The organism is Pyxidicoccus sp. M6 (assembly GCF_055568925.1).
Window position 1 is genome coordinate 12,685,802 of the sequence record NZ_CM145714.1, and the last position, 115,051, is coordinate 12,800,852.

91 protein-coding genes (1 of these 91 only partly in view) are annotated in these 115,051 nt (G+C 70.1%); 43 read left to right on the forward strand and 48 right to left on the reverse strand.

Annotation, left to right across the window (positions count from 1 at the left end; genetic code table 11):
* Positions 1–4: 4 nt before the first annotated feature.
* Both ACVTJA_RS50100 and ACVTJA_RS50105 read right to left on the reverse strand, forming a co-directional pair.
* The gene (locus ACVTJA_RS50100; protein WP_465831715.1) at positions 5–778 is read right to left on the reverse strand and encodes a hypothetical protein; all 774 of its coding nucleotides are present in this window, start codon (positions 776–778) and stop codon (positions 5–7) included.
* On the reverse strand, positions 775–3,642 hold the full coding sequence (locus ACVTJA_RS50105) for an FG-GAP-like repeat-containing protein (RefSeq protein ID WP_465831717.1): 2,868 nt from the start codon (positions 3,640–3,642) through the stop codon (positions 775–777). Before ACVTJA_RS50105 ends, ACVTJA_RS50100 begins: the two co-directional genes overlap by 4 nt.
* Positions 3,643–3,854: 212 nt before the next feature.
* Here ACVTJA_RS50105 and ACVTJA_RS50110 point away from each other — a divergent pair, with 212 nt between their 5' ends.
* Both ACVTJA_RS50110 and ACVTJA_RS50115 read left to right on the forward strand, forming a co-directional pair.
* The gene (locus tag ACVTJA_RS50110; protein WP_465831718.1) at positions 3,855–4,808 is read left to right on the forward strand and encodes a fatty acid desaturase family protein; all 954 of its coding nucleotides are present in this window, start codon (positions 3,855–3,857) and stop codon (positions 4,806–4,808) included.
* Positions 4,808–5,431, forward strand: a complete 624-nt coding sequence (locus tag ACVTJA_RS50115) for a hypothetical protein (protein WP_465831720.1) — start codon at positions 4,808–4,810, stop codon at positions 5,429–5,431. Before ACVTJA_RS50110 ends, ACVTJA_RS50115 begins: the two co-directional genes overlap by 1 nt.
* Before the next feature lie 270 nt (positions 5,432–5,701).
* On the opposite strand, the gene ACVTJA_RS50120 is transcribed toward ACVTJA_RS50115, so the two are convergent.
* From ACVTJA_RS50120 to ACVTJA_RS50130, 3 genes are all read right to left on the reverse strand, one after another.
* Positions 5,702–6,100: a hypothetical protein gene (locus tag ACVTJA_RS50120; protein WP_465831722.1), complete on the reverse strand. Its 399-nt coding sequence runs from the start codon at positions 6,098–6,100 to the stop codon at positions 5,702–5,704.
* Positions 6,101–6,216: 116 nt separating this feature from the next.
* The gene (locus ACVTJA_RS50125) at positions 6,217–6,714 is read right to left on the reverse strand and encodes a CinA family protein (protein ID WP_465831724.1); all 498 of its coding nucleotides are present in this window, start codon (positions 6,712–6,714) and stop codon (positions 6,217–6,219) included.
* A complete protein-coding gene (locus tag ACVTJA_RS50130; RefSeq protein WP_465831726.1) occupies positions 6,711–7,826 on the reverse strand; it encodes a GRAS family protein in 1,116 nt (371 codons plus the stop codon). The genes ACVTJA_RS50125 and ACVTJA_RS50130 overlap by 4 nt, the downstream gene beginning before the upstream one ends.
* Before the next feature lie 379 nt (positions 7,827–8,205).
* Between ACVTJA_RS50130 and ACVTJA_RS50135 the strand changes: the two genes are divergently transcribed.
* From ACVTJA_RS50135 to ACVTJA_RS50145, 3 genes are all read left to right on the forward strand, one after another.
* Positions 8,206–9,912 (forward strand): LVIVD repeat-containing protein, encoded by a 1,707-nt coding sequence (locus ACVTJA_RS50135; RefSeq protein ID WP_465831728.1) that lies wholly within the window; start codon positions 8,206–8,208, stop codon positions 9,910–9,912.
* Between the two features lie 115 nt (positions 9,913–10,027).
* Positions 10,028–12,775: a TonB-dependent receptor domain-containing protein gene (locus ACVTJA_RS50140; RefSeq protein WP_465831730.1), complete on the forward strand. Its 2,748-nt coding sequence runs from the start codon at positions 10,028–10,030 to the stop codon at positions 12,773–12,775.
* 1 nt (position 12,776) lies between these two features.
* Complete coding sequence (locus ACVTJA_RS50145) at positions 12,777–14,099, forward strand: hypothetical protein (protein WP_465831731.1); 1,323 nt, start codon at positions 12,777–12,779, stop codon at positions 14,097–14,099.
* A gap of 9 nt (positions 14,100–14,108) precedes the next feature.
* Here the strand turns inward: ACVTJA_RS50145 and ACVTJA_RS50150 are convergent, their stop codons facing one another.
* Entirely contained in the window at positions 14,109–14,732 is a 624-nt protein-coding gene (locus ACVTJA_RS50150) for a hypothetical protein (RefSeq protein WP_465831733.1), read from the reverse strand.
* 302 nt (positions 14,733–15,034) lie between these two features.
* Between ACVTJA_RS50150 and ACVTJA_RS50155 the strand changes: the two genes are divergently transcribed.
* Complete coding sequence (locus ACVTJA_RS50155; RefSeq protein WP_465831735.1) at positions 15,035–16,423, forward strand: hypothetical protein; 1,389 nt, start codon at positions 15,035–15,037, stop codon at positions 16,421–16,423.
* Positions 16,424–16,541: 118 nt separating this feature from the next.
* Here the strand turns inward: ACVTJA_RS50155 and ACVTJA_RS50160 are convergent, their stop codons facing one another.
* Positions 16,542–18,503, reverse strand: coding sequence for an aspartyl protease family protein (locus ACVTJA_RS50160; RefSeq protein ID WP_465831737.1), 1,962 nt, complete (start codon positions 18,501–18,503; stop codon positions 16,542–16,544).
* A gap of 2 nt (positions 18,504–18,505) precedes the next feature.
* Here ACVTJA_RS50160 and ACVTJA_RS50165 point away from each other — a divergent pair, with 2 nt between their 5' ends.
* A complete protein-coding gene (locus ACVTJA_RS50165) occupies positions 18,506–18,952 on the forward strand; it encodes a hypothetical protein (RefSeq protein ID WP_465831738.1) in 447 nt (148 codons plus the stop codon).
* A gap of 63 nt (positions 18,953–19,015) precedes the next feature.
* On the opposite strand, the gene ACVTJA_RS50170 is transcribed toward ACVTJA_RS50165, so the two are convergent.
* Entirely contained in the window at positions 19,016–19,462 is a 447-nt protein-coding gene (locus tag ACVTJA_RS50170) for a nuclear transport factor 2 family protein (RefSeq protein WP_465831739.1), read from the reverse strand.
* Positions 19,463–19,564: 102 nt separating this feature from the next.
* Here ACVTJA_RS50170 and ACVTJA_RS50175 point away from each other — a divergent pair, with 102 nt between their 5' ends.
* From ACVTJA_RS50175 to ACVTJA_RS50190, 4 genes are all read left to right on the forward strand, one after another.
* Positions 19,565–20,164, forward strand: a complete 600-nt coding sequence (locus ACVTJA_RS50175; protein WP_465831740.1) for a TetR/AcrR family transcriptional regulator — start codon at positions 19,565–19,567, stop codon at positions 20,162–20,164.
* 166 nt (positions 20,165–20,330) lie between these two features.
* On the forward strand, positions 20,331–22,187 hold the full coding sequence (locus ACVTJA_RS50180) for a penicillin-binding transpeptidase domain-containing protein (RefSeq protein WP_465831742.1): 1,857 nt from the start codon (positions 20,331–20,333) through the stop codon (positions 22,185–22,187).
* Positions 22,188–22,216: 29 nt separating this feature from the next.
* Positions 22,217–22,339: a glutathione S-transferase N-terminal domain-containing protein gene (locus ACVTJA_RS50185; RefSeq protein WP_465831744.1), complete on the forward strand. Its 123-nt coding sequence runs from the start codon at positions 22,217–22,219 to the stop codon at positions 22,337–22,339.
* A 112-nt stretch (positions 22,340–22,451) separates the two neighbouring features.
* Positions 22,452–23,264 carry a lipoate--protein ligase family protein gene (locus tag ACVTJA_RS50190; protein ID WP_465831745.1) on the forward strand — a complete coding sequence of 271 codons (813 nt, stop codon included), beginning with the start codon at positions 22,452–22,454 and terminating at the stop codon, positions 23,262–23,264.
* A gap of 163 nt (positions 23,265–23,427) precedes the next feature.
* On the opposite strand, the gene ACVTJA_RS50195 is transcribed toward ACVTJA_RS50190, so the two are convergent.
* Both ACVTJA_RS50195 and ACVTJA_RS50200 read right to left on the reverse strand, forming a co-directional pair.
* Positions 23,428–24,783 (reverse strand): sigma-54-dependent transcriptional regulator, encoded by a 1,356-nt coding sequence (locus ACVTJA_RS50195; RefSeq protein ID WP_465831747.1) that lies wholly within the window; start codon positions 24,781–24,783, stop codon positions 23,428–23,430.
* Positions 24,780–26,246, reverse strand: a complete 1,467-nt coding sequence (locus tag ACVTJA_RS50200; protein ID WP_465831749.1) for a sensor histidine kinase — start codon at positions 26,244–26,246, stop codon at positions 24,780–24,782. The genes ACVTJA_RS50195 and ACVTJA_RS50200 overlap by 4 nt, the downstream gene beginning before the upstream one ends.
* Before the next feature lie 249 nt (positions 26,247–26,495).
* On the opposite strand from ACVTJA_RS50200, the gene ACVTJA_RS50205 reads away from it, so the two are divergent.
* The 8 genes from ACVTJA_RS50205 to ACVTJA_RS50240 all read left to right on the forward strand — a co-directional run bounded on the left by ACVTJA_RS50205 (position 26,496) and on the right by ACVTJA_RS50240 (position 34,533).
* Positions 26,496–27,713 carry an ABC transporter permease gene (locus tag ACVTJA_RS50205; RefSeq protein ID WP_465831751.1) on the forward strand — a complete coding sequence of 406 codons (1,218 nt, stop codon included), beginning with the start codon at positions 26,496–26,498 and terminating at the stop codon, positions 27,711–27,713.
* Between the two features lie 33 nt (positions 27,714–27,746).
* A complete protein-coding gene (locus ACVTJA_RS50210) occupies positions 27,747–28,967 on the forward strand; it encodes an ABC transporter permease (protein WP_465831752.1) in 1,221 nt (406 codons plus the stop codon).
* Positions 28,968–28,996: 29 nt separating this feature from the next.
* Positions 28,997–29,716, forward strand: coding sequence for an outer membrane lipoprotein-sorting protein (locus ACVTJA_RS50215; protein ID WP_465831754.1), 720 nt, complete (start codon positions 28,997–28,999; stop codon positions 29,714–29,716).
* Between the two features lie 18 nt (positions 29,717–29,734).
* Positions 29,735–31,204 carry a hypothetical protein gene (locus ACVTJA_RS50220; protein ID WP_465831755.1) on the forward strand — a complete coding sequence of 490 codons (1,470 nt, stop codon included), beginning with the start codon at positions 29,735–29,737 and terminating at the stop codon, positions 31,202–31,204.
* A gap of 30 nt (positions 31,205–31,234) precedes the next feature.
* Positions 31,235–31,951 (forward strand): ABC transporter ATP-binding protein, encoded by a 717-nt coding sequence (locus ACVTJA_RS50225; RefSeq protein ID WP_465831756.1) that lies wholly within the window; start codon positions 31,235–31,237, stop codon positions 31,949–31,951.
* 115 nt (positions 31,952–32,066) lie between these two features.
* Positions 32,067–32,981, forward strand: coding sequence for a beta propeller repeat protein (locus tag ACVTJA_RS50230; protein WP_465831758.1), 915 nt, complete (start codon positions 32,067–32,069; stop codon positions 32,979–32,981).
* A 130-nt stretch (positions 32,982–33,111) separates the two neighbouring features.
* Positions 33,112–33,993 carry a hypothetical protein gene (locus ACVTJA_RS50235; protein ID WP_465831759.1) on the forward strand — a complete coding sequence of 294 codons (882 nt, stop codon included), beginning with the start codon at positions 33,112–33,114 and terminating at the stop codon, positions 33,991–33,993.
* 108 nt (positions 33,994–34,101) lie between these two features.
* On the forward strand, positions 34,102–34,533 hold the full coding sequence (locus ACVTJA_RS50240; RefSeq protein ID WP_465831760.1) for a hypothetical protein: 432 nt from the start codon (positions 34,102–34,104) through the stop codon (positions 34,531–34,533).
* 67 nt (positions 34,534–34,600) lie between these two features.
* On the opposite strand, the gene ACVTJA_RS50245 is transcribed toward ACVTJA_RS50240, so the two are convergent.
* The 6 genes from ACVTJA_RS50245 to ACVTJA_RS50270 all read right to left on the reverse strand — a co-directional run bounded on the left by ACVTJA_RS50245 (position 34,601) and on the right by ACVTJA_RS50270 (position 47,079).
* The gene (locus ACVTJA_RS50245) at positions 34,601–34,984 is read right to left on the reverse strand and encodes a hypothetical protein (protein ID WP_465831762.1); all 384 of its coding nucleotides are present in this window, start codon (positions 34,982–34,984) and stop codon (positions 34,601–34,603) included.
* Positions 34,985–35,005: 21 nt separating this feature from the next.
* Complete coding sequence (locus tag ACVTJA_RS50250; RefSeq protein WP_465831763.1) at positions 35,006–37,198, reverse strand: hypothetical protein; 2,193 nt, start codon at positions 37,196–37,198, stop codon at positions 35,006–35,008.
* A gap of 6 nt (positions 37,199–37,204) precedes the next feature.
* Positions 37,205–42,778, reverse strand: a complete 5,574-nt coding sequence (locus ACVTJA_RS50255) for a hypothetical protein (RefSeq protein ID WP_465831765.1) — start codon at positions 42,776–42,778, stop codon at positions 37,205–37,207.
* 39 nt (positions 42,779–42,817) lie between these two features.
* The gene (locus tag ACVTJA_RS50260) at positions 42,818–44,086 is read right to left on the reverse strand and encodes an SH3 domain-containing protein (protein WP_465831767.1); all 1,269 of its coding nucleotides are present in this window, start codon (positions 44,084–44,086) and stop codon (positions 42,818–42,820) included.
* Positions 44,087–44,357: 271 nt separating this feature from the next.
* Positions 44,358–45,635: an SH3 domain-containing protein gene (locus tag ACVTJA_RS50265; RefSeq protein WP_465831769.1), complete on the reverse strand. Its 1,278-nt coding sequence runs from the start codon at positions 45,633–45,635 to the stop codon at positions 44,358–44,360.
* Between the two features lie 31 nt (positions 45,636–45,666).
* Positions 45,667–47,079 (reverse strand): hypothetical protein, encoded by a 1,413-nt coding sequence (locus ACVTJA_RS50270; RefSeq protein ID WP_465831771.1) that lies wholly within the window; start codon positions 47,077–47,079, stop codon positions 45,667–45,669.
* 218 nt (positions 47,080–47,297) lie between these two features.
* Between ACVTJA_RS50270 and ACVTJA_RS50275 the strand changes: the two genes are divergently transcribed.
* A complete protein-coding gene (locus ACVTJA_RS50275; protein WP_465831773.1) occupies positions 47,298–48,269 on the forward strand; it encodes a LysM peptidoglycan-binding domain-containing protein in 972 nt (323 codons plus the stop codon).
* A gap of 96 nt (positions 48,270–48,365) precedes the next feature.
* On the opposite strand, the gene ACVTJA_RS50280 is transcribed toward ACVTJA_RS50275, so the two are convergent.
* From ACVTJA_RS50280 to ACVTJA_RS50290, 3 genes are all read right to left on the reverse strand, one after another.
* Positions 48,366–49,325: a TolB family protein gene (locus ACVTJA_RS50280; RefSeq protein WP_465831774.1), complete on the reverse strand. Its 960-nt coding sequence runs from the start codon at positions 49,323–49,325 to the stop codon at positions 48,366–48,368.
* A 116-nt stretch (positions 49,326–49,441) separates the two neighbouring features.
* Entirely contained in the window at positions 49,442–50,239 is a 798-nt protein-coding gene (locus tag ACVTJA_RS50285) for a LytR/AlgR family response regulator transcription factor (protein ID WP_465831775.1), read from the reverse strand.
* Positions 50,236–51,276, reverse strand: coding sequence for a sensor histidine kinase (locus ACVTJA_RS50290; RefSeq protein WP_465831777.1), 1,041 nt, complete (start codon positions 51,274–51,276; stop codon positions 50,236–50,238). Before ACVTJA_RS50290 ends, ACVTJA_RS50285 begins: the two co-directional genes overlap by 4 nt.
* A 364-nt stretch (positions 51,277–51,640) precedes the next feature.
* Between ACVTJA_RS50290 and ACVTJA_RS50295 the strand changes: the two genes are divergently transcribed.
* Positions 51,641–54,439 carry a YncE family protein gene (locus ACVTJA_RS50295; protein WP_465831779.1) on the forward strand — a complete coding sequence of 933 codons (2,799 nt, stop codon included), beginning with the start codon at positions 51,641–51,643 and terminating at the stop codon, positions 54,437–54,439.
* A gap of 152 nt (positions 54,440–54,591) precedes the next feature.
* On the forward strand, positions 54,592–55,461 hold the full coding sequence (locus ACVTJA_RS50300) for an alpha/beta hydrolase (RefSeq protein ID WP_465831781.1): 870 nt from the start codon (positions 54,592–54,594) through the stop codon (positions 55,459–55,461).
* A 9-nt stretch (positions 55,462–55,470) separates the two neighbouring features.
* Here the strand turns inward: ACVTJA_RS50300 and ACVTJA_RS50305 are convergent, their stop codons facing one another.
* On the reverse strand, positions 55,471–58,038 hold the full coding sequence (locus tag ACVTJA_RS50305; RefSeq protein ID WP_465831783.1) for a glycoside hydrolase family 15 protein: 2,568 nt from the start codon (positions 58,036–58,038) through the stop codon (positions 55,471–55,473).
* 208 nt (positions 58,039–58,246) lie between these two features.
* Between ACVTJA_RS50305 and ACVTJA_RS50310 the strand changes: the two genes are divergently transcribed.
* The 4 genes from ACVTJA_RS50310 to ACVTJA_RS50325 all read left to right on the forward strand — a co-directional run bounded on the left by ACVTJA_RS50310 (position 58,247) and on the right by ACVTJA_RS50325 (position 62,689).
* A complete protein-coding gene (locus tag ACVTJA_RS50310; protein WP_465831784.1) occupies positions 58,247–60,991 on the forward strand; it encodes a hypothetical protein in 2,745 nt (914 codons plus the stop codon).
* A 102-nt stretch (positions 60,992–61,093) separates the two neighbouring features.
* Positions 61,094–61,471, forward strand: coding sequence for a hypothetical protein (locus ACVTJA_RS50315; RefSeq protein ID WP_465831786.1), 378 nt, complete (start codon positions 61,094–61,096; stop codon positions 61,469–61,471).
* A 261-nt stretch (positions 61,472–61,732) separates the two neighbouring features.
* Positions 61,733–62,209 carry a hypothetical protein gene (locus tag ACVTJA_RS50320; RefSeq protein ID WP_465831787.1) on the forward strand — a complete coding sequence of 159 codons (477 nt, stop codon included), beginning with the start codon at positions 61,733–61,735 and terminating at the stop codon, positions 62,207–62,209.
* A 120-nt stretch (positions 62,210–62,329) separates the two neighbouring features.
* On the forward strand, positions 62,330–62,689 hold the full coding sequence (locus tag ACVTJA_RS50325) for an ArsR/SmtB family transcription factor (protein ID WP_465831788.1): 360 nt from the start codon (positions 62,330–62,332) through the stop codon (positions 62,687–62,689).
* Between the two features lie 4 nt (positions 62,690–62,693).
* Here the strand turns inward: ACVTJA_RS50325 and pdxR are convergent, their stop codons facing one another.
* From pdxR to ACVTJA_RS50375, 10 genes are all read right to left on the reverse strand, one after another.
* Positions 62,694–64,181 carry a MocR-like pyridoxine biosynthesis transcription factor PdxR gene (gene pdxR, locus ACVTJA_RS50330; protein ID WP_465831790.1) on the reverse strand — a complete coding sequence of 496 codons (1,488 nt, stop codon included), beginning with the start codon at positions 64,179–64,181 and terminating at the stop codon, positions 62,694–62,696.
* Positions 64,182–64,189: 8 nt separating this feature from the next.
* The gene (locus ACVTJA_RS50335; RefSeq protein WP_465831791.1) at positions 64,190–64,618 is read right to left on the reverse strand and encodes a GNAT family N-acetyltransferase; all 429 of its coding nucleotides are present in this window, start codon (positions 64,616–64,618) and stop codon (positions 64,190–64,192) included.
* Positions 64,619–64,722: 104 nt separating this feature from the next.
* On the reverse strand, positions 64,723–66,039 hold the full coding sequence (locus tag ACVTJA_RS50340) for a hypothetical protein (RefSeq protein ID WP_465831793.1): 1,317 nt from the start codon (positions 66,037–66,039) through the stop codon (positions 64,723–64,725).
* A gap of 152 nt (positions 66,040–66,191) precedes the next feature.
* Entirely contained in the window at positions 66,192–67,523 is a 1,332-nt protein-coding gene (locus ACVTJA_RS50345) for a sensor histidine kinase (RefSeq protein ID WP_465840715.1), read from the reverse strand.
* Positions 67,524–67,552: 29 nt separating this feature from the next.
* The gene (locus ACVTJA_RS50350; protein ID WP_465831794.1) at positions 67,553–68,992 is read right to left on the reverse strand and encodes a sigma-54-dependent transcriptional regulator; all 1,440 of its coding nucleotides are present in this window, start codon (positions 68,990–68,992) and stop codon (positions 67,553–67,555) included.
* Positions 68,993–69,034: 42 nt separating this feature from the next.
* Entirely contained in the window at positions 69,035–71,428 is a 2,394-nt protein-coding gene (locus tag ACVTJA_RS50355) for an ABC transporter permease (protein ID WP_465831796.1), read from the reverse strand.
* 33 nt (positions 71,429–71,461) lie between these two features.
* A complete protein-coding gene (locus ACVTJA_RS50360) occupies positions 71,462–72,139 on the reverse strand; it encodes an ABC transporter ATP-binding protein (RefSeq protein ID WP_465831798.1) in 678 nt (225 codons plus the stop codon).
* A gap of 15 nt (positions 72,140–72,154) precedes the next feature.
* A complete protein-coding gene (locus ACVTJA_RS50365; RefSeq protein ID WP_465831800.1) occupies positions 72,155–74,575 on the reverse strand; it encodes an ABC transporter permease in 2,421 nt (806 codons plus the stop codon).
* An 88-nt stretch (positions 74,576–74,663) separates the two neighbouring features.
* Positions 74,664–75,428: an ABC transporter ATP-binding protein gene (locus tag ACVTJA_RS50370; protein WP_465831802.1), complete on the reverse strand. Its 765-nt coding sequence runs from the start codon at positions 75,426–75,428 to the stop codon at positions 74,664–74,666.
* The gene (locus tag ACVTJA_RS50375) at positions 75,425–76,669 is read right to left on the reverse strand and encodes an HlyD family secretion protein (RefSeq protein ID WP_465831804.1); all 1,245 of its coding nucleotides are present in this window, start codon (positions 76,667–76,669) and stop codon (positions 75,425–75,427) included. Before ACVTJA_RS50375 ends, ACVTJA_RS50370 begins: the two co-directional genes overlap by 4 nt.
* 460 nt (positions 76,670–77,129) lie before the next feature.
* Between ACVTJA_RS50375 and ACVTJA_RS50380 the strand changes: the two genes are divergently transcribed.
* Together ACVTJA_RS50380 and ACVTJA_RS50385 are read left to right on the forward strand one after the other, a co-directional pair.
* Entirely contained in the window at positions 77,130–77,891 is a 762-nt protein-coding gene (locus ACVTJA_RS50380) for a hypothetical protein (protein ID WP_465831805.1), read from the forward strand.
* A gap of 11 nt (positions 77,892–77,902) precedes the next feature.
* The gene (locus ACVTJA_RS50385) at positions 77,903–78,265 is read left to right on the forward strand and encodes a hypothetical protein (RefSeq protein WP_465831807.1); all 363 of its coding nucleotides are present in this window, start codon (positions 77,903–77,905) and stop codon (positions 78,263–78,265) included.
* On the opposite strand, the gene ACVTJA_RS50390 is transcribed toward ACVTJA_RS50385, so the two are convergent.
* Positions 78,225–79,019, reverse strand: a complete 795-nt coding sequence (locus tag ACVTJA_RS50390; protein ID WP_465831808.1) for a helix-turn-helix domain-containing protein — start codon at positions 79,017–79,019, stop codon at positions 78,225–78,227. The two genes, ACVTJA_RS50385 and ACVTJA_RS50390, sit on opposite strands and share 41 nt — an antisense overlap.
* Positions 79,020–79,120: 101 nt before the next feature.
* Between ACVTJA_RS50390 and ACVTJA_RS50395 the strand changes: the two genes are divergently transcribed.
* Positions 79,121–79,966 (forward strand): MBL fold metallo-hydrolase, encoded by an 846-nt coding sequence (locus ACVTJA_RS50395; RefSeq protein ID WP_465831810.1) that lies wholly within the window; start codon positions 79,121–79,123, stop codon positions 79,964–79,966.
* 71 nt (positions 79,967–80,037) lie between these two features.
* Here ACVTJA_RS50395 and ACVTJA_RS50400 read toward each other — a convergent pair whose 3' ends face one another.
* Positions 80,038–81,603: a DUF5722 domain-containing protein gene (locus tag ACVTJA_RS50400; RefSeq protein WP_465831812.1), complete on the reverse strand. Its 1,566-nt coding sequence runs from the start codon at positions 81,601–81,603 to the stop codon at positions 80,038–80,040.
* A gap of 125 nt (positions 81,604–81,728) precedes the next feature.
* On the opposite strand from ACVTJA_RS50400, the gene ACVTJA_RS50405 reads away from it, so the two are divergent.
* Entirely contained in the window at positions 81,729–83,288 is a 1,560-nt protein-coding gene (locus ACVTJA_RS50405) for an AMP-binding protein (protein ID WP_465831814.1), read from the forward strand.
* 19 nt (positions 83,289–83,307) lie between these two features.
* Here ACVTJA_RS50405 and ACVTJA_RS50410 read toward each other — a convergent pair whose 3' ends face one another.
* Together ACVTJA_RS50410 and ACVTJA_RS50415 are read right to left on the reverse strand one after the other, a co-directional pair.
* Positions 83,308–84,084: an alpha/beta fold hydrolase gene (locus tag ACVTJA_RS50410; RefSeq protein ID WP_465831816.1), complete on the reverse strand. Its 777-nt coding sequence runs from the start codon at positions 84,082–84,084 to the stop codon at positions 83,308–83,310.
* A gap of 244 nt (positions 84,085–84,328) precedes the next feature.
* On the reverse strand, positions 84,329–85,483 hold the full coding sequence (locus ACVTJA_RS50415; RefSeq protein ID WP_465831817.1) for a trypsin-like serine protease: 1,155 nt from the start codon (positions 85,481–85,483) through the stop codon (positions 84,329–84,331).
* Positions 85,484–85,701: 218 nt separating this feature from the next.
* On the opposite strand from ACVTJA_RS50415, the gene ACVTJA_RS50420 reads away from it, so the two are divergent.
* Together ACVTJA_RS50420 and ACVTJA_RS50425 are read left to right on the forward strand one after the other, a co-directional pair.
* Positions 85,702–87,237 carry a DUF7125 family protein gene (locus ACVTJA_RS50420; RefSeq protein ID WP_465831819.1) on the forward strand — a complete coding sequence of 512 codons (1,536 nt, stop codon included), beginning with the start codon at positions 85,702–85,704 and terminating at the stop codon, positions 87,235–87,237.
* A complete protein-coding gene (locus ACVTJA_RS50425) occupies positions 87,234–87,596 on the forward strand; it encodes a response regulator (protein ID WP_465831820.1) in 363 nt (120 codons plus the stop codon). The genes ACVTJA_RS50420 and ACVTJA_RS50425 overlap by 4 nt, the downstream gene beginning before the upstream one ends.
* 4 nt (positions 87,597–87,600) lie before the next feature.
* Here the strand turns inward: ACVTJA_RS50425 and orn are convergent, their stop codons facing one another.
* From orn to ACVTJA_RS50450, 5 genes are all read right to left on the reverse strand, one after another.
* Complete coding sequence (gene orn / locus ACVTJA_RS50430) at positions 87,601–88,152, reverse strand: oligoribonuclease (RefSeq protein WP_465840716.1); 552 nt, start codon at positions 88,150–88,152, stop codon at positions 87,601–87,603.
* Between the two features lie 67 nt (positions 88,153–88,219).
* Positions 88,220–89,431, reverse strand: a complete 1,212-nt coding sequence (locus ACVTJA_RS50435; RefSeq protein WP_465831821.1) for an alpha/beta fold hydrolase — start codon at positions 89,429–89,431, stop codon at positions 88,220–88,222.
* A 17-nt stretch (positions 89,432–89,448) separates the two neighbouring features.
* Positions 89,449–89,916 (reverse strand): archease, encoded by a 468-nt coding sequence (locus tag ACVTJA_RS50440; protein ID WP_465831823.1) that lies wholly within the window; start codon positions 89,914–89,916, stop codon positions 89,449–89,451.
* A 53-nt stretch (positions 89,917–89,969) separates the two neighbouring features.
* Positions 89,970–90,662, reverse strand: a complete 693-nt coding sequence (locus ACVTJA_RS50445) for a dienelactone hydrolase family protein (RefSeq protein ID WP_465831825.1) — start codon at positions 90,660–90,662, stop codon at positions 89,970–89,972.
* Positions 90,663–90,681: 19 nt separating this feature from the next.
* Entirely contained in the window at positions 90,682–91,365 is a 684-nt protein-coding gene (locus tag ACVTJA_RS50450; RefSeq protein ID WP_465831827.1) for a phosphoribosyltransferase, read from the reverse strand.
* A 133-nt stretch (positions 91,366–91,498) separates the two neighbouring features.
* Between ACVTJA_RS50450 and ACVTJA_RS50455 the strand changes: the two genes are divergently transcribed.
* The 4 genes from ACVTJA_RS50455 (at position 91,499) to ACVTJA_RS50470 (ending at position 94,841) form a co-directional block, all read left to right on the forward strand.
* On the forward strand, positions 91,499–92,404 hold the full coding sequence (locus tag ACVTJA_RS50455) for a ribose-phosphate diphosphokinase (RefSeq protein WP_465831829.1): 906 nt from the start codon (positions 91,499–91,501) through the stop codon (positions 92,402–92,404).
* Between the two features lie 53 nt (positions 92,405–92,457).
* Complete coding sequence (locus ACVTJA_RS50460) at positions 92,458–92,970, forward strand: hypothetical protein (RefSeq protein ID WP_465831831.1); 513 nt, start codon at positions 92,458–92,460, stop codon at positions 92,968–92,970.
* 150 nt (positions 92,971–93,120) lie between these two features.
* Complete coding sequence (locus tag ACVTJA_RS50465) at positions 93,121–93,912, forward strand: AraC family transcriptional regulator (RefSeq protein WP_465831833.1); 792 nt, start codon at positions 93,121–93,123, stop codon at positions 93,910–93,912.
* A gap of 47 nt (positions 93,913–93,959) precedes the next feature.
* Positions 93,960–94,841, forward strand: coding sequence for a sterol desaturase family protein (locus ACVTJA_RS50470; protein ID WP_465831834.1), 882 nt, complete (start codon positions 93,960–93,962; stop codon positions 94,839–94,841).
* Between the two features lie 80 nt (positions 94,842–94,921).
* Here the strand turns inward: ACVTJA_RS50470 and ACVTJA_RS50475 are convergent, their stop codons facing one another.
* The gene (locus tag ACVTJA_RS50475) at positions 94,922–96,388 is read right to left on the reverse strand and encodes a peptidoglycan-binding protein (RefSeq protein ID WP_465831836.1); all 1,467 of its coding nucleotides are present in this window, start codon (positions 96,386–96,388) and stop codon (positions 94,922–94,924) included.
* A gap of 106 nt (positions 96,389–96,494) precedes the next feature.
* On the opposite strand from ACVTJA_RS50475, the gene ACVTJA_RS50480 reads away from it, so the two are divergent.
* The gene (locus ACVTJA_RS50480; protein ID WP_465831838.1) at positions 96,495–97,250 is read left to right on the forward strand and encodes an enoyl-CoA hydratase; all 756 of its coding nucleotides are present in this window, start codon (positions 96,495–96,497) and stop codon (positions 97,248–97,250) included.
* A gap of 72 nt (positions 97,251–97,322) precedes the next feature.
* On the opposite strand, the gene ACVTJA_RS50485 is transcribed toward ACVTJA_RS50480, so the two are convergent.
* Positions 97,323–100,082: a M1 family metallopeptidase gene (locus ACVTJA_RS50485; RefSeq protein WP_465831840.1), complete on the reverse strand. Its 2,760-nt coding sequence runs from the start codon at positions 100,080–100,082 to the stop codon at positions 97,323–97,325.
* Between the two features lie 92 nt (positions 100,083–100,174).
* On the opposite strand from ACVTJA_RS50485, the gene ACVTJA_RS50490 reads away from it, so the two are divergent.
* Positions 100,175–101,197, forward strand: a complete 1,023-nt coding sequence (locus ACVTJA_RS50490; RefSeq protein WP_465831841.1) for a lysophospholipid acyltransferase family protein — start codon at positions 100,175–100,177, stop codon at positions 101,195–101,197.
* A gap of 7 nt (positions 101,198–101,204) precedes the next feature.
* Here ACVTJA_RS50490 and ACVTJA_RS50495 read toward each other — a convergent pair whose 3' ends face one another.
* The 3 genes from ACVTJA_RS50495 to alr form a co-directional block, all read right to left on the reverse strand.
* The gene (locus tag ACVTJA_RS50495) at positions 101,205–101,783 is read right to left on the reverse strand and encodes a hypothetical protein (RefSeq protein ID WP_465831843.1); all 579 of its coding nucleotides are present in this window, start codon (positions 101,781–101,783) and stop codon (positions 101,205–101,207) included.
* Between the two features lie 72 nt (positions 101,784–101,855).
* A complete protein-coding gene (locus ACVTJA_RS50500; RefSeq protein WP_465831845.1) occupies positions 101,856–102,329 on the reverse strand; it encodes a hypothetical protein in 474 nt (157 codons plus the stop codon).
* A gap of 94 nt (positions 102,330–102,423) precedes the next feature.
* A complete protein-coding gene (gene alr / locus ACVTJA_RS50505; RefSeq protein WP_465831847.1) occupies positions 102,424–103,629 on the reverse strand; it encodes an alanine racemase in 1,206 nt (401 codons plus the stop codon).
* A gap of 234 nt (positions 103,630–103,863) precedes the next feature.
* Here alr and ACVTJA_RS50510 point away from each other — a divergent pair, with 234 nt between their 5' ends.
* The 3 genes from ACVTJA_RS50510 to ACVTJA_RS50520 all read left to right on the forward strand — a co-directional run bounded on the left by ACVTJA_RS50510 (position 103,864) and on the right by ACVTJA_RS50520 (position 108,527).
* Entirely contained in the window at positions 103,864–104,760 is an 897-nt protein-coding gene (locus tag ACVTJA_RS50510) for a sigma-70 family RNA polymerase sigma factor (protein WP_465831848.1), read from the forward strand.
* Between the two features lie 15 nt (positions 104,761–104,775).
* Positions 104,776–107,775: a tetratricopeptide repeat protein gene (locus ACVTJA_RS50515; protein WP_465831850.1), complete on the forward strand. Its 3,000-nt coding sequence runs from the start codon at positions 104,776–104,778 to the stop codon at positions 107,773–107,775.
* 83 nt (positions 107,776–107,858) lie between these two features.
* Entirely contained in the window at positions 107,859–108,527 is a 669-nt protein-coding gene (locus tag ACVTJA_RS50520; RefSeq protein WP_465831852.1) for a metallophosphoesterase, read from the forward strand.
* A 4-nt stretch (positions 108,528–108,531) separates the two neighbouring features.
* Here the strand turns inward: ACVTJA_RS50520 and ACVTJA_RS50525 are convergent, their stop codons facing one another.
* The 4 genes from ACVTJA_RS50525 to ACVTJA_RS50540 all read right to left on the reverse strand — a co-directional run bounded on the left by ACVTJA_RS50525 (position 108,532) and on the right by ACVTJA_RS50540 (position 114,028).
* On the reverse strand, positions 108,532–110,010 hold the full coding sequence (locus ACVTJA_RS50525) for a TIGR02996 domain-containing protein (RefSeq protein WP_465831854.1): 1,479 nt from the start codon (positions 110,008–110,010) through the stop codon (positions 108,532–108,534).
* A gap of 9 nt (positions 110,011–110,019) precedes the next feature.
* Positions 110,020–111,507 (reverse strand): TIGR02996 domain-containing protein, encoded by a 1,488-nt coding sequence (locus ACVTJA_RS50530; RefSeq protein ID WP_465831856.1) that lies wholly within the window; start codon positions 111,505–111,507, stop codon positions 110,020–110,022.
* Positions 111,508–111,629: 122 nt separating this feature from the next.
* The gene (locus ACVTJA_RS50535; protein ID WP_465831857.1) at positions 111,630–112,931 is read right to left on the reverse strand and encodes a universal stress protein; all 1,302 of its coding nucleotides are present in this window, start codon (positions 112,929–112,931) and stop codon (positions 111,630–111,632) included.
* Positions 112,932–112,999: 68 nt separating this feature from the next.
* Positions 113,000–114,028 (reverse strand): 2-hydroxyacid dehydrogenase, encoded by a 1,029-nt coding sequence (locus ACVTJA_RS50540; RefSeq protein WP_465831859.1) that lies wholly within the window; start codon positions 114,026–114,028, stop codon positions 113,000–113,002.
* A gap of 254 nt (positions 114,029–114,282) precedes the next feature.
* Here ACVTJA_RS50540 and ACVTJA_RS50545 point away from each other — a divergent pair, with 254 nt between their 5' ends.
* Positions 114,283–114,732, forward strand: a complete 450-nt coding sequence (locus tag ACVTJA_RS50545) for a thioredoxin family protein (protein ID WP_465831860.1) — start codon at positions 114,283–114,285, stop codon at positions 114,730–114,732.
* A gap of 75 nt (positions 114,733–114,807) precedes the next feature.
* Positions 114,808–115,051 carry the 5' portion of a nicotinate phosphoribosyltransferase gene (locus tag ACVTJA_RS50550; RefSeq protein WP_465831862.1) on the forward strand. Its footprint extends 1,097 nt past the window's final position, so only the first 244 of its 1,341 coding nucleotides appear in the window; the start codon lies at positions 114,808–114,810; its stop codon lies off the right edge, out of view.

The following is a 115,051-nucleotide window of genomic DNA, read 5'->3' on the forward strand; positions in this document are numbered from 1 at the left end:
CTCCTCACGTCCCCACGCGGACGCCCACCTGCCGCAACCCGCGCCGCGCCCAGCCGCGAAGCTGGCCCCACACGCTGCGCCCCAAGGCACGCGTCAGGTCCCACCAACGAATCTCCACCAGGCACACCAACTCTTCACCGTCCACATGGCCGGGGTTGCGCTCGGCGAAGAAGGCGATGTGCGGATGTGCCGCCGCCGCGCGGTCGATGGGCGCGATGCCATCCCTCACGCGGTAGTGCGCACCATGGAAGCGCAGCGTGCCCCGAGCCGCGTCGTACTGCGCGCCGAACCAGCGCGTGGCCAGCGCGCGCAGGAAGTCCTCGCGCCCGGGCGGCGGCGTCCAGTCCCTCCGGGGCACCGTCCTCCAGAAGTAGTTCACCGCGAGCAGGTACGTCTTGAAGCCCGCGCTCAACAGCAGCCAGTGCAGCGGGCGCAGCGGGTTGCGCAGCTTGCGAGACAGCAGGAAGCGCCCGAAGCACACCTGCAACACCTTGTGTCCCCACCAGTCCGGGTGGATGACCGTGTCCCCCGAGTACACCACCTCCACCACCCGAGCCCCCGCGCGCTCCTCCGCCACGCGCACCGTGCTGAAGCCCACCAACTCTCCACCACGCCGCGCGTGCAGGAGGATGACGTACTGCTTTCCGTCCAAATCCTCCGCGAACCGCTCCGCCGACACGCCCGAGTAGCAGAGCTGCATCAGCGCCAGCATCTGTGCACGCTGTGCCTCGGTGAGCGACTCGCACCGCACCGTGGAGCCCTTGAGCGGAGACATCATGGCGTGGCGCTCCCGCGCAGCGCGGAGGCGTCCGCCGGCTGTCGCAATTCCTGGTAGCGGTCCGGCTCCAGCGTCACCTCCTGCACCGCGCCGCCGTACCAGTGCACCTCCGCCTTCACCGGCCCGGAGTAGCGCCCCAGGCCGAAGTGCAGCCGGGGGTCCGCCGACGCGGAGAACCCGCCCATCACCCCCACCTCTCGCACCTGCTCCACGCGCCGCCCGTCCTCCACGTAGGAGAGGACGACGCGCGAGCCCACAGCGCTCCGGTGCGTGCCCGTGCCGTTGCCCACCAACGTCAGCCCCACGAAGTGCGACTCCGGAGAGGCCGCGCCGCGCAGCGTGTTCCGGTACAGCGACACCGGCGCGTGCTGGTTGGTGACGAGCCCATCCAAATCCCCGTCATCGTCCAGGTCCGCGAGCAGCACCCCACGCGAGTTGTCCGGGTCGTCCATGCCCAGCTCGCGAGCCAGGTCCACGAAGTGCCCGGGGTTCTCCTCGCCGAGGTTGAGGTACACGCGCCGCGCCTCGTTCGGGTACAGCTCGCGTCCACGGATGTCGCCCCACTTGTCCGCGTACGTGTGGAGTTCGGGGCCGGACTGCATCAGCTTGTGGTTGACGTACCAGTAGTCCTTGCGCTGGCCCTCGGGGATGCGCCACCGCGCATCGTCGAGCCGGTCATCCACCATGCCATTGGCCTGCACGATGTCCGGCCAGCCGTCGTTGTCCAAATCCCCCGCCGCCGCGCCCCAGCCGAAGCGCCGCTCGTTGAGCGCGCCACGGAAGGTGGCCTCGTCGCGGAACGCCGGAGTGAACGCGTCCTCGCCCGGCCCCACCATCCACAGCAGGCTGCCCTCCGCCTGGAGCGAGTGGTGCACGTTGGAGACGTACACGTCGAGCCACCCGTTGCGGTCGAAGTCCGCCACGGACGCATTCATGCCCTTGTAGGTGTCCTTCCCAATCTCCCCGAAGAGGCGGCCAACGACGTGGCGGAAGTGGCGTCCCTGCTCGTTGAGGTAGACGTCATCCGGCCCGAAGTCGTTGGCCACGTACAGGTCCGTCCAGCCGTCGTGGTTGAGGTCCACCGTGCTCACCGCGAGCGACCAGTGCGTGTCCCCCAGGCCCATCGCCTTCACGTCCACCCGCTCGAAGGTGCCGTCGCCCCGGCCGCGATACAGCGCGTTGAGGCCGCCATTCGTCGCGTCGTGCCAGCCGTCGTGCATGAAGCGGAACATGCGCCGGTCGCCCGGAGTCTCCGGCTGCGGAAGGCGGAAGAGGTTGAGTGGCACCGGCGGCGAGTAGTCCGGCAGGTACGTCGTCATCGCGTTGAGGACAAAGAGGTCCAGGTGCCCATCACGGTCGTAGTCGAGGAACGTGAGCCCCAGGCTCACCGCGTGGTCCGTCACACCCGCCGCATCCGTGACGTCCTCGAAGCCTGCGGCGCCCGTCTCGCGCAGCGTGTTGCGCAAGAGGCGCACCGGCCCGAAGGCCACCGCCACCGCGAGGTCCGCGTCGCCATCTCCATCCCAGTCCACGAAGGTGCCGCCGCCCGCCAGTCCCTCTTCCTTGTAGCGGGTGGCGAAGCGCTCCAGCGCGGGCACCGGCACGCGCTCGAAGCGGAGGTCGCCGAGATTGCGGTAGAGGCCCGCGTGGAACTCGGGCGTGCCCAGTGGGTGCGTGAGGAACAGGTCCATGCGCCCGTCCCCGTCGTAGTCCCCCGTGGCCACCGCGTCGCCCACCGCCACCAGCCACTTCGCCACGTGCGCGAGACGCGGGTCCAACTCCTCCAACGTGTGGCCCATGCGCGAGCCGAGCCCCGCCGCCGCCACGTCCACGCGGTCCATGTGGAAGGCCAGCGGCTTCGCGCGGACACCGGGCGCGGCGGCCACGGTGAAGCCCACGGCCATGACAGCGCCGAGCCCACCCACCAGTCCCATGCGCTTCAGGTACGCGGGAGACAACAGGCGCTTCAGTGATTCACCCGCACCGCGCTTCCACGCGGCGCGCGCATGGAGGAAGAGGAAGCGCAAGGTGGCGCAGGTGAGAGCCGCGTAGAAGAACGTGTAGACGCTCTCCTTGAGGTGCAGCACCAGGTCCACCAGCGTTATCGCCAGGGCGAGCAGAATCTGCCCGCGCCGCGCGCCCGGCGAGGTGGCCGGGTCGGTGAGCATGTAGAAGACGAAGATGAAGAAGGACGGCGCGCCCAGCGTGCCGAGGAACAGCACCTCGGGCGGCAGGTGGTGCCGCATGATGTACGCGCGCAGCGCCGTCTGGAGCGCGTAGAAGACGAGGAAGCTGGCCACGAGCCAGCCCCGGCCCACGCGGAAGAAGAAGAGCACCAGCGCCGCCATGAGGATGAAGGCGGACAGCGCCACGTTGCCGTTGGCCCACTGGTACGCGGGCGCGGCGGTGATGAGCTCGCGCGTGAGGAGCAGCGACAGCGCCACGCCGAACATGGATGGGTTGAAGACATGCTTGCCCTCGAAGGTGAGCACGTACTTGGAACCGATGGCGAGCCACACCGGCAGGAAGAGCAGCCAGCTCGAGTGAGAGTAGTTGAGCAGCAGTGCCAGCGAGCAGCAGGAGATGTACGCGCTCAGCGGCACTTCCCTGCGCCGCGCCAGCAACCACCCGAGCGCCACGTCCAGCGTGCAGCCGGTGACGACGATGGTGAGCATCTGCCACGGGCTGCGGTTGAAGCCGAAGAAGGTGAAGCCCAGCACGCCGTAGAGGGTGAGGAGCGCGGCGAAGGGCAGGCGCGGGTCGTTCCATCGGGGCCAGGTCCAGCCCCAGCGCTCGACGCGCGGTGTCGTGTGCAGCGGGGCATACACCTGTGCAGCGAGGTTCGCCCCCGGTCCAGCGCTCATGGTTCGCCGCCTCCGGCCCTGCGCGACTCACGCCTCGGCACCAGACCGGGCAGGTCCCCCGAGCGTGCCCCGCCTCCCTCGTGCTGTCCAATCAGGGCAGGGGCTTGCATCCGCCCTCCCCGCATGTGCTCACCTGAGTGCCGGTTCATGTCATGAGCGCCTCATTGCAAACCGCGAGCACAGCCCCCGACTCCCTTCCCCGACGCGCCGCGGTGCCACGCGAGCTGCTGGTACAGGCCACCGTGCCGGGACTGTTACAGCTCGCCGCCATCGAGTGGGCGTGGATGGGCGCGTGCTGGCTCGCGATGGCGCGGTGGCCGTGGGTGACACCGCTCGCGGTGCTCGTCATCGCCGGGAGGATTCACGCGCTGGGCGTCATCTTCCACGACGCGGTGCACCTGAGCGTGCGGCGCAAGAGCATGGGCCTGAGGCTCCTGGAGGTGCTCGCGGGCTACCCGGTGGCGAGCACCTGGGAGTCCACGCGCTACCACCACCTGCGCCACCACCACGACGCGGGGCTACCGACGGACCCATATCGGCGCAGGCCGCTGCACGGATGGCGCATGGCACGCGCGTGGTTGCTGCTGGTGGGCGTGGTTCCTTTCTGGATATTGCGCGGGCCGGTGGGACTGCTCGCGTGGGTGGTGCCCGCGCTGCGCGTGCCGTATGCGCGGCTGTTCCTCCAGGCCCGTGCGTCCACCGGACGCACTGACTCGGATGAAGTGAGGTCTTGCGCGACGTCGGGACTCCAGACACCGGCCCCCACCGGGCTTTCCGAGTCCGAAGAAGTACGGGCCTGCGCACGCTCGGAGCTGGGACAGGTGCTCTTCCACCTCGGTGTGCTCGCGCTCGCATGGCGCTGGCCTCACGCGGTGGCGTTGGGCTACGGGCTGCCGCTGCTGGTGGCCTCGGGCTTCAACGCGCATCGGCTGCTCGCGGAGCACACCCCTGCACAGGCCCACGGGCGCACGCTGGCGGACGTGCTCGCGGTGACGGCGGACCACGGCCTCGGGTGGCTGGGCCGGCTGTGGCTCGCGCCTCGCAATGTGGGCTGCCACGTGGTGCACCACCTTCACCCGCAAGTCTCGCTGGAGCACCTGCCCCGGCTGCGCGAGTGGTACGTGGCGCGCTTTCCCTCGCACTACCCTTCGCCCCGGCGCTTCTGATGCTCTCCCCGCACACCCGCGTGCTGCTCGCCGTGCTCGCGCTCCTCTGCGCCGTGGCCGCGCTCTTCTTCCGCCGCGCGCAGAACTCGAAGGGCGCGCGAGGCGGCCGCATCTCGGGGCCCAAGCTGGCGTGGCTCTTCTACGCGGTGTTCCTCTGGTTCCTCGTCTGCCCGCTGGTGGCGATGGATGCCCGGGTGCCCACGGAAGCGCGCGCGGTGCTCGGTGCCTTCGCCCTCTTCATGTGGCTGCGCGGCGCGGCGGAGCTGTACCTGCTCTACGTGACGAAGAGCTGGCGCCCACCGTACGGCGTGGCGCACGACGTGGCCTGCATCGCGCTGGTGCTCGGCGGTCTGTTCTGGGGCCGCGCTCGGTGGATGGAATCGCCAGGCAGCGCGGACGTGTGGGCACTGGCCTTCATGGGATTGGTGCTGGTGAGCCTGTTCGTCGAGGTGGCCTACGCCGCGCTCTTCTTCCACGCGGTGGAGGGACGCACCACGGGCGACGAGGGCATCTGGTTCGCCGACGAGGAGCAGGCCCGCTTCCACCGCATCAACCGGCTCACCCTGGCATTCAACGTGCCCCTGTACGTGGGGCTCGCCGCACTGCTCGTGCTGGCGGCGTGACGGCTCCTTCCACTGCCGTCCCCGCTCGGCTTGGGCGACGGGCTCAGGTCGCTGACGCAGACACCGCCAGCTCGCGCAGACGGAGGCCTCGCGGAGCTGCATCCGGGCGTCCTCCGGCCAGGTGTCCGCAGCGGACTTGCCCACCGCCGCGTGGTGCGACTCCAGACCGAGCCCGTCGGGCTCATCCTCCAGCATCACCAGGTCGCGCGCGTCCGCGAACCCCATCGCGCGTTCCAATCCAGCAGAGCCGCGCGCCAGCCTCCAGCCCCCTCACACCCCCGGATGCATCCCCATGTCCTCGTCGCCGTGGATGAGCCACTGGCGCGCGGAGGCCTCCTGCCAGAAGCGCCGGAGAATCCGGTCCGTGTGACTCTCGCGCGCAATCCGGTTGAGCTGGAGCGCCACAATCTGGCTCTCCACCAGCTCCGCCACGCGCACCACGCCCGAGCGCAGGCCGTACTCCTGCACGCGGCGAATCATGTCCGCCGCTTCCGGCGACGCTGGCTTGAAGGTCCTCACGTCCGCCTTGATTTTGATGTCCTGCCCCGCCAGCGAGTCCGTGGCGCCTCGCAGCTCCGCCACGAAGCGCTGCATCTCCTCCACGCGGATGTAGCCGTCGAGGATGAAGTCCACGATGGCGTGCTGCCGGTCGACCTCTATCTGGAACACCGGGGCGCTCCTTGTGAAACAGGAAATGCGGGTTGGGCCGTTCTGGCGTGATTAAAAGAGTAGAGAAACCGGCCACGCGCCGATAGGCGTCCACCAGGGCGGTGCGAGCGTTCAGTTCATGATTCCGCGCCCAGCCTTTCGAGCAGCAGCTCCAGCGCGCGGTCCGCGATGGCCCGGCGCACCGCGCTCCTGTCTCCGCTGAAGACGTGGCGCTCCACCGTGGCCTTGCCACCTCTGCGCTGCACCGCGACGAAGGCCAGCCCCACCGGCTTCTGCGGCGTGCCGCCCGTCGGGCCGGCGATGCCCGTCTCCGCCACCGCCCAGTCCGCGCGCGAGCGCTCCAGCGCGGCGCGGGCCTGCGCCTCCACCGCCTCCGCGCTCACCGAGCCGTGCTTCTGGAGCAACTCCAGCGGCATGCCGAGCTGCTCCACCTTCGACTCATTCGAGTACGGAATGAAGCCGCGCTCCACCACCGCCGACGCGCCCGGCACGTCCGTCAGCCGCGCGCACACCAGGCCGCCCGTGCACGCCTCCACCAGCGCCAGCCGCACGCCCGCCTCGCGGCAGCGCCTCAGCACCTTCGCCGCGAGTGGGTCGGATGCTTCGTTCGTCATCGATGCCCCTCCGTCGGACGCGCGCCGAGCACCGCCACCAGCGTGTCGTCCCGGTAGGAGATTCCCACGAAGCCCCGCTCGCGTCTCAACGTTACCGCCGGGTGCACGTCCACGGGCCGCATCCGCGCCAGCGCCTCCAGCGGCGCGAAGCCCGCGCGGCGCAGCCTGTCCAGCCAGGACTGCGCCGTCTCGTGCCGCTCGCAGCGGGCCGACTCGTCCACCGTGCCCACCACGTCATCCACCTCGCGGCCAAAGAAGCGCTTTATCGCCGCGCGCTCCTCCCTTGGCACGTCCAGCGTGTCCAGCAGATGGAACAGGCTCGTGAAGTGGTTCCACGCATTCCGGAAGCGCTCGCGCACCGGCGCGCGGTGGTGGTCCACGTTGGGCTCGCACAGCACCACGCCCGTCGGCTCCAGCGCGCGCAGGTGCCGCAGCACCGCGTCCCTCGCCGCGCCTCCGCTGTCGGGCGTCTCCGCCACGTGGTGCAGGGCGAAGGCCGCATTCACCACCAGCGGCCTCGGCACGCCGCGCAGCGCCTCCCACGTCGCGTCCGCCAGCGACTCCACCGGCGTCTCCAGCCCCACGAAGCGCACGGCCGCGCCCACCTCGCGAGCCACCTCCGCCACCGACGCCTCCGCCTGCCGCAGGCTGGCGCCGCTCGGGTCCACGCCCACCAGCGTCAAGCGCCTCGGCAGCGCGCCTGCCTTCGCCAACTCGCGCAGCAGCCCGCACTCCTGCCGCGCCTGGCCGATGCCCACGTCCAGCAGCGTCGCCTCGGGGTGCCCGCGCAAGAGCCCCATCAGCAGCGTGTTGGCCACCGCGTCCGCCGCCGACGCCAGCGGCATGTGCGTCATCAGCAGGCGGAACAAATCAATCTGCCGCGGCCCCTGCTCCGGCTCCGAGTCGAAGTAGGGATTGCGCGTCACCGCGCCCGAGCCCTCCAGCCTCCGCGAGAGCGCCCTGGCGAAGAGGAGGTAGTGCAGGTCCTCCGGCTCCCCGTGCACGTCCAGCAGCGCGTGCAGGGAGAGGAGCGCCTTCACCGCCTCCGATGGGCGTCCCGCCAGCGAATGCTCCAGGCCTCGGAGCAACAGTGTGTCCTTGGGCGTGCGCATGGGCCTGCCTCCCTTCCCAGCACCGCGTCATTCATTGACTGTGAAAAAGAGTAGTGATGCTCACGCGCGCGCCTCCACAGGCCCAGCCGCCTGCCCCGCCCCCGCGTGCGGTGGCGCACATGCTTCATGCCCACCCGGGCCGTGCCGTGTGCACCCGGCCACCCTTGTCCCGAACGCAGGTCCAACACCCCACGAGGCGCTCGCGCGTCCCTCCTCGAACGCACGACCAGGCTCCGCGAGCCCTGCTCACCCCGCAAGCCATGAAAGTTGTCCACGGGCTCGCGTGGAGCCCCCACTCGCGGCCCGATGTTGGCTTCGCAAAGCCATCCCTACCGTGCGCCCCTTCGCGGAAGCGGACACGCGGACGCACGGAGGATGCATGGCTGGAGCAATGAGGACGTGGCTGACGCTCACCGGGCTGCTGGCGCTGGCGCTCTCTTCGAGCAGCGCGGCGCAGACGGCGGACTCCCCGTGGAAGCACCCTCGCTACCCGCCCGTGGTGGATACGCCGTTCAAGAAGGTGCCTCGCCCCATCATCGGCGCGCTGCGCCAGCCGCTGCACGAGCTGCCGCAGACCGACAACTTCGAGCTCGTCGGCTACAACCCGCTGCCCAACCCGGGAGACACCATCGCCCGGGGCCTCAACGGGCCCGTCGCCATCTCCGGCGACTGTCTCTACGTGGGCAGCCGCGTCGGCCGAAGGCCCGGCACCGGCCCCGCGTTCGGCACACCGCCCATGCCGCCCGAGGTGCTCATCCTCGACATCTCCAACCCGCGCAGGCCGAAGTCCGTGGGCGCGCTCCCCACCATCCTCAACGCCACCTCGCGCGAGCTGCGCACCATCCCCGACGCGCGCACGCTCATCATCATGAACTTCCGCGAGACGGGCGAGGACAGCAGCGCGGTGAACAACTACCAAATCTATGACATCACCGACTGCCGCCACCCGGTGCTGCGGCAGACGATTCCGCTCGGCATCGACCGGCCGCACGAGTTCTTCCTCTGGCGAGACCCGCGCGAGCCCGCGCGCTTCCTCCTCTTCTCCTCCATCCACCTGGGTGACGTGCGCGAGCCGTCGCTGCGCGTCTTCGAGCTGATGGCGCCTCCGGACGGCCCCATCAGCCCCGAGCCGGTGGCCACCTTCACCCTCGCCCCCGCCGTGCCCCGCGTGCAGCCGGTGCAGCCCTTCGAGTGGCGGGATGACCACTTCGTCTTCGACACGGAGAAGCCGCCCGTGCAGCGCAACAACGTGCATTCCATGTCCGTCTCACCGGACGGCACGCGCGTGTACGTGGCCAACATCCACGGTGGCTACTACGTGCTGGACAGCTCGCGGCTGGCGAACCGCGAGCCGTGTACCCGCGACACCGTCACCACCGACGAGACGAGCAACACCGACCCCAACCTGTGCCTGCGCAAGCTGAACCCGGACCCGGACGCGCGCGTGGACTTCACGCCGCCGTACGCGTGGACGGAGCACTCGGCGTACCGGGTGCCGGGCCGGCCGGACCTGCTCATCTCCGGCGAGCGCAACGGCACCAACACCTGCCCGTGGAGCTGGGGGCACATCCTGGACATCTCCAACGAGCGGCGGCCACAGGTCGTCTCCCGCTACATGGTGCCGGAGAACCTGGAGCCCAACTGCGTGGCCGGCGGCCCCGGAGACCCGTCGCTCCTGCGCGAGTTCTCTCCGCACCAGCAGCTCGTCTTCCCCAACCTCTTCTTCATCTCCTGGTACTCGGCGGGGCTGCGCGCCTGGGACATCGCCAACCCCGTGCTGCCCATGGAGGTGGGCGTCTATGTGCCGAAGCCCGCCTCCCGCGTGGTGGAGCGCTTCCGCGAGAGCCCCGACGTGTGGTTCTGGTCCCACCCCATCCTCTACAACGGCCTCATCTACATGGCCGACATCAACAGCGGCCTCTACGTGGTGCGCTACAAGGGCCCTCGCGCGAACGAGCTGCCGCGCACCGGGCAGTACCTGAGCAACACGAACTACCTCGCCCCACCTCCACGGCCCGCGCAGGCTCCCGTGGCCCCGGAGCCCGTGGACAACGACAGCCCCTCGGAAAAATCGACGCGCCGCTGACCGCGCCAGCCGCCTGGGGGGTTTTGAGGAGGACTTCCCAGGCTGATATACGCGGCGCCCGCGAACCGCATCGGCCGGAATGCACGATTCGCGAGCCCCGGTGTTGGTGCGTCCGATGCAACTGCAACGCTTGTACTGCCTCCTCCTCGTGGCGCTGGTGCCCTGCACCGCGAGCGCCCAGGGTGTGCCCTCGCCCGCCAGCGAGCCTCGCGCGGTGGAGGTGGACGTCCAGGCCACCGACGGGGGCACGTCCGTGTCCGCCGAGGACGCCGAGCGCCTGGGCCTCACCCCCGGCGGCGCCGACGCGAAGCTGGTGCCCCCCTCGCTGGTGGCGGAGTCCCCCGCCCCATGGCCCGAGGGCCTGGAGGGCACGCCCGGCGAGGTGACGCTGGAACTGCTCGTGGACGCGCAGGGCGCGGTGTCCGAGGTGAAGGTCGTCCACGCCCCCGCCGAGCCGCGCCTCACCGAGGCCGCGCTGAAGGCCGCGCCCGGCCTGCGCTTCACCCCGGCCACGCTGGGCGGCACGCCCGTCGCGGTGCGCCTGCCCTTCGTCTACCGCTTCGAGCCACCCGTGCAGGTGCCCGCCGCCACCGCGCGCCTGACAGGCGAGGTGCGCGCCCGGGGCACGCGCCGGCCCCTCGTGGACGCCACCCTCTTCCTCGACGGAAGCACCGAGCCCGCCGGCACCGTGGACCCGCAGGGACGCTTCACGCTGCAAGTCGCCGCGGGCAAGCACCGCGTGGAGGTGCGCGCGCCCGGCCACCAGCCCGCCACCTTCGAGGAGACGGTGTCGGAGGGACAGTCCGTGCAGGTCGTCTACCGCCTGCAGCCCGGCCGCGTGAATCCGTACGAGACCGTGGTGCGCGACGAGCGGCCGCGCACGGAAGTCACGCGCATCAGCCTGCACGAGCAGGAGATTCGCGAGGTGCCCGGCACCATGGGAGACCCGTTCCGCGTCGTCATGCTGATGCCGGGCGTGGGCAGCGTCGCCTCGGGCGTGAGCTACCCGGTGGTGCGCGGCAGCCAGCCGGCGGCCACGGGCTTCTTCCTCGACGGCGTGCGCATCCCCATGCTGTATCACCTGATGCTGGGGCCCGCGGTCATCCACCCGGACTTCATCGACACGGTGGACTTCTACCCGGGCACGCCGCCGGTGCGGTTCGGCCGCCTGCTGGGCGGCGCGGTGGAGGGGCGCCTCTCGCGGCCTCGCGAGGACAGGCTGCACTTCACGGCGTACGCGGACTTCATCAACGCCGGCGGCTTCATCGAGTACCCCTTCCAGGAGACGGGCACCTCCGTCAGCGTCGCGGGACGCGTCAGCTACACGGGCCTGCTGATTGGGCTGGGCACGAAGCTGTTCGCCGGCACCCAGGGCGAGAAAATCCACGCCAACTTCTACGACTACCAGGCCCGCGTGGAGCAGAAGGTGGGCGAGGGACGGGTGCGGCTGTTCGCCCTGGGCAGCTCGGACGACGTGGGCGCCTCGCCGTCCAGGGACTCGCTGGGCAACACGGGCGCGTCCGTGGTGTCCCGCTTCCACCGGGTGGACCTGCGCGGCACGCACCCGCTGGGCGGGGGCGAGGTGGAGGTGGGCCTCACGGTGGGCGTCGACGAGGTGGGCCTCTCCGGCGAGGAGACGGTGGAGCCGCGCCCCGGCGAGGAGATGGTGGTGGAGCACGTGGGCGACTACGGGGTGGAGCAGACGACGTACTCGGCGCGCGCGGGCTGGCGGCGGCACTTCACCGAAACGCTGGAGGTGGCCGTGGGTGGAGACGTGGAGCACCGGCGCGCCTCCACCACCATCACCGGCAAGGCCCTTGCCCCGGGCAACCGGCCCGGCATCACCGTGGACCCGCTGAAGAGCCCGTCGTCGCTGGCCACCTTCTCCGGTGCGTACGCCAGCGCGACGTGGCTTCCGGCGGAGCGCTGGCTCATCCAGCCCGGCGTGCGCGTGGACGCGTATCACCTGGTGCCCGGCATCACCCATACCGCCGTGGAGCCGCGCATCACCGTGCGGCACCAGCTCACGGACACGCTGGCCCTCAAGGGCGGCGCGGGCCTCTTCCACCAGCCGCCCACGGTGCTGCTGCACCTGCCCGCGCTGGACACCGCCGGCCTGCGCTACGGCCTCCAGTCCGGCGCGCAGCTCGACGTGGGCGCCGAGTGGAAGGCCGCCGAGGGACTGGAGCTGAGCGGCGACGCCTTCTACAACCCGCTGTCGCGCACGGTGGAGTTCGACGTGCTGGACGTGGTGGAGAACCGGCGCCGCGGCGGAATCAACGAGGACCCGTCCGCCAGCGGCTACGCCTATGGCTTCGAGCTGATGGCGCGACACCCGCTGGGCGGCAACTGGTTCGGCTGGGCGTCCTACAGCTTCCTCCAGTCGAAGCGCCGCGTGCGCTTCGACCGGTACGGTGACGACAACCGCGTGGTGGAGTCACTGGAGGGCACGCTGCCCTTCGCCTTCGAGCAGGCACACGTCTTCAACGCCGCGCTCAGCTACAAGTTCGACACCTGGACGTTCGGCACGGTGGTGCACTTCAACACCGGCCGGCCCGAGTCCGGGCAGGTGTCCTCGCAGACGCAGCGCCTGGTGACGGACGACCACGGGCGCACCGAGTGGGTGCGCCAGGACGAAGACCGCGTCGAGCGGCTGAGCAACTTCTTCCGCGTGGACTTCCGCGCGTCGAAGTCGTGGGCCATGGAGGACTTCACGCTCGACGCGTACCTGGACGTGCTCAACATCTCCGCCCAGCAGGAGACGTTCGCGTACGACTACCTCCTGGAGGAGTCGGGCCCGCGGCGCAAGCCCGTGCGCCTGCCCGTCATCCTTCCCATGTTCGGCCTCAAGGGGACCTACTGACATGCGCGCTTCGTCAATGACTCTCACGCTGCTCGCGCTCCTCGCCACCGGCTGCGAGCGAAGGCCGGAGGACCCCGTCTTCCTGTACGGCGACGTGAAGCGCCCGGACGGCTCACCGGCCGGCGGCACCCGGGTGTACCTGGAACGCGCGCGGAGCAGCCTGGAAGACTGGGACGACTACATGGACCCCGAGCCGCGCGTCTGGGACTACGCGCCGTACACGGAGGCCACCACCGAGGCCTCGGGAGGCTTCTTGCTGGAGACCGTCTCCGGAGACCTCTACCTGGAGGGCTATACGCAGGACGGCTTCGAGGCCACCGTGTGGCACCGCTTCCGCATGTACCCACCGCAGGAGCCGGACGGCAGCGGCGTCTTCGCCGTCCTCTACTTCCGGGACGACGCGGACCTGCCCCTGCTGCAGCCGTGGGCCTGGGGCCTCACGGTGGGCGACGGGCCCTCGCTGTCCTTCGCCGCCGCACCGCCCGCTCCCGAGACGCCTCCGACGGCGACGGTGCCCGAGATTCATGTCGGCTCGGAGGTGCGTGTCGCCCATCCCACCACGCCCAAGCCGGTGTTGCAGCTCCACGGCGGAGACGGGCTCGTCTGGCAGATGTCCGGTGCCGTCTCCCCGTGGGCCCCCGGCCCCTATGTGCTGGAGGACTTCGAGGCCGTGGAGGCCCAGATGCGGGCCGCCAGCGAGGGCACGTGGTCCTTCCAGCCGATAGGCGCCAAGGTCGGCGACATGGACTTCCGCGTGGAGTGGAGGAGCCCGCGCGTCCCCCTGCCGCGGGGCACCCTGCGGCCGGTGAGCCGGGGCACCTCGTGCAGCCCGGCCCCCGTGGACCGTCCCTGTCCCTTCACGGACGGGAAGCTCGAGGCCGTCTTGCCGCGCCCGGTGAGCGAAGGCGATGACGACGATGACGCGGGCGTGGATGCGCTGACCTTCACGCTGAATGCGCCCACGCGCCTGCACAGGGTGGTGGTGAGGGACCTGGAGACGTCGATTGACCATCTCGGCCGCGTGCAGGTGGTGCTGGAAGGCAGCCTGGATGGCGGCGCGTGGGTGAGGCTCGGAAGCTCCACCGCCGTGCTCTTCGACCCGGAGGAGTGGTACTTCCGCATCGCCTTGAGCGCCCTGTTGAACTCCGCCAACGACAGCCCCTTCCACGACGCGCCGATGGAGGAGAACACGCAGCCCATCTTCCTCGATGCCCCCCTCACGAACGAGACGCCCGTGCGCTACGTCCGGCTGAGGGTGACGGAGGAGCGGGGGAGCTACTCCGGCAGGCTGTGGAAGCTGAGCGAGGTCTCCCTGTTCGAGTAGGCCGCCTCGTCAGAAGTGGCCGCCCAGCCCGAAGACGGCCCTGTCGTTGACGAAGCCCACCGTGGGCGACAGTCCCAGCGGCAGGCCCCGCGTGCCGCGTGGCATGCCGTGCGTCAGCTTGCGGCGCGCGTCGCGCAGGGTTGCGCGCCGCTGCGCGCCCTTCGCGGCCTCGGAGTCCTCGCAGTACTCGGTGTCCTCGTCGCACGGCTCGGAGCACCCCTCCTCCGAGTCGGCGCACTCCGCCGCATAGAGATAGCCCAGGCCGAGCATGGCACCCAGGATGGTGCCCCCCAGCAGGGCCGTTCCACAGGACATGTCGCTATCGCCGGCATAGGGGAGGACACACAGGGCGATGCCACCGAGGAACCCCGCTCCGGTGAGAATCAGCGGAACCACCCAGAGGTGCGCGGGGATGCTCTCCTCCGTGGTGGTGACCGTGGCGCTCGCCGGCGAGAGCGCGCGGATGCGGTCTTCCCCCCTCAGGCCGTAGGCCCGGGGCGTGCGCACCGGTATGAGGCGCGCGGACCGCGAGCGGCTGCTGGAGAAATCGAACGCGCGGCTCTCCGCCCGGGCCACCGCCGGAGACAGGAACCACAGCCACAGCAAGCCCAACGCAACCGCACGCCTCTTCATGACGCTGCTCCCACGAGCGTGGACCCGGCCGGCCACTACGGGCGGGAAGAGCAAGTCGCGTGCCCTGCCCGCTTCCGAGTGCGGCCCGCACGCATCGTGCAGCGCGCTGCACACCCGGGTGGGGCTCCGCTGTCATGGGTGTCGCATTCGCACGCCACTGAATTGCGTTTACGTCCGGTGACAAAACCGCGACACACGTGTCGGCCCCGACGTCACCCCGGCGTGTTACCGGTGCGTGCGCTCTCGCCGCGCGGAGCCGCTGCGTGGCGGGGACGCACTCACCTGGACAGGAGTACTCGCACATGAAGAAGCGTGACGGAGTGGGAGTCGTGCTGGCGGCGGTGCTGGGGCTGGGCGCGGGCGATGCGCTGGCGCAGCCGGGGGCGAACCTGTGGAGCCTGAGCTTCGGAGACATCTCCCAGCAGTGGGCGGAGGACGTCGCGGCGACGGCCTCGGGCGACACCGTGCTGGTGGGCGAATACGGCGGCAGCGGGTTCAACCTGGGCGGCGGGGCGCTGCCTCCGAACAACTACTACTGGAACCTGTACGTGGCGAAGCTGGACGGCGCGGGCGGGCACGTGTGGAGCCGCTCCATTCCGCACATCAGCGATGACGACTTCGGCTTCGTGGACTACGAGCGCCGGCTGGCGGTGGACGCGTCCGGCAACATCCTGCTGGCCGGCAACTACTACGGCACGCCGGACTTCGGCTGTGGTCCGCTGGCGCAGGGCACCGGCAGCGTCTTCGTGGTGAAGCTGAGCGCGGCGGGCGCGTGCGTGTGGAGCAAGGGCTTCCCCGGCGCGTATGTGAATACGCCGCGCATCGCGGTGGACGGCACGGGCCGCGTGGCGGTGGCGGGCTTCTTCAACGGCACGCTGAACTTCGGCGGCGGCGCGCTCACCAGCACTCAAGGCCTCTTCCTCGCGCGGCTGGATGCGTCCGGCAACCACCTGTGGAGCAAGCGCTTCGAGCCCACCAGCGGCGGCACCTTCGCCCCTCAGGCGCTGGGCCTGGCCACGGATGCCTCGGGCAACGTGCTGCTCACCGGCGGCTTCAGCGGCTACCTCAACCTCGGCTCCAGCGCCATGCGCAGCCGGGGTGGGCAGGACATCTTCATCGGCCGGTACAACGCGACGGGTGGCCTTTCGTGGGGCCGCCGCTTCGGTGACGCGGCGGACCAGGTGGCCTACGGCATCGCCACGGACGCGGCGGGCAACGGCCTCCTCACCGGTGGCTTCGGCGGCTCGCTCGCCGTGGACACCGTGGTGCTGCCCGCGCAGTCCGCGTCGGACGCCTTCCTCGTGAAGGTGGACACCACGGGCCATGGCCTGTGGGGCCGCCAGTTCACGGACGCCTCGGGCTCGCAGCACGGCGAGCGCGTGGCGCTGGACGCGGCCGGCAACATCGCCACCAGCGGCCAGTACACCGGTGCCATCGACCTGGGCGCGGGCCCGCTGCCGGGCTCGGGTGACGTGCAGCGCTACGTCGCGAAGCTCGACGGCGCGGGCGCGCTGCTGTGGGGCCTGCCTCTCGTGGGCGACGGCTTCGACGCGCACACGGCGGTGGACGCCGCGGGTGATGTCCACGTGGCCGGCGGCTACACCAACGGCCTCTGGCTGAACGGCGTCACCCTGACGGCCCAGGGCGGCTTCGGCGCGTACGACTTGTACGTCGCGCGCTTCAGCCACTAACAGGCTGTCGAGAGAGTCCGAGGGGCGGGGAGCACGCCCCGCCCCGCTTCGTCGTCGGGCTTCGCGACCCGGGCACCGAGAGCGCCCCGAGTGTGGGCTTCCACGGCCCGGAGCGCACTCAATCGGGGATGAGGTCGCGAGGAACGACTTGAGCCGTCTTCGGCACGCCGGCTCGCGTGAAGTCGATGCGGACAGCAACGCCCACCGGCAGCAGCTTCAGCGAGCGACGGACGTCCGACAGCGACTGAGCGGAGACCGGCTGACCGTCGAGCCGCGTGATGAGGTCACCGACCTTCAGGCCGGCCTCTTCGGCCGGGCTGCCCGGCGCGACGTCCATGACCTGCACGCCTCCGTCGGCCTGGTTCAGCCATACGCCAGCCCTGTCGAAGCGGCTGGCATCCGCATCGGGCTGAGCCAGCGGCGCGAGGTAGAGGACCTGTCGCGGATAATCGAAGGTCGCCACGAAGCGCTTGAGCAGACCGCTTCCGACGTTGCCATCGTACGCAGCATCACTGAAGGCGCCGCGCTTCGCGCTGCTGAGGCTGGCGAGCGGCCGCACGACGCGGACCTTGCCGAGCGTGAGCTCACCGAGCCGGACCACATAGGCGCGCGAGGGACCGCCCGCGCCCCAGCCCTCGGTCACCGTGACTCCGTGCGGATAGGCGGTTCGGAGCGCGGCGCGTTCAACGAAGGGCGAGGTGACGTTCACATCACTGCGCGAGCCGGTATCGATGTTGAAGCGAGCGGGCCGGCCGTCCAGGGTTCCCTGCACCTGGGGAAGGTGTTCGTAGAAGGTGAACGGCACGCCGACGCCCGCCGCGGCGCGCTCCTTCGCGGTGAACCGCGCGGGGTCGATGAAGGTGACAGTCCGCGCGCCGTAGTCGATGCGCACCACGAACCGCTCGAGAAACCCGGCTCCGAGCATTCCGCCGAGAGCGATGCCCTCGACGTCCGGGGGACTGAAGTCGAGGGCCAGGGCGCTCTCCGGGCCCATGGAGGCTTCGCCGACCTGCAGCTTCTCGAGCCGCACATAGCCGGAGGTGTTCGTCGCCTCGCCGCCCCCGCTCGCGGAGCTCGCGCCCGCCACCTTCAGGCCGAGAGCCTTCACCGTCGCCGGTGTCAGGATGTCGTGGCCGCCGGTATCGAGCAGGAAGGGCGTTGGCGCTCCCCCGTTCACCCGCACCGGGACGATGATGTGGTTGTTGAGCAACTGGAACGGCACGGTCGTCCGCCCCGAGGCGGGAAGCGCCCAATCTCGCGCGCCGGGCCTGGGCAGCGCGAACAGCGTGCGCGGCGCGCGGGCCCTCACCTCCAGGGAGACCAGCTCCAGCACCTGAGGCTCTGAAGGGTCGTCGTTGGTGATGACCTTCATCCGTCCGGGGACGAGCCGCCCTTCGATGCGCCGGTAATCCGAGTAGTGCGTCTCGGTGACGGAGCCGAAGCTCCGCGCTTCACGAACCCGGGTCAGCAGGTGCGTGGCCGGGTCGAACCAGGCTTCGAAGGCGGACCCGCCTCGCGGCGTCACCCGGAGCCCCTCACAGCCGAGAGGCTCGATGCGCGCGCCGTCGCGGTCGGACCCCCACCACAGGTTGGCGGCCCGATAGGCCTCATTGACGGCCAGGGCGGGCTTGTCGCCGCCGTCCTGCGGAGTGACGAACCCGGAGAGGTCTCGACGCCAGGCGCGACGGCCATCGAAGCCCATTGCTGTATGCACGATGCCGGCGTTCACCTCGTGGATGAAGGCGCCGGACGTCTCGTCCACCGTGCTCACGAGGTCACCCTGGAGACCCTCGCCCGAATAGCTGTACCGCGAGACGCGCGTTGCTCGTTGCGCCGGCGCCTGCACCGCGGCGCGGTGGGCCTGGAGCAGGGCCGAGACGTCGGTCGTCGCGCAGGTCGCGGCGGCCAGGAGGAGAGGGAGCATGCGATGACCGTCTACTACGGGTGCCTCGACATGGGCATCGAGGGCAACCCGGTCGCGTGCCTCAGCCACCAGTGGACCTGTCTTCACCGGCAGTTCAATTTCATCTGCAACTCGGAGATACTGAGAGTGCTGCTCAACCCGCATCCGGAGGAACAACCATGTCCATCCTGCGTGTCGTGAAGCACCTTCAGCTCGGAGCCGTGCTCGTGTCGGCGGCGGCCGTGCTCGGAGCCTGTGGCGAGCCGCTTCCCGGTGAGGAGCCGAAGCAGGAGCAGGAGGGCGGCACCGTCGCCGCCTTCGACATCATCCCGCCGTCGGCGACGATGAACTGTACGAAGTCCGGGACGAACGTCTCCTGCGCCGGCAGCGGCGCCAACGGGGTGACGCCGTACACGTACCAATGGCAGGTGGTGGATGACTTCGGGAGCGGCCCGACGAGCCCCTACTGGTACGCCGGCGGCACCACGTACAACGACTACTGCCAGTTCGGCCTCTACACGTATGGGACGTACTGGACGAAGTACATCCGCTTCCGCGTCGTCGACGCGAACACCTACGTATCGAACGAGGTGACGAAGAGCTTCCGCTGCTGGTCTCCGAACTAGCGCGGTGACACAGGGCTCGCGGGCCACACGTGCCCACGAGCCCTTCGTGCGTTCAGCCCCGACTCACGCCGAACCAGGCTCGCCGCGGAGCAGGCGGATGCGCTCGTGGTGGGTGCTCGTGAAGTCCGGGTCGACGTAGACGAAGACACGGCTCATGAGCGCCCCCTCGAACTGGAAGACGTTGCAGAAGCGTCCCTGGGACACGACGCCGTCCGGCCAGCGCACGCCCTGGCGCGTGACACCGTGCTCCGTGCCCTCCACCACGACGTAATCCCCGGCGACGATGTAGTTGAAGGCGTCGATGTCGTGCTCGATGCTCGCCAGGTCTGATTGCAGAAGCTGACCGAAGCGGGCGATGGCCGCCTTGCCCCGCACGAGGCCGTACTTCGGGAAGAAGAACTGCACGTCCTCGGTGAAGAGGTCGAAGAGGCTGGGGTCCCTCGCGTCCACCTTCCGGAAGTACGTCTCCACCGCCTTCAGCCTGTCGTCCGTGCCGCCAGCACTGCCCATGGAATCCGCTCCTCGCGCCGAGTAACCTACCGATTGGTAAGAATCTCGATTCGCGCGTGCAAGGCGATTTCCGACCAATCAGTATGAAACCTGGGTGAGGGCATGGGTCGTCCACGCGAATTCGACGAGGAGCAGGTGGTGGATGCGGCGCTCGACGTCTTCTGGCGGCGCGGCTACGAGGGGGCCTCGCTGACGGACCTGACGGAGGCGATGGGGATTACCCGGCCCACGCTGTACACCACGTTCGGCAGCAAGGAGGGGCTGTTCCACCGGGTACTGGAGCGGTACGAACAGAAGCACCTGGGCTTCGCCTACGAGGCGCTGAAGGCCCCGACGGCGCGAGAGGCCATCGAGCGGCTGCTGCTCGGCTACGCGGACCTGCACACCACGCCGCACCAGCCCGCGGGCTGCCTGGGCATCAACGCGGCCATTGCGTGCGGAGAGGCGAGCGAGCCCGTCCGGCAGGAGACGCTGAAGTTCAGGCGGGCGGCGGAGGTGGTCCTGGCGCGGAGGCTCGAGCAGGCCCGCGCCGCGGGAGAGCTGCCACCGGACGCGTCCCCCACGGAGCTGGCGCGCTTCCTGATGACGGTGGTGCAGGGAATGGCGGTGCAGGCCACGGCCGGGACGGGCCGCACCGCGCTCCGCCGGGTGGCCCGCATGGCGATGGAGTGCCTCGGGTTGCCTCAGGTGAGGTCGTCCTGACGCTCCGGACGACGGAGCCTCCGGCGGCGAGGACCTTCTCCACGGAGCGCTTCCATGACTCCATGTGCACCTCCGCGCCGGAGAGTCACACCGAGTGTGCCGACGCTCCACGGCGTGGCGTCCTTGTTCGTGACGCCGCGCCTGACGCACAGCAGAGTGCGCCGCCATGACCTGGCGAGTGTGGAGGGTGGGTGTCGCCGTCGCGCTGTCCCTGTTCCTGTCGGCCTGCGCGTCCGTGCGCGGCAGGCCGTCGGACGGGCCGGTGGACGAGGCCGAGGCGTACCTGAGCGCGTGGGCCGCGAATGACCTGACCGCCATGAAGCGCGCGGTGGCCGGCCCGCCAGCGAGCTTCGAGGAACAGCACCAGCGCTTCCGCGACGGGCTGCGCATCGTCTCCTCACGCTTCGAGCTCGGCCGCGTCGAGCGCGACGGCGAGAGCGCCACGGCCCGCTTCCGCGTGTTCCACATGCTGCGCGGGCTGGGTGAGTGGGAAATGGAGGGCACGCTGCCCTTCGTGCGCCGCGAGGGACGCTGGCACGTGCGGTGGAGTCCCGCCGTGCTCCACCCGGAGGCGCGCGAGGGCGACCGTTTCTCGCGCACCCGGACGTGGTTGGAGCGGGCTCCGCTGCTGGACGCGAATGGCGAGCCGCTCACCCACGTCGGAGAGGTCATCACCATCGGCGTGGACCCGTCGCGAGTGCGCAACCGCGCGGACGTCACCTTCGCGCTCCAGACGCAGCTCGAAGTGGACCCGGCGCGTGTGGAGAAGTTGTTGAACGCGGCGGGCACGGCAGAGCGCATCGTGCCGGTCATCGACGTGCGCCCGGAGCGCTACCAGCTCGTGCGTCCCGCGCTGGCGCCCGTGCCGGGCATCTTCTTCCGCAAGAAGCTGGCGCGGCTGTCTCCCTCGGAGGGCTTCGCGTCGCACACCCTCGGCCGCGTGGGTGAAGTGACGGCCGAGCTGCTGTCGCAACTGGGCCCGCTGTACCTGCCGGGAGACATCGTGGGCCTGTCCGGACTGGAGCGCGCCTTCGAACCGCAGCTCGCGGGCACACCTTCGGGCGAGGTGGTCCTCACGCGCGCGTCGGGCGAGACAAAGGTCCTCTTCCGCTTCGAGGGGAAGCCGGGCACGCCGCTGACCACCACGCTCCGGCCGAACCTGCAGAAGGCCGCGGAGGCCGCGCTCGACGGTGTGGCGCAGCCCGCCGCGCTCGTCGCGGTGGACAGCGAGACGGGAGCGGTCCTCGCCATGGCGAGCCGTCCACTCTCGCAGCCGCTGCACCGCGCGCTCACCGGCCGCTACCCGCCCGGCTCCACGTTCAAGGTCGTCACCGCGGAGGCACTGCTCGCGAAGGGCGTGGACGTGAATGCGCCAGTGGCCTGCCCTCCCGCGGTGGCGGTGATGGGAAAGTCCTTCCGCAACTTCGAGGACGAGTCGCTCGGGGGCACCACGCTGCGCGGGGCCTTCGCGCATTCGTGCAACACGGCCTTCGTGTTGATGTCCGCGAATCTCGGAGCCGAGGCGCTCGGTGAAGCGGCCCGGCGCTTCGGCTTCAATGTGGAATATCACCCGGGGCTTCCCACCTCCGGCGGCACGTTCCCCGCGCCTCGCGATGCGGTGGAGCTCGCGGCCTCCGCCATCGGCCAGGGGCGGGTGCTGGCCACGCCGCTGCACCTGGCCTCCGTCGCGGCGGCGGCCGAGTCGGGCAAGTGGCGCGCGCCGTACCTCGTCACGGATTTGGACGACGGGCCGAGTGCTTCGCTCGAAGACGGCACCCGAGGCGCGCTGCATGTGCTGATGCGTGCGGTCGTCACCGAGGGCACGGGCCGGGCCGGCGTGAATGTGCCGGAGCTGGCCGGCAAGACGGGCACAGCGGAGTTCGGCACCCTGCCGCCGCTGCCCACGCACGCGTGGTTCATCGGCTTCCGCAACGGCATTGCCTTCGCCGTCCTCGTCGAGGGAGGAGGCGTGGGAGGCCGCGTCGCCGCTCCCATCGCCGCGAGGTTCGCCGCGGCGCTGTGAGTGCACCGCGTGGTAGGCCTCACCGCGCCATGCGCCTGCACAGCTACTACCGCTCCACCGCGGCCTACCGCGTCCGCATCGCGCTCCACTGGAAGGGCCTGCCCTTCGAGACGCTGCGAGTCGCTACCCGCCTTCGAGCGCGCACGCCCTGAAGCACAGCCCGACGCCAGCGAGTACGACCCCAACGCCGAGTTCTAATCTCCTCCGGAAGCGCGGCGCGCACCCCGCCGTTGCGTTATCGGACGGAAGGGAGAGGATGCCGCCATGTCACCGTCCGAAACCGTCCGCTCGTGGAATGTCATCGAGCCCCTGGAGAGAGAGCCGGGCTCCTGGCAGATGGCGCTCGACGAGGCGTTGCTGGAAGACGCGTGCGCTCGGCCGGACTTCGTCCCCACCCTGCGCCTGTATGTCTTCACCCCGGGCTGCCTCAGCCTCGGGCGCACGCAGTCGTACGAGAGCGTCAACGCCGCCGCCGCGAAGGAGCAGGGACTGGACGTGGTGCGCCGGGTGACGGGCGGCTCGGGCGTGCTGCACCACGGTGAGCTCACGTACAGCTTCATCGCCCGCGTGGGCGACCCGTTCACCGACAGCATCGAGCAGAACTACACGCTGCTGTCGGAGGCCATCGCCGCCGGGCTCGCGAGCCACTTCGGCGTCCGCGCCGACCTGGAGCCCTCGCGCCCCGAGCGCAACCCGGCCACCGGCGCGTGCTTCCTCACGCCGGCCCTCAAGGAACTGAAGGTCCACGGGCGCAAGCTCGTGGGCAGCGCGCAGCGGCGTCAGCGAGGCGCCTTCATGCAGCACGGCGCGCTGCCGCTGGTGACGGACTACGCGCTGCATGGCCGCCTCTTCCACTTGGAGCCGGAGCGACTGCGCACGGCGATGATGGACCTGAAGGAAGCCGCCGGCCGCGAGGTGACTCACGGCGAGGCGGCGGAGGCACTGAAGCAGGGCTTCACCGAGAGCCTCGGGGCGAAGTGGAGCTCCGTCTCCATCGCGCCGCATGTGCGAGCCCGAGCGGAGGCGCTCGTCACCGAGCGCTACGGCCGCGAGGAGTGGACGCGCGACGCTCTCTGAGGAGCAGCCAGGATGCGCGCTCCCGAGAGCTGCTGCCGCTCCATCGGAACGGAGCGAACAGCCTCCGCGGGCCCCGGGCAGCGGAAGGAACGTTCATTCCGGGCGGCCTTCGCGAGCACTCGGCAGCGGAAGGAACGCTCATTCCGCGCATCCTCCGCCCGAGTCAGTCCCCCTCCTCCTCCCCGGAAGCGAGCCCGTACTTGCGCAGCTTGTCGTGCAGCGTCGCCCGGCTGATGTCGAGCAACCGCGCCGCCTCGCTCCGGTTGCCCTTCGCGCCTTCGAGCGCCGCCACGATGAGCCCGCGCTCGTAGGCGCCCACGCGCTCCTTCAACCCCGCGCGCACCGCCGGCTCCGCGCCGCCCGGTGCCCCTCCGGGCAACAGGGACAGATCAATCGTGCCATCCAGCGACAGGGCCACGGCGCTCTCCAGCGCGTTCTCCAACTCGCGCACGTTGCCGGGCCACGTGTGTGCGGCGAGCCTCGCCAGCAACTCCGGAGTGACGCTCACCGGCGCCGTGCCGAAGCGCTCCGCGAAGCGTCCGAGGAAGTACCGCGCCAGCACGGGGATGTCCTCCGGCCGCTGCCGCAGCGGCGGCACGTGCAGGTGCACCACCTTGAGGCGGTAGTACAGGTCCTCGCGGAACAACCCCGCCGCCACGCGCTGCGCGAGGTCCCGGTGCGTCGCCGCGACGATGCGCACGTCGATGCGGTACGCCCGGTCCTCTCCCACAGGCCGGACTTCTCCCTCTTGCAGCACGCGCAGCAACTTCGCCTGCGTGGCCGCGTCCAGTTCGCCAATCTCGTCCAGGAACAGCGTTCCGCCGTCCGCTTCACGGAAGAGGCCGTTGCGCGCACGCACCGCACCGGTGAAGGCGCCCCGCGTGTGGCCGAACAACTCCGCCTCCGCCAGCTCCGGCGTGAGCGCCGCGCAGTTGAAGCGCACGAAGGGCTTCTCAGCGCGCGCCGAGGCCCGCACCAGCGCCTCCGCCACGCGCTCCTTGCCCGTACCACTCTCTCCCGTGAGGAGCACCGTCACGTCGCGCGGAGCCACACGCTGAATCAGCAGCGCGAGCCGCGACATGGTCGGCGAGGCGAACACCATCGACTTGAGGAGGTTGTTCTCGCCCTGGAGCCGCTCGTTCTCCGCCTCCAGCCGGACGACGCCCACCGCGCGGCGCACCACCGCCAGCACCTCGTCCACGACGAAGGGCTTGCGGAAGTAGTCCAGCGCTCCGAGCTTCATCGCCTCCACCGCGTGCCGCTCCGAGCCATGCGCGGTGACGAGGATGACCTTCGGCACCGGCACCAGCGAGCGTGACTGCCGCAGCAACTCCAGCCCGTCCATGCGCGGCATGCGCAGGTCCGACACCACGAGGTCGATGCCGCCACGCTTCAGCCGCTCCAGGCCCACCACGCCGTCCGAGGCGTCCTCCACATCCAGGCCCGCGTCCTCGAACATGCCGCGCAGCGTGTAGCGGACGCCATCATCGTCATCGACCACCAACACTCGCGCCTTCATGCCGTCTCCCGTTCCGCCTCGGACATCAGCCGTCGCGCGGGCAGCGTCAGCGCCGCCACGCACCCACCGCCCTCACGGTCCACCAGCGTCAACTCGCCTCCGTGCTGCCGCACCAGCCCGCGCGCCAGCGCCAGCCCCAGACCGGAGCCGCGTGCCTTCGTCGTGACGCCCGGCTCGAAGAGGCGCTCGCGCACCGACGCGGGTATCCCCGGTCCCCTGTCCCGCACCTCCACCCGCGACTCCCTTCCACCCAGTAGCACCAGCTCCACGGTGGAGCCCGAGGGGCTCGCGTCCAGCGCGTTCTGCACGAGGTTGATGAGCACCTGCTTCACCTTGCGCGTATCACACCACGCATACACGGCCTCCGCCTCCACGACCTGCAGCTTCACCTCGCGCTCCTGCGCCAGTCCCTCGTGCAGCGCCACCACCGAGTCGCACAGGTTCCGCAGCGGCTGTTCCTCCTGGTGCAACGGAAGGAGCGGCCGGGAGAAGTTGAGGAAGCCCTCCAGGATTTCCTCCATCCGCCCCACCTCGCGCTGGAGCACCGCGAGCCGCTCGGCGGGCTTGCCCTCCAAATCACGTCCAATCAGCGTCGCCAGTCCCTTCACGCTCGCGAGCGGGTTCTTGAGCTCGTGCGCAATCTCCCCGGACAGCGCGGTGAGGGTGGCCGCGTGCTCGGTGTGGCTCTGCAGCGCCTCGTCGCGCGCGTCGAGCGCCTTCTGTACCGCGCTCAGGAAGACCACCTGGAAGCGGTTGGCGCCGAAGATGCTCCACATGATGAAGAGGGAGAACATGGCGGCCTGCGCGTACACCAGCGACTTCGACTGCGGCACCAGCGAGTCCCCTCCGAAGATGGCGGGGATGTACCCCGGGACGCGCAGGTGCGTCGCCGCCCAGGCGAGCCCCCAGACGATTGCCAGGATGGCCCCCACGAAGGGAGGCGTGGCCTGCTTCGGGGTGATGCTGCCGATGAAGAGACAGTAGACGATGAGCAGCGGCAGCATCGGGCTCAGGATTCCGCCCGACGCGGTGATGACACAGACGGACATGAGCAGGAACACGCTCAGCGCTCCATACGTGCGGCGGTGCGTGGTCCCATGGAACTGCATGGGCTGCCACTTCCTCCAGTAGTCGCTCACCATGACGTCCGGCCGAAGTACCCATGGGTGCTGCTCGCGCAGGTGCCGAACCACGCGCTCGGCCAACATCCGGTGCCGCTGGCCGGGCCGCCACCCCGCCATGAAGACCGTCATGGAGAAGCTGAAGAGCGCCACCCCGAGCCCGCTCGCCACGCCCCCCAGGATGAGCTTGCGCCACCACACCATGTGGCTCATCGCGACGAAGCCCACGGACGCGAACAGCACCAGCGCGAAGACCAGGCGTGAGAGCCCCATCATCATCAGCCCGCGCGGGGTGACGAGCTTCTGGAACTCGGGGGGCAGCGCGACCTCGGGGTCGGTCATGGGGCTCGTGTCCAAGGCGTTCCTCCGGGGCCGCATGGTGCACGTACCGGGCCCCACCGGCCAGGGCCCCGCGCCCAGAGGGACGAAGCCCTCGCTCCCCAGTCACCTGTCAGGAAATCCGGCACCCCCTCGCCGGCTCTCCTGACACCCTCGCGGCCCGTCCACGCCGCGGCTCCAGTGAAGAGGCCCTGGCACGCGCCGTGCTCAAGCGCCGGGCCAACGCAACACCTGGCCGGAGCAACCCCGCTCATGTGGACCCTCTTCACCGTCGCGTTCAGGAACGTCCTGCGCAACCGTCGCCGTACCGCGCTCACCCTCGCCGCCCTCATCGTGGGCGTGGGCATCACCGTCATCGTCCACGGCTTCGTCAATGGGATGAAGCGGGGCGTGGTGAACCAGTTCATCTCCGCCGTCACGGGCGCGGTGCAGGTGCACCACGCCGGCTACGTGAAGAACGTCCTCTCCACGCCGCTGTCGCTGGACGTGCCCGCCGACGACGCCTTCCTCTCGCGAGTGAGCCACGTGGAGGGCGTCACGGGCGTGGCCCCGCGGCTCCAGTTCTCCGGCACGGTGAGCGTGGGTGACGAGAGCCTCTTCTTCACCGCGCTGGCCCTGGACCCGGAGCGTGAGCACGCGGTGTGCCCGTGGCGCGAGAAGACGCTCGTGGCCGGCTCCTCGTTCAAGGGAGAAACGGACCTGCTGCTGGCCGCGTCGCTGTCCTCGGCGGCGGGAGTGCGCCAGGGCGAGGAGGCGGTGCTGCTCGCACCGGACCGCGACGGAGCGCTCAACGCCGAGGCCGCGAAGCTGAGCGGCACGCTGATGCCGCTCGGCCCCGGCGAGGCGCGGTTCGGCCAGGTGTCGCTCGCGCTGGCGCAGCGCCTGTTGCGAATGGAGGGCCGCGCCACGGAGCTGGCCGTGTCGGTGAAGGACGTCGAGCGAGCCCCCGAGGTGGCCGGCCGCCTGCGCGCCGAGCTGGGCCCCGACTACGAGGTGCACACCTGGGACGAGGTGGCCCCGGTGGCGAGGGACGCCATGGCCCGCCTGGACGCCATGTCCGCCACCGTGACGACGGTGTTCCTCATCCTGATGCTGCTGGGCGTGGCCAATACCTCGCTGATGACGGTGCTGGAGCGCACTCGCGAGATTGGCACCATGATGGCGGTGGGCGTGCGCCGCTCGTGGATTGCCGCGCTGTTCCTCGCCGAGTCGGCGGTGGTGGGAGCGCTGGGCGGCACTGGCGGCGCGCTCATCGGCCTCGCCGTCGTCACGCACCTGGGCAACAAGGGCCTGTCCATCGCTCCGGGCGGGGCCAAGGGCGTCGTGCCCATCGAGGTGCACCCCATGATTCCGCCCGGTGAATTGGCCCTGCTCGTGGCGGTGGCCATCGTTGGCGCGGCCCTCTTCTCGCTCTACCCCGCCTGGCGCGCCAGCCGTCTGCGTCCCGTGCAGGCGCTCGCCGGCAACTGAAACCCCTTCCGAGCCCCACCGGAGCCCAAAGCCATGCCACCCCTGCTGACGCTCGCCGTTCGCAACCTCACCCGCAGCAAGGCCCGGAACGCCATCACCACCGGCGCCATCATCTTCGGCGTCGCCGTGAGCCTGTTCCTCGGCGCCCGCATCAAGGGCATGCAGAACGCCACCATCGACGATGTCGTCGACGCCCGCGTGGGCGCCATCCAGGTCCACCGCCACGGCTACTTCGACCTGAAGGAGAACCAGCCGCTGAAGTTGGACCTGCCGCAGGACGCGGCGCTGGAGACGAAGCTTCGCTCCGTGCCCGGCGTGCGTGACGTCATGCCGCGCATCACCTTCTCCGGGCAGGTGTCCAACGGCTCGCGGGCCACGCTCGTCGTCGGCCAGGGCGTGGACCCCACGCGCGAGCTGGCCGTGCTGCCCCTGGCCCACCGCGAGGTGCGAGGCCGCCCGCTGAGCGCCGACGTGCTCCAGGGCGTCGTCATGGGCCAGGAGCTGGCCAACGCGCTGGACTTGAAGCCCGGAGCGTCGCTGGTGCTGCAGGCCACCACGCAGAAGAGCAAGGAGAACGCCGTCGACCTGGACCTGGTCGGCACGGTCATCAGCCTCAACCCGCAGGAGTCCAAGCGCTCGATGAACCTCACCCTCGCCCAGGCGCAGCGACTGCTGCGCATGGACGGCCGCGTCACCGAGTACGTCGTGGCGGTGAAGGACCGCGACGAGGTGGACGCGGTGGCGGCGCGGCTGCGCACGGCGCTGGGCGACGCGTACGAGGTGCACACCTGGGTGGACCTGCGGCCGACGGTGATGGACCGCATCCGCATCCAGCAGACCATGCTCACCATCATCGTCGGGGTGTGCGTCATCCTGGCCGTGTTCGGCGTGGCCAACGCGATGTGGATGAGCGTGAAGGAGCGCACCCGCGAGATTGGCACCATGCTGGCCATGGGCATCCGCCGCTGGCAGGTGGGCGGGCTGTTCCTGCTGGAGGCCACGCTCCAGGCGTTGCTGGGCGGCGCGCTCGGCGCCGGCCTCATCTTCGCGCAGGTGGCCGTGTCCACGGCGCAGGGCGGCTTCCAGACCACGCTCCCCGGCGGCACCGCTCCGCTCACCGTCATTCCCACCATCGCGCCGGGCCTGCTGGCGGCGGTGCTCCTCACCTCCACGCTCGGCGCCGTCGTTGCCTCCGTGTTCCCCGCGCTGCGCGCCGCGCGCCTCCACCCCGTCGAGGCCCTGCGCTCGCTGTGAGCACGGCCCCTTCCCTCCGGAGACCATCCATGAAGTCACTCGCACTCTCACTGTGTCTGTTGCTGCTGCCCCTCGCCGCCTCCGCCGAGTCGAAGTCCGCGGAGGAGCTGCTCCGCCAGTACGACGCCATCATGGGCCCCGCGAGCTTCGAGGGCGTCATGGTGATGACGGCCCACCGCGAGGACGGCAGCACGCGGACGTACCGGATGAAGGTGATGAAGTCCGGCACGGACCGCTTCCGCGCCTGGTTCCAGGAGCCGGCCGCCTCGCGCGGACAGGAAATCCTCCGCGTGGGGGACAACTCGTGGGTCTACATGCCGAACCTGAAGCGGGCGCTGCGCATTGCCAACCGCGACTCGTTCCAGGGCGGTGACTTCAACAACGCGGACGTGCTGCGCACCAACTACACGCGCGACTACGACGCGAAGCTCCTCTCCGAGGACGCGCAGGCGTACCTGCTGGAGCTGCACGCGAAGACGGACGAGGCCGCGTATGACCGCGTCAAGCTCTGGCTGAGCAAGGCGGACGGCGTCCCGCTGAAGGGCGAGTACTACACGGTGAGCGGCAAGCTGCTGCGCACCGCCGAGTTCATGGACGTGCGCGACTTCAGCGGGCTGCGCCGCCCGTCCCGCGTGCTGATGCGCAACATGATTGTCACCCAGCGCTTCAGCGAGCTGACCTTCGAGCGCTTCGAGCTGCGCGACGCGCTGCCGAACGGGCGCTTCGTGCTCGACGACCTGGGCCGCTGAACCTCCCGAGTGCGCGCCATGATGCCCCTGCTCCCCTCGCTGCTCACCGCCGCCTTCCTCGCGCAGGCGCCTGTCGAGGACGCGCCCGCCGCCGAGTCCTCTCCATCGCTGGAGGTGACGACGACGGGCTACCTCGACACGCGCTTCACCTACGCGCGCGTCCTCTCCGAGCGCATGCTGCCAGGAGAGGGCCAGCCCGCCCTGACGAACCTCACCGAGGGCAACCTCCAGCTCAAGCTGCGCTTCACGCCCGAGGCCTTCGTCAACACGGACGTGTCCCTCTTCTGGCAGCGCGCCGACCTGGTCGAGGGCGTGAAGCGGGACATGCCCGAGTACCGCCCCTCCATCGTGGTCAGCGAGCTGTACGGGGACTGGGCGCTGACGCCGCACCTGAGCCTCACCGTGGGAAAGAAGCGCGTGGTGTGGGGCCCGGGCCTCGCGCAGAACCCGACGGACTTCCTCAACCCGGCCAAGGACCCCACGGACCCGGCGGCCCAGCGCGCGGGCGCGTGGCTGGCGCGAGTGGAGCTTCCCTATGACAGGTTCACCTTCTCGGTGGTGGGCGCGGCCAAGGTGCTGCGGCAGTACGCGGGCCTGCCCACCGCGCTGCTTGTCTACCCGGACCAGCCGACGGCCGAGGCCGAGCAGGGCCTGGTGCCGGACGACCGCGACGACGAGGCCCACTACGCGGTGGCCGCTCGCGCGTACGCCCTGGTGGCGGACACGGACATCAACCTCGTCTACGCCTTCACGCACCTCTACAACGACGCCTTCACGCACAAGCACCGGCTGGGCGCGTCCGTCTCGCACGTCTTCGGCGGGCTGGAGGTGCACGGCGAGGCGCTGCTCCAGACGGGCTCCACGCGGCTCGAGTTGGAGCCCGCATGCTCGGGCAGCGCGGAGGCACTGGCGGACTGCGCGGCGCGCAACGTGACGCTGGCCTCGCGCCCGCGTCTGCATGACGGGAGGCTGCGGCCCCAGGTGCTCGCGGGAGCGCGGTACCTCTTCGAGGACAGCGCGATGCTGTCGGCGGAGTATTACTTCCGCTCGGACGGGTTGGACTCGGCGGGCTTCGCCCGCTACGTGGAGACACTGGCCGCGGCGGGCGAATTGGCCCGGTTGAATCCGGCGCTGGCCGGCAGCGTGCTGGGCGCGATGAGCGGCGGGACGTCCACGGACCCGGGGACTCCGCAGCGCTACAGCTTCGACCCGCTGCGCCGGCACTACCTCTTCCTCAGCTACAGCAAGCCGCAGATTCACGACGACTTCACGGCGGGCGCGTCGCTGGTGCTGAGCCTGGGGGACTTCTCCGGTCAGCTCAGCCCGTCGCTGGCCTGGTCGGCGCGCGACTGGCTGACGCTCACCGCCGCAGCGTACGTCCCGCTCCCCGTGCTGAACGGCGTGGAGGTGGGCGGCAGGGAGTACGGAGAGCTGGCGCTCTCCGCCACCGACTGGCGCGTGCTGATGAGCGCGCGCGCCTTCTTCTGACACACCGAAACATTCTCAGTGAGGAACACCATGGCCATCGTCGAGATGCGGGACATTCACAAGAGCTACCAGTTGGGGAAGACCACCGTGGAGGCGCTCCGGGGCGTGGACCTGGACGTGGAGGAAGGCGAGTTCACGGTGGTGATGGGGCCCTCGGGCTCGGGCAAGACGACGCTGCTGAACATCATCGGCTGCCTGGACCGGGCGACGCATGGCTCGTACAAGCTGGAGGGGCGCGAGATTGGCGACCGCGACTTCAACGAGCTCGCCGAGCTGCGCAACCGGAAGATTGGCTTCATCTTCCAGGCGTTCAACCTCATCCCCGTGCTGAACGTGCTGGAGAACATCGAGTTCCCCTGCCTCATCCGCAACGAGTCGCGCTCCTCACTGCGTGCCCGGGCCCTCAGCATCGCGAAGGACGTGGGGCTGTCGCATGTGCTGAAGCACCGGCCCGATGAGCTGTCCGGTGGCCAGCGGCAGCGCGTGGCCATCGCGCGCGCCCTGGTGACGCAGCCGCAAATCGTGCTCGCGGACGAGCCCACCGCGAACCTGGACTCCGTCACGAGCGAGCAGATTCTGGACCTGATGGAGGAGCTCAACCGCATGCACCAGGTCACGTTCCTCTTCTCCACGCACGACCCGCGAGTGATGAAGCGCGCCCGGCGCGTGGTGCGTCTGGCGGATGGCTACCGCATGGACGACGCGACGCACGCGCATGTGATGGAGCTGGCTGCTTCCGCGCAGTGAGGAACCGGGCGAGTCTGGGATGGGCGAGCTGGAACCAGGCCCATCTCCCCGCGACGAGGAACTCCGGGGCGAGGTTGCTTGCACGACCGGAGTCCCCCCTCTACGGTGGCTCCGCTTGGATGCATACACCTTCAGGTTCATCGGAGGCTGCGTAGCGGCCGGGAGCCGGCAACTCTTCGTCGCGGCGGAGGAGCGCCAGGGGACGGAGCAGGACATCCCCCACTGCGTGTTCGGCGTGTACACCGACGGCCGGTGGCACGAGTACGAGACGCGGCCGGACTGGACGCCGCTCAGTATGACGGCCGTGCGCCAGCCGGGTGAGTCCTCCTCGCGCGTCCTCGTGCTGGGTCCGGACGGCAAGCTGTGCGAGCTGTCCCTCGCGGAGCAAGGGAAGCAAGCGTCGCTGTCGAGCATCCCCCGGCACATCGGGATGACGGGCCTCGCCACCATCGATGGCGTCGTCTACGCGTGCGGCATGGAGCGGGATGTCCTGCGCCGCGAAGCGGATAGAAGCTGGAGCGACCTGTCCGCTCCACGGCTCGGCCCCGAGGAGGACGTCGTCCACTTCAGCGGCCTCGCGGGCCGCTCCGCGAATGAAATCTACGCAGTGGGTGGGAGGGGCGAGATCTGGGTCCGCACCCATACGGGATGGCACCGCGAGGACTCACCGACCCGCGCGTACCTGGGCGCGCTCACCGTCACCCATACCGGGCTCGTCTACATCGTCGGCGAGGAAGGGACGCTGATTCGCGGGCGCCGGGGCGCATGGGAAGCGCTCGACACGGGCACGAAGGAAGACCTCCGCGACGTGTGCGAGCACCAGGGGGAGGTCTTCATCAGCACGGACTCCCGCGTGTTCAAGCTGACGCCCGAGGGGCGGCTCTCCGCGCTGGAGGATGACAGCGATGAGGAGCTGGAGGACACCGCCTGCCGCATGCTCCTCTCCGTGGAAGGCCTGGGGCTGTGCTCCATCAAGGGAGGTGGAGTGTTCCGCTTGAAGAACGACGGCACCTGGGACCGGCTCGCCTGAAGCGTCGAGGGCTCGACTTCACGAGGAGTCCCGCCATGGCCACCCGGAGCGACGGGCTCCGAGCTTCCACGTGCAAGCCCGGCCGACATCGAGCGTCCATCCGACAAGACCCATCGAGGTATTCGACGAAATGCTCCCCCTGCAACGCTGGCTGTCTTCCGACGAGGCTGCCGCATACCTCCGCCCCTTCAGCGCCTTCAAGCGTTGTGGCACCCGGATTGGAATGGACGTGGACGCCGCGGTCCTCTCGTACGGCTTCAACAACAGCGGGGCCGGTCTGTTCGCGGGCGGCCGTGTCCCCTCGCTCGCCCTGGAGAATCTCCGGGGTTCAACGTTCATCGACGGTGACCTGCATGTCGATGGATGGCTGGAGAATGTCGGAGGGCTGGTCTTCGTCCGGGGCAACCTCATCGCGCAGACGCTCTACACGAGCGGATATCTCATCGTCCTCGGAGAGCTGCGGGTGCGGCGGCTGTTCGGCGAGGACGAGCAGTACGGCACCAACGTCTTCGGCGATGCGTACGTCGAGAGCGCCGTCTTCTCCCACAATCACCACTTCGACGTGTGGGGCAAGGCGGAGCTGCGCGAGGTGGTCCACGACGAGTCGGACGGACGCGAGGCCATGCGGGAGCAGCTCGTCGAATGGGGCGTGCTCGCCGATACGAAGAACGTGGACTACCTTGATGAGGTCCAGCAGGGCCTCCAGACCCTCGGCGCGAAGTGGGGCACGCTTCCCGAGGAGTGGGCGGCGCGCCGGTACACGCCGAAGCCCGAGGACGTCATCATCGAGCGTCCCCCGCCCGTCCGGCCGGCGGTCATCCTCGAGTTGGAGCAGTGGCTCGGGGCGGCGGGGCTCACGCAGCGGCAGCAACTGGAGGCGCTCCGCACCACGTGGCTCTCCCGGCTGACCGACCCGGCGGTGCGCACGGAGGCGCAGCGCGTGATTCGCAAGGCCATCAACTCGAAGAAGCTCGTCGAGGAGCGTGACGCCCTGCTGCGTCAGCTCGACTGAGGACCGCGAGAGACCCGGAGCTGTGTTCCATCGGGCGCGGGGATGTGTTCCGCTCGCAGGATGACGGCCCCCGAAGTCCGTGCTCGCAGTGCCTCAGGAGGAACCACCATGGTGAAGCTCGTGTCCCGTCAGGCGCTCCTCGTCGTGGCCAGTGTCTCGCTGTCTGCGTGCGGAGGTCCATCGCTGGAGGAGGGCACCGCTCCCGAGTTCGGCAGCATCGACATGCCGCTCACGTCCTCGCTGACGTTCACCCGCGACATCGTCTCGGGGGACACCGCGTTCACCAACACCGTCAGCGCCGGCACCGCTCCGCTCACCTACTACTGGCAGACCACGGAGACGCAGACCTGGAACGGCAACGTCTACGTGAGCGGCTGGTTCCAGGGCTCGAACCCCGAACACTTCTGGTGCCCGCGCGCTCCCGTCCGCGGTGAAGGCGAGCTCATCTGGTCGCTCAAGGTGGAGGCCTACGCGGTGGATGCAACGGGCGCCGCGTCCGCAGTGGTCTACAAGACGCTCCCGTGCAGCGTGCTCCAGTAGCCTGGGCCCCTGGCAGCTCGCGTCGGCGGCGATTCGAGGCACGGGCTGCCACACACCTCGCGAAGGCTCATGCTCCGCTGCGGGCCTCGAGCCCGCCGCACACAGGACATGGCTCCAGGATGAAATAAAGCGCGTGCCTCTCGCAGAAGAGCGAGCCGTAGCAACCGCCAGTGGTGGTCTCGTGGACCTGGTGTTCCACCACCCATGCAGGTAGCTCCGCTCGGAACGCCTCGACCTCGGACCCGCTTACCCGGTGGAGGAGCGTGACTCGCTTCCCGTCCTGGATGGCTCGGTGAAGCCGGAGGCGCTGGTTCAGCTCGGTCTCGTCGAAGCACCGGGGCGTCCTTCGGAGCAGCGGCCACGCCGCATTCAGCTCGCCCGGCCGTACCACGGCGAGCACGTCGAAGCAGATGCTGAAGCGTTCGACGATGAAGCCATCGAGCGTTGTCATGTACGCACCTCCTCCCGGCCCCTACGCCTTCTTCGCCACGCGCTTCGCCTTGGCCTGCTCGATTTCCTCCAGCGTCATCCGCCGGTTCTGCTCGGGGCGCTTGAAGGCGTAGAACTTGAAGTCGTGCTTCACGTCGCCGAGGACCTTGGACGTGATTTCGACCAACTCCTTCTTGCCTCCCGGGTCCTGCTCGACGAAGGCGGGAATCTCGCTGGTGTACTTCTTGGGGTCCTTCTGGTGCAGCGCCTTCTGCGCCTCCGGGCTGTAGAAGAAGACCACGTCCCCGCAGTTGTCGCCGGCCATGCGCATGTAGATGGGTGTCACGGCGGTGATGAGCCGTGCGACCTTGTCCCGGTACAGGAGCGACGCGGTCGCGGGCGACTTCAGGTACGCACGGGCATGGTCGGCATTCGGATGCTTGTGGCCGTCGAAGCCCGTCCGCTTGATGATTTCCGTCGGCGTGAGGCACTCCGCCCAGATTTCGTACTTGCGCGCCACGCGGTTCATGATGGCGTGCGCCACGCCCTCCCACGCGGGCTCGCTCTGGCCGATGGCCTCGCCGCAGATGGTGCTCACGAAGAGCGTGAACTCCTCCTGCAGCTCGGGCGGGACGACGGGCATGGGCGAGATGAGCCGGGCCACCGTGCCCGACAGGTCCACCGTGTTCGCCGTGCACACGCCCGTGGCGAGCACCCGCGAGACGAACGTGCCCCCCTCGAAGGCCGCGAAGCCGCTGGCGCCGCCGGGCTCGCTCGCCTCGTAGTCCGCGAACGCCCAGAAGGGCAGCTCCCGCGTACCCTCCACCGGCGTGGGCCGCATCGCCGCGAAGACCTGAAGCCCCTCGGCCTGCTCGAGCACCTTCACGTAGTGCCGCGGCAGCCGCTTCAGGTCCAACAGCTCGCGCTCGAAGGCCCCCTTCTCCAGCGACACCGACACCGTCTCGAATTCCGACAGCAGCGTCGAGACATCGTCCGGCAGGCAGACGTTGACAGCCGCGAACTGCTTCTCCGTGTGCCGGAGGGGGAAGCTCGCCTGCTTGTGGCTGCTCTCGAGGAGGTTGCGGAAATGGTCATCCAGCTCCTCCACCCGCCATCCCTCGCCCTGGGGCACGCGGACGTAGGGCTTCACCGTCAGGTCCAGCGTGGCGGAGTCGCTGAAGTTCTCGAACTCACCGCGGACGGCCAGCTTGCCGTCGTCCAGCGACACCGCGAACGTCTTCAAGCGCGGCCGGGGCACCACGAGCGCCAGCCGCGGGTCCGCGTTCATCCGCTCCACGGGAGGCGGTGGTGGCGGCGGTGGCGTCTTGCCGGCCTTCTTGCCTTTCGGCGGCTCGGGAGGCGGGGGCGGCGGGGCCGGGGGCTTCTTGGAGACGCTCAGCTGGTACTGGAACGACAGCGCCTCGGAGGACTCCATGTTCCCGAGTGCCGCGAGCCGGTTTTCGAGCACCTCGCCCTTCTTGCCCTGGACCGCCATGTAGCCAATGCGCCACAGCAGCGCCTGGCTCGCGTCGGGACTCCCAATCTCCCACTCGATGTGGACCGTCGCGCTCTTGTCGGGCGGCACGCCTTCGACGGGCGTGGGGTAGAGGTCCACCGTGGCCATGAGCCCATTGAAGAGGGGGCTGAAGTCCGGCTTGAGCTGCATGACCGAACCCACCCGCTGGCTCCGGACGTTGCGCTCGATGAAGTCGGGCAGCCAGCCGAACGTCATCTCCTCGAGCGCGAGCCCGAAGTCGATGCGCGCCGCCAGGTCGAAGGGAATGGACGCCGTGGCCCCGGGCTTCACCTCGAAGCCCGGGTTGCCGAACAGCAGCGGCTCCACCCGGAAGCCCAGGCTGCCCGTGCCCAGCAGCCCGAGCTCGAAGACGGACACCGTCAGCGGCTGGGTGCCTTCTCCCTTCTTCTCTCGCACCAGGAAGCTGTCGCCGTTCGGCACGAGGCACGTCTCGCGCCGGTGCATCAGCCGCTTCTCGGCGAAGCTGTCACTGCCGACAATCCACTCGAGGCGGCAGGGGATGTTGAAGGCCAGGTTCTCGCAACCGCCGCCCACCATCACCTGCCAGTTCTCCAGGCCCAGCAGGGTGGGCTGGCTCTGCGGCCTGGGCGTGAGCACCAGGTGCGGCGCCGCGCGGATGCGCACGACACCGTCATAGCCGAGCGGGAACTGGCAGTCGCCGTGTGACTCCGGCGCGGGAGTGCCTTGGGTCTGTGCCATGTCTGTCTATTCCTCGAGCGGCGAGTCGAGCGTCGTCAGGGGGAGCCGCGAGTCGGGCATCGGGGCGGCCTCCGTGTCGGGTGGAGCGGCCACCTCCGGGTCGGGCGGAGGGGGCTCCGGCGGGCGCGTGAAGGTCGCGCTCTTCTCGGGCATCACCGTCTGCCGCACGGGCAGCTTGTCCACGCGCCGGAGGGTGAAGGTGTAGGCCACCTCCGGCTTGAGCGCCTTGAGGTCCACCCTGGCGACGAAGTCTCCCTGGAGGTCGCAGCCGCCGCGCTTCGCCCGGTAGGACGGGGTGGCGTACTCGATGTGGTCCGACAGCTTCGGCTTGAGGCTCGCCACGTGCGGGTCCACCTCCTCCGGGGAGACGGCCAGCTCGAACTCGCGGGCGACATTCCATGCGGCCTTGGTCGTCAGGCCCGGCACGGGCACCTCGAGCCCCTTGCCGTGGCAGCGCAGCTCCAGCTTGTCGCCCACCTGCTCCACCTTCAGGTCGTCCACCCACTGCGGCGTGAAGTCATGTTCGCCCGCCGCCTCCAGTTGCCGGGGCTCGCAGTCCGAGCCCTCGGCCGCGGCCAGCTCCCACTTGAACTTCGTCGCGCCCGTGACAGGCCCCTGCGGAAAGGGGACGCGCGCCGCGAGCAGCCAGTCCGCCGTGGTGTTCTCCCCGTGGATTTCGAGCTTCTCCGGCCGCAGCTTCGTGAAGCCCTTGAGGGGCTCCCACTTCTCCTTGGCCGACATCCGGAAGAAGGTGGCCGTATAGCGGGCCAGGTCCTCGGGCGCGCCCCGGGCGATGGCGAAGATTTCCAGCTCGCAGCTTCCCGTCTTCGGCGCGGGCTTGAAGCCGAGGGCGCCCTGGAAGGCCACCTTCCGGTACCGGCCGGGCTCCGCGTGGGTGGCGCGAATGGGCTCGGCCGTCTTCGCCTTCAGCGCCTCGAGCTCCGCCAGGGTGAGCGAGCCGTCCGCCTCGCCGGTGTTCTCTCCGGGGTGGCGGTACAGGAGCGGCTGGCCGTTGAGGGCCACGAACTCGAACCAGTAGAAGAGCTCGACACCGGGGGCCAGCTCACCCTGGTTGAGGCTGTTGAAGATGCGGTCCGGGTGGAAGCTGGCCACCATCCAGTTGGCTGACAAGGGATTGACGGTGAGGCGCAGGCGGGACTTCCGCGTGGGGTCGGCCTCCGTCACCTCGAAGCCGCCGCCGGCCGCCGCCGCCGCCGCGTGCACCCGGTCCACCACGCCCTTCCCGGAAGCGTCGATGATGCAGCTCATGCCTGACTCATCGATTCGCTCGATGACGAGGGCGAGCTTCGGCCCGAGCGCCTTCTCGACGTGCCACAGCGCCGCGGCGAGCCCCTTGTGCAGGTTCACCTTGTGCTTCTCGCGGTACAGCGCGTGGTAGTCCTTGAACTTCAGCGGGCCGAGCTCGAGGTCTCTTGCCGTGAGGCGGGTGTTGAGCAGGGTCTGGCGCTGCTCGTCGAAGACGCATGAGGCGGCGAGCTTCGGGTCATCGCAGACGGCGGGCTCGAACCGCAGCTCCACGGCCCCATCTTGCAGCGTTATCACCCGCTTCGCTTCCGCGGCCTCGAAGAGCTGGAGGTCCTCGCTGCTCTTGATGTGGCAGGTATGCCCGTCGGCGCTCAGATACGTCAGCTTGATTTTGTGCTTCAGCTTCTTCGCGAGCTGGCGAAGCCCCTTGACGAGCGCCCAGCCCAGGCGAATGTCCATGGCCTGGTAGCAGTCCCGGTACCGGACGTGACCATCGACGATGTACAGCCTCGTCGGTCCCTCGAAGGTCTTCGTCCCGTTCTCCGTCAGGTCGACGATGAAGTCCTTCCGGGCATCCTCGCCGAACACGAACAGGCCCTTGTCGATGGCGGGGACCTCCACGCTCGTGAGCGAGCGCGCAGTGATGGGCAGCACCCGCTCCGGGTAGGGGCTCCCGGGGCCCGTGTTGCTCGTGTCGGTCCGCATCAGGAGGAACCCGGAGAGCTCCTTGGGTGCAGGCCCCTCGAATGCGAGCCGCCAGCGCCAGCTCCCGTCGGCCTGCCGCTGGGGGCGCTCGGTGACCACGGCTTCGCCCACCGCCTGCTCCCCCTGGAGCCTGGGCCGGGGCACGGAGACCGTCCGCGCCAGGAAGGGGGGCTGGGACCTGGGCTCCAGGGCCTGTGGGGGGCTGGCCGTGTCCGCGACCACCAGGTTCCACGTCCCCCAGAAGGAGGCCTGGACCTCCTGGACGATGTTGCCACCCGGACCGAACTCGCGGCCCGTGGCCAGCACGAGCTCATGCGGCCCCTGTTGCGCGAGCAGCGTGACGCGGTTCTGGGGGTCGTAGCCGAAGTCCTCGTCGATGACGACCGCGGCGGCCATGTCGCCCACGCGCAGCCCGTCCTTCTTCGCCACCCACCCGGCGCACAGCGGGCGCGGGTCCTCCTGCCGGAACACGGGCACGGGCCACTCGTCCCGGACGCGGGCCTTCTTCTGCTTGTCCAGCACGTTGAGCAGCCACACCCCCGACACCGGGTGCAGGTTCTCCAGCTTCCCCGCGGGAGCAAGCCAGCCGCCGTCCGCGAAGAGCTTCGGCTCCGGCTTGTAAGGCTCCCCGGTACCCAGCGGCGGGACGCGCGCGATGTGCGCCTCCTTCGCCGGGTCACACCAGGCAATCTCGGCCACGTTCTTCTTCGCTGCCTCCTCCGTTTCGATTCCGAGCGCGTCGTTCACCTTCTGCAGCACGGTCTGGACGTTGTCGGAGGTCCACTCGTTCTTCTGGACGAGCCGCACGTTGCGCCAGCGCCGGGTGACTCCCTGCGCGAACAGGCGGCCATCCGCGCCCTCCAACGAGAAGGAGGACTGCTCGATGGAGAAGCCCTCCTTCGCCGTCAGGGTCATCCGCTCCGCCATGGCGGGCACCTTCAGCGAGAGCGGGATGACGCCATCCTTCACGGAGGCGAGCTTGTTCGCGTCCAGCTCGAGGACCGCCGGCTTGCAGACCTTCCGGCCCAGCTCATCGCTGCCGCCGCAGCCGCCCCGGGGGCACTCCATGCGCAGCCACGCGCCATTCACCTCCTGCTCGAAGCACAGCTCCAGCTTGTAGCTTCCCCCGGTGACCTGGGTGTTCTGCTCGGGCTTCGGCAGGAAGAGGGGCTCCACCTCCAGCTTCAGCGGGTAGGCGAAGCGGCAGCACGGGGAGCTCCAGTCGGGCTTCTCGCCCTCGGGCGCGAACGAGGTGCTCTTGTCGAGAATCGACGCGACCACCGCCCCATAGTTCATGCTGCTGCGCTGGATGGTACTGGCCGCCTGGAAGACCTTCGCGGTGGCCTCGGAGAAGGCGCTCTGGTCCTCCCGGGGGAGGGCCGTCTTGAGGTGGTTCTCGATTTCGCTCACCTCCAGGAAGTTGTCCTCCTGGTCCTCCTTCACCTCGACGAACCTGGATGCCGTCTCGCCGCCCAGCGCGAGCCGCGCCACCAATTCCTCGAGCAGCCGGATGCCGTTCTCCTCTTCGCCTTCCGGGCAGAAGAGCTGGAAGTGGAGGAAGCCCGAGCGGAGGGTGAACTGCTTGCGCCGGCCCGGCACGTCCGGGTCGACGGGCACCTGGAAGCTCGGCGCGGGGGTGGCCCGCTCGCCGGGGAGCGGGCCCGCGAAGCCGAGCACGTCTCCGGTCTTCACCGGGAAGAAGGGCTCCTCGAAGGTGACCACCTTGCCGCTCGTCAGTGCCTCGAGCGCCGCCTGGAGGTTTCCGGGGGGAGGCTTGTGGAGCCACAGCACCCGGCCTTCTCCGGTGCGGATGGTGATGGACTCGGTGGAGCTACCTTCCGCGAGCACCTCGTACTGCTTGCCCCCCGTGGTGGAGCCCGCCTCCGCGAGCTTCCGGTCCTCCTTGTCGACGGGCCCCGCGGACCAGCGCAGCGTGCCGGGCGGCGCACCCGCGTCCTCCGCGATGGCGACCCAGGCGCCGAAGCGCTGCTGGTACAGCTTCCTGAACCAGGGCACGTCCTTGAAGTAGCCGGTGAGCTCCGCGCTCCGGGCCTGCTTCGGGTCGTTGGCGGCCGGGTACGCCGGCGAGCGCAGGTGCATGTAGAGCGTGTAGAACGCGCCCTTGCGGGCATGGGCCGTCGAGCCCTCGGGGAGCTCCTCCAGCTCGTGACGGAGGAGGACGAAGCCCGGCCAGTTGCCGAGCGCCTCGGCGACGCTTGGCATCAGGCTCGTGGAGTGCGGGCCGGGAAGCCGGGCCGCGACGACATAGCCCGGGGCCACGGCGCTGACTGGGGCGAGCTCCAGGTGGGGCGGCGGGAAGAGATGGACGCCGCCATGCAGGTTCCGCTGGAGGCCGAGCACGTAGTAGCCGCCGATGCCCGTGTCGAGTGACTCGTTGTTGTAATAGTTCTGCCAGGGGTGGCTGGTGCCGGCGCTGCCGCGCAGCGGGAAGCTGTACTTCGGCCGGCTGAAGCTGCTGTCGACCACCTCGGGAGGGACCTCGGTCCGCTTGTCGCGCCAGGCGTAGCGCCCGCCGCGCGTATCCGAGTGGTCCAGGATGCGGTCGTACGTCGTCTTCCGCACCTCCGGGTTCTTCTCGAAGAAGGCCGTGGCGCGCACCAGGTTGAAGGAGGCGAAGCCCTTCAGCCCGTACTTCTTGTCCAGGACGCCGGAGCGCATCCGGAAGAGCGCATGGTGGGGCTCGAGCTTCTGGAACAGGTCCACCTTCCTCTCGGGATTGGGCGCGGGGAGGAACGCCTTCGCGAGCCCGAATTTGGTGGAGGGGTCCGCGGTCACCAGCCAGAGCTGCCGCGTGCCCCCCACCTCCAGGATGCAGTAACCACAGATGACGATGATGTGACGGGGGTCGGCATTCTCATCCTCGTTCCTGAACCCGATGCCCGTGTAGATGAGGATGGGGTTGTTCGCGCGCAGGCAGTCGATGAGGTGCGCGAAGCGCTCCCGCGCGCGCTCCTCGCTGCTCCGGATGGTGTCGGCCTCGTGCCGCATTCCATCCGGAAGCAGGTTGCCGACCTCATCCGTGGGCTTCTCGGGGGTTCGATAGCGCAGGATGCCGCCCACGCCCGCGGGACGCGTGCCCTGGGCGGGGAAGATCTCGCCGAGGGGACGCGGAACCTCGCCGTCCGCTTGGTATCCGGTGTTGGACTGAATCTCGTAGCTGCCCTTGGCCGCGATGGTCCAGCCCCGCTTCGGCAGGGAGTCATCGTAGGGGGGGCTGAAGAAGGCGCGCTCTCCCCCGGGATACCGGAGGTCGAGCCGGCACTCCGGGTCTCCCGCGCGCGAGTGCGTGATGTAGTGCTGGCGCGGGTCTCCTCCCTTGATGAGCTGGAAGTAGTTGTAGAGCATGGAGGCGGAGGTCCGCCCGCACCAGTCCGGTGCCTGCTCCGGCTTGGGCAACATCTGCTGCCCCAGGAGCGGGACCCTGAGGACGTGCCACTCCCGAGCCTTGCTTTTGACCTCCTCCGGGAACTCGTAGTTGTCGACGGGAAAGACGCGCAGGAGGGTATCGCCCTGCTTCTCCACGATGTTCTCGTCGACGCCGAGACCCTCGTTGTCTTCCTTCAGGTAGAACTGACGCTTGAGCCCCATGCAACGACACTCCCCCTCTGAGGCACGACACCCGCGGCGCTACTCGTCCCCGCTGCAGGCGGACTCGTCGAGCCTGAATTGGTGCTTCCTGTACGCGGCGAGGTAGCTGGCAGGCGTTCCGTCAGGATTCACTTCCCAGATGGCCACGTTGGCCTTGGCCGTGGGCCAGGTGAGCGTCAGCGTCCTCTGGAATCCACTCGAATCTCGCAACTGGAATTGGAAACCGGTGGCGGTCTTGGAAACACTGACGACTCGCAGCACCTCGTCGTTGGATTCTCCCGGCCCCAGGAGCTTGTGCCACCAGACGCTCGCCCGACGGTGCAGGTCCACGCGGAGCTCGGCTCCCTTGACCCCGCAGCCGACGTTGAGGACGTACTCGCCTGAAGGCCTTTGCGTGAGCTCGTACCAGCGGTCGGGCAGCGACAGGTAGAGCTTGAGGGCTTCCAGGCTCAGCGCCGGCATGTCCGGGGACTCCTGATGAAGCGTGGAGTACCTGCTCGCATCCGGTGGGGCGGTGCGTGCGCCCTGCCGCAGCGCGCGCTTGAGCAGCTCTGATACCTGGGAGCTGCTGCGCGACACGATGTTGACGAGGAAATTCTCGTCAGCATTGCCAATCTCCGTCCAATCCATGGAGCCGTAGGCGCCCGCATAGACGACGAGTGCATCGCCCCGGTACATGGCGCTGATGAAGTCCGTGTCGCGAAACTCGATGCGGTGCCAGTCGAACTCAATCTTCTCCAGCTCCCGGACGACGCCTTCCTGGCCCGTCTCCCGCTTCACGACGGGGACGTCGGAGAGGACCTTCCGGAGCACCTTGAGGGTCTCGCTGAAGCCGCCTTTCCTCCGGCGCGTCTCCCGGTCCTTGGCGAGCTGGTCGAAGCTGACGTCGAAGAAGCGCTCCGAGAGCAGCTTCAGCGCCTGCTCGTTGTCCGGAGCGAGCGTCGCCGCGCGCATGGCCGCATCCAACCGCACCCGGAGGTCCAGGGTGGTGTCCTGGGCCTGCGCCAGGAGCGCCTCGGCCGTGGGCTTCTCTGCACCGACGAGCGACTTGAGCGTGTAGCCCTCCACGTCGCCGCATTTGATGCGCACCCACTGCTTGGGCGCGTCCTTCACGTGCTGGCACTCGGTACCGATGGTGACCTTGCCCACCACCTTCGCGCTGGTGGAGGCCTTGTTGCGCAGGTTCACCTCGGAGCCCTGGATGAAGACGGCCCCGCCCGACGAGACCTGCTGGGCCCACGTCGGCGTGGTGCCCAGCACCACCAGACAGGCGGACCACAGGGAGAGCCGGCGCAGGGTCTGCTTCATCGTCCGTTCCTTCGACGCGCGTGGGAGGAGCTCAGAGCGTGATGGATGCTCCGTTCTTGCGTCAAGGACGGCTCCGTCCGCGCGGCTATTCATGCCCAGAGGGCCGCGACAGCCCCGCATCTCCAGGTTCCAGGACTTCGCTCAGGGTGTGGGACGGCAGGCAGTTGGGGTGATGGGGACATCGTCGTCTGCGTATTCGTAACGAGGTGATTTTCCGGGTTGCCGTGCCAGCTTCCCGCGAGGCACCGCTGATGCACGGCCCCGTGCTGCGCTACGGGCCCTCATCCTCACTGCACGAGGTGTCATCGACCTCGAATTGGTGTTTCCTGTTCGCGGCGAGGTAGCTCGCGGGTGTTCCGTGGGGATTCAGTTCCCAGACAGCCACGTTGGCCTCGGCCGTGGGCCACGTGAGCGTCAGCGTCTTCTGGAATCCACTCGAGTCTCGCAACTGGAACTGGAAGCCGGTGGCGGTCTTGGAGATATCGGCGACCCGCCACACCTCGTCGTTGGACTCCCCCGGCCCCATAAGCTTGTGCCACCAGATGCTTGCCCTGCGGTACAGGTCCACACGGAGCTCGGCGCCTTTGAGTCCGCAGCCGACGTTGAGGAAGCGCTTACCCGAGGGCCTCTTCGAGAGTTCGTACCAGCGGTCGGGCAGCGACAGGTAGAGCTGGAGGGATTCCAGGCTCAGCACCGGCATGTCCGGGGACTCCTGATGAAGCGCGGAGTACCTGCTCGCATCCGGTGGGGCGGTGCGTGCGCCCTGCCGCAGCGCGCGCTTCAGCACCTCTGACACCTGAGAACTGCTGCGCGACACGATGCTGACGAGGAAATCCTCGTCAGCATCGTCAATCTCTGTCCAGTGCATGGAGCCGAAATAGCCGGCATGGACGACGAGCGCATCGCCCCGGTACATGGCGCTGACGAAGGCACCATCGTCGCGAAACTCGATGCGGTGCCAGTCGAACTCAATCTTCTCCAGCTCCCGGACGACGCCTGCCTGGCCCGTCTCCCGCTTCACGACCGGGATGTCGAAGAGGACCTTCCGCAGCACCTTGAGGGTTTCGCGGAATCCGCCTTTCCTCCGGCGCGTCTCCCGGTCCTTGGCGAGCTGGTCGAAGCTGACGTCGAAGAAGCGCTCCGAAAGCAGCTTCAGCGCCTGCTCGTTGTCCGGAGCAAGCGTCGCCGCGCGCATGGCGGCGTCCAGGCGCACCCGGAGCTCCAGGGTGGTGTCCTCGGCCTGCGCCAGGAGCGCCTCGGCCGTGGGCTTCTGGGCGCCGACGAGCGACTTGAGCGTGAAGCCCTCCACGTCACCGCACTTGATGCGCACCCACTGCTTGGGTGCGTCCTTCACGTGCTGACACTCGGTGCCGATGGTGACCTTGCCCACCACCTTGGCGCTGGTGGCGGCCTTCTCGCGCAGGTTCACCTCGGAGCCCTGGATGAACAGCGGCCCGCTGGCCGGAGTCTGCTGGGCCCACGTCGGCGCGGAGCCCACCATCAGCAGACAGGCGGACCAGAGGGAGAGCCGGCGGGTCATCTGCTTCATCGTCCGTTCCTTCGACGCGCGTGGGAGGGTTTCACCGGGGCTCCCTCGGAAGCGTCACCACTTCCTCGACGTCTTCCCAGCGGCGGTCGGGATACTTCAGTCGCACCCGGCTGCCCTGGAAGGTGACCTCCGCGACCTGGGAGAGCTCCGTCGCGTCGCCCGCGGGCCGGCGGATGACCATCCACTCGCGCTCGTCGAACATGCCGACGATGCGGATGGGCATCTTCCCCCCGGTGGAGAGCGCGACGCGCTCTGCGCGGGCGTCCACTCCCACGGGCAACCAGAAGGCGCTGGAGACGCGCCCACCCTTCACGTCCACGAAGGTGGAGTAGCCGCAGGGATTGCCGCAGCCGCACTGGGCCTCGTACAGGCCGGGCTTCAGCTCCTTCGCCTTGTGCCACGTGCAGGCCGCCAGCTCGCGGCGCACCTCCTCGGGCAGGGCACGTTCCGCGTCCGACCAGTCCTGCTCCGGAATCTCGTCCTCGTCCTGGGAGGGCGGCGGGTCGTCGGACGGGTAGTCACCCACGTTCGCCGCCGGGATGTACGGCGCTCCCTTTCCTTCCTCGGCGCCTTGGGCCAGGTAGCCCCTGGGCTCCGACTTCGGTTTCCAGTAGAGCCGGTTGCCCTCTCCCAGCTCGTAGGTGCTCCCGCGCTTCGTCACCTGGAGGAGCGGCTCGAAGCGGCCATCCCGCTCCGACCACGAGAGCCAGGCCATCCGGAGCCCCGGCTCCTCGAGGATGTACCAGTGGTCCCGCGCTCCCGGCACCCCCACGTGCACCCTGTCTCCTTTGTCAGTGGAGTAGAGCCCGACCCAGTCATCCGGCAGCGAATCCACCAGGGCAAAGGACTCCGGGTCCAGGGGCTCGAAGCGGATGCCCCAGAGGATGTCGCCGTCCTTCGCGTCTGGCGCCACCGCCCGCCGCCCGAGCGCGGTGCCCACGGCGTCCGAGGTCTTGGACAGCCTCCGGGAGACGAAGTCGAGCTTCAGTGGTGCGCCCGGCTCCGACACCCGCCTGCCGTGGAACACGACCAACTCGTTGCCTGACTCCGTATCCTCTTCATGGTCGGAGCGGCCGTGGAAGACGAGCAGGAGGACCGCCGTGTCGCGCACCTCGGCGCGGGTCCACGTGCTGTCGTAGCGCCCGCCAATGCGCCGGGCGATGCAGTCCTTCGCGGGCGCTCCCGCGCAGTCACCGAAGTCCAGCGGTGCCGCCTTGCCCTTGTGGCCCTTCAGCGTCTCGTCGAGGGCGAGGAACTCCACGTCGAGCCATGCGCGCTCGAAGGCGTCCTGGACGGCCGCATCCCCGGGCTGCTTCGCCAGTGCCTGCCGGGTGGCCTCGAGCCGCGCGGCCGGGTCCTTGGGTTCGGGAGCCGCCGCGGTGACCGCGGCCGTGCTTCCACCGTCCTGAAGGGCGGAGGTCTGCCTCGCCCCACCGCAGCTCATGCCTTCGCCGCGAGAGCAAGCAGCAATCACAAACAAAACCGACAGACCGGCGAGGCTTCCTCGTTTTGCAGTCACCTGCACGCACCCCTCTGGCACCGTCCTACCGGAAATCCTGTCGAGTTGGCAGGGGTGCGGCGTGACTCCCGCATGAATCCTCTCATGCGACATCGACATTTGTCAGACGGGCATGTCAGGGTCTGTCTCGAGCCTCACCCACCATGAACCTTCGTCACCGTTTGCGAGATGGCCTGCGCGAGTATGTGATTCTCGAAATGCAGGACCCGGTTCCCGAGGCCCATGAGCTCGTGAATGTGGGGCGGGGGTGGACGCTCGAGAGCCGCCTGCTCCAGTGGGCCCGGGAGGACCGGAACCTGCGCGTGTTGCGGGACCTGGTCTACTCGCACGGTCATCTCACCGCGCGGCCCTTCACGACGCTGAGCGTGGAGGAGGTCGCCAGGCAGGCGGGCGTGCTGTTCTCGTTCGGCCTCCTCCGGGTGGCCCGCGCGCCGCTGCCGGAGCGGACCGTTGCGCCGCACTTCGGGGAGGTGCCCGAGGTGGCGCCGCCCGTCGTGGACACGGAGCCGCTGTGGCTGCGGCTGCAGGTGGTGGACGACGTCACGGACGTGCCCATCTCCGGCATCAAGCTGCGCATCCAGCTCGGGGACGAGTCCGAGCAGCAGGCCACCACGGACTCGGAGGGCCGCATCGACCTGAAGGACGTACCCCAGGGCGCGGCCAACGTGCTGTCCGTGCTGGACGGCGCCACGCTGGACAACACGCTGGCGCTGGTGCGGACGGGTGGCCCCTGGTCGCAGCAGAAGCCCTCGAAGGCGGGCAGCAAGGGCAAGCAGTCCTCGTCCACGCGCGTGCTGGCACGCATCGCCGAGCACCAGGTCTCCGATGGCGAGACGCTGGAGAGCGTCGCGGAGATGTATGGCCTCACCGCGGACGCGCTCGCGAAGTTCAACTGGGGGACCACGGCCCCCGAGCAGATCCAGCACCACCTCCTCTTGGAGGTGGGCTGCACGCGCAAAGACAAGCAGGGCCGGTATGTCTTCTCCAGCGATGACGTGCCCGGCCTCCTCCGCATTCCCCGGCCCGTGGCGGTGCCCCGGATGGCCGTGGAGCAGAGCCACATCCTTCGCGTGAAGCGGGTCCCCGAGCCGCGCCCCTACCTGTTCTCGCTCTGAACAGCTTCGGGGAAGTAGCTAAAGACCCGCCGTGCGACAACCCGGCGGGACGCCCACGCTCTCCCCTGACGTGGGCGCCCCACCGGCCAGCCCCGCTCAGCGGAAGAGGCAGCGCGTGTCGAGCTGGTAGAAGTCCGACGGCACGAACGGGTTCCACGTCTGGCGCACGAAGTAGAGCTGGCGCAAATCGCGGCTCACGAACGGGTGGAACTCATCCTTCTCCGTGTTCACCGCCGGGCCCAGGTTGACCGCCTGCGACCACGTCCCGTGGCGGTTGTAGCTCACGTACAAGTCACCCAGTCCGTACCCATCCGGCCGGTTCAGCGTGGCGAACACCAGCAGCTTCCCGTCCGGAGACACCCACGGGTTGTACTCCCACGTGTCCGGACTGTTCACGCCGGGGCCCAGGTTCTCCGCCGGTGCGTAGCCGTTGCGCGTGCGCACCGAGCGGTAGATTTCGAAGTCCGAGTCGAACGTGCCGCTCGCGAAGTACAGCGTCCCGTCGTACGTGACGCTCACGTACAACTCCTGCCGCGTGCTGTTGACGTTGGGCCCCAGGTGCTCGGCCGGCCCCCAGCCGTTGCCCACGCGGCGCACGACGTAGAGGTCGGTGTCGTCGCGCAGCACTCCGTCCACCGGGCGGATGGACGAGAAGTAGATGGACTGCCCATCCGGAGCGATGAACGGGTCCGAGTCCTGGAACGTGCCGGAGAACGGCGCCACCACTCCGGGCGTCCAGTGGCCATTCACGAGGTGCGTCTCGTAGAGGGTCTGATACGGCGGCGCCTCGTGGTCCACGTGGTAGTACGCCGTCTTCCCATCCGCGGAGATGGACAGCCGGTACTCCGAGCGCTCCGGCAGGGAAATCTCCCCGGGCGCGAACATGCTGCCGCCCGGCTCGCAGGACGGGCGGCCCCACTTCTCCGCGTCACCGGACTGCTCCTGGGTGCCCCACGCCTCGTCCTTCTCCAGGGGCTCGGGCGGATTGCACGCCATGATGAGCGACGACACGGCGAGCACGAGAGACATGGACCACGGCTTGAGCGACAGGTGCATGCGACGTCTCCTTTGTTGGAGACACAGTCGCCCTCGCACCGCTCAGGGGTCGACGCCGATGTGACGAACGGTGGAGGTCCGGTGATGAACCGTGGAGCCCCGCATGTGGCCCCTCGTCACGACGGCAAATCGAGTGCCTGTTGCAGCTTCGCCCGGTAGCTCCGGCCCGTGGTCAGCTTCGTGCCGTCGCGCAGGAGCAGCACGTACTCGCCCGGAGGAAGCGGCTCCACCTCGTCGATGCGGTCCAGCCGCACGATGAGCGAGCGGTGCACGCGCATGAACGTCGCCGGGTCCAGCTTCGCCTCCAGCGCGTTCATCGTCTCGCGCGCGAGGTACGACTGCTTCCCCATGTGCACCGAGACGTAGTTCCCCTCCGCCTCCAGGTAGTCGATGTCCTCCACGCGCAGGAAGCGGATGCGCCACCCCACCTTGGTGATGAGGCGCGTCGCGTACTTCTCCGGAGCCGCGGCCGGCGCGGGCATCGGAGCCTGAGGCCGCTGGAGCGTGAGCGACTCCAGCCGCTCCAACAGCTCCGTGGGCGAGGTCCGCCGCCGCTCGCGCGCACGGCCGAGGCTCATGCGGAAGCGCTCCTGGTCGAACGGCTTGAGCAGGTAGTCGAGCGCGTTCGCCTCGAAGGCCTGCACCGCGAAGTCGCGGTGGGCGGTGACGAAGACGACGGCGGGGAGCTTCTCCGACGCCACCGCGCGCAGGACGCCGAAGCCGTCGGGCGCGGGCATCTGCACGTCCAGGAAGACGAGGTCCGGACGCGCCGACTCGATGGCGGCAATCGCCTCGCGGCCGTCGCGGCACTCGCCGATGACTTCCATGTCCGGCTCCTCGGACAGGAGCTCCTTGAGCCGCTCGCGGGCGAGTAGCTCGTCATCGACAATCAACACACGGGTACGGAGCGTCATGCGGACGGCACCGTGCGGAAGGGAATGGCGAGCGTCACCAGGGCACCTCCCCCATCCGCGTCGCGCAATTCCAGCCGGTGGTCCGTGCCGTAGAGCTGCTGCAGGCGCTCGCGCGTAATCCACAGCCCCCTGCCGCTGCCCGACTCCGCGGAGGCGGCATCGAGGCCCACGCCGTCGTCGCGGACCTCCAGAAGCAGCACGGGCCCCTCGCGGCGCGCAGCCACCGTCACCGTGCCTGGCGTGGAGCGCGGGGCGATGCCGTGCTGGATGGCGTTCTCCACCAGCGGCTGCAGGACGAGGTGCGGCACGTGCGCGGCCAGCGTCTCCGAGTCGATTTCCTGCTTCACCGTCAGCCGGTCCGTGAAGCGCACGCCCTGGATGTCCAGGTAGAGCTGGAGGGTGCGCAGCTCGTCCTGGAGCTGCACCTCCTCGCGCGTGGCCGTCTCCAGCGTGGTGCGCAGCAGCGCGCTCAGCCGAGCAATCATCCGCTCACTTCCGCGCGGGTCTCTGTGCACGAGCGCGGAGATGGAGTGGAGCGTGTTGAAGAGGAAGTGAGGATGGAGCTGAGCCTTGAGCACGTGCAGTTGCGCGCGGGCGAGCTGGCTGTCCTTCAGCCGCACCTGGTCCGCGAAGTAGACGGCGTGCGCCACGCCGAGGACGAGGAGGTACGTCAGCGGGTTGTAGAGCAGCGCGTGCGTGAGCACGTCCATGAAGGCGGGAGGCTGGCTGTACCAGCCCACCCACGGCTCCATCGCGTAGATGGCCGTCGCTCGGAACAGCGACGCCGCGAGCGCACCGCCGACGTGCAGCGCGATGCGTGAGGCCAGGCGCCCGCGCTCCAGCGGGAAGCGCAGCCCGAACCAGAGAATGGCGATGGTTATCGGCGTCCACAGGACGTTGGCGACGCCCCACGTGAGCAGCGCGTGCTTCCACGTGTCGCCGCCCACGTCGTGCGCCTCGCTCGCGGCGGCGAGTCCGGAGAGCGACCAGTAGGCGAAGGCGGCCAGCCACCAGCGCCAGGTAATACTGCGAGTCATGGCCGGAGCGTACACGGCCCCCGGCCCTTGAGACTCATCCAGCGCCGGTGCCCGTCGCCTCTTCAAGCTCCGCACCGCGGAGTTCGACCTCTCCAAGAAGGAGGGGCGCACCGCCTTCGACAAGTACACCACCTCGGGTGAGCTGCCCTTCAAGGACCTCGCCAACGCGAAGAATCCGGGTGACGTCGCCAATGCCCTGACGCTGCACTCGAGCGGGCGGCGTCATGCAATGCCGCACTGCGACAACCGAGTTACTGTTGACCATCCCCTATTGACATGGACCGCCGCACGGGAGTCGAGTTCCCCACACCGCCCTATCCTCTCGGGCGCACTCAAGTACGGAGCCAGACATCAAGGGGGGCTCATGCACGCAAAATTCTTCCCGCATCACCCAGTCGTTCGCTCTGTGATTACAGCAGGGCTGTTGATATTGCTTCTCATGGCAGGAAATGCAGCAGAGGCGGCTTCATTCACACTCTTCGAAAGCGGTCAGGTTCGACCTCTCGCACTCTCACCGAATGGCAAGCTGCTCTTCGCCACCAACACGCCAGACAACCGGTTGGAAATTTTCAGCGTTGGCTCGAATGGCCTTACGCACCGCGGCTCGGTGCCGGTGGGCCTGGAGCCGGTGGCCGTCGCGGCGCGCAGCAATGACGAGGTCTGGGTGGTCAACCACCTGTCCGACAGCGTCAGCGTGGTGCGCGTCGACGGGAGTGGCAGCAGCGGCACGGTGACGCGGACGCTGCTCGTGGGCGACGAGCCGCGCGACATCGTCTTCGCGGGCCCGGGCAAGAAGCGCGCGTTCATCACCGCCGCGCACCGCGGACAGAATGCGCCGTTCGACCCGCAGCTCACCACGCCAGGCATTGGCCGCGCGGATGTCTGGGTATTCGACGCGGACAACCTGGGCAACACGCTGGGCGGCAGTCCGCTCACCATCGTCCGGTTGTTCAGCGACACGCCGCGCGCGCTCGCGGTGTCACCGGACGGCTCGCGCGTGTACGCGGCGGCGTTCCACTCCGGCAACCGCACCACCGTGCTCGCCGAGCGCATCATCCCCGACGGCGGCGAGGCGGCCGGCGGCTTCCCGGGCCCCAACACCAACTTCCAGGGCGTGCCCGCTCCCGAAGTGGCGATGATTCTCAAGTACAACGGCCAGGACTGGCTGGACGCCATCGGGCGCCCGTGGACGGACAAGGTGCGCTTCAACCTGCCGGACAAGGACGTCTTCGCCATCTCCGCCACCGCGAATCCGCCCGTGCAGCTCCCGGGCAGCTCGGGCTTCTACACGGGCGTGGGCACCATCCTGTTCAACATGGCCGTCAACCCCGTGAATGGGAAGGTCTACGTCAGCAACACCGAGGCGCGGAATGAGCTGCGCTTCGAGGGCCCCGGCACCTTCGCGGGCAAGAGCCTGCGCGGGCACATCGCCGAGAGCCGCATCACCGTGCTGGGCGGCCCGGGCAGCGTCGCGCCCCGGCACCTCAACAAGCACATCAACTACAACGTCTGCTGCGCCCCGGTGCCAAACCTGGAGAGCGAGACGAGCCTCGCGCAGCCGACGGGCATGGCGGTGACGTCCAACGGCGCCACGCTGTACGTCGCGGCCTTCGGCTCCTCGAAGCTGGGCGTGTACTCCACGGCGGCGCTGGAGTCGGACGCCTTCGTGCCGAGCATCGCCAACCAGATTGAGCTCACCGGCGGCGGCCCCACGGGCCTCGTGCTGGACGAGGCGCGCGGCCGGCTCTACGTGCTCACCCGCTTCGACAACTCCATCTCCGTGGTGAACACCGCCACGAAGCAGGAGGTGGCCCACGTCTCGATGTTCAACCCGGAGCCGGCGAGCGTGGTGCAGGGACGGCCGTTCCTCTACGACGCGCGGCACAGCTCCAGCCACGGTGACTCGTCGTGCGCGAGCTGCCACATCTTCGGCGACTTCGACAGCCTCGTCTGGGACCTCGGCAACCCGGACGGCGTGGTGAAGCTCAACCCGAGCCCCATCGTCCCGATTCTGCCCGAGTTCGGCGATGACCCGACGCTGGGCCAGGACACGTCCTTCCATCCGCTCAAGGGCCCCATGTCCACGCAGAGCCTGCGCGGCATGGCGAACCACGGCACCATGCACTGGCGCGGAGACAGGAACGGCGGCTTCACCGAGGGCAGCTCGCAGCCGGCCAGCGGCTCCTTCAACGAGGGCGCCGCCTTCAAGCAGTTCAACCCGGCGTTCATGGACCTGCTCGGCCGCAGCTCGCAGCTCCCCGAGCAGGACATGCAGAAGTTCACCGACTTCATCCTCCAGGTGATGTACCCGCCCAACCCCATCCGCAAGCTGGACAACTCGCTCACGGCGGAGCAGCAGGCGGGCCGGGACTTCTTCTTCGGCACCACCGTCACCTTCCAGGGCTCGTGCGAGGTCTGCCACCGCGTGGACCCGAACGCGAACCCGTCCGAGGGCCAGTTCAAGGGCTTCTTCGGCTCGGACGGCCGCTCGAGCTTCGACGCGGGCCGGCAGTTCCCCAAGGTGCCGCACCTGCGCAACGCGTACCAGAAGGTCGGCATGTTCGGCGTGGCGTTCACCTCGGGCGCCACGGTGCCGCCGGACGCGTTCCTCGGCGACCAGGTGCGCGGCTTCGGCTACAACAGCGACGGCACCATCCCCACGCTGTTCCGCTTCGGCAGCGACTTCGACCTCAGCCTGCTCAACCCGGCGGGCATCCCTCACACGGAGGAGGCTCGCATCGCGAAGAAGAACATGGAGCAGTACATGCTCGTCCTGGAGAGCAACCTCGCTCCCATCGTCGGGCAGCAGGTGACGCTCACCTCAGGCAACGCCCACGTCGCGAGCCCGCGCATCACCTTGCTGCGCCAGCGCGCGGAGGCCGGTGAGTGCGACCTGGTGGCGAAGGGCCGGGTCTCCGACTACGACGCGGGCTTCCTCTACGTCGGGAACGGGCGCTTCAAGGGTGACCGGAAGACATGGCCGCTCGTCGCCGAGTCGGACCTGCGGCTGGCCGTCGTCCTGGGCAACGGGGTGATGACGTACACGTGCGTGCCTCCGGGCTCGGGCGTGCGCATCGGCCTGGACCGCGACGTCGACGGCCGCCTGGACGGAGACGAGCACGACTTGGGGCTGGACTCGGCGAGTGCCCTGAGCCTCCCGTGACGTGAAGCACACCGGCGGCTCGACGCTCGTTCGGGCCGCCGGTGCGGCCGCCGGCATGCACCCCAGGGCCATGCCGTGCGCCGGAGGGCGGGCGATAGCATCTTCTCCACCTGAGCCGGGTACCTCCGCCCGGCGATGAGGAGGAGCCCCCCATGGCCGCGACACGCCCCACCGTTGTCTTCATCCACGGTCTCTGGCTGCACGCGGAGAGCTGGAGGCCGTGGGTGGAGCTGTTCCGCGCGGCGGGTTACGACGCGGTGAATCCAGGCTGGCCCGAGGAGCCAGCCACCTTGGAGGAAGCACGCGCGCACCCCGAGCGCGTCGCCAACCGGGGCATCGCCGAGGTGGCCGAGCACTACGCGCGCATCCTCCGCACGTTCAGCACGAAGCCGATTGTGATTGGCCACTCCTTCGGCGGGCTGTTCGCCCAGAAGCTGCTCGGCATGAAGCTCGCCGCGGGGGCCGTGGCCATCGACCCGGCACAGATTCGCGGCGTGCTCCCGCTGCCCTTCGAGCAGCTCCGCAATACGCTGCCGGTGCTCGGCAACCCGCTCAACCTCAAGCGCGCGGTGGCCCTCACGCCCGAGCAGTTCCACCGGGGCTTCGCGAGCACCGTATCGAGGGAGGAGTCGGACGCGCTGCACGCGAAGTATGTGATTGCGTCGCCGGCCCGCCCACTATTCGAGGCGGCGGTGGCCAACCTCAACCCCTGGACACCGGCCCGCGTGGACGTCCGCGCGAGCCGTGGCCCGCTGCTCATCATCGGCGGGGGCAGGGATGGGACGGTGCCGGAGGTGGTGAGCCGCGCGGCGTACAACCTGTACCGCAAGTCGCCCACCGTGAATGACTACAAGGTGTTCCCGGACCGGGGACACTCGTTGGTCATCGACCGCGGCTGGAAGGAGGTCGCCGAGACGGTGCTCGAGTGGCTGTCGAGCCAGGGCCTGTCTCCCTCGGCGATGACGGAGGCGGCGTTCATGAAGGGAACGCCGTCCTCCGCGCACGAACCTCGCGTGCACTGACTCGGGGACTCAGGAAGCTCGCGGTGAGCGGCGGCGCAGCGCGAGCACGGCGCCCGCGAGCGCCACCACCAGCCACAGGGCCATGGCCCCCGGCCCCGTGGCGTTGCAGCCTCCGCCGCCCACGTCACCGTCGGTCGACGTGCCCGCGTCCGGAGCCGGCTGCGTGCCCGCGTCCGGAACCTCCGTGCCCGCATCCGGCGTGCCCGCGTCCGGCTCCTTCGTCAGCGTGCTCTCGTCGAAGTACGCGCCGCACGCCGGGTCCTCCGTCCCGCCCGCGCGCTGCGCCAGCGCCAGCACGTACGCACCCGCGCCGAAGCCCACCATGGGGGAGTTGAACTTGTACTTCCCGGTGTTCTCGTCGTACGTCTCCGCCACCGCGAGGTAGTTCTTCAGCGACTGGTCCTTCACCCACGCCAGCACGCGGTCCGCCCGCGCGGTGTCTCCCGCCAGGCGCTTGGCCACCGCGCCGCGCAGGCTGACGATGACCCACTCCGCGCTGTCGTACTCGCTGCCCCACGGGCTGACGTCCGCGCCGCCCGAGTGGTCATACCGGTCATCATTGCGCTGCCAGCCCGCGCCCGCCGGAGACGACAGCCGCAGGTCCATGCCACGCAGCGTGGCCGTCGCAATCTTCCCCTTCGGGTCGAACAGGCCGAAGGCGAACGCGTCGAACACCGCCGCGTCCCAGTAGCCCCGGCCCGTCTTCAGCTCCTCCAGGTTCGAGGCCAGCGCGAAGTTGGAGTCCGTCAGCTTCTCCGCCAGCGCGCGGCGGATGCTCTCGCCCGCGTTGCGGTAGCGCAGCGACCGGTCCGCGTCACCCTTGCGCTCGGCGAGCACCGCCGCGTCACACAGGCCGCGAGCCGCCGTGATGCTGGTGTACGCCCACGCGCGCTGCCGCCCGTTCCAGTGCGTCTCCCAGATGGACGAGTCCGGACGGATGAGCCCCGTCTCCGGGTCGATGAGCGCCAACAGCGCGTCCGCCACCTTCGTTGACACCGTGGCCCAGTAGTCATCCACCAGCGTCAGCTCCCCGGTGGTGCGCTCGTAGTGCCGCAGCGACCAGAGGAAGAGGCCGAAGCCGTCGAACTCCAGGTTGGGGCCGGAGTCGTTGAAGTCCGTCTCCTCCACGCCGAGGCCGTGGTAGCGCGTCAGGGTGATGACGTACGGCGGCATGTTGTACGACTGCAGCTCGCGCCAGTCACGGAACCGGCCGCTGTCCGCCTGGAGGTAGTACGCCAGCGCCGCGCGCGCGCTGTTGGTCATGCCCAGCGTCGACATCGCCGCGGCCGCGTAGGCGCCGTCCCGAATCCACGCATACGTCCACTGGCCCGGCGGAAGGCTGGCCAGCACCGCGCCCTGGCCCGCGTGCGCCACCCTCGCCGGCAGCGTCACCGGCGCGCCGTCGACTCCCTTGAAGCGCGTGCGGCGCACCTCGCCGTCCTTCGTCAGCCACTCGCGCAGGAAGGCATCGCTCTCGCGGACCTGCGCCATGGCCAGCACCACCGCCGACTGGCGCACCAGCGCCTCCTCGTCCTCCGACACACCCGCGGGCACCTTCACGAGGTCGCTCTGGATGCCCCCCCAGCGCGCCAGCTCCGCCTCCACCAGCGCCTTCGCGTCCGAGCTGCCCGCCCAGTCCGCCAGCCACTGCCGCGCCGTGTCCCCTGACTCCGGGTTGGCGTGGTGCGCGAAGGCCACGCCCGCCCACTTCTCCGCGCCCGCCGCGATGTCGCCCAGGTTGAACTGGTACGCCGTGGCCCAGCCCGTGCCCGAGGACGGCTGCGCCGTGAAGTCCTGCAGGTCCTGCGAGCCACCGTTGTTCACCACGTTGTAGCCACTCGCCGAGCCCGTGGCGCTCCCCAGCCACGCCGCCTTCTTCGCCACCGCGCCCAGCGGCCGCGCCACCAGCACGCCCGCGAAGCCCTTCTCCGAGAAGACGTCGCCGGACAGCTCCACCGTCTCGCCATTCTCGCCCGTCTCCGACATGACGCCCGGCCGGCCGAAGCCCAGGTGGAAGTTGTGGAGCGAGAAGGCGCTCACCCCCGTCACCGCCGCCGTGCCCGTGTTGCGCACGCGCAGCGCCATGACGAAGGAGGCATGAAACAGGCGCTGGGGCGCGAAGACGTACGTCGTCACCTCCAGCGTGCCCACCTTCTGCACCAGCATCGCCACGCCCGTGCCCGCCGTCTTCCCTGGCGCCCACGGCGCGTAGCCGCTGGCCTCCAGGTTGGCGTCCTGCGTGTTCAGCCACCGCTGCGTGCCGCCCGAGCGCAGGCCGAAGAACGCGTCGAAGAGCAAATCGCGCGTGTGCACCACCTGCGGCTGGCCGCCCGAGAAGACATCGGCGCCCGTCACGTCGATGACGGGCTCCTCGGTGGCGAAGAGGTGCTCGCGGAAGTGCGTCACCTTCTTCTGCTCCAGGTCCAGCATGACCGCACCGTGACCGTTGGAGGACGGAAGACGCAGGAAGGTGCGCTGGACGGCGACCTCGGCGCGGGCGGCGGGCGCGAAGGCACAGAGGAGGGCGAGGACGAGGGGCACCGCACAGCGGTACGGACGACGGGGGACGGGTTGCATGGCGCGGATTCTGGAGTGCTTCCGCCTCCGGGGCCAACGCCCGCCTCCAACGCGGGGCGGCAGCGGCCCCCGCGTTTTTTTCCCGCAACCGTGGCCGACTTCCTGTGTTGGAGGTCAGATAATACTGGATTATCTGGTATTTTAGGCTTGGCCGGTAGCGCTGGCGGTATGGGGTGTGGCGCGCTCCTGGTGTCTCAGGGAGATGTTCATGTCTGTCGTGCGTCGGGTCCTCGCGGCCCTGTTGCCGTGCCTCTTCCTTGTGGGAGGGCCCGCGCTCGCGCAGTCCTCGGGCGCCTTCGTCAACTGGGAGCACCCGCACGTGCACCCGCTGGAGCTCACGCCGGACGGCTCGAAGTTGCTGGCCGTCAACACGGCAGACAACCGGTTGTTGGTGTTCAACGTGACGGGCGGCACGCCCGTGCTGGCCGCGGCCATCCCCGTGGGATTGGACCCGGTGTCCGTGCGCGCGCGCGGCAACACGGAGGCGTGGGTCGTCAACCATGTCTCGGACAGCGTCAGCATCGTGGACCTCGGCACGCTCAACGTGCGGGTGACGGTGCCCACCGACGACGAGCCCGCGGACGTCGTCTTCGCCGGCAGCCCGCAGCGCGCGTTCATCTCCTGCTCGCAGGTGAATCGCGTGCTGGTGGTGGACCCGGCCAATCCGCTCGGGACTCCCACGCGCGTGGCCATCGGCGGCGAGGAGCCTCGCGCCCTGGCGGTGAATGCCGCGGGCACGCAGGTGTACGCGGCGTTGTTCGAGTCCGGCAACCGCAGCACGGTGCTCGGCGGCGGCAACGCGATGGGGGGCGGCGGCTTTCCTCCCAACGTGGTGAGCAGCAGCGCCAGCCCGTATAGCGGCGCGAATCCTCCGCCCAACTCGGGCACGTCCTTCAACCCGGCGCAGAAGTCCGGCAACCCCACGCCTCCGCCGGTGGGCCTCATCGTGAAGAAGAACGCGAGCGGCCGGTGGATGGACGACAACGCGCATGACTGGACGGCGCTCGTCTCCGGCGCCAACGCGTCGGCCTCGGGGCGGCGCGTGGGCTGGGACATCGTGGACCGTGATTTGGCCATCATCAACACGTCCACGCTGGCGGTGACGTACGCCACGGGGTTGATGAACCTGAACATGGCGCTGGCCGTGCAGCCGAACGGCCGTGTGTCGGTGGTGGGCACGGACGCCATCAACGAGGTGCGCTTCGAGCCCAACGTCAATGGCCGCTTCCTGCGCGTGGTGGGCGTCTCCTTGGACCCGGCCTCGCCGACGACGGCGGCCCGCTTCGACCTCAACCCGCACCTCACGTACACCTCCAGCACGGTGTCCCAGGCCACGCGGAACCTGTCGGTGGGCGACCCGCGCGGCGTGGCGTGGAACGCGGATGGGACGCGCGCCTACGTGACGGGCATGGGCTCCAACAACGTCATCGTGGTGGACAACACCGGCGCGCGCGTCACGCAGGTCAACGTGGGCGAGGGCCCCACCGGCGTGGTGCTCAACGGCACGCGGCTCTACGTGCTCAACAAGTTCGCCGCGAGCGTGTCCGTGGTGGACACGACGTCCAACACCGAGGTGGCTCGGGTGCCCTTCTTCGACCCGTCCCCCGGTGCCATCAAGGTGGGCCGGCAGCACCTGTATGACACGCACAAGGGCTCGGGCCTGGGGCATGTCGCGTGTGCGTCGTGTCACATCGACGGCCGCATGGACCGGTTGGCTTGGGACCTGGGCAACCCGGCCGGCGACATGAAGGCCGTCACCGGCCAGAACCTGGGCATGGGCGTGCCGGGCCTCACCACGGGCTTCCAGCCGTGGCACGCGATGAAGGGGCCGATGACGACGCAGACCCTCCAGGACATCGTCGGTCAGGAGCCCCTGCATTGGCGCGGCGACAGGGCGGGCCTGGAGGAGTTCAACGGCGCGTTCACCAGCCTCCAAGGGGACGACGCGCAGCTCACCGTGGTGGAGATGCAACAATTCGAGGACTTCCTCGCCACGCTGACGTTCCCTCCGAATCCGTTCCGCAATTTCGACAACTCGCTGCCCACGAGCCTGCCGCTGACGGGGCACTTCACGACGGGGCGCTTCGGCGCGGCGGGGCAGCCGCTGCCCAACGGCAACGCGCAGCGTGGGTTGAACATGTATCGGCCGCCGAGGCTGCTCGACGCGGGGCGGCTGGCGTGCTCCGCGTGTCACACGCTGCCCACGGGCATGGGCACGGACATGACGTGGAACGGGAGCCAGTTCGTGCCCTTCCCCGTGGGCACGAATGGCGAGCACCACAGCGCGCTCGTCTCGGTGGATGGCTTCACCAACGTGACGATGAAGATTTCGCAGCTCCGCAACCTCTACGAGAAGGTCGGCATGGACTTCACGCAGACGTCGAACGTGGCGGGCTTCGGCTTCGCGCACGATGGCGCCGTGGACTCGATTGCGCGCTTCATCACCGAGCCGGTGTTCAACCTGACCAGCGACCAGGAGGTCGCCGACCTGGTGGCGTTCCTCCTGTCCTTCTCCGGCTCGGACTTGCCGAAGGGCTCGGCGACGGCGATTCAGGAGCCGCCCGGGCCCAACAGCAAGGACACGCACGCGGCGGTGGGACGGCAGGTGACGCTGTCCTCCGCGAGCCCCACGGCGGCGCAGCTCGCCACGGTGTCCACCTTCTTGTCGCTCGCGGACAACGGGAAGGTGGGCGTGGTGGTGAAGGGCAACCAGGGCGGCCTCGCCCGGGGCTACGCGTACATGGGCAGCGGCGTGTTCCAGGCGGACCGGGCCGCGGAGACGGTGACGGCGTCGCTGCTCCAGACGCTGGGGCGCACGGGCAACGAGCTCACCTACACGGTGGTGCCCAAGGGCTCCGAGGTCCGCATCGGCATCGACAGGGATTTGGACGGCGCGCTGGACCGGGACGAGCTCGACAAGGGCACCCGGCCGGACGACGCGAGCAGCAAATAGCCCACCCATTTGCGTGCGGGTCGTCGCACCATGCGGCCCGCACACCGGTAGCTCGAGGCAGTACTGCTCGAGCTGCCGGCTTTATTTCGAAGGAGATGTCACATGATGAAGCTCGCGGGAGCGCTGTGCGCGGTGGTGCTGTGGACGGGGTGTGGCGGCCAGGAGGAGCAGGTGACTCCGGAGCCGACGAGTCCCCTCGGTGTCACCGAGGCCGGGCTGTCCACTCCCGTCCTCTTCGGCAGCCTGCCGGGGCTGTCCAACGCGACGGCCCGCCAGATTGCCGCGCAGGGCTTCAACGCCGCCTCCCCCTGGGTCGCCTACTACCAGCACACTCCGGACCAGATGAACTGGTGGGCTTATGTGCCCGAGGGCTTCTATTACATCGAGTCCTACACCGTGATTGAGCAGTGCGGCGGCCGCGTCTACTCGAACGGCTCCTTCGTGCTCGAGTATTGTTTCATGCGCAGCTACGGGCTCTGACCCTCCCCGTCGAGCCGTGACAACCCATGGTGACTCCTCGGGTTTTGTTACACGGCGCGGTGCGTAGAACCTGAATCACCGTTCAGCCCGGAGCCTCCGGGCTGGCGCCCATACGCAACGCATTGGCGCCGATAATTACCAAGAAATGAGATTCACTCCGTTCCTACTTCTGCGCGGCGTCCGCCACCATGCCGCGGCCGAAGGGGAATCATGATTTCACTCGCCTGGCCCATTTGGTTCTGGAAGAGGGTCGCGACCTGGTTGCGCATCCTGATGACCCAGGTCCTCTATATCGCTCCGCTCTTCTGGTTCATGGAGCTGGCGCAGAACCTGGCCTGGCGACAGGTGAACGAGGACTGGGGCTGGGTGTTCCCCGAGTCGCCCTACCACTGGTTCTCCTTCGGGAGCCTCATCCTCTGGGCCGGGTGCGTGGCCCTGCTGTGGAGCCTGCACTACTTCTGGTTCTACCCGCGCCGCATGAAGGTGTGGACGCGCATCGCCATCGGCACCGCGTTCACCTTCGTCGGTGAGTGGTTCGGCGGGTTCATGGCCGACAAGGTCTTCGGCCACACGCTCCAGGTGTGGCCCGGCTCGCCGCTCGTCTACGTGCACTGGTGCGCCGTCTTCTTCTGGCTGAGCAACTGCATCGTCTACCACCTCGTCACCGTCAACGTGGTGGACCTCACCCCCGCCTACGACTCGCCGCCCGACGAGGCTCCCGCCGCTCAGACGGCCTGAGCTTCCTGGCACGTGGCTGTCCCCCGGGCCGCTCCCGGACCTCACTGGGGTCCGCGGGCGGCCCGTGACGTTTCCCGGCTCCGGTTGACCGCGTTACGGTGCGCCCCCAAGCTCAACCAAATGGTTCAACGTCAGGAAGAGCGGCTGGATGCCGTGTTCCATGCGCTGGCGGACCCGACGCGGCGGGGAATGCTGCACAGCCTCGCCGGGGGTGAGCGCAGCATCGGCGAGCTGGCCGCGCCGTTCCGCATGTCCTTCGCGGGGGCGTCCAAGCACGTGAAGGTGCTGGAGAAGGCGGGGCTCGTCCACCGGACGGTGGAGGGACGCACGCACCGGTGCCGGCTCGCTGCCGAGCCCCTGGCCGGGGCGCTCGACTGGCTGCGCTTCTACGAGCGCTTCTGGACGGACAGCCTGGACGCGCTGGAGCGAGAGCCGCGCGGGTCTGCTTCATCTCGCAAGCCTGGAGGCTCGCGTGGGTGAGCAGTTACGTTCTCCGCGAGCCGGTGGAGCGCCGCGCGGGTGCGGACACCGCGCGGGCGAGCCTGCGCACTGCCTCGGTGAGCTCGCGAGGGTTGAGGGCGGCGAAGCCCATTCGCAGCGCGGGCAGGGGCGTGCCGTCGAAGCTGAAGGCGCTTCCTGGCTGCACGGCCACGCCCTCCTCGAAGGCTCTCGTGGCCCAGGCCCGTGCGTCGAGCGAGGTGGAGGCCCAGAGCGTGAGGCCTCCGGCGGGCGGCGTCGCGTGCAGGGCCTGGGGCAGCTCGCGCCGGAGCGCCTGCACCAGCGCGTCGCGACGCTCCCGGTATTCGGCTCGCACGCGCCGCACGTGACGGGACACCTCGCCGTCTTCGAGCAACTCCGCCACCGCGGCTTCCAGCGCGGTTTCTCCCTGACGGTCCACCGTCTCACGAATGGCGAGCGCGCGTTCGAGGAAGGCACGCGGCGCCACGAGGTAGCCCAGGCGCAGGCCGGGCGCGAGCACCTTGGACAGCGTCCCCACATACACCACGACTCCGGCGCGGTCGGCGCTGGCCAGGGGCAGCACGGGCCGGCCCTCGTAGTGGAACTCGTGGTCGTAGTCGTCCTCGATGAGTGCCACGCGCTCTCGCGCCGCCCAGTCGAGGAGCCGGAGCCGGCGCGCGGCGGAGAGCGTGACGGTGGTGGGGTACTGATGGTGGGGCGTGAGGTACACGGCGCGCAGGGGCGCCTGCGCATGCGCGCGAGCGAGGGCATCCACGTCCAGGCCCTGCGCATCCACGGGCACGGGGACAAGGCTCGCGCCGGCCAGCCGCAGCACCTCCCAGGCGGGTGGATAGCCCGGCGTCTCCACCGCGACGCGCGCGCCCGGTGAGAGCAACGTGCGCGCCGCGAGGTCCAGCGCCCCCTGGCTGCCTCGGGTGACGAGGAGCCCATCCTCATCGAGCGCGAGGCCGCGTGTCTCGGAGAGCATCTGCGCGAGCGCGCGGCGCAGCCCCGCGTGTCCCCGGCCATCCGTGTAGTCGAGCAGCCGTGGGCCATGACGGCGCAGGGCGCGGCGGAAGGCGCGTACGAGCATCTCCGTGGGGACGAGCCGCGTGTCCGGTGCGCCCGCCGACAGGGCCAGCACACCGCGAGGGAGCGACTCACGGCCTCGCGGGCGGTCCGAGAGTGAGAAGCCAGGCGCATCCGGGCGTGGAACTGGCCCGAGCAGGGGCGCGGCAGGACGCGGCCGCGAGTCCGGCAGCTCGCGAGAGACATACGTTCCCTGCGCCGGGCGCGTCTCCAACCAGCCCTGCGCTTCGAGCTCGCCAAGCGCGGCGAGCACCGTGTTGCGGTGCACGCCCAGCTCCCGTGCCATCGTGCGCGAACCGGGCAGCGGTGCACCGGGCTTCAACCGCCCGCGCCGCACATCCTCTTCGAGCGCGCGCGCAATCTGGAGGAAGAGCGGCACACCCGAGTCCGGGTCGAGCGGGACGGGGAAGGACCAGGCGCGCATGGTGGGCGCTAGCGTAGCTCCTGCCGGAAGTGGAAGCTGCTGATGTGCATGCCCTCGCGGAAGTAGAAGCGGTGCGCGCGGGTGCGGTGCGTGCCGCTGTCGAGCTCCAGGGTATTGCAGCCCGCCGCCTTCGCCCGCTCGCGCAGCCAGCCGAGCAGGAGCGCACCGTGGCCTCGCGAGCGCAGCTCCGAGTCGGTGATGAGGTCGTCCACGTACAGGTGCAGCCCCGAGTGCAGCATCTCGATGAACCGCCAGCCGGCCACCGCGCGCACCTGCCCGTCCTCCCGGACACAGGCGAGCTGGTAGCCACCCGTGCTCATGCGGCGCCACATGGCGAGGAACGTGGCCTCATCCAGGTGCGGACGCAGCTGGTGCACCACCCGGAAGCACGCGGCGGCGTCCGCCTCCGTCTTCACCTCGAGTACTTCGGCCTTCATGCGGACCTCCTGGAACAAGAGGTCCCGGAGCCTGCGTCCGGACTGGTCTGTCCGAAAGGACCAGAAACGAGAAGTCGGATGGACCAGCCGCCAGGGTGGGACGGCTACGACTCCGCGTCCTGTGTTGCCCGGGTGTCGCCCTTCGCGGCGGCCGGTGCGGTGGCTTCCGGCGCCGTCGCGGGGTTGCCTCCCTGCTGCGCGGCCTGCTGCAAGAGCGCGGCGGCCTGAGCTGGGACGACGGACTGCTCCGGAAGCATGGGCTGCGTGGGCACCACCGCCGTCGCGGGCAACACCGGCTGCGCGGGCACTACCGTCGTGGGCTGCACCGGCTGCGCGGGGACCGCCGCCATCGCGGGCTGCGCGGCCGGCTGGGTGTCCGCGGCAGTTCGCCGCGCCTGCTGCTGGCCGAAGATGTAGCCGCCCACCGTGCCCAGCAACGTGCCAAGCACCGCGCGGTCAATCTTCTCTCCCGTGCCGAGGATGATGATGGTCAGCAGCAGGAAGGCCATGCCAATCATCTCCACGAGGATGCGCTGGTGGAAGATGGTCTGCTGCACCTCGGGCTTGAACAGCAGCGTGGCGAGGTAGAGCAGCAACAGCACGACGACCATGATGATGATGGCCCACGTCAGCCGCCCATCCGTCTCGAACTTCTTCACCTGACGCGCGTCCAGCTCCGCGCTCAACGTGTCGATGGCGGCCTGCGAGTCCTTCACCTGCTTGCCGCGCACTTCGATGGCGACCTGCGTGCGGTCGATGATGCCCTGCCACACCTTCGCCACCGCCTCCTGGTCCTGGGCGAAGAGCCGCTCCAGCTCGCCCATGGAGAGCGTCTTCGCGCGCTCGGAGGCGCCCGCGAGCGCCTCCTTCATCTGCTCGACGAACACATCCGGCGTCATCCCGGAGTCGCGACCCGTCTGCGGGAAGCGGAGCATCTGGAGCTCGTTCGAGCTCGGCAGCAGGATGCGCTTGGGCTCGCCGTACACCTCGTCGATGAGCGGGGTGCGCTGCCCCTCATCGATGAGGCGCGGCAGGAAGTCCGCCAGCGCGTAGGACATGGCGTCGACCAGCTCGTACGAGGAGCGCTCCAGCCGCGAGTAGACGTCCTTCGTTGGCAGGCCGCCTCGAGCCGTCGCATCGCTGACCGCGGTGAAGTCCTTCTGGAAGCGCGTGAGCAGGGGCGCCATCCGAGCCGTGTCGAGCTTCTGTGCCCGGACGTCCGCCTGCCGTGCCCGCGCCTTCTGGAGCTCATGGCGGAGGATGGTGAGGTCGGACTCGGCCGTCTCCAGCCGCTTCTGCTCGGTGGCCATCCGCGTCTGGATGAGCCCCGTCGACTGCTTCGACAGGTCCTCCTCCACCTCGGACACGGGGTCCGCCGCCAGCGCCGTCCCCATCAGGCTCCAGACCAGGAGCACGGCCATCCGTCCTGCATTCATGGTGTTCACCCCGGAGGAACGGACCCGGCCCCGGAAGTTCCCGGCCCGCGTCCGCCACGTGGCGCCCATCCTAGGGACGGCGCCCCACGGCCTCCAAATCGACGCCCCCGGGTAGGGGCTACCAGCAGGCCAGCAACTCAGCCCTGGCTCGCCGCCAGCCCCGGCGTGTCCAACGGCAGCTTCAGCCGCGCGCGGCACCCGCGTCCCTCGGGCCGGTTCTCCAGCCTCAAGCCTCCGCCGTGCGCCTCCGCAATCTGCCGGCTCAGCGCGAGGCCGATGCCGCTGCCCTGCGGCTTCGTGGTGAAGAACGGCACGAAGAGGTTGCCCGTGTCCGCGAGGCCGGGGCCCTCGTCCTCCACCCAGACCTCCACCGCTCCGGGTGACAGCACCGCCCAGGACACCCAGACGTTGCCGCTCTCGGACACGGACTGCACCGCGTCCACCGCGTTGCGCACCAGGTTGATGAGGAGCTGCTCCAACTGGTCCGCGTCCCCGCGCAACACCAGCGCCGGACCCGCGCGCACGCCCACCGGCCGGCGCTTCTCCAGCGCCGCCACCCGCCGCACCCAGCCGTCCACCTCCACGTCCGCCAGCACCGGAGGTGGCAGCCGCGCCAGCCGCGCGTACGCCGACATGAAGCGCCCCAGCGCCTCCGAGCGCCTCGCGATGATGCCCAGCCCGCTCTTCGCGTCGTCCTCCCAGTCCGAGGGACGCGGCTCTTGCACCAGCGTGTCCCGCAGCGCCTCGGCGATGGAGCCAATCGGCGCCAGCGAGTTGTTGATTTCGTGGCTCAGCACCCGCACCAGCCGGCGCCACGCCTCGCGCTCCTGCTCGCGCAGCGCCAACCGCAGGTCCGACAGCACCACCAGTTGGTGCGGCAGGCCGCCCTCGCGGAACGTGCCTCGCCGCAACTCGTACGGGCCGCCCTCCTCCGCGAAGGAGCGAGTGAGCCGCCTCGGCGCCGGGCCCTCCAGCAAATCAGACAGCCCCAGCGCCTCCGCGCCCTTCCCCATCAACTGCGAGCGCGACTGGCCCAACAGCCGCTCACCCGCGCGATTCACGAGCTTCAGCGTGCCCTCGCCGTCGAAGGCCAGCACGCCGACGTCGATTTCCTCCATCACCTGCTCCAGGAGCGCGCCCGCCTCCAGCGCTCCCAGCCGCTGCTCGCGCAGCGTGTCGCCCAGCGCGTTGACCTCCAGCAGCACCTCGCCCAGCGCGTCGCCGGCCCTCGCGCCACGGCCGCGCACGGAGTAGTCCCCCTCGCGCAGCCCGGCCAGGAGATTCGCCACCGCGTGCAGCGGGCGCACCACGCGCTCGCGCACCAGCAGGCCCACGCCCAGGAACATGCCCACCACCAGCGTGGTCAGCGTCCACTGCACCTTGGGCGAGAAGTCCCCCGTCCACACCAGCGCGAGCGACGCCACCGAGCCCGGCAGGCCCGCGAGCCATGCCAGGCCGAGCACCTGCATGTCGTGCTGCGGCGGCCCGCGCTTCTGCTTCACCGAGCTCCCTTGATGCCGTAGTGCTGCAGGCGCCGGTACAGCGCACTGCGCGACAGGCCCAGGCCCTTGGCGGCCTCGCTCACGTTGCCCTCGTGCCGCGCCAGCGCGCGCTCGATGAGGTAGCGCTCCACCTCCTCCAGCGTCATCTCCTCCAGCCGCGACGCGCCCTCACGCGAGGCCCGCTTGAGCAGCAGGTCATCCGCCGTCACCTCGTCCCCCGCCGCCATCAGCAGCGCGCGCTCCACCGCGTGCTCCAACTCGCGCACGTTGCCCGGCCACGCGTACGCCAGCAGCGCCTCCAGCGCCCCAGGCGACAGCCGCATCGCGGGCCGCCCGTAGCGCCGGCCGTGCTCCGACAGGAAGTGCGCCGCCAGCAGGGGAATGTCCTCGCGCCGCTCGCGCAGCGCCGGCAACTGGAGCTCCACCGTGTTGAGGCGATAGAGCAGGTCCTCGCGGAAGCGCCCCTCCGCCACCGCCTTGGACAGGTCCACGTTGGTGGCGCTCACCACGCGCACGTCCACCTTGCGCGTCTTCGACGAGCCCACCGGGTGCAATTCGCCCGTCTGCAACACGCGCAGCAGCTTGGCCTGCTGCGACAGCGGCATGTTGCCAATCTCGTCCAGGAAGAGCGTTCCGCCGTCCGCCAGCTCGAAGCAGCCGATGCGGTCCGTCTTCGCGTCCGTGAAGGCGCCCTTCACGTGGCCGAAGAGCTCGCTCTCGAAGACGCCCTCGGAGAGGCCGCCCGAGTTCACCGCCACGAAGGGCCGGTCCGCCCGCGACGAGGACGCGTGGAGCAGCCGCGCCACCACTTCCTTGCCGGTGCCGTGCTCGCCCGTCACCAGCACGTTGGCGCCGGACGGGGCCACGCGCTCGATGAGGCGGCGGATGGGCTGCATGGCGCGCGACTCGGACACCATGGTGGGCAGGCCGCCCTGGCCGCGCCGCAGGTGCTGGTTCTCCTCCTCCAGCCGGCGGCTGCGCTTCAGCGCGCGGCCCAACTCCAGCTGCGTGCGCAGCGTGGCCAACAGGCGCGTGTTGTCCCACGGCTTCTGCACGTAGTCGCGCGCGCCGCCGCGCATGGCCTCCACCGCGCCCTCCACGCTGCCCCAGGCCGTCATCACCACCACCGGCAGCGACGCGTCCTGCGCACGGATGCGGCCCAGCAGGTCCATGCCCTCCCTGCCGGACGTCGTGTCGCGCGCGTAGTTCAGGTCCATGAGGACGAGGTCCACGTCCTCGGCCTCCAGCGTGGCCAGCGCACCCTGCGGAGACTGGGAGGTGACGACGGCGTACCCGTCACGCTTGAGGAGCAGCCGCAGCGCCTCCAGCACGTCGGCCTGGTCATCGGCGACGAGGATGCGGGGCGGCCGGGGAGCGGCGGGGGCCGGAGCGGCGGGAGGGAGAGGATTGGAGATTTGGGGAAGGGGCTCGGACACGGAAGTTACCCAGGGCAAGAATGCGCCAGAAAACGGGCGGCGTCAGCCGCGACGAAGGACAGAGGCCGGGTCCACACTGGCCGCCCGACGAGCCGGCAGCCAGCTCGCCAGCCAGGCGGTGGCCAACAGGAGCAGCGCCACGGAGGAGAGCACCGAAAGGTCCAGCGAGCCCACGCCGTACAGCAGGCCCTCCATCACCCGGTGCGTCGCGAGCGCCCCGGTCAGGCCCAGCCCGAGCCCGAGGCCCACGCGCCGCAGCGCCTGCCCCACCACCAGCCGCAGCACGTCCCGCCGCTGGGCTCCCAGGGCCATGCGCACGCCCATCTCGTGCGAGCGCTGCGCCACCGCGTAGGACATGACGCCGTAGATGCCCACCGCCGCCAGCACCAGCGCCAGCACGCCGAAGGAGCCCAGGAGCACCGTGCGGAAGCGCGGCCGGGACAGGTCCAACGACAGCCGGTCCTCCATCGTGGTGGGCTGCGCGAGCGCCACCGAGGAGTCCACCGCGCGCAACTCCTCGCGCACCACGGCCTCCAGCGCCAGCGGCGACAGGCCCGGCGCGGCCTGCACCGCGAGCTGCCCGCTCGAGGACAGCCCACCCATCTCCTGCTCCAGGGGCAGATACACCGTGGGCTCCTGGCCGGCCTCCACGCCGTCATAGGGCACGTCGCCCACCACGCCCACCACCGTCAGCCACAGCGGGTTGCCCTGCGCATCGTCTCCACCGAAGGTCACCCGCCGGCCCAGCGGGTCCTGGCCCGGGAAGACTTCGCGCGCGAAGTGCTCGCTCACCACCATGACGCGCGAGACACCGCCCTTGTCCGCCTCGGTGAGGCGGCGGCCCGCGAGCAGCGGCACACGCAGCGCCTCCAGGAAGCCGGGAGAGGAGGTGTTGACGAGGGCGCTGGGCCGGTTGGGCACATCCTCCGTCCCCTCCACCCAGTAGCCCGAGCGACGGATGTCATAGCCGCCCGGAAGGCTCTGGCCCACGCCCGCGGCGGCCACCTCCGGCCGCGCGGCGAGCCGGGACATCAGGTCGCGGTAGAACACCGCCGCCCGCGCCTTGTCGTTGTAGGGGGTGTCCGGCAGGGACAGCCGCGCCACGAAGACGCCATGCGGGTCCAGCCCCGGGTCCACCTGGTGCAACCGCCAGAAGCTCTTCAGCATCAGCCCCGCGCCGGTGACGAGCACCAGCGCCAGCGCCACCTCCGCCACCACCAGCACCGCGTGCGTGCGCCCGCGCGTGGCCTCCGTCGCGCCCTGGCCCAGCACCGTCCCCGGGTTGAGCTGGGTGCGTTGCAGCGCCGGGGCCAGCCCCACGCCCACACCCGTCAGCAGCGTCACGCCCAGCGTGAAGAGGAGCACCCGCCCCTGCACCGCCACGTCGCCGCCGCGCGGCAGGTTGTTGGCGCCCAGGGCCAGCAGCAAATCGGTACCCCACAGCGCCAGCAGTACGCCGCCCAGGCCGCCCAGCAGCGCCAGCATCAGGCTCTCCGTGAGGAGCTGCCGCACCAGCCGCCCCCGCCCGGCGCCCAGCGCCACGCGGATGCCCAGCTCGCGCTGCCGCGACGCCGCGCGCGCCAGCTGCAGGTGCGCCACGTTGGCCGCCGCCAGCAGCAGCACCAGCGCCACCGCGCCCAGCAGCACCCACAGCGCCAGGCGCACGTTCCCGGTGAGCCGGTCGGCATAGGCCACCAGGCCCAAATCCAGCGAGGCGTCCTCCTTCAGCAGGGCCGGAGCAAGGCCCGCAAGCTCCTGGCGCGCGGACTCCAACGTGGCGCCGGGCGCCAGCCGCCCCGTCACGACGAAGGCCCGGTAGCCGCGCTGCGTGCGCGCCTCGGAAGTGGCCGCGCCCACCAGGCTGTCATACGGCACCCAGACGGCAATCGTCGGCTGCGGCACCTGGAAGGCGGGCGGCATCACCCCCACCACAGTGTACGGCTGCCCGCTCAACGTCAGCGTGCTGCCCAGGATGTCCTGGCGCCCACCCATGGCCTGCCACTGCCCGTAGGACAGCACCGCCACCTGGGCGCGCTGCTCCTCGGGCGTGAAGGTACGCCCGAGCAGGGCCGGCACGCCGAAGGCGCCGAAGAAATCGCCCGCCAACACCGTGCCGCGAATCTGCTGTGCGTCGCCCTTGCCGGTGACGTTGAACAAGTCGTTGGAGTACGCCGTCAGCGACACCATCTGCGTCGACTGGCGCGCGATGTCGTCGAACGTCATCAGGCTGTAGCGCGGGGAGATGCGCTGCGTCTGCTCCGCGCCGAGCGTCACCACCCGGTCCGGCTCCTTGAAGGGCAGCGGCCGCAGCAGCACCGCGTCCACCACGCTGAAGAGCGCCGTCGTCGCGCCGATGCCCAGCGACAGCACCAGCACCGCCGCCACCGTGAACACGGGCGACTGGCGCATCGTGCGCAGCGCGTACCGAAGGTCCATTTTCAAGTCGCTCAACATGGGCGCGCCTCTCGCTCAGGACTTCTGCAGCCAGCCGTCCGCGAGCTGCACCACGCGGTGGCCATAAGCTGCGTTGGCGTCCGAGTGCGTCACCTGCACAATCGTGGTGCCGTCCCGGTTGAGGTTCTGGAAGACCTCCATGATTTGCTTCGCCTGGGCGGAGTGGAGGTTGCCCGTGGGCTCGTCCGCCAGCAGCACCTTGGGGTTGGCGATGAGCGCGCGGGCGATTCCCACGAGTTGCTGCTGTCCACCGGAGAGCTGCGAGGGGAAGAGGTCCTTCTTCCCGACGAGTTGGAAGCGGTCCAGCATGTCGCCCACCAGCGCCTCGCGCTCGCCGCGCTTGAGGTTGCGGTAGGAGAGCGGCACCTCCAGGTTCTCCGCCACGGTGAGGTTGTCCAGCAGGTGGTACTGCTGGAAGACGAAGCCGATGGTGCGGCGCGACAGCTCGGCGCGCTCCTTCGGCTTCATCGCGTGCACGGCCTGACTGTCGAGCGTGTACTCGCCCGTCCACTCCGCGTCGAGCATGCCCATGATGGACAGCAGCGTGGACTTGCCCGCGCCGGACGGGCCCATCAGCGTGACGAACTCACCGGGCTGGATGTCCAGGTCGATGCGGCGCAGCACCCAGGCGCGGCCGCCGGCCAGGGGGTAGGACTTCTCGATGTTGCGGAGCGAAATGAGGGGTTGGGACATGACTCTCTCGGGCGCTCACTCGGAGCGAAGGGCAATGATGGGGTCCACCTTCGTGGCCCGGCGCGCGGGCAGCCACGTGGCGAGCAATGCCACACCCGCCAACAGCACGGCGACACCGACGAAGGTCCATGGGTCATACGCCGTCACGCCATAGAGCAGCGCATTCAGCAGCCGCGCGAGGCCCAGTGACAGCGCGAGGCCCACCGCCACGCCCAGGCCGGCGAGCTTCAGGCCCTGGCCCAGCACCAGCGTGAGCACATCCTTACGTGCCGCACCGAGCGCCATGCGAATGCCCATCTCCCGCGTGCGCTGCGCCACCGAGTAGCCGATGACGCCGGAGATTCCGAGCGCCGCCAGCAGCAGCGCGGTGCCCGCGAACAGCCCCATCAACACGGCCGACAGCCGGCGCGAGCCGATGGACTCGTCCACCAGCCGCACCATGGGCGCCACGTTGAACAGCGGCAGGTTGCCGTCGAGCCCGCGCACCTCGTTCTCAATCGCCGTGCGCAGGAGCTCGGGGTTGCCCGACTTCGCGCGCACCACGAGGTTGACGTTGGAGATGGGGAGCTGCGCCGCCGAGTAGTACGCCATCGGCTTCGCGGGCGCGTCCAGCCCCCACTCGTGCACGTCGTCGACGATGCCCACCACCGTGGTCCACTGGGCGTTCTTCTGGTGCAGCTTCACCCGCTGGCTCATCGCATTGCCCTGCGGCCAGTAGAGGTCCGCGAAGGCCTTGTTGATGACCACCACCCACGGCGCGCTCGCGTCGTCCGTCTCCTGCAGCATGCGCCCATCGAGCAGCCGCACCCGCAGCGTGCGCAGGTAGTCCGCCGTCACCTGGCGCTTCTCCACCGCCGGCCACACCTCGTTCGGCGCGCGCGTCCGGCCCTCGACGTCGAAGCTGGTGTCGCTGCGGCCGCCCAGGGGCAGCAGGTTCGTGGCGCCCGCGGACTCCACGCCGGGCAGCCCCTTGATGCGGGCCAGCAACTCGCGCACGAAGACCTCGCACTTCTCCGGCGTCCCGTAGCTCGCGCGCGGCAGCGCGACGCGACCGGTGAGCAAGCCCTCGGGCGTGAAGCCCGCCTCCACCTCGCTCAGCGCCTGGAGGCTCTTCGCGAAGAGGCCCGCGCCCACCAGCAGCACCAGCGCGAGCGCCACCTGCGCCACCACCAGTCCCGCGCGCAGCCGGCCCGCCTTCTTGCTGTCCGTGCCTCGCGTGCCCTCGCGCAGCGTGCTGTTCAGGTCCGCGCGGCTCGCCTGGAGCGCCGGCACGAGGCCAAAGCCCAGGCCCGTCGCGAGCGACACGCCCGCCGTGAAAAGCACCGACATCATGTCCAGCCGCACCTCTTCCGCGCGCGGCAGGCCGTCACCCACGATGGTCAGCAGCAGGTCCGTGCCCCACAGCGCCAGCAGCAGGCCGAGCACACCGCCCACCAGCGACAGCACCAGGCTCTCCACCAGGAACTGCGCCACCAGGCGCTTGCGGCCCGCGCCCAGCGCCGCGCGGATGGACACCTCGCGGCTGCGCGACGCCGCGCGCGCCAGGAGCAGGTTCGCCACGCTGCTGCACGCCACCAGCAGCACGAAGCCCACCGCGCCGAGCAGCAACCACAGCGTGCCGCGCACGTCGCCCACCACCTCGTCGTTCAGCGACTTCACGGTGATGGCCCAGCCGCCGCCCTTGTAGTTCCCCTCGTGCGTGGTCTGCTGCTCCGAGGCCACGCGCGCCATGTCCGCCTTCGCCGCCTCCAGCGTCATGCCGGGCTTCATCCGCCCCACCACGCTGAGGTAGCGGTTGCCGCGCGAGCCTTCCGCCAACTGCTCCGGCGTGGGCGCGAAGGGCGCATACACATCCGTGCCCGCCGGGTACTCCGCGCCGCGCGGCAGCACGCCCACCACCGTGTACGACTCACCGTCGAGCTGCAGCGTGCGGCCCAGCACCTTCGGGTCCTGCGCGAAGTGCGTGCGCCACGCCTTGTGCGTCAGCACCAGCACGTGCTCCCTACCCGGCGTCTCCTCCTCCTCGGAGAAGCCCCGGCCCAGCATCGGCGTCACGCCCAGCGTGGGCAGGAGCGAGGGCGAGGAGAACGTCACACTGAGCCGCTGCGGCACGTCGCCGCCGGTGAGAGTGACGTCATCGTCGTAGTAGGCCCCCACCGACGAGAAGGCCCTCGGCAGCGTGGTGTAGTCCCGGTACTCCGGCACGGACACGGAGATGTCCGCGAGGTTCGCCGCGTGGAAGTTGCCCTTGATGTGGACCAGCCGCTCCGGCTGGGTGAAGGGCGGGTCCTTCAGCAGCACCCCATTCACCACGCTGAACACCGCGCTGTTGGCGCCAATGCCGAGCGCCAACGCGAGCACCGCCACCAGCGCGAAGCCGGGGCTCTTTCGCAGCGTGCGCAGCGCGTACCGAACGTCCTGGAGGAGCGTTTCCATGGAACTCCCGAAGGCAGACCCCGCCCGGGCCCGCCCCTTCTTCAGGAGCGGATGCGGACGGGGCACGAGGTGGGGGACTTCAGTGGCTTCAGCGGCGCTGCTCGTCCTGCACGACGCGGCCGTCGAAGAGGCTCACCGTGCGCGTGGCGACGCGCGCGTGCGCCGGGTCGTGCGTCACCATGCAGATGGTGGCGCCCCCCTTGTGCAGCTCGGAGAGCAACTGCATCACCGCCTCGCCGTTCTTCGAGTCGAGGTTACCGGTGGGCTCGTCGGCCAGGAGGATGAGCGGGTCTCCCGCCACCGCGCGCGCCACGGCCACGCGCTGCTGCTGACCACCGGAGAGCTGGCCCGGCATGTGCCGCGCCCGGTGCGCCATGCCCACCTTCTCCAGCGCCTTCTCCACCCGCTGCTTGCGCTCCGCCGCGGGCATGCCCCGGTACGTCAGCGGCAGCTCCACGTTCTCGAAGACCGTCAGGTCGCCGATGAGGTTGAAGCTCTGGAAGATGAAGCCGATGTGCCGGTTGCGCACCAGCGCGCGGTCCGACGGCGACAGCTCCAGCACGCTGCGCCCGTCCAACAGGTACGTGCCGCGCGAGGCCGTGTCCAGCAGGCCCAGCACCGCGAGCAGCGTCGACTTGCCGGAGCCCGAGGGCCCCACAATCGCCACCCACTCGCCCTGGCGGATGTTGAGGTGGATGTTGGAGAGCGCGTGCGTCTCCACTTCCTCCGTCTCGAAGACCTTGGTGAGCCCTTCGAGCTGGATGAGGGACTTGCCCGCATCCGTCTTGGGTCCACCCGCCAGCACCGCCTCCTCCGTCGAAGCGGGCGCCTCCGCATTGTTCGTCGTCATCATCGCAGCCTCACCCGCTCGACCGCGTCCCACGCGGCCATGTCAGACAACACCACCTGGTCGCCCTCTTGGAGGCCCTGCACGACCTCCACGGCATTCACCGAGCCCCGGCCGAGCTGCACCGGCACTCGCACGGCTTCGTCGCTCCCCGGCATCAGCCGGAAGAGGGACATCGTTCCATTCGGCTGCGCGCCCGCGGGGCGTCCCACGGAGAGCACGTTGCCCAGCCGCTCCAGCTCCACCGTGCCCTCCACCGTGAGGTCGGGCCGCGCGCCCCGGGGCAGCTCGGCGGGCAGCGACACCTCCACGCGCACCGTGCCCTGGCTCGCCGCCGGCGCCACGCGCGCCACCGTGCCCTCCACCACCCCGTTGCGCGTGTCCACCAGCGCCTTCTGGCCCGGCTGGATGTCGCGCGCCTGCGTCTCGGCGATGCGCAGCTCCGCCTTGAGGCGCTCCGGCTTCACCACCTTGGCGAGCAGCACGCCCGGCGTCACCCACTGGCCCAATTCGAGCGGCAGGTCCTGCAGCACCCCGTCCTCACCGGCGACCACTTTCATGGACTCCACCTGTGTACGGCGGAACCGGGCCACCGCTTTCAAGCGCTCCACCTGGGACGTCTGCGAGGCGAGCTGGTCACGCATGGCGGCCGCCACCACGGTGAGCTTCTTGCGCTCCAGCTCCAGGCGGCGGGACGTCTCGCCGGCCTTCTCGGTGGTCTGCGTCAGCTCGAGGTCGCCGATGAACTCCTTCTGGCGGAGGGCGTTGTTGGCCTCGGCGCGGCGGGAGGCGTCGGCGGACTCGGCGGTGAGGGTGGCGACGGTGGCCTCCTGGGCGAGCCGCTGCGTCTCCAGCTCCATGCGCATCCGGCTGAGCTCTGTCTCGGCGCTGGCGAGCTGGCGCTCGGCCTCCAACGCCTGGAGCTGCACGTCCGGGTTGGAGAGCTCGATGAGGAGCGTGTCTGCCTTCACGGCGGCGCCGGGGCGGACGTGGATGCGCTCGACGCGGCCGGCGGTGTCGGCGGTGAGCCAGCGGATGTACTCGGGGACGAGCGTGCCGGCGCCCTTCACCTGGCGCACCATGGGGCCGCGCTTCACCGTGTCCAGCCACACCGAGGCACGCTCCACGGTGGGGGCGGCGGGACGCAGCTTGGACAGGCCCACGGTGACGGCGATGAGCGCGCAGGCTCCGGCGATGGCGAGGACCCAGGGCTTGCGGGTCTTCTTCTTGGCTTTGGGAATGTCCACGGCCTCTCTAAGAGCGAGGCTCGTGCCAATTGCTTTTCGCCGCTCAAATCCCCGGATTTGTTCGGGATGTGGGGGGTCGTCCCAGGTCCGGTGACCACTTGCGAGAAGTGGCGTCCCAGAAGCGGACAGCGGTGTGGGGACGAGGAGCGGTGGGCCCGCCCCCCCGCGTGGAGAGGGGTCGGACGTGCGGCGGAGACGGGTGCTTCCCGTGGTGAATCGGAGAAGACCATGCCGCTGCAGGGCACATGAGCCGGGGCTTGTAATGCCAATGCGGTACTTCGAATTGCTCGGTGACGTCTGTACTCCTGGACATGGTGTAACGTTCCACGCTGGTTGCGCCCTGGCGCGCTCTCGGAGCAGCCGCGCAACCACGCGGAGTGGAAGGCTCGTTCCAGGGTGTGCTCGACCCCACAGTCGGCGGGTCTGGTGGAGCGTCTGTCCCCCGCGAAAGAGCTCCACCATGTCACGACTGAATCTGGCCGGCCTGTCCGCGGTGCTGCTGCTCACCGCAGCCGGCGTCGCCGAGGCGAAGCAGTGGAAGTACGCCGGCATGCACCCGCGCAGCGGTCAGCCCGCGGATGGCCTGTGCCACATCGAAATCACGCACGTGCACACCGCCGCGCCGGTGAATGCCGACGTGCTCTACCGCACCCATGACGGCGTCTACATCTTCATCGGCGACCCGACGCCCTTCGGCTACGAGGGCCCCCGGCACGCCTTCTACGGCCACCATCCCGTCGTCCTCAACTTCATCGTCCACATCGACGCGGACGATGACGACGTCGAGTACTGCTACCACGACGGGCCGCACTACCACGCCTACCAGCCCCCGCCCCGCCAGCGCTTCGTCGAGAAGGAGGACGTCTCCTACTACGCGGGCGACTACCCCGACGACTACCAGAGCGAGCGCCCGAAGCTCATCCGCGTCAACACCGTCTACCGCACGTGGAACCCGCTGCGCCCCGTGGTCCGCATCGCTCCGCCGCCCGAGTACCACGGCCCCATCTTCCAGGTGGACATCAACCTCCCCGTGCCGCGCATCGAGGTGACGGTGGGCGCTCCGCCTCCGCCGCCTCCGCCCGAGCGCGAGGTGGTCATCATCCGCGAGGAGCGCGTCGTCCATGACCACGACGACGACTGGGACGATGACGACGACCACCACGACCACGGCCGTGGCCATGGCAACGGCCACAAGAAGCACAAGCACAAGGGAAAGCACTGAGCATGCGGCGCATGGCTTTGACGCTGGGAGCCCTGCTGCTCACGGGCTGCTCCAGCGGCGCGGATGACGTGCTGGACGCGTGGAAGTCGGCGGGTGAGACGCCCTCCGCCTTCACCGACGCTGGCGAAAAGCTGCCCGGCGGCAAGTGCCAGGCCGGCAAGGTGAGCGGCCTGGAAGCGACGCTGTGCACCTTCGACAGCGCGGAGAAGGCGAAGCAGGCCGAGGAGCCCGGCTGGACGCTCGTCGGCAACGCGGTGGGCTCCGCCGTGGTCTCCGGGAAGATGGTGCTCGTCGTCTCCGACCCTCGGAAGGAGGACCCCACCGGCCGGCGCATCAACGCGCTGGTGAAGACGTTCCAGAAGGAGACGCGCTGAGCGGCCTCAGGAGCGCGCGGGGCGTGAGCCCCGTCAGCGCCTTGAACTCGGTGATGAGGTGCGACTGGTCGTAGTAGCCGGTCGCCGCCGCGATGGCGCCCCAGTCCGGCGCGGTGGCGCGCTCCGAGGCGCGCACCGCCCGCTGGAACCGCACGACGCGCGCGAACTCCTTCGGGCCCACGCCCACCACGTCCTCGAAGGCGCGTCGCAGGTGCCTCGGGCTGATGCCCAGTTCGCGCGCCAGTCCTTCGACGCGTGGCAACTCCGGGGCCTCGGTGATGAGCCGGACGGCGCGCCTCACCACGGATGCTCCGGCGGGCTCGAAGACGTCTCCTCGGCGGATGCGCTCCGTGAGCGTGGACTCCAGCAGATGCCGCCGCTCCGTCACCGAAGCGGCGTCCGCGAGTTGCTGGCGCAACCGCGCGCCGTCCGCGCCCCAGAGCGTGTCGAGGGACACGACACGATTGGTGAGCTCGGACATGGGCACGCCGAAGAAGGGGTAGGCGCCCCCGGGCTTGAAGCGCACGATGACGGTCTGGGGCGGCACGGCCTCCACCGGCTTGCGCAGCACGCTCAGCCGGGTGCCGATGGCGTACACCCCCTCGTAGGAAGGCGAGAAGCGCAGCACCAGGTCCGCATGACCGTCCGGCAGGCGGACGAAGGTTCCCTCGTCATCACCCGTGATGACGCGGAAGCTCTTCACGAAGCGCGACAGCGCGCTCCCGGGCTCGACGGGGAGGACCGAGACAGTCACGCCTTCAGCATGAGGCACCGTCCCGCCACCTTCAACCCGGCCCCTGGCGGGATGGCCGATTCTTCCAATCGCGTCCCGCCCTTCTCTCCTACTCGATGCGCATGCGAATCCATCACATCAACTGCGGAACCCTGTGCCCCGCGAGCTCGCGCCTCGTGCTCGGCGAGGGCAGCCTCTTCTCTCGCGCGCGGATGGTCTGTCATTGCCTCGTGCTGGAGACGAAGCAGGGCCTCGCGCTCGTCGACACGGGCCTGGGCACGCACGACATCCAGGACCCGTCGCGCCTGGGACAGCGCTTCATCAAGCGCAACGCGCCCCGGCTCGACCTGCGCGAGACGGCCGTCGCCCAGGTGGAGCGGCTCGGCTTCAAGCGCGAGGACGTTCGCCATGTCCTCCCCACGCACCTCGATTTGGACCATGCGGGCGGCCTGTCGGACTTCCCCTCCGCCGAGGTGCACGTCTTCCGCGACGAGCACGCCGCGGCGATGAAGCCCGTGGACCGCAGCAAGAAGTTCGGCTACCGGCCTCGACAGTGGGCCCACGGGCCGAAGTGGAACGTGCACGCCGTGGACGGCGAACGCTGGTTCGGCTTCGAGGCGGTGCGTCCCATTCCTGGCCTCGGTGACGAGGTGCTCATCGTCCCGCTCCAGGGTCACTCGGAGGGCCACTGCGGCATCGCGGTGAAGACTCCGAGCGGCTGGCTCCTGCACGCGGGGGATGCGTACTTCAACCACCGCGAAGTCGACCCCGTGTCACCGCGCAGCCCGCCCGGCGTGGCGCTCTTCCAGTGGCTGCGCTCCACGAACAACGAGGCGCGCAAGGCGAACCAGGCGCGCCTGCGGGAGCTCATTCGCAATCACTCCAACGAGGTGAGCGTCTTCTGCGCGCACTGCCCCACGGACTTCCAACGTCACGCCACCCTGCCCTCGCGGGCCGTGGCCGCCTGAGGAAGCCGGAGGGCAACGCCACGCCGCGGGCCCCGGTACGCCGGCACCGGAGCCCCGAGCGTGACGACCGGCTACGGCACCACGTAGCCGAGGAGCTGCTCCGTAATCTGCCCCTCGCAGTTGGACGCGGGCGAGACGAAGTGGTCCTGCCCCTGGCCGATGCGGCAGCGGTACAGCGGCACCGTGCCAGCCACCTGTGACGTGTAGATGTAGCCCACCGGCCCCATCGGGAACTGGCCCTCGCAGTTCACATCCGACGTGAGCAGGTTGTGGTTGCCCACGCGGCACTCGTAGAGCATCCGCGTGCCCGGCGCCGAGTCGCGCAGCAGCCGCCACGAGCTCTCCACCGTGAAGCCCGAAGGCGGCAGGCGCGACGACGCCCAGTGGCCGCGCGAGGCGTTGTACGCACGGCGCAGGCGCGTGTACGGCAGGTCCTCGAAGCCGCACGAGAGCTGGGGCGGGTTCAAGTCGTTGCGGTTCGCCAGCGCCCACGTGGACCACGCGGGCTTCGCGCTGCCGTCCGTGCGGCGCAGCCCGAGCGCCAGGCCACCCTCCGCCGCGTTGTCCTGCATGCGGTGGTAGACGTAGTTCTCGATGCCCGGCGTCCCGAGCACGTTGCGGAACGTGTTGCACACGGCGGCCTGCTGCGCGGCCTCGGAGGACTGCGGGCTGCCCGAGTGGATGCCGCTCTCCGTGAGCTGGATTTCCCACGCGTGCGGGCGGCTCGGGTACGTCTTGCGCAGCCAGCCCGCCAGCACGCCCAGGTTGCCGTACGTCACGCGCGGGTAGTCATCCGCGGAGAACTGCGGCCTGAAGAGGTCCGGCGCGTACGGGTGATATGCCACGCGCCACGAGCGCGAGCCCGCCCGCGCGGCGATGCCGCTGATGACGGTGATGCCGGACAAGAGCGGGCTCGAGGCCGAGGGCTGGTCGAACTCCGTGCCGAAGTGGTGCGTCAGCGAGATGAGCACCTTCGCCGCGGGCTGCCACGCCGTCACCGCGTCATAGGCCGCGTTGTAGTTGGCCGCGTACGTGTCCAGCCACGCCGTGACGTTGCACGCCCCCGCGCCCTGCCCACAGCCGATGTCGAACCAGTCGTTGGAGTTGACCTCGTTGTGGATGACGAAGTCCGCGATGCGCCCATGCCCGTTCTGCCCGTTGTAGAGCCACGACAGCATGCCGGCGAAGCGCCCATAGTCCGCCGCGTTGTTGGGCGCGCAGAAGATTTCGAAGCCCGCCGCGACCGGCGTGCACACGCGCCCCGCTCGCGCCCAGGCGGGCACGCCGTAGACAATCGCCGTCACGACGACCCCGCGCGCCGTCCACTCGCGGATGGCCGCGTCCACCGCCGCGTCCAGCACGAAGCAGTGCCCGTTGTACTCCACCCGTCCGGCCGAGCACGGCGGCGCCTGCACCGACGGCTCCCAGCTCGCCCAGACGAGGTTCATCGCCACGCCGCCCGTGTTGTTGCCCGCGATTTCGTCGTAGCTGGGCCAGAAGTCGGGCTGGACGCTCTTGATGCGGTACGCGCTGCGCGTGGGGTACGGCAATTGCGCCGACGCAACCGTGGGCACCAGCGCCCACGCCGTCAGCACCACCGCGAGCACCCGGCTCCACCAGCGGAACTCCCTTGTCATGGATGGCTCCTGGAGAAGAGGAACGGGCACCCTAGCCAGGAACCTGATTTACAGGTTATGCAATTATTACTGGGACACGATTGTCCGAGCCTCCAGGACAGGCGCTGGCGGTAGGCTGCGCCGCCATGCCGTCCTCCCTGCTCGAAGCCTTCCTGGACCACGCCCACCGCACTCCGTCCCGCCCGCTGCTCACCTTCGAGGGCGAGGCGTTCACCTACGGCTCACTGGCCGGACGCGTCGCCGACTTCGCTCGGGGCCTGAAGGCGCTCGGGCTGCAGCGCGGCGAGCGCGTGGCGCTGTTCCTGGAGAACAGCCCGCAGTTCGCCATCGCCTACCTCGGCGTGCAGCACGCGGGCGGCGTGGTGGTGCTCGTCAACACCGCGTACCGGCAGGTGGAGCTGGCCCACATCCTCTCCGACGCGGAGGTGCGCGCGTGCGTCACCGGCGCCTCGGGCGCGGCGGAGCTGGCGCCGCTGAGGGAGCAGCTTCCCTCGCTCCAGTGGCTCGTCACCGTGGAGGCTCCGGCCGCCGCGCTTCCCGCGTCGCTCACGGTGGTTCCGTTCGACGCGCTGCTCGCGAAGGGGGCCGCGTCGTCCGCGCCGCTGGAGCCGCCGCGTCCGGATGAGCTGGCGGTGCTGGGCTACACCTCCGGCACCACGGGCCGCTCGAAGGGCGCCATGCTGCTGCACCGCAACCTGCTGGCCAACGTGAAGGCCGTCACCGAAGCGTGGGGGTGGACGGAGAAGGACAAGCTGCTGCTCGCGCTGCCGCTGTTCCACACGCACGGCCTCATGGTGGGCCTGCACGGCACGCTCTACACCGGGGCCAGCGTGGACCTGCGCCGGAAGTTCGTGGCCACCGAGGCGCTGGAGGCGCTGCGTGGCGACGCCTCGCTCACGATGTTCTTCGGCGTGCCCACCATGTACGGGCGCCTCCTGGAGGAGGCGCGGCGCACGGGGATGAAGCCTCGCAAGCTTCGGCTGTGGGTGTCGGGTTCGGCGCCGCTCAGCCCGCAGCTCTTCGGCGACATCGAGACGGAGCTCGGTGCTCGCATCCTGGAGCGGTACGGGATGACGGAGACCATCATGAACACCACCAACCCGTACGACGGCGAGCGCCGCCCCGGCACGGTGGGCTTCCCCTACCCGGGCCAGCAGGCGCGCGTGGTGGACGTGCGCTCGCGCAAGCCGCTAGGCCGCGGGGAGACGGGCGAGATTGAGGTCCGCGGGCCCCATGTCTTCGCCGGCTACTGGAAGCGGCCGGACGCCACCGCCGAGTCCTTCGACGCGGACGGCTGGTTCCGCACCGGTGACCTCGGTGAGTACGACGCGGACGGCTACCTGAAGATTACGGGCCGTGCTCGCGAGCTCATCATCAGCGGTGGCTTCAACGTGTACCCGCGCGAGGTGGAGGAGGTGCTCGCCTCGCACCCGGGCGTCGCGGAGGTGGCGGTGCTCGGCATGCCGGACGCGGACTTCGGCGAGCAGGTGGTGGCCGTGGTGGTGCCGGCCGCCGGTGCGCCCGCGCCGGAAGCGCAGGCGCTGGTGGACTGGTGCAAGGACCGGCTCGCCAGCTTCAAGAAGCCGCGCCGCGTGGTGTTCGCGGAGGCGCTGCCTCGCAATGCACTGGGCAAGGTGCAGAAGCACCTGCTGCGCGACAGGCTGCAGGCGACCCGGCCGAGCTGAGCCGCGCGAGACGCCCCGCTCAGTGCCGGCACTCTCCGAGGAAGCGGACCAACTCCGCGTGGAACCACTGCGCGGAGTCCAGCATCAGCCAGTGGCTCGCATGGGGCGCCACGGAGCGGGACAGCGAGGGCCGCGAGCCCACCAACGTCTCCGGGCCCGTGGTGGCCGCCAGCGCGTGGGTGTGCCCCGTGAAGCCCTCGAAGGCCTCGCCCGGGTCGTGGAGGAAGAGCGACTCCAGGTACCCAGCGATGGCCTCGCGCCTCGACGTGCGCATCATCTTCATCACCTGGACGCGCGTCGACTCCCGCGCTTCGAGGAGCAGCGGCGCGAGCCAGTGCTCGTGGAAGGCGCCGTACCTCGCCACGCTGAAGTTCTCCAGCCACGCGTCCGCCTCGGCCCTCGGGGTGCTGCGCATGTCCCCCGGCGCATCCACGTAGAGCAGCCCGGCGAGCCGCTCGGGGTAGTACGCGGCGAAGGCACCAGCCACCGCGCCTCCGAAGCCGTGGCCCACCAGGACGAACTTCTCCGGGGCCAGCTCGTCAGCGATTGCGGCCACGTCCTCCACCGCCGCTTCCACGCCGAAGGGGCCGTGCGGGCCGCCGCTCTCGCCCATGCCTCGCAGGTCGAATGAGATGCTGCGCGTCGCCAGGCCGTGCTGCACTCCGGCCCAGAGCGTCCTGTCCGCGGGGATGCCGTGCACGAACAGCGTCGGAATGCCGCCATCTCCCTCGACGGTCGCCATCAACCGTCCCGCGGGTCCAGTGACGCCCACCGTCTTCGGCTCTCGGTGCTTCATGGACTCTGCTCCCGGCCCCCGGACGGGCTCTGCCCATCCGCCCACCGCGCCGTCCGTGGCGCCAGGGCCAGCCTCCGAGTCTGCTCCCCTTTCCATGCGTCCGCATCGCGGTCCGGGCCGGATGTGTGCCGGGAGGGACAGTGCGGCGCGGAGCACCTCCGTCACGACACGCCGCGCCTTGAAATGCGACGGCGCCGTCCCCTCGCGAGGAACGGCGCCGTCATGAAGCACGTGAGCTCCGGGACTACGGCACCGTCGCGGTCAGGTTCACGCCGGAGTACGACGAGTAGCCGCGCACGGAGACGTACCAGGTGCCCGCCACCGGGTTGGTGAGCGTGCACGTCTCGCTGTTGCCGCTGAGGTACGGGCGGCAGTTGTACGCCGTCGTCGTCGGCTGCGAGCCGGAGCGGACGTAGAGGTCCGCGTCACCCGTGCCGCCGGACATGACCACCGTGAGGGTGCTCTGGCCCGACGGGACGGTGATGGGGAAGTGCTGGAAGCTGCCGCTCGCGCCGGACAGGCCCGTCTTGGAGAGCAGCGTCGTCGTCGGGGGCGGCGTGCCGCTGATCTTCGGCGTAATCCAGCTCTCGAAGGAGGACACGCGCGAGTACATGCCCGGGTAGCGCGAGTCGGCGCAGCCGTAGCCCCAGCTCACGACGCCGGCCAGCACGCGGGTGCTGCCATTGAGCACGGTGAGCGGACCGCCGCTGTCACCCTGGCACGAGTCCTTGCCCGGCGCCGCCGCGCCGAGCTGGTCCGCGGTGATGGTCTCCTGCGGGTAGGACTGCTGCGCAGAGGTGTTGCTGATGATGTTCACGTCCACCGTCTGCAGCGTGTCCGGGCTCGAGCCGCCGCTGGACAGCGAGCCCCAGCCGGTGACGCGCGAGACGACGCCCGTCGCGGTGACGCCCGCGGACGCGTCCGCCGCCGTGACGAGGCCGATGGCCTTCACGTTGGCGCCGCTCAAATCCAGCGGCGTGGACAGGCGCAGCAGCGCCACGTCCTTGCCCGTCTCCGGGCCGGAGTAGCCGGGATACACGATGACCTCGGCCACGCTGCGAATCTGCCCGCTGCTGCTCGTGCTCAGCTTCGTGGTGCCGGCCACCACGCGCGCGGGCTTGCTGATGACGCCGCCGTCGTTCACGCAGTGCTGCGCCGTCAGAATCCAGTTCGCGTTCAGCACCGAGCCGCCGCAGAAGTGGAAGCCCGAGCTCGTCTGCAGCGACACCTGCCAGGGGTTGGCGGCAATCGTCGTCGCGGTGCCACCGACGATTTCCTGCTCGCCGGTCGTCACCGGCTCCTGCGTCTGCTTCTCCTCGACGACTTCCGGACCGCAACCGGCGAGCAGCGACAGAGCACCGGCGATGGCCCAACGGCGCACGAACAAGCCTGAAGACATTCGGGGACCTCGATGATGGGGGGACGTGAAGCGCGCGTATGGTGACGACACCGGACATCACGGGTCAACATGGATGTCATTAATGACAGTTCTGGCGTGATTTCGACCCGCCCGTGAAGTGAAGGCAGCCATCGCCGCATTCCGAACACAGCGCATTCAATTCCGTGGCTGCTGCTTCCGGGTGGCCTAGCTTCGGTGCCAAGGAGGAATGAGCACCTGTGACGGAAACCTCTGACCTGCCGGGAGAAAGCGACCCGCGGGTCTCCACCGGCGTGGCGGGGCTGGACACCCTGCTGCGCGGCGGCTGGCTGCACGGTGGCACGTACATCATCACCGGCGTGCCTGGGACGGGGAAGACCATCCTCGGCAACCAGTTCTGCTTCTCCGCCGTCGCCAGCGGCGGGAAGGCCATCTATCTCACCGTGCTCGCCGAGTCGCACGCACGCATGGTGCTGCACCTGCAGGGCATGAGCTTCTTCCACAGGGAGGAGGTCGGACGGAACCTGCACTACGAGAGCGGCTACGCGCCGCTCAAGACGGAAGGGCTGGCGGGACTGAGCAAGCTCATCTTCCGCGCGGTGCGAGAGCACGGCGCCACGGCGCTGGTAGTGGACGGGCTGGCCGCGGTGGAGGAGCGCTCCGAGTCGCGCCTCGCCTTCCGCGAGTTCCTCCACGGGCTGTGCGTGCACAACGCGCTCGCGGGCTGCACCACGCTGCTGCTCACCGGTCAGCGCAACGACCCGACGGACCCGCAGTTCGCCATGGTGGACGGCGTCGTCGCCCTCTCCATGGACTCGCTGGGCGTGAAGGTGGTGCGCACCCTGGAGGTGGTGAAGTTCCGCGGCGGCGCGCAGCTGGCGGGCAAGCACAGCTTCGACATCAGCGACGACGGGCTGCGCGTCTACCCGCGCACGGAGGCCGTCTACTCGGGGCAGACGTCGCGCGTGCCGGACCTGGGCCAGCGGCAGGCCTTCGGCATCCCCCGGCTGGACGAGATGCTCCGCGGCGGACTGGTGCGCTACTCGTCCACGCTCATCTTCGGCTCGCCCGGCAGCGGCAAGACGCTCCTGAGCCTGCACTTCCTCGCGGAAGGCGCGCGGCGCGGAGAGCCCGGCCTGTACTTCGGCTTCGTGGAGACACCGGAGCGCCTGCTCAACAAGGCGGACCTGGTGGGGCTGGAGTTGCGCAAGCACGTGGAGGCGGGCCGCGTGCGCCTCGAGTCGCGCGTGTCCGTGGAGACGCTGCCGGACGCGCTGGTGCAGGAGCTCTTCGATTTGGTGAAGAAGCACGGCATCAAGCGCGTGGTGCTGGACGGGCTGGAGCCCTTCATCCAGGAGTCCAATGACAAGGGCCGCACGCCGCGCTTCCTCACCGCGCTCAACAACACGCTGCGCGGCCTGGGCGTCACCACGCTGGCCACGCAGCAGACCAACACCCTCTTCGGCCCGGAGCTGAACGCGCCGCTGGAGGGGGTGGAGGCCATCATCGACAACATCCTCCTCCTGCGCTTCGTGGAGCTGCGCTCGCAGCTCTACCGCATGCTGTCCGTGCTGAAGATGCGCGAGAGCGACAACGACCCGGCCCTGCGCCTGTTCTCCATCACTTCGAAGGGCATCGACGTGGCGGAGAGCTTCGAGAGCGCGGAGGCCATCCTCACCGGCCAGGCGCGGCCGCTGCCCCCGGGCACGAAGAAGAAGCCGGCCAAGCCCGCCAGGCGCAAGGGCCTCTTGCGGCGCAGGAGGGGCGGGGCATGAAACGGCTCCTCATCGTCGACGACGAGTTGGCCATCGTCGAGGCGCTCCAGGACATCCTCTCCGTGGAGGGCTACGACGTCGTCACCGCCTTCAACGGCGCGGAGGGCCTGCAGCGCATGGCGGCCAGCAAGCCGGACCTCGTCCTGCTGGACTTGATGATGCCCGTCATGGACGGACGGGAGATGCTGCGCCGGATGCGCGAGGACGCCTCGCTGCGCGACGTGCCCGTGGTGGTGATGAGCGCGGGCCGCATCTCCGACGAGGAGCGCCGCTCCAGCGCGCGCTTCCTCGCCAAGCCCTTCGAGTTGGACTTGCTGCTCGACACCATCTCCGAGCTGCTCGCGCCCCCGAAGACGTGAAGCTTCAGCCCGGCGTGGGGCGGAAGAGCACGTCGCGGTAGTACTGGAGCTCCGAGATGCTGGCGCGCAGGTCCGCCAGCGCGGTGTGCCCGCTGGGCGCCTTGTGGGGCTCCACGAGGTTCGGGTACCAGGCGCGCGAGAGCACCTTGAGGCTCGTCACGTCCACCATGCGGTAGTGCAGGTAGCGCTCCAGCATGGGCATGTAGCGGAAGAGGAAGCGGCGGTCCGTGTGGATGGAGTTGCCGGCGAGCACGCCCTCGCCCAGCGCGCAGTGCTCGGCGACGAGCGCCGTCACGTCCCGCTCCGCCACGCGCAGCGACGTGTTGGACGCGCGCACCTTCTGCAAGAGGCCGTTGCGCGTGTGCATCTCCTTCACCACGGGCTCCATGCGCAGGAGCACCTCTTCCGGCTGCCAGATGACGCGCTCCATCTCCGCGAGGGGACGCAGGTCCGGTCCGGTGATGATGACGCCAATCTCGATGATGGCGCACGTCTCCGGGTCCAGCCCGGTCATCTCCAGGTCCAACCAGACGAAGCGCTGTTCACGCGAAATCATCATGTAGGGGTGTCCACGAAAAGAAGGGGGGCGGACCCTACCAGTCCCGGGCCCGCGAAGGGGACGCTCATTCCTCCAACTCCGTCCGGACGTCCACTTCCGACTCCAGCGTCTGGTGCACCGGGCAGCGGTCCGCCATGGCCGTCAGCTTCTCGCGCTGCTCCTGCGTGAGGGGCCCCACCAGCCTCACCTTGCGCCGCAGCCGGTCCACCTTGCGCGTCTGCGTCTCGCACTCCTGGCAGTCCTTCGCGTGCACCTTGTCGTGGCTGAGTTGCACGTGGACGTGCTCCAGCGGCCAGCCCTTGCGCATGGCGTACATGCGCAGCGTCATGGACGTGCACGCGCCCAGTGCGGCCAGCAGCAGCCCGTACGGCGTGGGGCCGGAGTCCTCGCCGCCCACGCTCAAGGGCTCGTCCGCGCGCAGCCGGTGCCGGCCCGTGCGGATGTCCTGCGCGTAGGGGCCTCCCTGCCCCGCCTCGTGTACCTCCACCACGCCGTGCGGCAGCGGGGCCTCGAGCTCCGTCACCGGCGTCACGTGCCGCGCGGCCCACGGGCCCAGCACGTCCGCCGCGAGCGCCGCGTCCGCCTCGCGCGAGAGGAAGTGGTCCGCGCCGTCGAGGAGGAAGAGGCTGCCCGGGCGCCGCGCCGCCGCCACCATGCGCCGTGCGTGCTCCAGCGCGACGTACCTGTCTTCCGGTGCATGCAGCGCCAGCACCGCGCCCGCGAAGGCGCCCAGCGCCTCGGCCACGCGCGGCGCGGCGATGTCGTGGAGGAAGCCGCGCGACAGGCGCAGCCTTCCGGGGCCCAGCGTCACCTCGCCCTCCCCGGTCTCGCGCTCCTGGGGCTTCAGCCGCTCCAGGACGGGCTCCGGCCCCGAGGGTGAGCTCACCAGCGCGAGCGCGGCGACCTCCGGCAGCCGGGGCAGCGCGGCGGCCGCGGCGGTGCCTCCCAGGCTGTGGCCCACCAGCAGGCGCGCGGGCGGGTAGCGCTCGCGCAGCCACGCCGCCGCCTCCACCACCGCGTCCACCGAGGGCACGGTGTCCGGCCGGGGCTGCACGCCATCGTCACCCGCGGGCCGCGCCGTGAAGTCGAGCCGCAGCACCGCGAAGCCCCGGGACACCAGCGCATGGCAGAGCCGCGCGGGCCCGGGTGAGTTGCCCAGGCACGCGAAGCACGACACCAGCACCGCGCTGGCGGCGGGCCGGCCGGGGGGCAGCTCCAGCACCGCCGTCACCGGGACGCCGCCCGTGCCGCGCAGCTCCACCGCCCGGGTCGACATCGCTTCCTCCTCTCACGTCAGGCATCGCTCGAGCTGTGTACCTCGCACTCCGCCGTCCACCACCCGTCCGCGGTCCCGCGCACCAGGGGCTTCGTCAGCGACACGCCGCGCGGCTCCAGGACGCCGTGGTGCCGCGCCGGGTCCACGGGCTCGCCGAAGGCGTGGCCGAACAGGAGCCGCCCGTCCAGGCGCACCGCGAAGCACCGGAAGCGCAGCCGGCGCGCGGCCATGTTGTGGATGATGGCGCCCAGCCAGTCCGCGAGCAGGTGGTCCAGGTCCTTCGCGTCGCACTCCACCAACACCTCCTCGCGCACCTCCACCTCCGCCGGGTGCGCCACCAGCGCGCACAGCGCCACCGCGGCCTGCTCCAGCGCCTCCTCCTCCGAGCGGCCCACGCCGCGCACGGCCCGCGTCGTGCCCCGGGTGAGGTGCTCCCAGCGGGGCGATGTCGCGCCCGCCGTCGTGGGCACGGGTCCAGCGTCCATGGTGCCTCCTTCGGAGTCCCTCGCGAGGCGGGGGCTCCCCTGCATGTCCAGGCTCATACGTGCGCCTCCACCCCGGCTCCGCCGAGGTAGCGGGAGAACCACTCCGCCGCCACGTGCGACACCTCCTCCAGCGCGCCGGGCTCCGCGAAGAGGTGCGTGGCGCCGGGGACGATGTGGATGTCCTTCAGCCCCTCCAGCCGCCTCAGCGCCTCCTCGTTCAGCTCCACCACTCCGATGTCATTCGCGCCGACGAGCAACAGCGTGGGCGCCTGCACGCGCGGCAGGACGGGACCCGCCAGGTCGGGCCGGCCGCCGCGCGACACCACCGCGTGGATGAGGTCCGGGTGCATCGCCGCCGCCACCAGCGCCGCCGCCGCGCCGGTGCTGGAGCCGAAGTAGCCGAAGCTCAGCGGCGCGAGCTCCGGCTGGCTCCGCGCCCACTCCGTCACCGCCGCCAGCCGCCGCGCGAGGAAGGGAATGTCGAAGCGCAGCTCGCCGGTGTACTCGTCGCGCGCTTCCTCCTCCTCGCTCAGCAAATCGAACAGCAGCGTGCCCAGCCCCACCTCGCGCAGCGCGCGTGCGACGGCGCGGTTGCGGGGGCTGAAGCGGCTGCTGCCGCTGCCGTGCGCGAAGATGACCAGCCCCCGAGCCCCGGAGGGCACCCCCAGGCTCCCTCCCAGCTCCACGCCGCCCGCCACCACCTTCACCTCTTGCACGTCCGGGTCCGTGCGCCTGCCCTGTCTCATATGGCCATGCCTCCTCGTGTCACATCCAGAAGCCGCCGGTGTCCGAGGACATCAGCGCCTCGATTGGCAGTGGCGGCTCGCGCGAGCGCTCCAGCAACTGCCGCACCTCCACGTCCGACACGGGGCGCGAGTCGTCGTAGGCCTCGGACACCGAGCGCAGGGCGCCGACGATGCTCACGCAGTGCACCGTGTCCGCGAGCGGGCGCACCACCTCCAGCGCATGCGGCGTGGCCACGGGCGCGGCCATCACCAGCCGCGCGGGGTGCTGCTGACGCAGGGCCTTGAGCGCGGCGGCGGCGGTGGCGCCCGTCACCAGCCCATCATCCACGAGCAGCACCGTGACGCCGCCCAGCGACATGAAGGTGCGTCCGCGCAGGAGCTGCGCCTCGGCCTCGATGTCGGCCGCAGTGTCGTTCGCGAGGTTGCGGAACATGGGTTCCAGGGCGGGCGACAGGCGCAGGGCCTCCGGGTCCAGGTAGACGCCACCGCCCTCGGACACGGCGCCCATCGTCAGCCGCCGTCCGGGGACGTCCACCTTCCGGGCCACCCATACCTGGAGGGGCGCATCCAGCGCGCGAGCCACCTCGAAGGCGGCGAGCACGCCGCCGCGAGCGAGGCCCAGCACGACGACGGACCCTCCACGGTAGGGCAGCAGCAGGCTCGCCAGTCGGCGGCCTCCCTCCATCCGGTCTCGAAAGCGCATAGAAGTCCTCCATCGGAGAAGGTGAAGCACGCGGGCGCGAGTGACGGCGGAGGTCCGGACAGAGGCCCTCCCGCCGGATTGCCTTCGGGGGGAGCACCGGGCCCCGCTCCCCCGGGCCGGAAGGCGCGCTAGGGTGGAGGCCATGGATCCGGTCCTCCTCACTGGCACTGCCAGCCCGCACCTCGGGCGAGCCCTCGCCACCGCCCTGGGCGTGGCCCCCACCGACTGTCACTTCGAGCGCTTCCCGGATGGGGAGATGCACGTGGAGGTGCCCGAGATAGTGCGCGGGCGCACCGCGGTGCTGGTGCAGACGACGACTCCGCCCACGGGCGAGCACCTGCTGGAGTTGCTGCTCATGGCGGATGCGTGCTGGCGGGCGGGTGCGGCCCGGCTGGAGGCGGTGGTGCCATACCTGGGCTACGCGCGGCAGGACCGGCGCGGGCGTCCGGGCGAGCCGCTGGGTGGCCGGATGATGGCGGACCTGCTGTCACAGGGGCGGTTTGCCCGGGTGCTGGTGGTGGACCTGCACAGCCCCGCGCTGGAGGGGTGCTTCGGGGCGCCGCTGGAGAACCTCACGGCGCTGCCGCTCCTGGCGGAGGCGCTGCGGCCGAACGTGACGGACACGTCGGTGGTGGTGGCGCCGGATCTGGGCGCGGTGAAGCGCGCGGAGGCGCTGGCGCGGCTGTTGGGCAAGCCGTGGGCGGTGATTCACAAGGTGCGGGTGAGCGGAGAAGAGGTCCACGTCAGCGGGCTGATGGGCGAGGTGCGCGCGCGGCGGCCGATTCTCGTGGACGACATGGTGTCCACGGGAGGCACGCTCGCGGCGGCGGCGGACACGCTGCGCAAGGCGGGATGCGTGGAGGACTTCACCGTGGTGACGACGCACGCGCTGCTGGTGGGGCCCGCCATCGAGCGGATGCGCACGATGCCGCTGACGCGGCTGGTGAGCACGGACAGCGTGGAGCCGCAGAGTGGCCTGCCGTTCCGGCACGAGGTGGTGACGCTCGCGCCGCTCATCGCTCGCGCGCTGCGGCCGTGAAGCGCCCCAGCGCGAGCACGGCGCTGAGCCCGTGCGCACTGGGATGGGTGCTCGTGGGATGGGCATGTGCACCGCCCCAGGTCATCGCACGGAAAGAGGACCCGTCCATCGTCTTCCCCCACTTCTTCGAGCAGCTCGGAGCACAGGGCGGAACGTACGAACTGGATGGCGCCACGCTGCGCGCCCTCACCGTGGCCGCGAATGACTTCCTTCCGCCCGACGCGAAGCGGCCCGCGTGCTGGGACAGGCAGGAATCCCAGCGCTATCGGGTCATCCGCCAGGCGGAGGTCATCTTCGTCCGCATCGATGAAGACCCACGGGCCTGTGGCCAGCTGACTCCAGCCATGCACGCGGGAGCCAGCTACGCCATCAGCCTGGATGGGCGAATCCTCCGAAGCCTCATGGATGGGCAGCCCGATGGAGCCCTGGCTCCGGAGAATCCGGATGCAGGAGACGAAGGAGTGCCCGCGCAACCCGGCATGTCCTCCCAGTCCTCCGAGACACAGGGCGGCCTGCCGCACGCACCACCCTTTCCGTCACCGGACGCAGGCGCTCCGCTGCCGTGAGCCCCTTGGTACTGCCCGGTCACATGCGAGACGGTCGCCGAGGAGGGGCGCAAGCATGGACCGGGCGCAGGCATAAAGGGCAGTGGCCGATGCGACGTAGGTACTGGCCCTGGCAATGAGCCCATGGCCCGGTCCTGGTAGAAGGCGGGAGTGCCACGAGAACAGAGATGGCTCGGCCGCGCGATGGTCGGCCCGCGCTGGCTCGCGTACCTGGGGGCCATTGGTCCAACCCAGGAGCATGCGCACCACGCGTTCCAGCTCATCCACGCCGCCGAGGGACAGCTCCAGCTCGAGGATGCGCACGGACGCCGCGCGGAGGGGCAGGTGGCCGTCATTCCTCCGGACAGCCCGCATCGCATCGAGCACGGGGCGACGCGTGCGTTGCTCGTCTTCGTGGACCCGGACGACCGGCCAGGCCGCGGGCTGCGGCGGCTCGAGGTGGGCGAGGCTTCAGCGGAGTGGGTTCATGCGGGGACGCCGCTGCTTCGCGCGCCGCTCCCGGCCGAGCTGGTGCACGCGGATGACTGGACGCGGCTCGTGGAAGAACTGCTGCTGCGACTGGTGGGTGAAGCGACTCCTCCCGGCGTGGTCCACCCGGCGATAAAGCGCCTCGTTGCACTCCTCCCGAGCCGCATCGAGGCGGGAGACGTGAGCCAGCAAGCGCTCGCGCAGGAGGTGGGGCTGTCCGCCGGACGACTGGGGCATCTGTTCTCCACCAGCGTTGGCATCCCACTGCGCCCGTACATCCTGTGGCTTCGCCTCCGCCGAGCCACCGAAGCCTTCCAGGGCGGCGCCACGCTCACCCAGGCCGCTCACATCGCGGGCTTCACGGACAGCTCGCACCTCAGCAATGCGTTCCGACGCATGTTCGGGCTCGCCCCCTCGGAGCTTGCACGGGGCATCGAGTGGGTCACCGAGCAGCCGCTCACGCCAACGAAGTAGCCAGTTCTTCCAAGTCGTCGGCGGCGTGGCGATGCCACCTTGCACCCATGCTGACGACTCCCCTCGAAGCCTCGCCGCTGGCACGCCTGGCGCGCCAGGCACTGCGCGTGGGCTACCCGCTCCTCATGCTCCTCGGCGTCAACGGTGCGGCCCTGGCCCTCGTCCACGCCGGCGCTTCGAAGCCGTGGCTCGGTGGGCTCCTCATGGCGGCCATCGGAGCGTCCTTCCTCGTCGAGCGCGCCATCCCCTATGAGCCAGACTGGAATCGCCCGCATGGGGACGTCGGGCGAGACCTGGCTCACTTCGTCGTCAACGAAACCTTCAACGTCCTGGCCCTCTTCGCGCTGCCGCTTCTTTCAGGCGTGCTGACGGTGCGCGAAGCATGGCCCCATGAATGGCCTTTCATCCTCCAGGTGCTCCTCGCGGTGCTGGTGTTCGACTTCGGAGTCACCCTGACGCACTGGCTGAGCCACCGCGTCCCCGCGCTCTGGCGACTGCACGCCGTGCATCACTCGGTGAAGCGCTTCTACGGCTTCAACGGATTGATGAAGCACCCCCTCCACCAGATGCTCGAGCTGACAGTCGGAGTGACGCCGCTCCTGCTCATCGGCCTGCCCTCGGGCGTCGCGACAGCACTGGCCGCACTGTCGTGCGTGCAGCTCCTCATGCAGCACTCCAATGCGGACTACACGGTGGGGCCGCTGAAGTACCTGCTGGCGCTCAACGCAGGGCACCGCTTCCATCACCTCAAGTGGGCAGGCGTCGGTGACGTCAACTTCGGCCTCTTCACCAACCTCTGGGACCACCTGCTGGGCACGTGGTCCTACGCGCCCGAGAAGCGGTTCTCCTCGGATGACCTCGGCATCGCCAGGGAGCCGGACTTCCCCGTGGGCTACCGGGCCCAGCTCCTCGAGCCGTTCCGCCCCTGAGCCCATGAACGACCAAGGGGCGGAAGGCACCCGAAGCGCCCTCCACCCCTTCGTCAATCACAGACACTCAAAGGCGAGCACTAGCCAATCTTCGTCTTGTACTCGTTCATCCACTGCAGGACCTGCTTGTGGTACAGGCCGCTGTCGTTCTCAGACGGGGGCGCGTACTTGTTGATCATGCCCTGGTAGTCGCCGCGGTCGATGAAGCTCCGGTACGCGGGGCCGCCGAGCAGCGCGAAGTACGCCTCGATGCCACTCTTCGCGTCGGGGAACTTCGCGAAGTTGCCGTTGGGCTGGCCGCCGAACTTCGTCTCCCACTGCGCGAAGCGCAGGTTGCCCGGGTTGTTGTTCTTCACCGCCGAGCCCGCCGACATGAACGACGCTTCCTTGCGGAACATCGCCAGCGCCAGCTCCGGCGGCACGTTGTACTTCTTCGACATCGCCACGATGTGCGCGCCCTGGCCCGCCAGACCCGTGCCCTTCAGAATCTGGTCAATCTTCGCCGCCTTCGCCGCGTCCGTGCCCGTGGGCTGCGTGACGGGGCCCGGACCCGTGGTGCCGCCCGTGCCACCGGTGCCGCCCGTGCCGGGCTTGCCCTTCAGCGCCTCGGTCATCGCCGCGCGCGTCTTCGGCCCGAAGATGCCGGAGTTGGGGCTGATGCCGTGGTCCTTCTGGAACTTCGCGACGGCGGCCTCGGTCTTCGGCCCGAAGATGCCCGGGCCCGTGTTGACCTGCTCCTTCGTCATGTAGCCCAGCTTGACGAGCGCATCCTGCAGCTTGCGCACCTCCGGGCCTTCCGCGCCGCGCTTGAGGTCCGTCTTCGGCACGCTCACGCTGCCCGTCGAGGGAGGCGTGGTGGTGGGCGGCGGCTTCGTCGTGTCCGTGGGCGGCTTGCCCGTGGCCTTGCCGCTGTCGTTCACCCAGTACTCCGGCTGCGCCTTGCCGAAGCCGTCCTTGATGTGCCCGCTGTTGAAGTTCTTCCCGCCCGCCTGCGCGGACGCCGGCCCCTGCGCCGTGACTTCACCGGGGCGCACCACCGCCACGTGGCCGATGCCACCCGGGTTCTTCCACAGCGCGACGGCGGGATGGCCCTCGTTGGCCATCTTCTGCGCCTCCTCCGCCGTCACCTTCCGCCAGCCATTCTTCGCACCGTTCTGCTTCATCCAGTCCACGGTGGAGTTGGCGTTCAGCTCGCGGCCCTTGCCCGGGGCCACGCTGTTGCCGTCCTTGTCCACCCAGTGGGGAATCTCCGCGCCCATGGCACGCGTCACGTCCCACATGAAGATGTTGCAGAAGGTGTCGCGCGTGCCGTCACCGTTGGAGTCACGCGGCGTGTAGCGGCCGTTGTTACCCACAGCGAACTGGTTGATGACCTGGTTGTACGTGTCCGCGTTCCGGTTCTTCGGGTCGCCCTTGAGCGGAGGGTTCGTCACCTGCGCCGCGTTGGTGTTGGTGGTGCCGGGAGCAGGCTTGCTGCCGTCGTAGCGCTGGGGCGCCGCGGTGGTCGTCCGGTAGACGGGGCTGCTGGTGACGCTGCGAACGCTCATGGTCATCCTCGGGAAAACCGTTATGCGGTAATTGTCGCAGCGTGTACGCCAGAGTTGCTGATCCCTCTCCGGACAGCGGGCACTCACTCGGCTAGGCTGCAGGGTCATGTCCGACACGTTGCTGACGAAGCTGGAGTCCGGGGTCCTCACCCTCACCTTCAACCGGCCCGAGAAGAAGAACGCCTTCACGCACGCCATGTACGAGGCGGCCACCAACGCGCTGCGGCAAGCGGAGGGCAATGCCGACGTGCGCGTGGTGCTGATGACGGGCGCGGGCGGCGTCTTCACCGCGGGCAATGACATTGGCGACTTCATGGAGCACCCGCCCTCCGGCGAGGACAGCGCGGTGTTCCGCTTCCTGCGCGCGCTGGTGGACGCGTCCAAGCCGGTGCTCGCGGCGGTGGACGGGCCGGCGGTGGGCATCGGCACGACGATGCTGCTGCACTGTGACTACGTCGTCGCCAGCGAGCGCGCGCGCTTCAACATGCCCTTCGTGCAGCTCGGCCTGTGCGCGGAAGGCGCCAGCAGCCTGCTCCTGCCGCGCATGGCGGGCTACGCGCTGGCGAGCGAGCTGCTGCTGTTCGGCGAGCCCTTCGACGCGGCCACCGCGCAGCGCGCGGGCATCGTCAACAAGGTGGTGCCGGCCGACAAGCTCCAGGAGGTGGCCGCCGAGCGCGCGGGCGCCCTGGCCTCCCGTCCCGCCGAGGCGGTGCGCGTGACGAAGCGCCTGATTCGCGAGCCCCTGCGCGCCGAGACCCACGCCGCGCTGGTCCGCGAGGGCGCCGAGTTCGTCCAGCGCCTCGCGTCCACGGAGGCCCAGGAGGCCTTCATGGCCTTCATGTCGCGCGGCGCCAAGAAGTAGGACGCGCGAAAGCAAAGGGCCCGGACGCCGAGGAGGCATCCGGGCCCTTCGTCTACCTACGCAGCGCGGAGGTCAGCGCGTCTTCGGCGCCTCCGGGGCCTTCGGCGTGGCGCGCTGGTCGAGGAAGGACTCGACGCTCTTGCCCTGGGCCTCCTTCAGCGCGGCGCACTGGTCCACCGACTCCAGCACCTGGGCCAGCATGCGGGGCCCGCCCGGGGCGTTCGCGGCGCGCTCCTTGAAGAAGTCCTCCACCTGCTGGCGCTTCTGTGCGTCGCAGAAGCCCCGCCCCACGAAGACCATGCGGCCCGCGGCGTCCTTGGGCAGCATCGCGTCCGGCGAGTCGCCCACCAGCTTGTCGTAGTTGTCCTTCACGAAGTCGAAGGCCACGTCCATGGTGCCCAGCGTCTGCTGCGAGCCGATGAAGAGCAGGAACCCCGTCTCGCGCGGGTCCAGCTCCTTGTCGAGCATCAGCGACAGGCTCTTCTTCGACAGCTCCGGGTCCGTGAAGCTGCCGAGCCCCACAATCAACTGCTGCCGCGTCTTGCGGTCCTTCTCCGTGTGCACCGCGGTGACCAGCTTCTGGTGGAAGGCCGCGTCACCATGGCTGGCGGCGATGGCGAGCACCACGTCCACCACCTCCTGCGACACCGCCTTCTTGTCCTTCAGCCACGCATCCGCGAGCGAGCGCGCCTCGGCGACGAGCTTCGGGTCCGCGCCCTCCTTGGCCGCCAGCCGCAGAATCCACGGACGCAGCAGGCGCGTGTCCTCGCTCTCGTCCTTGCGCGGCGTGAAGCCGAGCTGCCGCGCGCGGGGGCCATACGTCTCGCGCAGGAAGCGGGCGCGCTCCTCGTGCTTCGCCTCCGGAATCAGCCGGCGGCTCGCCAGCTCCAGCATCTCCAGCGAGGCCTCGGTGACGACGCGGTCTTTGTCATTGGCGGTGCGAGCGGCCAGCGCCAGCGCCTCGGACGCGGGCAGCGCGCCCGCCATGGCCAGCGCCTGCACGTCGCCGATGAAGGCCACGCGCTCGGCGCGGGACAGCGAGTCCAGGCCGGACTTCGACAGCTTCGTCGCCGCCTCACCGGCGAGCTGCATGCGGTAGTAGCCCGCGCCCTCCGCGTTGGGGAACACCCACGCCGGGCACGCCTTCGCGTCCGGCAGCGGCAGCTCGGCGCGCTCGCCCTCCATCAGCGTGCACGCGCGCGACTCCTTCTTGCCCACCGCGTAGTCCACGCACACCGGCGTGCGCCACGACTGCGGACCCGGCGCCTTCGAGCCCAGCCGCAGGTAGCGCGCCTGCGTCAGCACCACCTTGTTGCCGCCCGCGCCGCACTCGAGCGTCGCGGTGACGAGCGGCGCGCCGCCCTGGTCCAGGAAGGTGCTCATCATCCCCGACACGTCCTTGCCGGACTCGGCGTCCAGCGCGGAGAGGAAGTCCTTCGCGGTGGCGTTGCCGTGCGCGTGCGCCTTCAGGTGGCGCTGGATGCCGCGGCGGAACACCTCGCGGCCCAGCCACTCCTCCGTCATGGAGAGCACCGCGGCGCCCTTGCCGTAGGTGATGCCGTCGAAGGCGTTGACGATGTCGTTCTGGCTCTCGATGGGCTGGCGGATGCGGCGCGCGGACAGGAGGCTGTCGGCGTCCAGCGCGTTGCTGCGCTCATTCACGCGCTCCACCGGCGCGTCCCACGCGGGCCGCCACGTCTCGATGATGCGCGGGGTCATCCACGTGGCGAAGGCCTCGTTGAGCCACAGGTCGTCCCACCACGCCATGGTGACGAGGTCGCCGAACCACTGGTGCGCCAGCTCGTGCGTCTGCGTGCCGGAGAAGGCGCGCTGACGGCCGGGCGTGTCCTCCTCCGGCTTGGAGAGGATGAGGCGCGAGTTGAACGTCACCAGGCCCGGGTGCTCCATGGCGCCGCCGAGCAGCGGCACCGCGAGCACGTCCAGCTTCTCGTACGCGTAGGGGATGCCGAAGTAGTCCTCCAGCGCGCCGAGGATTTGCGGCGTGACTTCCGCGGCGTAGGTGGCCTCCACGGCGCGGCCGCGCGGGGTGATGATGCGCGTCTTCACCTTCTTCTTGCCGGAGGGCGCGGCGGGGTGGAAGTCGAACGGGCCCACGCCGAAGGCGATGAGGTAGCTGGGCAGCGGCTGGGTGCGCGCGAAGCGGAAGGTGCGGCTTCCGTTGGGGCCGGCCTCCTCGCTCACCTGCGGCGTGTTGGTGACGGCCACGTTGCCCGCGGGCACGTGGAAGGTGAGCTGCCAGGGCACCTTGAAGCCGGGCTCGTCGAACGACGGGAAGACGCGGCGCGCGTCGATGGGCTCGAACTGGGTGTAGACGTACCAGTCACCGCCCTCGTTGACGCGGAAGGCGCCGTCCGTCTCCTTCTCGGAGGCGATGCCCTCGTACACCACGCGCAGCTTCGCGGCGCCCACGCCCACGGGCTTCGGCAGCGTGAAGCCGAGGAAGTCGGTGCCGCCCTTCACGGGCTTCACGTCGGTGGAGGCCCCGTCCTGCAGCAGCGTGGCCTGCTTCACGATGAGGCCCTTGCCGTGGAGCCAGATGAGGGAGGTGGACTTCACGACCTCGAGGTCGATGTTGGCCGTGCCCTGGAACGTGGTGGCCTTCGGGTCGACGGTGAGCTCCACCGTGTAGCCGGTGGGGCGCACGTCGCCGGGGAGACGCAGCTCGGGCGGAGTCGGAGTGGCGGCTTCAGCTGCGGACTGCGCGGCCGGAGCGGAAGCGGCGGGTTGCTCGGAGGGGACGTTCTGCCGGGCGCCGCACGCACTGAGAAGGGTGACGGCGGCCAGGGCCGCCGGACGGAGCAGGTTGGGCATGGCGCGCATAGTGGCCCATGGGAGGCAGCCAGGGTAGCGCCGAGCGCGTGTGTGGCCTTGCCGACACGGCGCGTTCAGGGTGGAGTGCCGCCGTGTCCCAGATCGCCCCAGCTCCCTCCCCTGAAATCCCAAAACCGGCCACGCAGAAGGTGCCGTCGGAGCACCTGCGCCGCATCGTCGGCACGCCTCCCGGCAAGGTGGTGGACCTGCTCACGCGCATCGTGTGGGCGTTCCTCACGTGGCTGTCACCAGAGTCGCGTGACGCGCTCGCTCGCTTCGTGGGGAACCTGGCGTACACGTTGGGTATCCGTCGTCGCGTGGCGATGGAAAACCTGGCCATGGCGATGCCGGAGAAGAGCGAGGCGGAGCGGCGGGAGATTGCGCGCGGCGCGTACATCAACATGGCGCGCGTGGTGCTGGAGTCGCTGCCGAGCGGCGACCGCCTGCCCAAGGACTGGGCCGAGCAGGGCGTGGAAGGCGTGGAGGCGTGGGAGGCGCTGAAAGCGCACGTGGCCACGGGGAAGGGCGCGTTGATGGTGACGGCGCACTTCGGCAACTGGGAGTTGCTGGGCGACATGCTGATTCGCTGGGGGATTCCGCTGGATGCGCTGGTGCGGCCGCTGAAGGGGGCGCTCAACACGCGCATCGCGGTGAACCGGGTGGGCTGTGGCGCGGGGCTCATCTACCCGAAGGGGGCCATTCAAGAAATCACGGCCGCGGTGAACCGCGGCGAGTCGCCGTACATGCTGCTGGACCAGGCGTTGCCGGCGAAGGCGGCGGTGTTCGTGCCGTTCTTCGGGAAGCTGGCGTCGACGACGCCGGCCATGGCGGTGGCGGCGAAGCGCACGGGCGTGCCGGTGTTCGTGGTGATGGGCGTGCGCAACGGGCGCGGTGGGGCGCGATTCAGGCTGGAGGTGGAAGGGCCGATTCTTCCGCCCGCGCCGGGTGAGTGCGAGGACCCGTTCACCGAGCACACGGCGCGCGTGACGGCGGCGCTGGAGCGGTGCATCCGCAAGTACCCGGACCAGTGGATGTGGCTGCACCGGCGGTGGAAGTACCAGCCGGACCCGACGGTCGCCGGCAAGGCGGTGGCCGCGCTCGAAGCGAAGGGGTGAGCGCGGACTACCAGCGGTGGTCGCCGAAGAGGCAGTCGGCGAGCGTCACCTTGCCGAACCAGACATTGCCCACCTGAAGGTCCGGCACCGGCGTGGAGAGCACGTCCTGCGGTAGGCGGGTGGTGCCGAACGTCTCGATGGCGAGGGCTTCGAGCTTCTCCGCGTAGGGCTGGAACTCCGTGGGCAGCGGTGGGTGATAGGTGATGGTCTCCCGGCGTCGCTCGTCCACGCGCTTGTGGTGGTCGGCGTAGATGATGTGCACCGGCGTCAGGATGCAGACCATCAGCACCACTTCCTTTTCCTCGGAGGGGCCTGCTGCTGAGTCTGGCAGGCCCACCCGGACCGAGCATGCAGGGTCATAGAGGATGTTTGGATAGTCCCAGACATGAGTCCCGGGCAGGGCCTCGCGGACACGCTCCAGGAAGGACTTCCAGGGGTGTGGATTGTCGATGGCCGTCTGCCGGAGCTCGCTGAGCCGCCTGGCCTCCTCCGTTGCCGCGTAGCGCGGGTCATAGCCGTCGATGCCCGCGGGGTAATAGCGGTGGACAAGTCGCAGAAGCGCTTCCGCTGTGACTGGCTGACTCATGAGCACGGCTTCCTTCCCGCAGGAAAGTAGTCATTCCAGGCTCCCACGGCAGTAGAGCCTGCAACGAACCGATCACTCCGGAACGAACTTCGTTCGAGGGATTCCCTCCAGGACGAAGCGGCGCACCCTGGAGCCCTTGAGGACCGGCGCCAGGATTCGCCCCATCTCGAGCACGAACAGGTTGCAGAGCTCCGCGCTCGTTGCCGGGCGCTGGCTCAAAGCGATGCGTGCAGCCTGGTCGGCCGCATCGGCAGCCGCTTGCTGGGCCACGACATCGGGAATCATCCCCTCCCTCGTGGAGATGGGAAGCCCCACTTCGACGTCGCAGAGTGTCTGGATTGGCTGATGCTGCGAGATGCGCGTCAGCGCGATGGTGGTCTGCGACACCTTCCAGCCACCGCCATGAGCACCTTCTCGGGGAACGTACTCGTGAAACTGGAAGGCCGCGGGCGGAATCCGCCCGGCCGTCCCCATGGCGCAGCCGGAGCCCAACCCCGCCAGCACCATCCAGCCGAGCAACAACGTCAGCGTGACACGGGTTCGCATGGGCCCTCCCAGACGGAGTATGCCCATACGACCATCAGAGTCTCATAACAGGAACTAAACCTCAGAGGTCCCGTCCGCTTCGCAACACTCCGCCCTACTCCACCACCACCCGCTTCAGGTGCGCCCCGAGGCGCGTGACGACTTCGTAGTGAATCGTCTGCGCCCAGCTCGCCAGTGACTCCGCGGACACGGCTTCTTCACCATCCTTGCCGACCAGCGTCGCCGTCACCTGCCGCTCATCGGACGTCGCGCGCGTCACGTCCACGATGAGGTGGTTCATCATCACGCGCCCCAGCACCGGGCAGCGGCGCCCGTTCACCAGCACGTGCGCCTTGCCTGACGCCAACCTCGGATACCCGTCGTAGTAGCCCACCGGCAGCACCGCGATGCGCGTCGGCTCCGGGCAGCGATACGTGCAGCCGTAGCCCACGTAGCTTCCCGCCGGCAGCCACTTCACCACCTGGCTGCGGCACTTCCACGACAGCACCGGCTTCAGCACCGGCACCTCGCCCAGCACCAGCCGCGCCGACAGCCGCGTCTCCGGCGAGGGCCACAACCCATACAGCGAAATCCCCACCCGCAGCGCCTCGTACCGCGCCTTCGGCAACACCAGCGTCGCCGCGCTCGCCGCGATGTGCCGCTGCAGCGGCTTCGCCGGCTTCAACTGCGACTCCAGGAACGCCATCCCCGTTTCAAAGGCATCCACCTGCGCCAGCGCGTACCCCTGCTCCGTCACGTCCTCCGTGTTCGCGAAGTGGCTCAGCGCCCCCACCACCTCCAGCACGTCCCGCGACTCCACCAGGAAGTGCGACTCGCGCGGCAGCCCGTCCAGCGTGAAGCCCTCGCGCCCCAGCCCCGTGTCGATGTGCACGTGCACCCGCAGCGGCCTGTCCAGCTTCGCCGCCCGCAGCACCGGCACCGCGTCCGCCCACCCGCGGTCCGCCACCACCACGTCGATGCCCTCGCGCGCCAGCACCACCGCCTCTTGCGGCGCCACCGCGCCCAGCACCAGCACCTGCTTCGGAGGCAGCCCGTGCGCCCGCTCGTGCTCGCGCACCTTCAGCGCGTCCTGCGGCGCGATGAAGTAGAGGACGTCCACCCCGCCGTGCACCAGCGGCAGCACCTGCAAGAGCCCGTGCCCGTACGCGTTGCCTTTCAGCACCACGCCCAGCGAGCGCGGCGGCGCCGCCTTCCCCTCCAGCGTCCGGAACACCGCCACGTTGTGACGCAGCGCGGATGCGCTGAGCTCCAGCCACGAAGCGTGGACCGCGTCTCCAGGGCCGCTACCAATCGACTCCACTTGCACCTCCACCTCGACTCAGCGCCCCATACCAGCAATGCGCGGGCCATGGGGCATGCGGCACCCCAGCCACACACGTGCCCGCGCGCGGGGCAGGCGGACGGGAGCCGGCGTGGGCCCCGCTGCGCCCACGGCCCACACCCTCCGTTCTGGAGGCCGCATGCCCGGCATGCAAGCACGTCACTGGGAAACGGTCGAAACCGGATTACTGGAGGCGGTGCTATCGTCCCGGACGTGTCCACACCGGACCTTTCCCTGGCCCAGGCCTTCGTCGCGGCGCGCGGCGGCACCGCTTCTCCGGAGTCGCTGCCCTCCTTGCAGGAGCGGCTGGCGCGCGTGCTGACCACGGCGCGCACTCCGTGGCCCGGCGTGGAGTTGGAGGGCTCGCGCTTCGTCGGCCACCTCGCGCGGCTGCTCGCCGGTGAGGCTCCCGCCGAGGACGTGGAGACGCTGAACCTGCCGGACGTGTACCTCGCGCGCGCCGCCGCGGACGGCCTGCCCGCCGCGCTCAAGGCCTTCGAGGCGCGCTTCCTCCCGGAGGTCGACGCGGCCGTGGCCCGCCTGAAGCTGCCGCCCACCGGCCTGGACGAAGTGCGCCAGCTCCTCCGCCAGCGCATGTTGGTGGGCAGCGCCGAGGCACCCGCCCGGCTGGCCGCCTACCCCGGCACGGGCCCGCTCAGCGGGTGGGTGCGCGCGGCCGCGCTGTGGCTCGCGCTCGACTGGCAGCGCCAGCGCAGCGGGCAGGCACAGGCGGACGATGGTGACCTGTCCGTGCTGATGGCGCCCGGAGACGACCCGGAGCTCGCCTACCTCAAGACGACATACCGCGCGGAGTTCAACGCGTCCTTCGCCGCCGCGCTCGCGGCCCTGGAGCCGCGCCAGCGCAACTTCCTGCGGCTGAAGTACCTCGATGGCTTGAGCATCGACCAGCTCGGCGCGCTGTACGGCGTGCACCGCTCCACCGCCGCGCGCTGGGTGGTGGGCGCTCAAGAGGCCCTGCTTCAAGAGACACGGCGCCTGCTGACGGAGCGCCTGCGGCTCACCCGCTCGCAGCTCGACAGCGTGCTGCGCCTCATCTCCAGCCAGCTCGACGTGAGCCTCAGCCGCCTGCTGCGCTCACGGCTGGACTGACGAAGTCCCACGCCCGTGGCCTGCCTGGACGAGAACACCTTCGTCGAGCTGCTCATGGGCGGCCTCTCCGCCGCGCGCGCGGCGGAAGTCGATGCGCACCTCGACACGTGCACCTCGTGCCGTCGCCTGGTGGCCCAGGGCCTGCGCGCGCAGTCTCCCGACGAGGGCCCGCCCGGCGAGGTCACCGCGCTGACGCCGCCCCGCCCCGCGCGCTCCGAGGATGCGCCACTGGAGAAGGGCACCGCCGTGGGCCGCTACCTCGTGCTGGAGCGGCTGGGCGCGGGCGGCATGGGCGTCGTCTACAGCGCGTATGACCCGGAGCTCGACAGACGCGTCGCCCTCAAGCTGCTGCGCGCGGGAGCGCTGGGCCTGGAGGCCGAAGAAGGCCGCGCGCACCTGCTGCACGAGGCGCAGGCCATGGCCCGCGTCTCGCACCCGCACGTGGTGCCCATCTACGACGTGGGGACGTTCGGCGAGAACGTCTTCCTCGCCATGGAGCTGGTGGAGGCGCAGACGCTGCGGCAGTGGCTGAAGGCCGCGCCGCGCCCGTGGCGTCAGGTGCTGGGCCTCTTCCTGGATGCGGGCCGGGGGCTCGCGGCGGCGCACGCGGCGGGCGTGGTGCACGGTGACTTCAAGCCGGAGAACCTCCTCGTCGGCAGCGACGGCCGCGTGCGCGTCACCGACTTCGGCCTCGCGCGCAGCGCCAACCCGCTGGCCGAGGAGGCACCGGGCACGCCCGTGGCGGGCGGCACGCCTGCGTACATGTCCCCGGAGCAACTGGACCCGGACGCGCACCCGGACGCGCGCAGCGACCAGTTCGCCTTCTGCGTGACGCTGTACGAGGCGCTCTACGACGAGCGCCCCTTCGCCGCCGCCACGGTGCGCGAGCTGCTGACGGAGATTCGCTCCGGGCGGGTGAAGCCCGCACCCCGGGGCTCGACGGTGCCGCCGTGGCTGCGACGCGTGGTGGTGCGCGGCCTGTCCGTGGACCCCATGGACCGGCATGGCACCATGGACGCGCTGCTCACCGCGCTCCAGCACGACCCGGCGGCGCGCTGGACGCGCAGGCTCCAGATGGCGGGCAGCGTGGGGCTGCTCGTGGCGGCGGTGGGGATTACGCACGCGGTGGGTTCGCGCCGGCAGCAGGTCTGCGCGGGCGCGCAGCAGGAGCTCGCCACGGTGTGGGGCCCCTCGCAGCAGCAGGCCGTCGAGTCCGCCTTCCTCGCCACCGGCAAGCCCTTCGCACGGGCGGCGTGGCAGCGCGTGCGGCGCACGCTGGACGTTTACACCGCCGAGTGGGTGACGATGCGCACCACCGCCTGCGAGGCCACGCGCGTGCGCCGCGAGCAGCCCGAGGAGGTGCTCGCCCGGCGCATGCACTGCCTCGACGGCCGGCTCGCGGAAGTCGCCGCCCTCACGCAGCTCTTCGCCCGCGCGGACGCGGGCACGGTGGAGCTGGCCGCGCGCGCCGCGGAGGCCCTGCCGCCGCTGCAGCGCTGCGCGGACCTCGCGGCCCTGGCCGCGCGCGCGCCCGAGCCCGTGGACGACGAGGCCCGCGCCCGCGCGGAAGCGCTGCGCCAGAAGCTGGTGCGGGCCCGCGCGCTGAAGGCCGCCGGCAAGTACACGGAGGCCGTGGCGCTGCTGGAGCCCGCCGTGAAGACGGCGAAGGACGCGGGAGACCGCTACGGCGCCGCGGACCTGCTGCTGCTCCTGGGCGAGCTGCGCGAGGAGCTGGGCGACCCGAAGAAGGCGGAGGCCACGCTCTTCGAGGCGGTATGGGCCGCGGAGGCCGGGCGCAACGACGTGGCGGCCGCGCGCGCCTGGACGTCGCTGGTGCACACCTCCGGCGAGATGCTGGAGCAGTACGCCCTGGCGTGGCGCTGGGAAGAACGCGCCGAGGCCGCGATTGAACGGCTGGGCGGCGACGCGGTGCTGACGGCGCAGCTCCAGGTCCGCACGGGAGCGCTGCACTTCGTGCAGGGCCGCTACGCGGAAGCCTCCGAGCAGCAGGAGGCGGCGCTCGCCCGGCTGGAGCAGACGTATGGCCCGGACAGCCTGGAGGCGGCGGACGTGAGGCTCGGGCTCGGCGCCACGCGCATCGCGCAGCATCGCGTGGACGATGCGCTGAAGCTGCTCGAGCAGGCGCTGGAGACGCGGCGCAAGGCGCTGGGCCCGGACCACCCCGACGTGGCGCGCGCGCAGATGGAGGTGGCCCAGGCTTACTGGAGGAAGGCCAACCTGGCGCGGGTGGAGGAGCTGTCGCGCACGGCGCTGGCGGTGTTCGAGCGCGCGCTCGGCCCCGAGCACCGCGACGTGGCGACGCCGCTGGAGATGCTGGCGGCCATCATGGAGCGCCAGGGCAAGGGCGACGAGGCCCTGCGCCTCCAGGAGCGCGCGCTGAACATCGCCATCCAGGCGGAAGGCCTGGAGAGCTCCGGCACGCAAATCGTCATGAGCAACCTGGCCAACCTGCTCGCGCGGCTGGGGCGTCATGAGGAGGCCCTGGCGCGGCACATGTCCACCATCGCTCCGCTGGAGCAACGGCTCGGCCCCCAGCATCCCCTGGTGGCGCGGGCCCTCCGCGCGGTGGGCAACAACTACAGGGACCTGAAGCGCTTCGACGAGGCCCTGCCCTACCTGCTGCGCGCGCGGGGCATCCTCGAGTCACGCCAGGACGACGCCTTCGGCTACCTGACGGGAACGTGGATTGATTTGGGCCGCACGTGGCTGGGGATGAAGCAGCCGCGCAAGGCCGCCGAGGTGCTGGAGCTGGCGGTCGCGAACCGCGCTGGCTCGAAGCAGACGCCGGGCGAGCAGGCCTTCTCGCGCTACGCCCTGGCCCAGGCGCTGTGGGAGGGGAACCTGGACCGGCCCCGTGCCCTGCTGCTGGCCGAGGAGGCGCGGGAGATGTTCTCGGGCATGGGCGAGCGGTACGTGAAGGTGCTGACGGAGCTGGACGCCTGGCGTGCCCGCCTGCCCCGTCCGGCCACGGTGCCGGCGGCCGGCACGCGCTAGCCTCCGCGGGCCGCCTGGCGGGCGACGAAAGAAGCGCATCGGGGCTCCCGTCCCCGGCCAAAGCGCATTAAAGGAGGAGCGGGATGCGAACGCTCTTCATCGGGGACGTGCACGGCTGCGCCGAGGAACTGGACGCGCTGCTGGCCGAGTGCGGCTGGCGGCCGGGCGACCGCGTGGTGCTGGTGGGAGACCTCGTGGCGAAGGGCCCGGACTCGGCGGGCGTGGTGCGCCGGGCGCGCGAGCGCGGCTTCCTCGCGGTGCGGGGCAACCACGACGCGCACGTGCTGCGCTGGCACGCGGGATTCGGGCCCAGGGGCAAGAAGCTCAAGCCCGAGCACCAACAGGTATTGGACACGCTCACGTCCGAGGACTGGGCATGGCTGAAGTCGCAGCCGCTCTACCGCCGCTTCCCGGAGCTGAATGTGATTGCGGTACACGGCGGGCTCGTGCCCGGCGTGTCGCTGGAGGCGCAGAAGGAAGACGAGCTGCTCAACCTGCGCAGCATCGCCTCGGACGGCACGCCGTCGAAGCGCGTGGACGGCGGAGAGCCGTGGGGAAGCTGCTGGAAGGGGCCGGAGCTGGTCATCTTCGGCCACGACGCCATGCGCGGGATTCAGCGGCACCCGTATGCACTGGGCCTGGACTCGGGCTGCGTGTACGGCGGCCGGCTGTCCGCGTACCTGCTGCCGGAGGGGCGCCTCGTGTCGGTGGTGGCGAAGCGCGCGTACGTGGACGTGGACGCGTCACCGTGAGGACTCAGCTCCACTCCACGCGCTCGTAGCCGGAGGCCGCCTTCTCCAACAGTCGCCTGTCATCGGGCGTGGCGTGGTCGCCCACCTGCACGTGGAGCGCCCGCGACCCGAAGCCCACCACATGGCGAATCGCCTGAGCGAGCTCGCCCGCACCGTACGTGTTCCGGAGCTGCGCCCGGACGGGCAGGTCCGCCGCAGGCGTGGCCACGAGCGTCCAGACTCCGCTATGCGCCTCGAAGTACTCCAGCCGGGAGGCCAGCGACGACGCCACACACAGGTGCACGCTCACCGCCGCCGCGCCATGGATGGACAGGCGTGCCAGCTTCGGCAGCCGGCTCAGGTGGACGAACAGCTCCGATTGTCCCTTCCCACCGGCCCGCAACAACACCACCTCGAGGTGCCGGACTCCATGCTCTCGTGCCACCAGCGCCTTCACCATGGTGGGTGAAGCACCCTTCAGCACCGTCACTCCGCGCAGGTGCGGATGCGAGAGCCACTCCGCCAACGCGGTGGAGTCGTTCCAGGAGAGGTCCACCTCCCGCACCGTCCGCCAGCGCTGCGTGGGTTCGAGCGGCGTCTCCCGCAAGCCAGGCCGCAGCAGGACGGCGGCGGGAAAGCCGCGCTCGAAGCGGGTGAGCTCGTGTTGCACGTGCGGTCCCAGAGCGCCGGAGCACAGCGGGGCATTCGCCTCGAACAACTTCTCGATGCGCCGCGGGTCCGCGTGGGACGAGCACTGCAACATGATGAACTCACCGAGCGGGTGGCCCCGCTCCAACAGGTGGTCCGCCAGCACCAGTCGCGCGGACTCGTCCTCCGGGTCCGCATACACGCGCGCCAGCAGTTCCTCGTAGGCGGTGGCCCTGAGCGCGTCCGCGGCCTCGTGGCGGTCGAGCGCCGCCTCCAACGCCTCACATGGGCTTTCGACTTCCGGCGGGAGTGGCGGCATGGCCCGAGCCCGGGGCGCAATCCTTTCGACAGTCAGGGCCAGCATCTCGGCGAAGGGGGAGCGCGGCTCGAGCTCCGCGAGCAGCTCCCCCAGGAGCGGCACGGCACGCGGATCCCACATCTCCACGAGGAGATTGCACAGCGTCCGGCTCACCTCCGGCACGCGAGCCACTGGCAACCGGGCGATGGCCAGCAGCGCGGGGGTGAAGCGCGGGTCCGCCGGGCAGGGAAGGAGCGCCGCGAGCTTGCCGCGCATCGTCTCGGGCCCTGCCCGCCCCGCCACCTCCAGCATGCCATCGAGGAGCAGCGGCAGCTCGACGCTCCTGGGAGGAGACAGGGCGAAGCTGCGCTGCTCGAAGTGGATGGGGCCGAACCCCACCGTGAGCCGCTTCGACAGCCGCTCCACCAGCGAGGCGATGCGCTCGGAGCGCGAGTGGCGCCAGGCCTCGAGCAGATGGTCGAGAGCCGCCGCGTCGTCATGCCGCTGGAGGGCCAGGAGCGCCGCGCGTCCGCGGAAGATGAGGGAGTTCTGCACCACCCCGATAGTCTACCCGCCCCCCTCCCGGCTCCACTCCACCTCCTCGTACAGGGATGCCACATCCTGGAGTTGTCTCCGGTCCGACGCCGTCAGTCGACACTCCACGTGGATGTGGAGCGCACGGATGCCGAAGCCCGATGCGCCCTGGATGGCGCGCGCGAGCGGCGGGACGCCCTCCGCGCTGAACAGCTTCGCCAGCACGGGCAGTTGCTTCCGCACCATCACGATGAGCTCCCACGCCACCGTGCCGCGCGCCGCGAAGCGCACCAGCCGGGACGCCAGCCGCGACGTCGCGCACAAGCGCACGTCCTCCGGGGCCGCGTTGTACACGAGCACGTGCGTGAGCCGGGGCAACCCATCCAACCGGGTGAACAGGTCCGGAGCCTTCTCCACCAGGGGCCCCGACACATCCAGATGGCTCAGCCCCAGCGGGCGTGAGCCGAGCCCCCGCGCCATCTCCGCGTCAAGACTCCGAAGCGACATCACATTCCGCAGGTGCGGGTGCGTGAGCCACGCCTCCACCTCCGAGCCCGGATACGTCGCCATGCTCCAGCCAATCTCCCGCACCGTCGACCAGCCGGGTCCGGGCTCGGGAAGCGGCTCCCCTCGGGAGTGGTCCATCAGCACGGCCACGGGAAAGCCCCGCTCGAACTGGACGAAGCCCCGCACCACGCTCGCGCCCAGCGGCGCCTCCCATTGGAGCTGGTGCTCCTTCAGCAAATCCTGGATGCGCGCCTCGTCCGGCCGCGGAGCGCACTGCTGCGTGATGAATTCCCCCAGCGGGTCACCCTGCTCCAGCAGGTGGTCCGCCAGCACCAGTCGCGCGGACACGTCATCCGGGTCCGCGTACACGCGCGCCAGCAGCGCTTCGCGCACCGGTCCGCTCCGGGCCTCCGAGTCCTCGCGCGCGGAGAGAGCTGTCTCCCATTCCTCACACAGGCGCGTGGTCTCCTCGTCCAACGGAGGGCCCACCTTCGGAAGGATGCGTTGGATGACGGCGTCGAGCCGTGCAGCGAAGTCGTTGCCTGGAGGAAGGCTCGCGTGCAGCTCACGCAGTGGCGCCAGCACGCGCGGGTCCCTCACGTGCGCGAGCAACTCACAGAGCACGTCGGGCACACCCACGTCCGTGGCGATGGGCATGCGAACAATCTCCAGCAGCACGGGCGTGAAGCGCGGGTCCTCCGGCCACTCACGCAAGCCCCGGAGCGCCCGGCGCAGCGAGCCGGGGTAGCCACGGTCCGCGCCCTCCCGCAGGCTGGCGAGCAGCCGTGGCAAATCCATCGGCCGGCGCCAGTTCATCGACTCGGAGCCCGGGCCACAGTCCAGCGGCGACAGCCCCCGGGTGAGCCGCTCCGACAGTCGCTCCACGAGCGAGGCGATGCGCGCGTCGCGAGAGTGACGCCAGGCCTCCAGCAGGTGCCCCAGGGCGACCTCGTCGGCATGACACTCGAACGCCCCCAGCGCGCGGCCGAGGAGGTCTCTCAGGGTGTCGCTCACGGCGCGGCAGTGTACCGCGTGGGCAGCGACCTCACCCTCGGAGCATTCGCGCACGCCGGAGCCGGGACATCAGCAGCAGGCCCCCGCGTCACCGCACGGGGCGCCTGCCACCGCACGCATCCTCAGCCCCGGGGCGGACGCACCACCAGCACGGGCCGGTCCGTGCGCAGCAACAGCTCCTGCGTCACCGAGCCGAGCACCGCGCGCTTCAACCCCGAGCGCCCGTGCGTGCCCATGACAATCGCGTCCACGCGATGCCGCTCCGTGGCCTGCACCAGCGACGTCACCACGTCCCTGCCATGAGGCAGCAGCTCCACCTGCACGCGCCGTCCGCTCGCGTGCGCCGCCTTCGGCACGGCCGCGAGGAGCTGCTGCTTCAGCTCGGTCTCCTGCCCCGGCGACAGCTTCCCCTCCGCGACGTGGACGAGGTGCACCGTGCCGCCCTCGGGCACCAGCCCGCAGGCATGGGCCACGGCGCGGTTGCCCGTCTCGGAGAAGTCCGTGGCCACGAGCACCTCGCGGAAGACGGGCAGCGGCGCATCCACGGCCGCCTCCGCCGCCATCGTGGACGGCACACACGCCACGGACATGCGCGCCAGCCGCACCGCGTGGTGCGACACGCTCCACAGCCGGCCCAGCGCGCGCCGGTGGTGCGTGCCCACCACCAGCAGGTCCACGCTCTCACGCTCGGCCACCTCCACGAGGTGGTCCGCGATGCGCCCCACGCCCGCGTGCACCACGGCGCGCGGCGCCTGCCCATCCAGGGCCAGCGGCGCCAGCAGCGCGGCCGTCTCCTGCTCCAGCGCCTGCCGCAGCTCCGGCGTCACCTCGTCGAACAGGTGTGGCAGCGGCAGCCCCAGGCGCGGGTACTCCTCCTCCGGCCAGTACACGCGCCCGCCCACCACCTCCAGCGCACCGAAGCGGCGCAGCCCCTTCACCCACTCGCGCGCCGCCTCGAAGGGCAGCGAGCGGTCCACGCCCAGCAGCACCTTCAGCGGCCGCTCGCCCCGGGCCCAGGCCTCCAGCGGCGCCGCGTCGCGCACCACCAGCAGCGGAATGGGCAGCGCCTGCGCCAGCCGGTCCACCGTGCCGCCCACGCTCAGGAAGGGCGCCTCCTGGCTCGGCGCGGCCGTCACCACGAGCGACGCCGCCTGCTCTCGCGCGAAGGTCGCCACCGACTCCGCCGGCTCACCGGTGAGCACCGTCGTGTCCACCTTCGCGCCCAGCTTCTCCAGGCGCTTCACCTGGTCCGCCAGCGCGGCCTCGGCGGCGTCCGTCAACGAACGCCCGAAGGCGCGCGCGGAGTTGGGGTTCAGCACGTGCACCAGGCGCAGCGGCAAGCCCGACTTGCGAGCGAGCTCCGCGGCCAGCGTGGCCGCGCGCAGGGCGGTATCAGAGAAGTTCGTGGCGCAGACGATGGACATATCGGGTCTCCAGGTTCAGCAATCGGCTCCGTTCGAGGCGAGGACATCCTCACCTCCCGTGCCAGCACTCATTTCGTGGCGGTCGGCGCGCGGAGCACCTGCTCGGCGCGCACCTCGTGTACCAGCGGCTCGCCCTGCTCGAAAGCCCGCACGCTGGCCAGCGTCGTCTCGGCGATGTTGGCCAGGGCCTCGTGGGTGAGGAAGGCCTGGTGCGAGGTGACGAGGACATTGGGAAACGTGAGCAGCCGCGCCAGCACGTCGTCCTGGAGCACCTGCCCGGAGAGGTCCTGGAAGAAGATGCCCTCCTCCTCCTCGTACACGTCCAGCCCCGCGCCGCCGATGTGGCCCGACTTCAGCGCGTCCAGCAGGGCCCGGCTGTCGATGAGCGCGCCACGGCCCGTGTTGACGAGCACGACGCCCCTCTTCATCCGCGTCAGCGCCGCCGCGTCCACCATGTGCCGCGTGCCCGGCGTCAACGGCACGTGCAGGCTGATGATGTCCGACGTGGAGAAGAGCTCCTCCAGCGGAACGAAGCGCACGCCGGATTCACGCTCGAAGGCGGCGTCCGGCGCCACGTCATGGCAGAGCACGTTGCAGCCGAAGCCCCGGAAGATGCGCGCGGCCACGCGGCCGATGCGGCCCGTGCCCACCACGCCCACCGTCTTGCCCGCGAGGTCGAAGCCCACCAGCCCGTCGAGGGAGAAGTTCCAGTCACGCACGCGCGAGAAGGCGCGGGGGATGTGGCGCACCAGCGAGAGCACCAGCGCCACCGCGTGCTCGGCCACCGCGTGCGGCGAGTACTCCGGCACGCGCGTGACGCGGATGCCCAGCCGCTGCGCCGCCTCCAGGTCCACGTGGTTGTAGCCCGCCGAGCGCGCAGCCACGAGCCGCACTCCGCCCGCATGCAGCGCCGCCAGCGTGGCCGCGTCCACCTTGTCATTGACGAAGGAGCACACCGCGGGAAAGCCATCCGCCAGCTTCGCCGTCTGCAGCGTCAGGCGCGGCTCGAGGAAGGTGAGCGCATGGCCGAAGTGCGCGTTGGCGCGCTCCAGCGCATCACGGTCATAACGGTGGGTGTCGAAGACGGCCAGCCGCATGTCTGCTCCCCTGCCCGGCCGGACTGCGTGCCCGCCGTGTGTCTCCAGTGTCAGTGCAACGCCCGCACCACGCCCTTTCGCCTTATAAGGCCCACCCCGGCCGCGCGAAAGCTGCACACGCCGGGAGGGGGCGGCAAAAGCTGCGCGGCGGGCGAGCGACGGCCGGCCCGCCAGCGGGCCTGCGGCTTCACATTCCAGGGCGCGCGAGCGGGGCGGGGCCTACCTTGGTGGAAGAGCTCACGACGGGAGGAGCCATGTTCCGCTGCAAGGCCTGTGGAGCGTTCAACCGGGTGCGCGAGCCCCGCCCCTCGGGCACGCCCGAGTGTGGCCGCTGTCACTCCGCGCTGGATGTCTCCGGCGCGCCGCAGGAGGTGGATGGCGAGGGGCTGGACCGCGCCGTCCTCGGCGCTCCGGTGCCGGTGCTGCTCGACTTGTGGGCCCCCTGGTGCGCGCCGTGCCGCGCGGCCGCACCCATCCTGGACGCGATGGGCCGGGCGCAGGCGGGACGGCTGCTGGTGTTGAAGCTGAACACGGAGGAGCACCCGCACGCGGCCAGCGCGCTGCGCGTGCAGGGCATCCCCACCTTCGTGGTGTTCTCGGGCGGGCGCGAGGTGGCGCGCCGCAGCGGCGTCATGCCCCGCGCGGAGCTGGAGCGGTGGGTGATGACGTCCCTGGCCCAGGGAGGTGCGAATGCCACCGCGTGAGCCCCGGCCTGCCATGGCGGGGCCCAGGAGCTGACCCGGCCCCGGGCACGGGGCCCGCGTGCGAGGAGGCACGTCATGGAGGACGGCGCCGCGCTGCTGACAGACCTCTACCAGTTGACGATGGCGGAGGCGTACCTCGACGAGGGGCTGTGGGACGAGGCCGTCTTCAGCCTCTTCGTCCGGCGCCTCCCCGCGCGCCGCAACTACCTGCTCACCGCGGGACTGGAAGACGCACTCGAATTTCTAGAGCAACTGAGATTCAACTCGGAGGACCTGGACTGGCTCGCCTCGCTGGGGCGCTTCTCGGACCGGCTGCTCG

Excerpts from the sequence above, each read along its gene's own strand:
- ACVTJA_RS50290 (WP_465831777.1), bottom strand. The coding sequence starts at position 51,276 with ATGACTCGCAGTATTACCTGGCGCTGGTGGCTGGCCGCCTTCGCCTAC.
- ACVTJA_RS50200 (WP_465831749.1), bottom strand. The coding sequence starts at position 26,246 with ATGACCGACCCCGAGGTCGCGCTGCCCCCCGAGTTCCAGAAGCTCGTC.
- ACVTJA_RS50435 (WP_465831821.1), bottom strand. The coding sequence starts at position 89,431 with ATGTCGACCCGGGCGGTGGAGCTGCGCGGCACGGGCGGCGTCCCGGTG.
- ACVTJA_RS50310 (WP_465831784.1), top strand. The coding sequence starts at position 58,247 with ATGTCTGTCGTGCGTCGGGTCCTCGCGGCCCTGTTGCCGTGCCTCTTC.
- ACVTJA_RS50450 (WP_465831827.1), bottom strand. The coding sequence starts at position 91,365 with ATGCGCTTTCGAGACCGGATGGAGGGAGGCCGCCGACTGGCGAGCCTG.
- ACVTJA_RS50260 (WP_465831767.1), bottom strand. The coding sequence starts at position 44,086 with ATGAAGCAGACCCTGCGCCGGCTCTCCCTGTGGTCCGCCTGTCTGGTG.
- ACVTJA_RS50445 (WP_465831825.1), bottom strand. The coding sequence starts at position 90,662 with ATGAGACAGGGCAGGCGCACGGACCCGGACGTGCAAGAGGTGAAGGTG.
- ACVTJA_RS50335 (WP_465831791.1), bottom strand. The coding sequence starts at position 64,618 with ATGAAGGCCGAAGTACTCGAGGTGAAGACGGAGGCGGACGCCGCCGCG.
- ACVTJA_RS50480 (WP_465831838.1), top strand. The coding sequence starts at position 96,495 with ATGTCCGACACGTTGCTGACGAAGCTGGAGTCCGGGGTCCTCACCCTC.
- ACVTJA_RS50245 (WP_465831762.1), bottom strand. The coding sequence starts at position 34,984 with ATGACAACGCTCGATGGCTTCATCGTCGAACGCTTCAGCATCTGCTTC.
- ACVTJA_RS50225 (WP_465831756.1), top strand. The coding sequence starts at position 31,235 with ATGGCCATCGTCGAGATGCGGGACATTCACAAGAGCTACCAGTTGGGG.
- ACVTJA_RS50410 (WP_465831816.1), bottom strand. The coding sequence starts at position 84,084 with ATGAAGCACCGAGAGCCGAAGACGGTGGGCGTCACTGGACCCGCGGGA.
- ACVTJA_RS50170 (WP_465831739.1), bottom strand. The coding sequence starts at position 19,462 with ATGGGCAGTGCTGGCGGCACGGACGACAGGCTGAAGGCGGTGGAGACG.
- ACVTJA_RS50355 (WP_465831796.1), bottom strand. The coding sequence starts at position 71,428 with ATGGACCTTCGGTACGCGCTGCGCACGATGCGCCAGTCGCCCGTGTTC.
- pdxR (WP_465831790.1), bottom strand. The coding sequence starts at position 64,181 with ATGCGCGCCTGGTCCTTCCCCGTCCCGCTCGACCCGGACTCGGGTGTG.
- ACVTJA_RS50385 (WP_465831807.1), top strand. The coding sequence starts at position 77,903 with ATGGCTTTGACGCTGGGAGCCCTGCTGCTCACGGGCTGCTCCAGCGGC.
- ACVTJA_RS50265 (WP_465831769.1), bottom strand. The coding sequence starts at position 45,635 with ATGAAGCAGATGACCCGCCGGCTCTCCCTCTGGTCCGCCTGTCTGCTG.
- ACVTJA_RS50500 (WP_465831845.1), bottom strand. The coding sequence starts at position 102,329 with ATGCGAACCCGTGTCACGCTGACGTTGTTGCTCGGCTGGATGGTGCTG.
- ACVTJA_RS50305 (WP_465831783.1), bottom strand. The coding sequence starts at position 58,038 with ATGCAACCCGTCCCCCGTCGTCCGTACCGCTGTGCGGTGCCCCTCGTC.
- ACVTJA_RS50540 (WP_465831859.1), bottom strand. The coding sequence starts at position 114,028 with ATGCGGCTGGCCGTCTTCGACACCCACCGTTATGACCGTGATGCGCTG.
- ACVTJA_RS50315 (WP_465831786.1), top strand. The coding sequence starts at position 61,094 with ATGATGAAGCTCGCGGGAGCGCTGTGCGCGGTGGTGCTGTGGACGGGG.
- ACVTJA_RS50220 (WP_465831755.1), top strand. The coding sequence starts at position 29,735 with ATGATGCCCCTGCTCCCCTCGCTGCTCACCGCCGCCTTCCTCGCGCAG.
- ACVTJA_RS50340 (WP_465831793.1), bottom strand. The coding sequence starts at position 66,039 with ATGGCCGTGCTCCTGGTCTGGAGCCTGATGGGGACGGCGCTGGCGGCG.
- ACVTJA_RS50250 (WP_465831763.1), bottom strand. The coding sequence starts at position 37,198 with ATGGCACAGACCCAAGGCACTCCCGCGCCGGAGTCACACGGCGACTGC.
- ACVTJA_RS50270 (WP_465831771.1), bottom strand. The coding sequence starts at position 47,079 with ATGAGCTGCGGTGGGGCGAGGCAGACCTCCGCCCTTCAGGACGGTGGA.
- ACVTJA_RS50300 (WP_465831781.1), top strand. The coding sequence starts at position 54,592 with ATGGCCGCGACACGCCCCACCGTTGTCTTCATCCACGGTCTCTGGCTG.
- ACVTJA_RS50175 (WP_465831740.1), top strand. The coding sequence starts at position 19,565 with ATGGGTCGTCCACGCGAATTCGACGAGGAGCAGGTGGTGGATGCGGCG.
- ACVTJA_RS50100 (WP_465831715.1), bottom strand. The coding sequence starts at position 778 with ATGATGTCTCCGCTCAAGGGCTCCACGGTGCGGTGCGAGTCGCTCACC.
- ACVTJA_RS50240 (WP_465831760.1), top strand. The coding sequence starts at position 34,102 with ATGGTGAAGCTCGTGTCCCGTCAGGCGCTCCTCGTCGTGGCCAGTGTC.
- ACVTJA_RS50370 (WP_465831802.1), bottom strand. The coding sequence starts at position 75,428 with ATGATGACGACGAACAATGCGGAGGCGCCCGCTTCGACGGAGGAGGCG.
- ACVTJA_RS50365 (WP_465831800.1), bottom strand. The coding sequence starts at position 74,575 with ATGGAAACGCTCCTCCAGGACGTTCGGTACGCGCTGCGCACGCTGCGA.
- ACVTJA_RS50520 (WP_465831852.1), top strand. The coding sequence starts at position 107,859 with ATGCGAACGCTCTTCATCGGGGACGTGCACGGCTGCGCCGAGGAACTG.
- ACVTJA_RS50140 (WP_465831730.1), top strand. The coding sequence starts at position 10,028 with ATGCAACTGCAACGCTTGTACTGCCTCCTCCTCGTGGCGCTGGTGCCC.
- ACVTJA_RS50495 (WP_465831843.1), bottom strand. The coding sequence starts at position 101,783 with ATGAGTCAGCCAGTCACAGCGGAAGCGCTTCTGCGACTTGTCCACCGC.
- ACVTJA_RS50285 (WP_465831775.1), bottom strand. The coding sequence starts at position 50,239 with ATGACGCTCCGTACCCGTGTGTTGATTGTCGATGACGAGCTACTCGCC.
- ACVTJA_RS50255 (WP_465831765.1), bottom strand. The coding sequence starts at position 42,778 with ATGGGGCTCAAGCGTCAGTTCTACCTGAAGGAAGACAACGAGGGTCTC.
- ACVTJA_RS50125 (WP_465831724.1), bottom strand. The coding sequence starts at position 6,714 with ATGACGAACGAAGCATCCGACCCACTCGCGGCGAAGGTGCTGAGGCGC.
- ACVTJA_RS50275 (WP_465831773.1), top strand. The coding sequence starts at position 47,298 with ATGAACCTTCGTCACCGTTTGCGAGATGGCCTGCGCGAGTATGTGATT.
- ACVTJA_RS50325 (WP_465831788.1), top strand. The coding sequence starts at position 62,330 with ATGGTTCAACGTCAGGAAGAGCGGCTGGATGCCGTGTTCCATGCGCTG.
- ACVTJA_RS50535 (WP_465831857.1), bottom strand. The coding sequence starts at position 112,931 with ATGTCCATCGTCTGCGCCACGAACTTCTCTGATACCGCCCTGCGCGCG.
- ACVTJA_RS50130 (WP_465831726.1), bottom strand. The coding sequence starts at position 7,826 with ATGCGCACGCCCAAGGACACACTGTTGCTCCGAGGCCTGGAGCATTCG.
- ACVTJA_RS50180 (WP_465831742.1), top strand. The coding sequence starts at position 20,331 with ATGACCTGGCGAGTGTGGAGGGTGGGTGTCGCCGTCGCGCTGTCCCTG.
- ACVTJA_RS50190 (WP_465831745.1), top strand. The coding sequence starts at position 22,452 with ATGTCACCGTCCGAAACCGTCCGCTCGTGGAATGTCATCGAGCCCCTG.
- ACVTJA_RS50425 (WP_465831820.1), top strand. The coding sequence starts at position 87,234 with ATGAAACGGCTCCTCATCGTCGACGACGAGTTGGCCATCGTCGAGGCG.
- ACVTJA_RS50405 (WP_465831814.1), top strand. The coding sequence starts at position 81,729 with ATGCCGTCCTCCCTGCTCGAAGCCTTCCTGGACCACGCCCACCGCACT.
- ACVTJA_RS50150 (WP_465831733.1), bottom strand. The coding sequence starts at position 14,732 with ATGAAGAGGCGTGCGGTTGCGTTGGGCTTGCTGTGGCTGTGGTTCCTG.
- ACVTJA_RS50185 (WP_465831744.1), top strand. The coding sequence starts at position 22,217 with ATGCGCCTGCACAGCTACTACCGCTCCACCGCGGCCTACCGCGTCCGC.
- ACVTJA_RS50165 (WP_465831738.1), top strand. The coding sequence starts at position 18,506 with ATGTCCATCCTGCGTGTCGTGAAGCACCTTCAGCTCGGAGCCGTGCTC.
- ACVTJA_RS50115 (WP_465831720.1), top strand. The coding sequence starts at position 4,808 with ATGCTCTCCCCGCACACCCGCGTGCTGCTCGCCGTGCTCGCGCTCCTC.
- ACVTJA_RS50400 (WP_465831812.1), bottom strand. The coding sequence starts at position 81,603 with ATGACAAGGGAGTTCCGCTGGTGGAGCCGGGTGCTCGCGGTGGTGCTG.
- ACVTJA_RS50215 (WP_465831754.1), top strand. The coding sequence starts at position 28,997 with ATGAAGTCACTCGCACTCTCACTGTGTCTGTTGCTGCTGCCCCTCGCC.
- ACVTJA_RS50195 (WP_465831747.1), bottom strand. The coding sequence starts at position 24,783 with ATGAAGGCGCGAGTGTTGGTGGTCGATGACGATGATGGCGTCCGCTAC.
- ACVTJA_RS50210 (WP_465831752.1), top strand. The coding sequence starts at position 27,747 with ATGCCACCCCTGCTGACGCTCGCCGTTCGCAACCTCACCCGCAGCAAG.
- ACVTJA_RS50440 (WP_465831823.1), bottom strand. The coding sequence starts at position 89,916 with ATGGACGCTGGACCCGTGCCCACGACGGCGGGCGCGACATCGCCCCGC.
- ACVTJA_RS50155 (WP_465831735.1), top strand. The coding sequence starts at position 15,035 with ATGAAGAAGCGTGACGGAGTGGGAGTCGTGCTGGCGGCGGTGCTGGGG.
- orn (WP_465840716.1), bottom strand. The coding sequence starts at position 88,152 with ATGATTTCGCGTGAACAGCGCTTCGTCTGGTTGGACCTGGAGATGACC.
- ACVTJA_RS50380 (WP_465831805.1), top strand. The coding sequence starts at position 77,130 with ATGTCACGACTGAATCTGGCCGGCCTGTCCGCGGTGCTGCTGCTCACC.
- ACVTJA_RS50545 (WP_465831860.1), top strand. The coding sequence starts at position 114,283 with ATGTTCCGCTGCAAGGCCTGTGGAGCGTTCAACCGGGTGCGCGAGCCC.
- ACVTJA_RS50295 (WP_465831779.1), top strand. The coding sequence starts at position 51,641 with ATGCACGCAAAATTCTTCCCGCATCACCCAGTCGTTCGCTCTGTGATT.
- ACVTJA_RS50345 (WP_465840715.1), bottom strand. The coding sequence starts at position 67,523 with ATGCAGGTGCTCGGCCTGGCATGGCTCGCGGGCCTGCCGGGCTCGGTG.
- ACVTJA_RS50145 (WP_465831731.1), top strand. The coding sequence starts at position 12,777 with ATGCGCGCTTCGTCAATGACTCTCACGCTGCTCGCGCTCCTCGCCACC.
- ACVTJA_RS50485 (WP_465831840.1), bottom strand. The coding sequence starts at position 100,082 with ATGCCCAACCTGCTCCGTCCGGCGGCCCTGGCCGCCGTCACCCTTCTC.
- ACVTJA_RS50205 (WP_465831751.1), top strand. The coding sequence starts at position 26,496 with ATGTGGACCCTCTTCACCGTCGCGTTCAGGAACGTCCTGCGCAACCGT.
- ACVTJA_RS50360 (WP_465831798.1), bottom strand. The coding sequence starts at position 72,139 with ATGTCCCAACCCCTCATTTCGCTCCGCAACATCGAGAAGTCCTACCCC.
- ACVTJA_RS50105 (WP_465831717.1), bottom strand. The coding sequence starts at position 3,642 with ATGAGCGCTGGACCGGGGGCGAACCTCGCTGCACAGGTGTATGCCCCG.
- ACVTJA_RS50235 (WP_465831759.1), top strand. The coding sequence starts at position 33,112 with ATGCTCCCCCTGCAACGCTGGCTGTCTTCCGACGAGGCTGCCGCATAC.
- ACVTJA_RS50415 (WP_465831817.1), bottom strand. The coding sequence starts at position 85,483 with ATGTCTTCAGGCTTGTTCGTGCGCCGTTGGGCCATCGCCGGTGCTCTG.
- ACVTJA_RS50280 (WP_465831774.1), bottom strand. The coding sequence starts at position 49,325 with ATGCACCTGTCGCTCAAGCCGTGGTCCATGTCTCTCGTGCTCGCCGTG.
- ACVTJA_RS50470 (WP_465831834.1), top strand. The coding sequence starts at position 93,960 with ATGCTGACGACTCCCCTCGAAGCCTCGCCGCTGGCACGCCTGGCGCGC.
- ACVTJA_RS50395 (WP_465831810.1), top strand. The coding sequence starts at position 79,121 with ATGCGAATCCATCACATCAACTGCGGAACCCTGTGCCCCGCGAGCTCG.
- ACVTJA_RS50475 (WP_465831836.1), bottom strand. The coding sequence starts at position 96,388 with ATGAGCGTTCGCAGCGTCACCAGCAGCCCCGTCTACCGGACGACCACC.
- ACVTJA_RS50135 (WP_465831728.1), top strand. The coding sequence starts at position 8,206 with ATGGCTGGAGCAATGAGGACGTGGCTGACGCTCACCGGGCTGCTGGCG.